The organism is Bacillus sp. FSL K6-0073 (genome assembly GCF_038006085.1).
Classification (GTDB): Bacteria; Bacillota; Bacilli; order Bacillales; family Bacillaceae_G; genus Bacillus_A; species Bacillus_A cereus.
Genome location: NZ_JBBOUN010000001.1, coordinates 3,620,893 through 3,736,235, shown reverse-complemented (window position 1 = coordinate 3,736,235; position 115,343 = coordinate 3,620,893). Strand labels below are relative to the sequence as shown.

Sequence of the window (115,343 nt, the reverse complement as noted above, 5' to 3'; positions counted from 1 at the left end):
TGAATCGGGTTATCATCCGATTTATGCAGCGGCTAGCGGACGAGTTAGTCGTTCTTATGTTTCATCTAGTTATGGTGAATGTATTATGATTGTGCACACTATTGATGGGGTTACATGGGAAACAGTATATGCTCATATGCGTAGCGGTTCTCGAACGGTGAAAGAAGGTGATTATGTTACGCAAGGACAAACTATTGGAGTTATGGGTAGCACGGGAGAAGTTACTGGTCAACATCTACATTTTGAATTGCATAAAGGGTCTTGGAACGTTAATAAGAGTAATGCTGTGAATCCATTAGATTACTTAGGAAAAGGAGACGGTGGTGGTACAACAGATCCTTCTAATAAACCACTACAACCAAAAGGGCTAGGTATCGCAACGTCTAAATACCCAGAAGGATCGGGTATCAATTTATATAGTGGCCCTGGAAAAGATGCCTGGTTCACAGGTCATGTCATTAATACAAAAACGCCATATTTAATTATAGATGCTGCTTGGTATGGTGGGAATGAAAATATGTTGTGCCTAGGTTGGGAAGCATGGGCAAAAGAAGAACACTTTGAAGTAGAGTGGTTCCATGCTTATTCAAAATATCCAGCAGGTTATGGTATTAACACATATGATGGTCCAAATGGAAATTATAAAGGAAATGTAGATGGATCTTATCCATATGGGATTTTTGCAAGAAAAGATGGTTATATCGATATTGGACAAAATACATGGGTAAAAGAAGAACATTTTAATGTGAGATAAGGATATTAGAGTAGGGTCACTCGTGTGATTCTTTTTAATTTTTGAAAAGGAGATGAGAACGATGGAAGAACAAATCTTCAATTCAATGATTCAACAAGGAGCATTCGCAGCTTTATTTGTGTGGATGCTGTTTACTACGCAAAAAAAGAATGAACAGCGCGAAGAACAATATCAAAAAGTTATTGAAAAAAATCAACAGGTCATTGAAGAACAAGCAAAAGCATTTAGTTCGTTGTCAAAGGATTTATCAGATGTTAAGCAAAAAATATTGGGAAACGGGGATGAGAAATAAAATATGATATTAAATTATTTGTCGCGTATGTAGGTTCTCAAATAGAGATTCAATTAATATATAATAATGAGAAAAAGCCCTAATACCAATAAGTATTGGGGCTTTTTCTCATTAGCTATAGTGAATAAGGTTGTAGTGGATTCTTCAAGAGGAAAGAGTGAATGAAGTCTAATATTTAATGTAAATGAAATGAAACCTTGAAGAATGCTTAGTTATAACACAGTCTTATTCAGGGATTTGTTAGTTCGCTTTCTAAATTTAGGGAATAAATATAGCTTAGTACCTTGCAATAAATAATACTAAGTGGTATATTATGGATAAATTAGGTACCGTGTATTGAACAGTACTGAGATAGGGAAGGAGGATGGCACTTGAACGTTCAGTTTAAAAAAGGTGTGCTTGAACTTTGTGTATTAGCACTTGTAAAACGTAAAGATAGTTACGGTTATGAACTTGTTCAGCAAATTTCTAATAAATTTTTAATATCGGAAGGGTCAGTATACCCTTTATTACGTCGTTTGACGAAAGAAGGGTATTTTCAAACGTATTTAAAGGAATCTACGGAAGGGCCACCTCGTAAATATTATCAATTAACAGAGCAAGGGGAGACGCAATTTCATTTGTTAGTAACAGAATGGTGTGATTTTGCGAAAGGGGTACAAGAAATTATTGAAGGGGTGGAATGGGATGAGTAAAGAAGGGTTTCTTAAAGAATTATCAAGTTATCTTAGAAAGTTACCAGAGGAAGAGAGGCAAGATATTTTATTGGATTATGAAGAGCACTTTCAGTTTGGACTAGAAGAGGGGAAAACTGAATCAGAAATAATACAAGGCCTTGGTTCTCCGAAAGTAATAGCGAAAGAATTACTTGCGATGTATCGCTTCGATGAAATGAAAAAAAATCCATCGACTTCAAATGTGACAAGAGCTGTTATGGCAGCGATTGGACTTAGTTTGTTTAATTTTATTATTGTGTTAGGACCGTTAGTCGCAATTATTGCTTTTATATTTTCTTTTTGGATCGGTGGTATTGCTAGTGTAGTAACACCATTTTTCGTTATTGGAAAAGTATTTATGGGTACTTTTATATGGTTGGATCTTTTCGTTAGTATAACGTTTGTTGGAGTAGGTTTATTGTTATGTATTATCGCTTTTTATAGTACAAAGTGGTTTAAGAGATTGTGTGTACGATATGTAATATGGAACTTCAAAATGATAAAAGGAGAGTAAATGATGAAAAAACTATTTTTAATCGCTATTGCTTGTATCATTATTGGAGTAATAGGAATTTCCCAAACATATGAAAAAGCAGTACAAACTGCTAAAAAAGGCGATAAAGAAAATGTAATTAAAAACGAAACATTAAAAAATATAGAAGTTAAGTTAGATGCCGGGGATATTATTGTCCAAAAATCTCCTGACTCTTCTTTTTATATCAAGCAATCAGGAGATGTACGTAAACAAGAGATTCGTATCGCAGAAGATGGTGACACATTAAAAGTTATTGGGGAAAGAGAAAAAGGTGCTTCATTTGATTTTTCTTTTTACGATTTTAGGTTTCAAACGTCTAAATTGACTCTCCTTGTGCCCGAACGCTCTTACCAAGATGTAAAAGTAAATTCATCTGCTGGACAAATCGAAATGAGTGATGTGAAAAGTGATAGCGTAAGTGTTAGAACACTTGCTGGAGAAGTAGAGTTGAAACAAATAACGGCTAAGAATGTGGAGGGATCGACAAAAGCTGGTGAGGTGAATTTTAAGAAGGTATTAGGGAAAGTGACCGCAAAAACAACAAGTGGGGAAATAAATATTCAAGATCATGATTCTAAGTATAATCTAGAAGCAAGTTCAACTGCGGGAGATATAGATATTACTTTATCGGAAAAACCACAAGATGCGGTAATTACTGGGCAAAGTGCTGCCGGAGATGTAACAATTTTTAATGAAGAAAATAAAAACGTAACAATTGGAAATGGTAGTAAAAAGATTAGTGGTAAAACGGCTGCTGGAGATGTGACGATTAAAACTCGTTAATAAGAAATAGAATGCATGGAAATCTATCAAAATACAAAAAAGAAGATAATTACCGTATATAAATAAGGTAATTATCTTCTTTTTATTATTTTTTAATGTAAATCACGATATACGCCAATTACTTTCCCGATAACTGACACTTGTTTTAAAATGATAGGTTCTAATGAAGAATTTTCTGGTTGTAAACGGAAATGGTCTTTTTCTTTATAGAAACGTTTAACAGTTGCTTCATTATCTTCTGTTAAAGCGACTACAATTTCACCATTATATGCAGACTGTTGTTGGCGAACAACAACTAGATCTCCATCGAAAATACCAGCTTCAATCATACTATCTCCAGAAATACGTAACATGAACACTTGGTCTGCTCCAGCGACAATACTAGCTGGAAGTGGGAAATGTTCCTCTACGCTTTCAACCGCTGTAATTGGTAAACCAGCAGTAACTTTTCCGACAATTGGAACTTGAATAACAGATTGTGTTTCCGTATCCATTCGGTCTTCACCTAAAATTTCAATGGCACGTGGTTTTGTTGGATCGCGTCGAATGTATCCTTTTTCTTCTAATCGTGATAAATGTCCGTGCACTGTAGAACTAGAAGCGAGGCCGACTGCTTGACCAATTTCACGTACGGAAGGTGGATATCCTTTTTCTTGTACTTTTAGCTTAATAAAGTCGAGAATGTCTTGCTGGCGTTTCGTTAACTTTTCCATGTTTTCTAACACCTCGTTTTCTTTCATTTTTCTTATTAATAAGTATAACATGTGAAAAAACATTCTACAAACATAAGTTCGAACAAATGGCGGATTTATGTTACACTATAGGGAAATAATAGGGAGAAAGAGGGGTTCAAAATGAATGCAATTATTTATGCACGTGTGAGTACAACGAAAGAAGCGCAAGAAACATCATTATTACGTCAAAAAGATGAATTATTGCATTTAGCTGAGCGCTATCAAATGAATGTTACTAAGGTGATTGAAGAGCAGGCTAGTGGATATACAATTGAACGTGACGGTATATTAGAGGTGTTGGATACAATTCGAGACGAACAAATCGATGTGTTACTTATACAAGATGAAACGCGCCTTGGTAGAGGAAATGCGAAGATCGCATTAATGCATTGTTTACATAAAGAAGGCATAAAAGTATATACGCATACACATAATGGTGAATTACAATTGTCGGATTCTGATTCGATGGTATTAGATATTATTGGTATTGTTGAAGAATATCAAAGAAAGATTCATAATTTGAAAATTAAACGAGGTATGCAACGTGCAGTAGAAAAAGGTTATCGTCCAGAAAATAATTTAAAAAATCGTCATTTAAGTGTAGGAAGAGAGAAAAAAGAAGTGCCAATTGAGGAAATTGTACGTTTACGAAAAAGTGAACTCACGTTTGAAGAAATTGCAGCAACATTACGTGGATTTGGTCATGATGTTTCAAAGGCGACTGTACATCGTAGATATGTAGAGTATACGAAGCAATTGCTTGATAAAGAAGAGTAACTATTGTATGATAATAATCAGTTTTGATTAGAAGGGGGATTCGAGATGATTAATCACGAACTCGTTGAACGCATTAACTTCTTAGCGAAAAAAGCAAAAGCTGAAGGTTTAACTGAAGAAGAGCAACGTGAGCGTCAATCGCTACGTGAACAATATTTAAAAGGATTTCGTCAAAATATGTTAAACGAACTTAAAGGTATTAAAGTTGTTAACGAAGAAGGTACAGATGTTACACCGACGAAATTAAAAGCTTTAAAAAAGCAAGATAATGCAAAATTAAATTAAAAGATGGGCGAAGCCCATCTTTTTTATTTGTAAAAATCGTTATTTAATAACTTTCCAGTTGTTATTAACTGTTGCTTCTATCGTTTTATGTTCCAATATATAATTAGCGATAAGTTCAGACATATCTGTGGGTATATCTTTTACTACCGGTTTGTTTTGAAACATAAAGAAATTTCCCCCGCCACTTGCACGATAATTATTCATTACAACGTCATATTCTTCATTCATATTAAGAGGAGCACTGTTATGCTGTAAAGATTCTACTCTTTCACCAATTGGTTTTGAAATGTTTAATACGTATGAAATCCCTTCCCACATATCATAATTATAATGTTGTGGCTTTGGTTCTATATAGGTAGGACTTACGGTGATGGATCCATCTGTTTTTAATGTGAAATAAGAAGCAGAGAGTTCAAGAGCATTTTTTATATCTGCTCCAGTTATTCTAATTACTTTTAATGTGTTTGGATAAATATAATTAGAAACGATGTCACGCATTGTTACATGTTCCGGGAAACCTGGAGATGTATTATGGAACAAACTTGTACAAGAAATTGATACATTAGCTATATCCATCTGTATTTTATTTATGAATTCGATAAAAGGATGATCATGCAAACGAGTTTGCATAGCATCTGAAATTTGCATATCTCCCTGAATGATTCCAATAGGTTGATCAAGCCACTTTTGTGTTTTCTCTTCGTAATCGGCTACCAATGAAAGTGCATCTTGGTCAGCCTCAACTCCTTGTACAGATAATAATTCAGAAGACCTCTCTTTTTTCACCCATTTATGTTTTGTTTTTTCGAATGTTATTTTTACTTTTCCAACTGAGTTTCCATTACATCCGGTCTGTAAAATTGTTACACCGTTAGCCATTGTGTGAGCAATTTCCCGGTGTTGGTGGCCTGTTAATAAAATATCTATGCCTTCAATTTCATGGCACATTGCATATCCTTGGTTTTCTCCTGTTAACACTTCAGTCGGTACCCCGGTTTGTAAATCTCGTTCAACTCCCCCGTGATACGCTACGACTAGTAAATCTGGTTTCTCATGTTCGCGAATATAAGAAACCCATTCTTTTGTAGTCTTTAATGCATCTTCAAATAGTAAATCTTTAATGTGATGGGACTGTTCCCAATTTGGGATGTAATGTGTTGTTACCCCATCGCTATCAAGCTAAGAAAATACAACTACCCCCAGAACAAGATTTTGTGCTAATTTGTAATAAAAAAGCTCATTTTTTCGTTTTGGGGATACCTTAAAATTTTAAGTTGATGGGCATGTGGTGCTACCCCATCGCTATCAAGCTAATAAAAAGAAATGCCCCCTAAAATGAAAAAATACGCTATTCTTTCTGTAGAATCATAGGAAAGGATGGCGTTTTTTATGTCTGTTTCTGTGTCTAACGAATTACAACTATTTGCTCAAGAGATTCAAAGTGCCCTATCTCCAAATGCCTTACGAGATATTGCTAGAGATGTTGGCTTTGTACAACGAACCAGTAAGTACCAAGCAAAAGATTTAGTAGCTTTATGTGTATGGGTGAGCCAAAATGTAGCTATGACTTCTTTAACTCAGTTATCTAGCTGTTTAGAAGCATCAACAGAAGTACTCATCAGTCCTGAGGGACTGAATCAACGGTTTAATAAGGCGGCCGTCCAACTTTTACAACACCTACTAGCCGAACTACTAAGCAAAAAATTGGCCGCATCTATGCCGATTTCTTCTCCATACACTTCTGTTTTCAAGCGTATTCGTATTTTAGATTCAACTGCATTTCAACTCCCGGATATATTTTCATCGGTTTATCCTGGTGCGGGAGGATGCAGCCATACAGCGGGAGTAAAGATACAGCTTGAGTATGATTTATTAAGTGGACAATTCCTTCATATTCATACAGGTCCAGGTAAACAACATGATCGAACCTACGGTTCCCTGTGTGCCCCAACTGTAACAGCGAATGATTTATGTATCCGAGATTTAGGTTATTTTCATTTGAAAGATCTTCAACATATACAAGATAAAAAGGCCTATTATATCTCACGTATTAAATCGAATACACGTATTTATCAAAAAAATCCAAACCCTGATTATTTTCAAGATGGCAGAATTAAGAAGGGTACAGAGTATATCCAAATAGATATGGAGGTTTTAATGAACTCTCTTCAGCCAGGACAAACATATGAAATATCCAACGCTTATGTAGGAATGACTGATAAAGTACCAACTCGTGTGATTGTTCATCGACTAACAAAAGAACAACAACAAAAACGATTACACGATCAAACGGTAAGAGAAAAAAAGAAAGGAATGAAGTATTCTGCTCGTAGTAAACGACTTAGCGGTATCAATGTATATATGACAAATACCCCTATAGATATTGTCCCAATGGGACAAGTACATGATTGGTATTCTTTACGTTGGCAAATCGAGATTTTATTTAAAACATGGAAATCATTCTTTCATATTCATCATTGTAAAAAGATAAAACGAGAACGATTGGAATGCCATTTGTATGGGCAACTGATTGCCATTCTACTTTGTTCTTCTACCATGTTTCAAATGCGGCAATTACTTCTTATGAAAAAGAAACGAGAACTGAGTGAATATAAGGCCATATATATGATTAAAGACTATTTCCTTCTTCTATTCCAAACTATACAAAAAAACACCCAAGAGCTATCAAAGGTATTACTTCGCCTGTTCAATCTCCTACAGCAAAACGGGCGAAAATTCCATAGGTATGAGAAGAAAACAGTTTTTGATATATTAGGTGTCGTTTATAATTGTACTATGTCGGACAATCAAGCCGCTTAATTCAAAAAAGTGAAACCCGTTAGGGTTTATTTCGTATGCAAATCTTTCAATCACCTACACTTGCCCTTTAGAAAAAGGAACAATCTCGCCTAAAATTGACTTTGTATAAGCTTAGCTTGATAGCGATGTGTTGTTACCCCTAAAATAGCAATTTTTATATTGGATTCAATCTGTTTGATTATATAAGGTTTTCCGAAATAAGGTTTTTTACTGTTTTTATCTAAAATGTTTGCTGATAGGTACGGGAAGTTCGCAGTAGTCACAGCATTATTTAATATATCCATCCCGTAATTAAATTCATGATTGCCGATAATTGCAGCGTCATACTGTAAGTAATTCGCTAATAAGGACATTGGGTTTTTTTTGTTTTTTTCGTATGTAACATAATGATAAGTAAATGGTGTTCCTTGAATAAAGTCGCCATTATCAATTAAAAGAACGTTTCTATTTTGGGAACGTTCTTTTTTTATAAGAGTAGAAATTTTAGCTAAACCAAGTTCTGCTGGGGAGTTATCTTGGTAGTGAATAGGATAAACAGTGCCATGTATATCGCTTGTTAATAAGATGTTTAAAGTTACAGTTTGATTTTGTTCCAATATGACTCACCTTTTCTATTGTTATCTTCCAATTCATCATATCAAATATGTGAAGAGAATTTTAATGTGAGTGTATAGAATGTGTAAAGATTCTGTAAATAATCAATTATTTGTAAAAATATGTGATATATTTCTTCATGTTTATGAAAGGTTATTTTATAACAATGAAAAATGGAGGCATTAATATGTTGAAAAAAGTTTTTGCAATGAGCACAACAGTTGTACTAGCAGCGGGATTATTAAGTGGCTGCGGGACGAAAGAGTCAAGTGCAAGTAAAAATGAAGATACGAAAAAAGGGTATGTACCGAAGACTTTAAATGTTCAATTTGTTCCTTCTCAAAATGCAGATACGTTAGAGGCGAAGGCAAAACCGCTTGAGAAGCTATTAAGTGATAAGTTAAATATTCCAGTAAAAGTTAGTATTTCAACGAACTACAATACAATTGTAGAAGCGATGGCATCTAAACAAGTAGATGTAGGATTTTTACCGCCAACAGCGTACGTATTAGCACATGAAAAGAAGGCTGCAAATGTAATTTTACAAGCACAACGTTTTGGAGTAGATGATGAAACAGGAGCTCCTACAAAAGATTTAGTAGATTATTATAAATCTGAGTTTGTTGTTAAAAAAGACTCTAATATAAATAGTGTAAAAGATTTAAAAGGTAAAAAGATTGGTTATCAAGATGTAACATCATCAGCAGGGTATGTATGGCCTGCAGCTGTTCTATTAAAAGAGGGAATTGATCCGTTAAAAGATGTGAAACCTGTTACATTAAAAGGTCACGATCAGTCGCTTATTGCTCTTTTAAATGGTGACGTAGATGCAGCTGTTGTATTCCAAGATGCTCGTAATATTGTAAAAAAAGATTATCCGAATATATTTGATCAAACGAAAATAGTGAAATTTACTGAGAAAATTCCGAACGATACAATTTCTGTACGATCTGATTTAGATGCAGAGTGGAGCAAGAAATTACAAGATGCTTTCATTGAAATTGGAAAGAATGAGGAAGGTCACAAAATCATTAAAGAAGTATATTCACATGAAGGATATGTTAAATCTGATGATAGTAAATTTGATATCGTTCGTGAATATGGGAAGAAAGTAAAAACGCAATAATACATATGAAAATGGCAGCTAGCTGAAAGGGGATGTTTTCAGTTAGTTTGCCGTTTTGAATACATAGAAGGTAGGTAAGATGTGTGATAGAGTTTCGAAATGTCTCCAAAGTGTATCCAAATGGTACAAAAGGATTGAATAATATAAACTTGAAAATTCAAAAAGGTGAGTTTGTTGTAATGGTAGGGCTGTCTGGAGCTGGAAAATCTACACTTCTCAGATCCGTAAATCGTCTTCATGAGATTACCGAAGGAGAAATCATTATTGAAGGTGAGTCTATTACTGCTGCGAAAGGAAAAGAATTAAGGCGTATGCGCCGGGATATCGGTATGATCTTCCAAAGTTTTAATCTTGTAAAGCGATCAACAGTATTAAAAAATGTATTAGCTGGTCGTATTGGATATCATTCCACATTACGTACAACGTTAGGTTTGTTTCCGAAAGAAGATGTGGAGCTCGCATTTCAAGCGTTAAAAAGAGTGAATATTTTAGAAAAAGCATATGCACGTGCTGATGAATTATCAGGAGGACAACAGCAACGTGTATCAATAGCTAGAGCATTGGCACAAGAAGCAAAAATCATATTGGCAGATGAGCCTGTTGCATCGTTAGATCCACTTACGACAAAGCAAGTATTAAATGATTTGAAAAAAATCAATGAAGATTTTGGAATTACAACAATTGTGAATTTGCATTCTATTGATTTAGCTAGGCAATATGCGACACGTATTATTGGATTACATGCAGGAGAAATTGTTTTTGATGGTTCAGTAGAAGAGGCGACAGATGAAAAATTTGCTGAAATTTATGGAGATGTAGCACAGAAAAATGAATTGTTAGAGGTGGCAGTTAAATGAGTGACGTAACGATATATTCGAAATCGATACCGAAGCCGCCGAGTAAGTTAAAACATATGTTAACGTTTATTCTAGTCATTTTACTGTTGTGGGGAAGTAGTATACAGGTCGACGCATCATTTTCAAAGCTAGTAGTTGGTTTTCCTAATATGATGGATTTGTTAAAAGAAATGGTGCCGCCAGATTGGAGTTATTTTCAAGTTATTACAACAGCAATGTTAGATACAATACGTATGGCGATTATTGGGACGACTTTAGGAGCGATTTTAGCTATTCCACTTGCACTGTTTGCGGCAAGTAATGTGTTTACTAACACATTTTTATACAGTCTAGCTCGAATGATTTTAAATTTTATACGAACGATACCAGATTTATTATTGGCGGCTATTTTCGTAGCTATTTTTGGAATAGGACCACTTCCAGGCATTTTAGCTCTTACGTTTTTCTCAATTGGGCTTGTGGCGAAATTGTTGTATGAGTCAATTGAATCAATTGATCCAGGTCCGTTAGAGGCGATGACAGCGGTAGGAGCTAATAAGGTGCAATGGATTGTTTATGGGGTAATTCCGCAAGTGAAAGCACATTTTGTCTCCTATGTTCTTTATACATTTGAGGTGAACGTACGTGCAGCAGCTGTTTTAGGTTTAGTAGGAGCAGGTGGTATTGGATTATATTATGATCGTACACTTGGATTTTTACAATATAAACAAACTGCTTCTATAATTATTTATACCCTTATTGTTGTTTTGTTAATTGACTACATTAGTACATTGTTGCGGGAGAAACTATAATGAATAGAACGACGATGATTGTGCAAAAACCGAAGAAACCGAGTATATATCGCTGGATTATTTTAATAGCACTTACAGTTGTATATGCATGGGCCTTTTCAGGAGTGCCATTAGAGGGGATAAAGGACACAGCAGGTGAAATCACGAAAGCAATTATGACAGGGATATTGAATCCAGACTGGTCGTATGTATCTTTGCCAGATGGTGAAGATTTATTACATGGATTAATTGATACGTTGGCAATTGCGATATTAGGTACATTTATTTCTGCATTTTTATCTGTTCCGTTTGCCTTTTGGGCGGCAACGAATATGAGGAGTGGAAAATTAACTTCAGGATCTGGGAAATTTGTACTTAGTTTTGTTCGTACGTTTCCTGAATTAGTTATGGCTCTTTTATTTATAAAAGCTGTTGGTCCAGGCTCTTTTGCAGGAGTATTGGCCTTAGGATTACATTCTATTGGAATGTTAGGGAAACTATATTCAGAAGGAATTGAAAACATAGATAATGGACCGACGGAAGCGTTACTAGCAACAGGAGCAAACCGTTTTCAAATACTTTGGTATGCAGTGTTACCACAAGTGTTACCGGATTTTCTATCGTATACGTTATACAGATTTGAAATTAATGTACGATCCGCTGCGATTTTAGGGGTTATTGGAGCAGGAGGGATTGGTACACCTTTAATTTTTGCGCTGAGTTCACGGAATTGGTCTCGTGTTGGGATTATTTTATTAGGTATCATTTTAATGGTAATTATAATTGATTGGATTTCAAGTTCGATTCGGAAAAGGATTGTTTAACTTATTTGAAAAGCATCGAAGTTAGATGCTTTTTTATGTTTTTAAAAACGTAAGTATAGAAGAAAATTGTATAAATATACAGATAATTCCCTTTCTTTTTAAAATAAAAATAATGAAAAAGTATGTCATATTGAATGCCCATACATTCCCGGAAACATTGATTTTTTTATAAAAAATCAAAAAAATATCAACATATTTGTCGATACATGTTGTATAATCTTGCGTGGGAAGCTATCATATAAATGTATAAAACGTTTACTAATATAAGCGAAGGGAAGAATAGCATGTCACATTCAATCGAACAACTTTCTATCAACACGATTCGCACATTATCCATCGATGCGATTGAAAAAGCAAACTCTGGTCACCCAGGAATGCCAATGGGTGCAGCACCAATGGCTTATACATTATGGACTCAATTTATGAAACACAATCCAAATAACCCAACGTGGTTTAACCGTGATCGTTTCGTATTATCTGCAGGTCATGGTTCAATGTTATTATACAGCCTACTTCACCTATCTGGTTATGATGTAACAATGGATGACTTAAAGAACTTCCGTCAATGGGGAAGCAAAACTCCAGGACATCCTGAGTACGGTCATACAGCTGGTGTAGATGCAACGACTGGTCCACTTGGACAAGGTATTGCAACTGCTGTAGGTATGGCAATGGCTGAAAGACATTTAGCTGCTAAATATAACCGTGATGCGTATAATGTAGTAGATCATTATACATACGCTATTTGTGGTGATGGAGATTTAATGGAGGGCGTTTCTGCTGAAGCATCTTCATTAGCTGCTCATTTACAATTAGGTCGTCTTGTTGTGCTTTATGATTCAAACGATATTTCATTAGATGGCGATTTAAATCGTTCATTCTCTGAAAGTGTAGAAGATCGTTACAAAGCATACGGATGGCAAGTAATCCGTGTTGAGGATGGAAACGATATTGAAGCAATCGCGAAAGCAATTGAAGAAGCGAAAGCTGACGAAAAACGCCCAACGCTAATTGAAGTAAGAACGACAATTGGTTTCGGTTCTCCAAACAAATCAGGAAAATCAGCTTCACATGGTTCTCCACTTGGTGTAGAAGAAACAAAATTAACGAAAGAAGCATATGCTTGGACTGCTGAGCAAGACTTCCACGTAGCAGAAGAGGTATATGACAACTTCCGTAAAACAGTACAAGATGTTGGTGAAACTGCGCAAGCAGAGTGGAACACGATGCTAGGTGAATATGCACAAGCATACCCAGAATTAGCAAACGAATTCCAAGCAGCAATGAACGGTCAACTTCCGGAAGGTTGGGAGCAAAACCTACCAACTTATGAATTAGGATCAAAAGCAGCAACTCGTAATTCTTCTGGTGCTGTAATTAATGCAATTGCAGAGTCTGTGCCATCATTCTTCGGTGGATCTGCTGACCTTGCTGGTTCTAACAAAACATACATGAATAACGAAAAAGACTTTACAAGAGATGATTACAGCGGTAAAAACATTTGGTACGGTGTACGTGAGTTCGCAATGGGTGCAGCAATGAACGGTATTGCACTACATGGTGGTTTAAAAACTTACGGTGGTACGTTCTTCGTATTCTCTGATTACTTACGCCCAGCAATTCGCCTTGCAGCATTAATGCAATTGCCAGTAACGTATGTATTCACACATGACAGTATCGCTGTTGGTGAAGATGGTCCAACGCATGAACCAATCGAGCAATTAGCAGCGCTTCGTGCAATGCCAAACGTTTCTGTTATCCGTCCTGCTGATGGTAACGAATCTGTTGCAGCTTGGAGACTAGCTTTAGAATCTACAAACAAACCAACTGCTTTAGTATTAACTCGTCAAGACCTTCCAACATTAGAAGGTGCAAAAGATGATACGTATGAAAAAGTAGCAAAAGGTGCATATGTAGTTTCTGCAAGCAAGAAAGAAACGGCTGATGTAATCTTACTTGCAACTGGATCTGAAGTAAGCCTAGCTGTTGAAGCTCAAAAAGCATTAGCAGTAGACGGCGTTGACGCAGCTGTTGTCAGCATGCCATCTATGGATCGCTTCGAAGCTCAAACTGCAGAGTACAAAGAATCTGTATTACCAAAAGCAGTAACAAAACGTTTCGCAATCGAAATGGGTGCTACATTCGGATGGCACCGTTACGTAGGTCTTGAAGGAGATGTGTTAGGTATCGATACATTCGGTGCTTCTGCTCCTGGTGAGAAGATTATGGAAGAGTATGGATTTACTGTAGAGAACGTTGTTCGTAAAGTAAAAGAAATGCTTTAATGATTTCAGAAAAATCTCTCCGGCATGGAGAGGTTTTTCTATGTAAATGAGTTTTTTCGACAGAAAAAGTTTTTTATCTCTCCGCAGTCAGACAATCATTGCAAATTTTCTTATATATAATGAAGAGAAAAGGTTGTCCAGATTGGGAGTGGAAAAATGAAAACGTATGAATTGTATTTAATTCAAGAGGATATTGCGAAAGCTTATTTTGGTCGTGAATATTTGTTTTTTGATTTATTTGCTCGATTTTCAGAATCTGGGTCCCTTTCGGAGAAAAAAGTGTTATATAAGCAAATGATGTATATAACGATGCCATTGCAAGTAATGAAAATTCATCATAAATTAGAACAAGCTTTGCGCGTTCTTGGTAAATATGATAGAACACATCATACACATACACTTTATACGGGAGCGGAGTACGGCGAAATAATGGTGAAACCGCACTATATTCGTATGAATACCTCTGGAAATGTCTCTATGGAAACGACATTCTTTGAGGTGTTAAGAAAGTGTGAATTAACATTTTTAGCTATGGATTATGAAAATACAAAGTACGGATGGCTGAATCCTCTAAAACAAGTACGAACATATGTGTAAAAAATGTCGAATTGTATCTTGTCTTATTGAAAAGGTTTTAGTACACTGTAAGGTAGACAACATGAAGGAGGAAAATATATGCCAATTTGGTTAGGTATTCTAGTGGGCGTAGTAGCACTAGTAGCAGGCGTGGCGTTAGGATTTTTCATTGCCCGCAAATATATGATGAATTACTTACAAAAAAATCCACCAATTAACGAACAAATGTTAAAAATGATGATGATGCAAATGGGACAAAAACCTTCCCAAAAGAAAATCAATCAAATGATGAGCGCAATGAACAAGCAACAAATGAAATAAGCGCTAAAAGACACTCGCTAAGAGTGTCTTTCTTTTTGTTAGTTATAGTTTTTAAAACTTTTAAAAATTCTGTATTTTTGGTAAACTGAAAACATCGCTCATTTTAAGGGAGGAGGAAAAAAATGAAAGTGTTTATGAATTTAGCGTGGTTTTTTAAACAAGAAAAACGAGCGTACATAACTGGAATTATTTTATTGTTTGGCGTTGCACTTTTAGAACTTGTAGCACCAAAAGTAATTGGAATCGTTGTAGATGAAATTAATGATGGAACATTGACGACCGATAAGTTACTAAAATGGGTTGTACTATTAGTAATTGTAGGTATTACGATGTACATATTACGTTACATATGGCGTATTATGATTTTCGGGTCTTCATTAAAATTAGCTCGCCAATTACGAAAAAATTTATATGAACATTTTACAAAGATGAGTCCATCTTTCTATCAGTCAAATCGAACAGGTGATTTAATGGCACATGCGACCAATGATATTCAAGCGATCCAGCAAACTGCTGGAGCAGGTGTTTTGACGCTTGTTGACTCATTAGCTGTCGGAGGATGTGTACTCGTAGCGATGGGTTTTACAATTAGTTGGAAGTTAACATTATTAAGTTTAATTCCAATGCCGATTGTAGCTATTTCGACAAATTATTATGGAACTTTATTACATAAAAGGTTTCATAAAGCACAGCAATCGTTTTCGGAAATCAATGATAAAGTGCAAGAGAGTATGAGTGGAATGAAAGTGATTCGCTCGCTTGGACAAGAGAAAGAAGATTTGCAGGCGCTTCGAAGAAAATCAGAAGATGTTGTACATAAAAATGTGTTAGTTGCACGTATTGATTCGTTATTTGATCCGACAATCTCTCTTATCGTTGGATTTTCTTTTTTAATCGCAGTATGTTATGGATCGGTATTAGTTGTAAGAGGTGAATTAACAGTAGGTGATCTCGTTACATTTACGACATATTTAGGTACCCTTGTTTGGCCAATGTTAGCGTTTGGATGGTTATTCAATATTATGGAGCGTGGGCGTGCTTCATATGACCGTGTAGAAAAAATTCTTTCACAAAAATCAGATGTAGTAAATAGCGAAAATGCTGTACATACAATAGCGAGCGGTAATGTTTCGTTTGCCGTTGATTCATTTTCGTATAAGAAAAATGAATTGTTACATTTAAACGATATTCACTTTGATTTGAAGAAGGGGGAAACGCTAGGAGTTGTAGGACGTACAGGCGCAGGGAAAACGACTTTATTAAAATGTTTAATCCGTGAGTATGATCATTTTAATGGTGAATTAAAAATTGGGGAGCGAGATATTCGAGATATAACACTTCATGGTGTCCGTTCTGCCATTTCATACGTGCCGCAAGATCATTTTTTATTTTCAGCAAGTATTGGTGAGAATATTGCCTTTGGAAAGGCGGATGCTACATATAATGAAATTACCCAAGCTGCAGAGATTGCTTGTATTCATAATGACATCCTCCAATTTTCAGAAGGATATGAAACAGTAGTAGGGGAAAGAGGTGTTTCGTTATCTGGTGGTCAAAAACAGCGAATCTCTATTGCTCGTGCTTTATTAACAAATGCTGAAATATTAATTTTGGATGATTGTTTATCAGCAGTAGATGCAAAAACAGAAGAGACGATTTTAAGTGCCTTAAAGAGGGAAAGAGCAGGGAAAACGACGATTATTACTGCACACCGATTAAGTGCAATTCAGCATGCCAATCTTATTCTTGTTGTTGATGAAGGTAGAATTGTACAAAGAGGTACACATGAGGAATTAATGAAGGAAAACGGCTGGTATAAGGAAATGTATGAAAGCCAGCAATTAGAAGCTTTAGTCGAGAAAGGAGGCGTATGATGGTAGAGAAGAAGCGAAGTGATTTAAGTAGATTGCTTTCTTATATGAAGCCATATAAAGGGTTGCTATCTTTAGCATTTATCTTTTTAGTTGGTGCAACAGTAACGGAAATGATGGGGCCTTTTTTAATTAAACAATTCCTCGATGAACACCTAGTACCGCGGGATTTTGAACGATCAGCGCTCGTTACTTTATTTGTAATTTACATAGTTGCTCATTTATTAAAAGTATTATTTACGTATTTAAATTTATTGTACTTTCAGAACATTGCTTTTAAGATTGTTCAAGATATGCGAGTCGAAGTATATGAACATGTTCAAAAGCTGTCATTAAGTTTCTTTGATCGTACGCCAATTGGTACGCTCGTATCTCGTATAACGAATGATACGGAAGCGATTAAAGATTTTTATGTTAGTGTATTATCAACATTTGTGAAAAATGTAGTCTTTTTAGTAGGTATTTTAATAGCGATGTTTTTATTAGATGTAAAATTAGCGCTATTTTCTCTCGTATTAATTCCGATCATGTTTGCGATTATGGTATTATATCGCCGGAAAAGTGCAGCTTTTTATTTAGAAGTACGTAATCAATTAAGCGTGTTAAATGCAAAATTGAACGAGTCCATACAAGGAATGAATATTGTTCAAGTGTTCAGACAAGAAAAACGTATGAGAAAAGAGTTTGAAGAAGTGAATAATAAACATTATAGTGCAGGGCGACGTACTTTGAAGTTAGACGCATTACTTTTACGACCGGCTACGGATTTAGTGCATATTGTAGCTATTGCGTTAGTACTAGGTTTATTTGGGATTGATGCTTTAAAGAGCCCTGTTGAAGTAGGAGTTTTATATGCTTTTGTTAACTATATACATCGTTTTTTCCAACCTGTAAATGAGATGATGATGAAATTGTCCTTTTTCCAACAGGCACTTGTTTCGTCATCACGTGTATTTCATTTAATGGACGAGAAAGATTTAGCACCGGTTCAAAAAGGCAATGAGAATCCTCAAGTTGTGGATGGGGATATTGAATTTAAAAATGTTACTTTTTCATATGATGGAAAGCGTGACGTTTTAAAAAATGTATCATTTCACGTGAAACAAGGGCAAACGGTTGCTTTTGTTGGGCATACTGGTAGCGGAAAAAGTACGATTATGAATTTGTTAATGCGATTTTATAATATTAAGTCAGGAAATATTGTAATAGACGGTGTAGATTTAGAAAAATTTGAAGAACGAGAAATTAGAAAGAAAATAGGACTCGTATTGCAAGATGCATTTTTATTTGCTGGAAATGTAAAGCAAAATATTCGTATGTATAATGAAGAAATTACGGATGAAGAAGTAAAAGAAGCTGCTCGATTTGTGCAAGCGAATACGTTTATTGAAAAGTTACCAAAACAGTATGAAACAGAAGTAGTAGAAAGAGGTGCAGCATTTTCAAGCGGTCAACGACAATTAATTGCTTTTGCTAGAACGATAGCAACGAATCCGAAAGTATTAGTATTAGATGAAGCAACAGCTAATATCGATACAGAAACAGAAGAGGCTATTCAAACAGCGTTGCAACAAATGCGAAAAGGTAGAACGACGATAGCCATTGCGCATAGGTTATCTACAATTCAAGATGCAGATCAAATTTTTGTGATGCATGATGGAGAGATAGTAGAAAGAGGAACACATCAAGAATTACTAAGTGAGCAAGGTTTGTATTATAATATGTACTTGCTACAAAATAAAGTGAGTTTGCAAAAGGCCTTGTAATACAAGGTCTTTTTTATTTTGTATACAAAATATGTTTACTCTTTGTTTCTATAGCATAAATGTTGTGTCCTCTTATGAAACTTGTACATATTGTATGTATACGAAGTAAAAAAATTGATAGGAGATTTTATATGCAAAACAGATCAGGTTCAAATGTTACGTTTATTGATGTGTCTCATTGGGAAGGGAATATTGATTGGAATGCAGTGAAGGCATCTGGAATTCCAGCAGCGTATGCAAAAGCGACAGAAGGTGTAAACTACATTGATCCTACTTTTACTAAGAATGTACAAGCAGCACGAAATGCGAATGTATTAATTGGTGCATACCATTTTGCACGCCCAGAACAAAATGATGCAATTTCAGAGGCGAAATATTTTGTGAGTATATTACAAAATAACCAGACAGACTTAATGCCAGTTCTGGATTTAGAATCACCAACAGATCCGAGCAACAGTAATTTAACTGGTAACGCTATATCGAATTGGGCAAGAAGCTTCATAAATTATGTGAAACAGGCTACTGGAAAAGATGTAATGTTATATACAGGAGTTTGGTATATTAATGAGTTCGGAATTAGCGGATTAAGTGATATACCGCTTTGGATTGCTAAATACTCGAGTACACCGCCTGCTGATGCGGGTGGATGGACAGCGTGGACAGCGTGGCAGTACACAGATTCTGGACAAATTTCAGGCGTAGGAAATTGTGATGTATCAGCTGCAGTTTCATTAGAAGCTTTAAAAGGGAATGGAGCAAGTGGTGGAGGTAATGTTTCCCCGCCTAATAATGCAACTCCAGTGTACGGGGTTGCTATAATTAATGGAGATAATGTGAATTTGAGAAGTGGACCATCTTTGCAGTCTAGTGTAATTCGCCAATTGAATCGTGGCGAAACATATGAAGTTTGGGGAGAACAAGATGGATGGCTTTGTTTAGGGACAAATCAGTGGGTATATAATGATCCGAGTTATATTCAGTATAAACATTATGTGGCGACTATTACTGGTGATAATGTAAATTTGCGTGATGCTCCATCATTAAATGGAAATGTTATAAGACAGTTACATCATGGTGAATCGTATCGAGTATGGAGTAAGCAAGATGGATGGCTTTGCTTAGGGACAAATCAATGGATATACTACGATCCGAGTTATATTCAGTATGGTGTACAATAGAGTGAAAATAAAAGGTGCCCCGTCAGAGGTGCCTTTTATTAAAAATATACAACTTTTACAAAGTCTATATCGAAACCATAGTATACTATAGTAGATATATTTATAAAAAATAATCGAAAATGAAATAAAGGGGTAAAAATATGAATTATGTGCTAATAGGTGCGGTTTTAATATTATTAGCTGTAGTATTTGTGCTGTTTTATAAAAATAAACAGTTAGAATCAGAGAGTCAGCAAGTAGAATTTGAAAAGAAACAAGCGATTGAAACGTATAAAAATGAAATTGCAGCTACGGTGATAGAGCATAAAGAACAACAAAATAATTTAAAAAATATGGAACAGAAAAAATACAATGATTTACAAGTAAGTGCAAATAGAGAAATTGAAAATATGCGTATGATGAAAAATCAATTAGCTGTGCAGCATAGTAAAGAACGTAGTGAAATGCAAAATAAACATAATAACGAAATACATATGTTTCAAAAATTAATTGCAAATTTACGAGAATATACTAAAAACGGTGCTGAAATGAATACGTACGAAACATTACATTATATGAAGCGAGGATTCATAGAGCAAGGCATCATATTAGATGCTGAATTTCAAGTCATGCCGAATGTTTTTATTAAAAATAATAGTGAAATAAACGATAATCGAATCCATCATCTTATCTTGTGCAAAACTGGTATTTATCTACTGGAGACGAAAGAATGGAACGAGAAATTAATTCATGGTTTAACGAAAGAAAATGCTGGTATATATTCATTTATGATTGATGAAATGGGTAAGTATCAACAAGAAGTTGATAAAGAAGAAACATTTGAATATATAGTAGGTAAAGATTCGTCAACTATACAAGTGAAAAATGAAGGGAATCCAGTATATAAGGCGAAGAAACTATCTCAAATTTTATACAATTGTTTGAATGAAATGCAGGCTAATAGTATAAAAGAAAAGGTAAAACCAGTTGTATATTTTTATAATAAAAATGGAAAAGCAATAGTAGACCTTTCTAGTGAGGAAACACCTAGATTAAAAGATCGGGAGCAAATTGTAATGTTCTTTAGAAATGAAATCTTAACAGGGAAAGTAGTATATACAGAGCAAGAATTAGAACAGATTCGAGAAATGATTAGCCTGATGAATTATATTGTGAGTTAAAAGGGGAGATCTTTCTGAACGCTATGCTACGTGGCATTTTATATGTCTATTTTTGTTTGTATATAGTAATGTACATTGTATTTATATTCGTCATTGATAGGGTCCATATACCCTTAAGTGTAAGGAGCATTTTTGTAGTATTCATACCATTTGTTTTATTAGTTATGATTCAAAGGGTTATTTTATATGTTTCTAAAAATCGTAATGAAGAAAAGAAGCAAATGTTGGGGGTTTTAATAGTAGCACTCATACCATTAATAGTGTGCACTGTACAACTAAGTGTAAATGAATATACATCAAAGTTTAATCAAAATAGATGGTTAAATCATGCAGATAAGCGGGTACATATGGTAGATGATCTATTACAAAAATATAAATTAATAGGGAAATCAAATGAAGAAATTACACAATTGTTAGGAGCCCCAACGGAAACGAGAAGTGGGGAAGAAGGAGTTATCACTTTGTATTATCTTGGGACTGAACGTGGCTTTATTCCAATAGATAGCGAACAGCTTATTTTACAATTTGATAGAGATGGTAAAGTCATGGAATATACGGTGCATAAAGATTAAAGAAACGTAGAGGGAAGCTATATGTTATAGCTTCTTTTTTATTTTTCAATATGTCACGGAAGGGGGAGAAGGTTTTTGAGTGGAATAAGGAATGAAAGCGGAGGTGATGCATATATATAGATGCATTGGGTGATTATTCGCCCGATTGGTGAGCGTTAATAATCAATAAGTACGGACAAAAACCCAATGATGAAAGTTTCACTTTATCATATTGTATAAATGAAAAGGAGGTAAGACGGTGAAAGCAATCCCGACTGATGTCCTGAGTAAAGAATTGATGGAAAGAGAAGGAGTTATATCTATTACAGTAAAGGAATTTGAAAAAATAGAAGTAGCTGGAGTAGTAGTAGCTGGTCCAGCGGTTATTTTGATTAATCAAGATTAAGTACATATTATTGAAATAAAAAGCATCCGTCTAGGATGCTTTTTATTTGTATGTAAGGATAAATATGATGGATAATTGTGTTACTGGAGGGAAAGTCTGTGGCAATTATTATAACAATGTTAGTAATGGGTATTTTATTAGGATTTGTTGGAGCTGGAGGAGCTGGGTTTATTATCGCGATACTCACTTTAGTATTTCATATTCCTATTCATGTTGCTCTTGCAACATCTTTAACTGCAATGGCATTTACGACATTATCAGGTGTTGTCAGTCATTACCGTGAAGGCAATGTTGCATTTATTATAGGCGGGATTGTTGGGGGATTTGGCGCAATTGGCTCTTATATTGGTTCTAAATTTGGTTCACTTATACCAGCACATCTTCTTCATTGGTTTACAGCTGGGATGTTATTTTTATCGGCAATTTTTATGTTTATTAAATTAATTATGTTCCAAAACAAAGAACAGTCATCTTTATATAAGCATAAAGAGTTTTCCATGAACTACTTGTTGAAATGTATATGCCTTGGATTAGTTACTGGAATGATGGCTGGTTCATTTGGGATTGGTTCTGCACCGTTTATTCAGCTTGGATTAATGGTTCTATTGGGACTAACGATTCAGCAATCTGTAGGGACAACAATGCTTGTTATATTACCGATTGCAATTGGAGGCGGGCTAGGATATAGTTCGGAAGGATATTTAGATTATATATTGTTATTGCAAGTATTAATTGGGACCATGTTAGGGGCATATATTGGCGCGAAGTTTACAAATTATGCACCGCGAATGCTTTTGAGGTTTTCGATGATTATGACACCGGTTTTAGCTGGATGTATGCTATTGATGGAATAAAGTGAAATTATAATAAGTAGGGGGTTACTGCTTACAAATAGCAGGATAAAATTAATATAGCAAACTATTAATATATTTTACGAATGAATTATGTAGGTAATTCATATTTCCCATATAAAAGGATTTGTTTTAATATTATGAGTGTAAAGTTCGAGTATTCGAAGTACTACTTGAATTATATCCCTATCCCTTTTCTAAAAATGCGAACAAGTTTTGCCCTATTCTATTCAATAGTTAATTGTATAGAAATATATTGTTCGATGACCATTATGGAACGTACATAATGGGAAAATCCCGATCCTTAAAGAGGATGCCCCTAATCTTCATGTGAAAATATGATCGGATATGAAAGCTGACCAATTTATGGTCAGCTTTCTTTTTGTTCGAAAATTATTTCTTCTTTAATTTCTGTTTGCAATAATACAGTTTTTCCGAAGCGACGTTTGCATTCCGCGCGCACTTTTTCAAGGGCTAGTAGCTGAGTAGTCGCGGGAACTGTGACAATAGCTTGGCGAGGCTTTCGATTTTCTTCACAAAAGACACATTCCACAACATAATTAGAAATCATATTTTCATCCTTCCAGTTTTAATTTCTAAGAAGGGATTGCCTATGAAGTTGATGTAATCTTTCGTCATTGTTTTATTTTTTTCCTCTTTTTTTCAAGGGGAAAATAAAAAAGAGGGCGAATTTTAGTAGGGGAGGGATGTTTATGGAGAGATGGATAGGTAGTGCAGCGGTATGTGTAAATGAAAGAAAGGAAGTTTTAATGGTACTGCAGGGCAAAGAGGGAGAAGAAAAAAGGTGGTCTGTCCCAAGTGGAGGACTTGAAAAGGGAGAGACACTAGAAGAATGTTGTATCAGGGAAGTTTGGGAAGAAACAGGTTACAATGTGGAAGTTGTAAATAAAATATATGAAAAAGAGGGTATTACATACGGTGTTCCAGTGTATGTCCATTATTATTTTGTTAAACAAATAGGCGGTAATATGAAAATCCAAGATCCTGATGAGTTAATACATGAAATTGCTTGGAAAGGGATACATGAAGTTGAACAATTGTGTTTAGCTTTTCCAGAGGATTATGAATTGCTGTGCCGATATATAGATAAAGAAGCAAGTATGTAAATACTTGCTTCTTTAATGTATCCAAGACAAGAAAAGCGGAACGATAACTAAACTAGCGCCTGCTGTTAAAAGCATGGATAAACTTGCGATTGTTCCTTCCACAGGACCGATTTCGAATGCTTTTGATGTACCGGTTCCATTTGCGCTCGTTCCTAACATAATACCTTTTGCGATTGCTGTTTTAATACGGCAAATACGTATGAGAGAAGGACCGAGCAATGCTCCTGTTAAGGCAGTTAAAACGACAAATACAGCAGTTAATTGTGACATACCACCAATCATTTCTGAAATAGCCATTGCGATTGGTGTTGTTACGATATGTGGCGCTAAACTATGTTCTAGTGATGAATCAATTTGAAAATAATTTGCTAGTAGTGCTGAAGTAATGACTGATAAAAACGAACCGACAATGACATTAAGTAAGATAGCCATTCCATGTTTCTTTAATAAATCAAAGTATTTATAGATTGGCCATGCAAAAGCAACTGTTGCGGGTTTTAATAATTCAGTTAACCAATGACCACCAGATTCATATGTTTCATAAGGTGTATCTAATCCGAGCAATAAAGCAATTAAAATAATGGGACAGACGAGAAGAGGAGAAAGTAGACTCCAATTCCAGCGTTGATACATTTTTTTTGATAGCCAATATGTGAATAGTGTTAATAGTAAACAAAGAAATCCGATCATTGCGTTGATCCTTTCCGCTTTAGTAGCAATTCTGTTAAAAGTCCTGTAACTAAGGTAACGCAAAGAGTGCTAATCATAATAATTAAAATGAGATCGATTCCATATTGTGTTAGTGTATCTCTGTAACGTATGACAGCGACTGCAGAAGGGATGAAAAATAAAATAAGTTCTTTTAATAAAAAATCTGCTCCGTCCTGTATCCATTCTTTTTTAACTAGGTTAAATTTTAATGAAATTAATAATAAGAAAATACCGATTATACTTCCTGGAACTGGGAGGTGTGCCTGTTTTGCAATCCATTCACCTGTCCAAGCGAAACAAAATAGTAATAAAATTTGTCCGCTTAACTTCCACCATTTCATACAGTAACCACCTCTTTCTTTTGTTACATAAAAATTGTAAAAAAGAATTAACAATTTCTACTATACGTTCATTCAAAATATTTGTCTAATATATAAATTATATGTTATTAATATATAAGACATATTAATCGAAAGTGAAAAGGGTGTCCAAAAATGGAATTACGGCATTTGCAATATTTTGTTGTTGTGGCAGAAGAGTTACACTTTGGACGGGCGGCTGCTCGTTTACAAATGACACAACCACCACTTAGTCAACAAATACAGCAATTAGAAAAAGAAATGGGAGTTACATTATTTTCAAGAACGAAAAGAAAGGTTGAACTAACAGAAGCAGGAGAAATGTTTTTAAAAGAAGTAAAAAAGGCGTTTGAACAAATTGAAAAAGCAGTAGAAGTTGCACAAAGTGCGCAAAGGGGAGAAGTAGGATCACTTTCAATTGGTTTTGTAGGTGCGGCGATATATGATATTTTACCATCAATTGTTAGGGAATATAGAAAGAAATTTCCGAGAGTGTCTGTTGCATTACATGAATTGTCAACACCAGATCAAGTTCATGCACTTCATGATAACCGTATCGATATTGGCTTTTTACGTCCACCAATTCCAACGCAATTATTAGAATTAGAGCCAATTCAAAGGTTATCTTGCACCTTATGTTTACCAAAGGCACATCCACTTGCAGAGAAAGATGAAATACATATAGAAGATTTACGAGATGAGCCGTTTGTATTTATTACGAGACCAGTATGGCCAGCTTTGTATGATACAATTTTATCTCTTTGCAGAGAAGTTGGATTTAGTCCGCGTATTGTACAAGAAGCAACAGAGTATCAAACAGTTATGGGGCTTGTAGCAGCAGGGATTGGAATTACAGTAATACCCGTGTCGGCAAATAAGTTATATAAAACAGAAGTTGTATATAAAGAGTTATATGATTCTAATTTTGTTGCAGAAATGTCAGTGGCTTATAAAAAAATGAATAGTAATCCAGAGTTGCTAGAGTTTTTAAAAATTGCAAGAGAGAAGAAAAGAATAGAAGTAGAAGATGAATAATAGTAGTAGCAGAAAATGGATTTAATTCAAATCCATAAAAGTACACCTTATTAAACAATAAAGCGGAAATGCAACTTAAGTTGCATTTCCGCTTTATTGTTCTTTTTTTAGCTCGATACTAAATAGATAAACGTGTTCATTTTCTTTTAAGAGTAGATCAATACCTGTTTCTTCATCAATGGTAGGAACGCTTACAGTTTCTTTACTTGTTTGGATTACAGCAGCTAAAGTTGTTTTTTGATTGTATTTTAAATTTTTTATAGATGGGATTGTAGTAGTTGCGGAGCTATTTACGCTTGGTGGTGCTTCTTCATGAACAAGCGTTGAACCACCATCAATATTCATATACCACTGCCTTTTTTCTTGTATATCTTTATCGAATTGGAAATGTGGTGGTAAAAAAGAAAGCTTTACTTTCTTTTTTGAAAAATGTGATGTAGCTATATTAGCAATTTCTTTTGTTTTTTTACCATTGTTATAATAATCAATCGTAGCATTTATTTCATCTTTCTCATTTTTTAGCGTAACGTTATAAAATATGCTATTTCCTTCTTGAAAAGGAGTCATTTGTAAAATAGAAGCCTGCTCTGTTGTTAATTTGTATGGCTCAACAATGGCAACTTCATTGTTTTTTAGTTGGCTACAACTTGTGAATAATAATAAAGACAAGATTAATAGTAATTTTATACGCATGCAATCTCCTCCTTTTTACAATTATATTCTAAATGTGATTTTTATTATTTCGTTTTCTAGGACTAAAGACTTAGAAGAAATTCCGATTGTAGTGCGATGTTTAAAATGTCATATTTTTATACACTAGTAGTATAGAATGCGTATGTAATAAGGTAGGGGAAGAATTTTATGTCTTTATGTCGGTTAGCGAGAAAAAATATTAGAACATTTGCTACCAAAAGGATGAAGCAATTTATGTGGATTGCTATGAGTACTATGATTTTGTTTTTTATGATATCGTTACAATTTAATGAAGGAGCTATTTTGAAAGTAGGGGATGCATTTGTATTTCAAATGTATTTTTACACACTTTTTATTGTACTAATTTTCATATGTATTTTTACTACATATAAAATGATGTACTCCCTTTTGCATGTGAGGAGGGAGGAGTTTATATCTTATGTAGCAGAAAATATGAAAAGAAAAGAGGTACTATGTGTATTATGTCAGGAGCAATTATTCATTTATGGAGCAGCATTTGTTTTTGGATTAATTAATGGGATGCTATTTTTGAAATTATTCACGGTTATCTTTATGAAAGTCGCAGGGATACAAGGAATAAATAGTGCGCCAATTACAATATATGCAGTTGTAATTATTAGTATAATTATGATGACTGTCGTTTTAATATCGATGATGCAATGTTATCGATTTGTTCGAAGTTTAAAAGATGAAAATTCGTTGCGGTTTAAAGAAAGGGCATGAGAAATCATGCTTTTTTCTATTTTACACATAAAAATAATCATGTTACAGTGAAAAGACCTGACAAAGAATGGGAAGGAAAGGTTGTATAGAATGACAAATGAACAATCAATTGTAAAAGTCGATCGGTTAACGAAGCGAATCGGATCAAAGACACTTGTACAAAATATTAGTTTTGAAGTGAAAAAAGGCGAGGTTGTCGGTTTACTCGGACCAAACGGTGCTGGAAAAACGACTTTAATGAGAATGATGGTTGGTATGATCCGTATGACCGAAGGTGAAGTATGGATTGATGGTCAATCTGTGAAACAGCAATTCGAAAAAACCGCTGCGAAAATTGGAGCGGTAATTGAGACACCTGAATTTTATCCTTTTTTAAGCGGCTATGAAAATTTAACATATTTCGGACGAATGAATGGTAATGTGACCGAAGAACGTATCGATGAAGTAGTGAAATTGTTAGGGATGGGACAAGTAATTGATCGTAAAGTAAAAGCATATTCACTCGGCATGAGACAACGTTTAGGAATCGCTCAGGCGCTTATTCACGATCCAGATGTGCTGATACTAGATGAACCGACAAATGGATTAGACCCTAGTGGAATACATGAAATGAGAATGTACATAAAAAAAATTGCACATGAACAAGGAAAAGCTGTACTTGTATCAAGTCACTTACTTTCAGAAGTTGAATTAATGTGTGACAGAGTTATCATTATTCAGCACGGGCAATATGTGGCTACGCAAAATATTCAGCATAGCCAAAGCGAAGAGATGGAGACGATCCGTATACGTGTAGATGATGCGAATAAAGCAGCAGAAATATTAGGGCATGATGTTTTAGTAAAAGATAATGAATTACTTATTAATGTAAAAGATGAAGAAATCCCAAATGTTATTCGTACATTGCTTGAGAAAAATATTCAAGTGTATCGTGTATATGAAGAAAGAAAAACGTTAGAAGAGCAATTTTTAGAATTAACAGGGGGAAAAGATATTGTTTAATTTAGTATATAACGAACTGTATAAAATATTTAAGCGGAAGCGAACGATTATTCCATTTGCAGTTATTGCAGTATTAATAATCGGATTAGGATGGGTTACGGTAAAGTATTTTGAACCGGAAACAAAAGGATGGAAAGTAGATTATACAGAACGAACTGTAGAAATTGAGAAAAAGCTTGGCATGAAAAAAGAAGCTATTTTAGCAGAAAAATCAGGGGATGAGCTTGTAAAAGAATACCAGCTTAAGATGAAGCATTTAGATACAGATACAGCACCGGCAAGCAGTTCTCCACTTTCTTTCATGAGAGATACAGGTTTTATCGTATTTCCAATTTTGCTCCCATTTATCCTCGTGTATGCAAGTACAATTTTTGCGAATGAATATAGCTGGGGAACATATAAATTTTTAACGATACGACCAGCGAGTCGCTTTAAAATTTTAACAGCAAAATTTTTAGCAATCGTTATATTTGCAGCTTTATTATTTATATTTAATATGATCTTCTCCGCTTTATGTGGACTTGTTATTTATAAATTCCAACAGCCTGCATGGAGTGAGTTTATTTTCCAAGATGGAAATATAATAAAACAAAACATTTTTGTAGAAGCAAGTAAATATTATGTTTTATCGTGGTTACCAACGGTTGTGTACGCATCGTTTGCATTTATGATTTCTGTGTTAACGAGATCTAGTGGAGGTGCAATTGGTATTTCACTATTCTTTGCTTTATCAGGCAATATTGCGCTATTAGCAGCCACTAGATATAACTGGGCGAAATATTTATTGCCAGCAAACACAGATTTATATAGTATTTCAAAGAATGGAAGTTTTATTGATGGAGTAACATTCCCGTTTGCATCATGTATGTTGTTACTTTATTTGTTCGTATTTTTATGTATTTCATATACTGTGTTTTTAAAACGTGATTTAACTTAATAAGAAAAGCCGTTCAGGGTGCTGAGATGCACTTTGAACGGCTTTTTTTATGAGAATTGTTTAAGTGCTCTTTCGGCTAGTAAAGCAAAGTATTCTGCACTTATAGGCAGTGCCTCTTCATTAATTGTAAAAGCAGGATGATGCCATTCATGTGTACCACTCGTTCCCATAAAGACGAATGAACCTGGTATTTCCTGTTGGTAAAATGAGAAATCTTCTCCAGCCATTGACGGACTAGGCGAGATGATATTAAGATTCATCTTTGTGGCAACTTGAGTAGATAAGTCTGTAAGAGCTTTATCGTTGTGAACAGCAGGAGGACCTGAATAAAAACGGAATTTCGTTTTTACACCTAATGCATCAGATACACCTTTAATAATACGCTCCATGAGTGCTGGAATCTTTTCACGTGTTTCAGCTTGGAATGTGCGAATCGTTCCTTCTAACGTAGCTTTTTCAGGAATCACGTTCCACGTATTTCCTGCATGGATATTTGTAACACTCACAACTGCATTTTGAGATGAACTTATATTTCGGCTTACAATTGTTTGCAGTGCCATCACAATTTGAGAGGATGCGACAATAGGATCTACTCCAGCATCTGGTACAGCCGCGTGTGTACCAACTCCGTGAATTTCAATTTCAAATCGATCAACTCCGGCCATCAGTGGACCATCTTTAATGCCAATTGTACCTACTGGTAAATCAGGTTTATTATGCATGCCGAAAATCGCTTGCACATTACGTAAATGTCCAGCATCAATAACTTTGCAAGCGCCATTACTACTTTCTTCACCTGGTTGGAATATGAAGCGAACCGTTCCATTTAGGGAAGATTCTCTTTCTTTTAATAAGAAAGCAGTACCTAAAATGGCAACTGTATGAAAATCGTGTCCACAAGCATGCATTTTCCCTCGTACTTTAGATGCATAGGACAATTGTGTTTCTTCTTGAATAGGAAGGGCATCAATATCAGCACGAACTGCTACAATTGGTCCGTTTTTATTACCAGACACTTCAGCGATAATTCCTGTTTCTAAATTGGAATCAATGATAGTAATGTTTTTTTCTTCTAACCAATTTTTTATTGCTTTTGTTGTTTCGAACTCTTCATATGATAGTTCTGGATACTCATGTAAATGTCGACGGATGGAAATAAGTTTTTCTTTTAGTTGATTTGAAATAGATACCATGTAGTATGCCTTCTTTCTTCAGCAAAATATTTATCATAAGTATACAACAATAAAAGAGAGGATTCTCAAATGAAAATCCTCTCTCGTTTATCCTGTATTAATGGGCAGTCCGATTGGTTCAACTAATTAAAGTTTCACTTTATGCTGCGACTTTTTTATGCGTATGATGTTTACGATAACGTCCACGCATTGCGTATGCAATTTGCGGGATTGCAATCCCAATTAAAATAAGTGATACACCGAACCATTGTGAAGATAGTACAGCCTCTTTTAAAACGAATACTGACATAATTGTTGTAACTGGTAGTTCCGCTGCACCAAGAATAGTCGCTAAGCCAGAACCGATTTTTGGAATCCCGATTGTAAAGGCAATAGATGGAATAACGATACTAAATGTTCCTAATCCTAAACCGTATTTCCAAAGACCTTGAGAAATGGCACCATTAAAAATAAATGTTGGTGGGAATACAATCATGACTAAAGTTAAAGCACCAGTCATTAAGAGAACACCGCGCGGTAATGAAGGTACTTCAACAGCAACTTTTCCGCTTACGAAAATGTATGTTGCGAATGTAACAGCAGATAATAAACCTAAAATGACCCCAGTCGTATCGAAAGCACCTACTGATTGTTCAAGTAAACCACTTGATAAAAATGTCCCTACAAGTAAGAAAATAACAGAAATAACTTTTTCTCTTGAAGGTAATGTTTTTGTTGCGACTGCTTCAATGATAATTCCGACCCAAACGAATTGGAATAAAAGAATAATTGCAATAGAAGCTGGTACAGTTTTTAATGAAGCATAATAAAAAATTCCGGTAAAACTTGCAGATGTTCCTGCGACGAATAAAAGTAATGCTTGCTTTAAAGGAACGCGATGTCTAGAAAATAGAAGTGTAATAGCAAGCAAAATAATCCAACCGAACAAATATTGGCTGCCAATTACCTCTCCAAGTGAAAATCCTTCTGCATATGCAAGCTTAACAAAAATAGCTAAAATTCCATAACTACACGCTCCTAATAAAACTAAAAGAGAATAACGAAGCATGAAAAATTCCTCCCATCTATATGAAGTTATTCCGTATCGAAAATATATAACTAGAGGGAAGTATACAAAATTAGAAATAAAGGGTCAAATGAAAGAAAAGTATGACATTTTATAGAATAATAATAAAAGTATGATATTTATGCATAATCTTGAAATTTTTAATAGTAGAAGTATTATAAAATAAACTTTGCATTGTATAGAGATAGCATTTGAAAAAAATATTTTTTAAACCAATATGTATATAGACGTACTAGTAACGTGCTAATTATTTGAGAAACTATGTTACCTTTGTTATGGTAATAACAATTAAAGGAGTTTTATAATCCATTTGGTTTTTTTCTATATAATAGAAGGAAATGAAAACGTTTTATTAGAAACTGTGAGGAAGTGCGGTTTTTCTTATTGCCACGTTGTAAAAGTGATTTCACGAATTGTTCATAGTATTTTTATGTGTTTTTGTTACAATATTTAGGGAGAGGAGTGGAATGATGCAAGATATTAGTATTTTTTTAGCGTTTGGCGCCGGGTTCTTATCATTTATTTCCCCATGTTGCTTACCGCTTTACCCGGCATTTTTATCGTACATAACAGGTATGTCGGTTTCTGAATTGAAAGAAGAAAATGCAATGCTTCGCAAAAGAAGTATGATACATACAGCGTTTTTCTTACTTGGATTTTCAATTATATTTATTGCAATTGGATTTGGTACAAGTTTTATTGGAGGAATCTTTACTGACTATAAAGATTTAATCAGACAGTTAGGTGGTATATTTATCATCGTGTTCGGCTTAATTATTGTCGGGGTGTTTAAGCCGAAATTTTTAATGCAAGACCGTAAATTTACATTTAAAAATCGTCCAAGTGGCTATTTTGGATCAGTACTAATAGGATTAGCTTTTGCAGCAGGATGGACGCCATGTACCGGACCAATTCTAGTGTCTGTAATTGGATTAGCAGCAACAAATCCAGAATCAGCAATGATATATATGATTGCTTACATACTTGGATTTGCAATCCCGTTTTTCGTACTGTCATTCTTTATTACGAAAATGTCTTGGATTAAAAGAAATAGTATGGCCTTCATGAAAGTCGGAGGATATATTATGATTGTTATGGGTGTCTTCCTATACTTTAACTGGATGACGAAAATTATCGTATATTTCTCAAGTTTATTTGGTGGTTTTACTGGTTTTTAGTATTATTCTGCGAAAATGTTGGAAATACTAACGGAAAAGCATATAATGAAAGTATATTTTGCATATAGCCACAAAAAAGGATGAGAAAATATGAACATAGTTCTTTTATCAAGTATCGTTGCTGTTTGTATGGCTGTCGGTGCGATGTTTATTCGTTTAAAAGCAGCTAAGAAACCTGCAACATTGAAAAAAATTATACTTCCACCATTTTTTATGAGTACGGGTGCATTGATGTATGTTTTTCCTGAATTTCGATTAACTCCAGCAGAAATGTTAGAAGCAATTGGTGTCGGTTTGATTTTCTCTATTTTTCTTATTAAAACATCTAAATTTGAAATTAGAGGACAAGAGATTTATTTGAAGCGTTCAAAAGCCTTTGTTTTCATATTAATTGGATTACTTGTAGTGCGGATTGTATTTAAAACCTACTTAAGTCAATCTCTTGATTTAGGACAACTTAGTGGCATGTTCTTCTTACTTGCGTTTGCGATGATTGTGTCATGGAGAATTGCAATGTATCGTTCCTTTACGAAATTACAGAAGGAAATGGAAAAAGAAGATGGTTTTTATAATGAAAAAGATATGAAGCTAACTTAAAAACTGTATATGTACCAAATAAAAAGACAGCGTCAAAGGCGCTGTCTTTTTTATCGAAAATAATATGAAGTTACTTTGCGAGTAAAGATCGATAGTTAGAATAATCAATCTTTTTTTCTTGTAGTTTTTTTATTAAAAATTTATGATCACGCTTTGGTGTGGCAATGATATATCCCTTAATAATTAAGTCTTGTGTAATTTGAGAGGCATTTTCTTGTAATGCAAGTTCTCCGATTTTTCCAGCAATCTTTGATTTTGCAACATCACGAAATAGTTCTGGAACAGGACTTACAAGCTCTTCTAACAATTGTTTTTGTTCATCAGCCCATAAATGTCTCGTTTTATTTATGTAGTGTTCTTCCCAATCCAAAATGGACATGCCGTCTTCTTTTGGTAATCGTTTCAGGAATTTTCTGAACATAAAGTATCCACCGATAGACATAAGCCCTAACAAAATAACCGTCCATAATACAATGAACCAACTGAACCATCCTTCGAGCAAGCATATCCCCCCTTAATGATAGCGGTTTTCTTTTATTCATATTATATACAGTGAGATTCATAGAAAGCAAGAACGCTTGGTCATTTTGACCAAGCGTTATAGTTTAAACGAAGTATAGTTGTTCAACACATAAATTATTATTATCGTCTTCAACATACTCAATAATAAGTGTGCCAACTTTACGATCTTTATCTTCAGTTGTGAAAATAGAGTAAGAAGTAAAACGTGTTTTTGATAGGCCGCTTATATGTGTAGGTAAAGAAATGTAGTCGTTATCGCGGAAGAATTCCATCAGTTCAATATCCTCAAATTCTTTTCGGTCAACTTGTTTGTGTGTATAGCGGCGTTGAAGTTGTTTTAAAGATTCATTCCAAGAAATTGCTTTTGTGTCGTATACCATTGTTCTATCTCCTTACTGTATGTAATTATTAAGAACATACGTTCTAAACTAGTATACTCTTTTTATTAGAAAAGAGAAAGCAAAAAATAATGTAAGCTTGGATTTCCAAGCTTACATTATTGATGCGTCCGTCATAATCTCTATTTTTCATTATAAGTTAGATATGAATAAGAAACAAGATGATATATATAATGTTGAGAGTTTTCAAGATTCTGTATATTATAGGTGTACTAAAGTGTAAGGGAATGAGAGGTGTGGCATACGTAATTTCACTGCAAGGGCCGATGGCTAGCGGAAAAACAACATTAGCAAAAAGGTTAGAAAAGAGAGGGTTTCGAGTTATATATGAAAATCCATATCCAATTGTAGAGAAGCGAAAAAAATTGAATTTAGATATGAATTCAAAAGTAGGGTTTATTATGAATCAAAAAATGTTTATGGAAGCAAAAATAAAGGAGTTTCAAAATGTGAAAGATTCAGTCGTAATTTTTGATCGCGGACCAGAAGACATTGAGTTTTTTACACTCTTTTATCCAACGATTATAGGAGAAGAGTGGGATATAGAAACTGAATTGAAAGATGAATTATATAAATTAAGAGCATGCCGTTCGGATGTGATTTTTTACTTAGATGTTACGAAAAAGAATGTATATGATAGAAAAAATAATGATAGAACAAGAAACAGAAGTACGTTTGCGGAGCAATTTAAATTAGTAGAAACTGAAAAAGACTGGTATAAACAATTTCCTGTAACTTATGTGGACACGAATAGCTTAACAGTGGACGATTTAGAGGTATATTTTATGGACTGGTTAAAGGAGAGAGAGCTATGAAAAAAATACTTTTATTTGTATACCCAACATTTGCAGAGTTTGAAATAACAGTAGCAACGGCATTGCTGAAAAATAAATATGAAATCATTACAGCGGGCTTAACTAAAGAATTGGTTATAAGTGAAACTGGATTGCAAGTGCAGCCGCATATAGAAGTAAGTGAAGCACGTGTAGATGAGTATGAGGGGATACTTATTCCAGGTGGAGAAGAAGGACAGTTGGAAGATGCAAAACCTCTTTTTTCAATCATTCGTCAATTTCATGAACAAGAAAAATTAGTGGCGGCAATTTGTGCTGGACCGTATGCACTAGCAAAAGCAGGGGTATTTAAAGGGATTTCTTATACTGCGACTATAGATTATCAAAAATTTGATTGTTTTCCAGTAGAAAATTTCGTGTATGAAGAAGTTGTGCAACACTCAAATATCATTACAGCACAAGGGCATGCATTTGTACCATTTGGAATAGCAATTGCCTCTTATTTTGGAGTGGCAGACGAACATAATACAGATTTTTATTGTGGTAAAGGTAATGTAGTAATGGAGAAACTTTTACGAGAAAACGTGTAAAAGCTAGCAAATGCTAGCTTTTTTCTTTTTGACATCGATAAATGGCTAACGTTTTTGGGTCACGCCATATACCGTTATGAAGTGACAATTCATTTTCTACTTCTTCTTTTAGCCATACCTTCATTTCCGCGTGAAGGTATGTATTATCAGGTATATTTAGCGACGGAAACATGCTAGAAATATAGTTTACAATCGGAGTAGCATGATGAAAAACGAGAGCATTATGAATAACTGTTTCTTCAACAGTTGGAAAAACAGATTGTAATATCTCTTTACCGTTTTCTAAACAAAATGGAGTGACTGATGATGTTGTTTTCGGTAAATCAAATGCGTCTAACATACGGTTACACATTTCAACTATACGAGGTAGTGTAACGCTAGAATTTGTTGTAGCTAAAAGTGTTCCGCTAGGACAAATTACTTTATGGAATCCTTGAATTGTTTTTTCAACATCTTTCACATGGTATAACATATGTCTTGCAATTATTAGGTCATAACAATTTGTTTCGAAAGGAAGTTTACTAGCATCCCCTCGTTTCCATTCTATTAAGTTATTTGTTTTAGCAGCTTCAGCAAGCATAGCTTCGGATTGATCAAACCCGGTTAATGTGCCTTTATGACCATTTGTTTGTAAAAGGGAAAGGAATTTTCCACTAGCGCACCCAACCTCTAATATATTTTCTTCCCCTTGAAGTTGTAAATGTTCAATGACGATCTTATCTAAATCTACGTGTTTTTCTTCGTAATGTGTATGTGTGTCGATGCGTGTTTGTAAATGGTTGCTAACGTTATACTGACGTTTTACATCATTCATTTTGTCACATTCCACCTTTGTGCAAAATTGTTGGATTGCATGTGTTAATATATCTGTTTTCTTTAAACCTTCGTAATGGAGTGCTGATTCAAACCTTTTAAGTAATTTCTCTTCAATTCGAAAATGAATATCTTTTCGTTTTGTCACTGAAATTTCGCCCCTTTGCATCTGTTAGTGAGACTATAGCATGCTTGGAAATTTTGTGTAAATCATTTGTGTACACAAAATTATGGGGATGAAAAAAATGTTTGAATATGATTTTAAACTATTGACGATTTAAACGTTTTCATATATTCTTAAATTAAGTAATATTCAAATAATTCAAAAGAAATGAGAGAGTCACATGCTTCTTCAAGGAACACATCGAATTGGTCGTATGGCCATGCTGTTGGCACTTGCGGATGAGAATGAAAGTCCTGTATTATCCATTCCAAAAGGTTGGAAGTATTGTACGGGGAAAGTGGGTTCGATGAATTCGCAAAAGGTTGTCGCAGCAATGGAAACAGCGGCTAAAAGCAACCAAGTTATTGAAACAGACGTTTACAGAGAAACACATGCACTTTATCATGCAATTATGGAAGCTTTGTACGGAGTGACGAGAGGTCAAATTCAGTTAGCAGACGTTCTTCGTACAGTAGGACTTCGTTTTGCGATTGTGCGCGGTACACCATACGACGGAAAAAAAGAAGGCGAATGGGTTGCTGTTGCATTATATGGAACGATTGGTGCACCTGTAAAAGGATCTGAGCATGAGGCGATTGGTTTAGGAATTAATCACATATGATTTGCCCATAGTCTATTAGTTAGAAGGGGGCCTTACTTTTTTAGGACAGAAGTCTGTCTTAAAAAGATAAGGTCCCCTTTTGCCTTTTTAAGGAGGAAAAATGATGATTACGTTAACAGGACATACATTGACAGTTGAAGAAATGAAGAGGTTATTACTGGAAGGAGAAGGTGTAACAGCTTGTCCAAGTAGTATGCAAAAGGTAGCGGAGTGCCGCGAAGTAGTTGAGAAAATTGTAGAGGACGGAAAAGTTGTTTACGGAATTACAACTGGATTTGGAAAGTTTAGTGATGTGCTTATCCAAAAAGATGATGTAAAGGCACTTCAACATAATTTAATTCAGTCACATGCATGCGGGATTGGTGATCCATTCCCGGAAGAAGTATCACGCGGAATGTTAATTTTACGAGCGAACACGATGCTTAAAGGAGTATCTGGTGTTAGACCGCTCGTTGTAAATATGCTTCTTGAGTTTGTAAACCGTAAAATTCATCCAGTCGTTCCGCAACAAGGCTCACTTGGTGCAAGTGGCGATTTAGCACCTTTATCTCATCTTGCGCTCGTATTATTAGGCGAAGGTGAAGTGTTCTATAAGGGGAAACGCGTTCATGCAATGGTTGCTCTTACAGAAGAAGGGCTTGAGCCAATTGAACTTGAAGCGAAAGAAGGTCTTGCGTTAATTAATGGTACGCAGGCGATGACAGCACAAGGAGTTCTTTCTTATATAGAAGCAGAAGCAACGGCGTATCAAGCTGAACTAATTGCTTCGATGACAATTGAAGGGTTACAAGGCATTATTGATGCATTTGATGAAAATGTTCATAAAGCACGTGGTTATAAAGAGCAAGTGGAAGTAGCGAGCAGAATTCGTGACATCCTTCACGATAGTAAATTAACAACAAAACAAGGAGAATTACGTGTACAGGATGCCTATTCACTTCGTTGTATTCCGCAAGTACACGGTGCTTCTTGGCAAGTTTTAAATTATGTAAAAGAAAAATTAGAAATTGAAATGAATGCAGCAACAGATAATCCGCTAATTTTTGATGGCGGAGAAAAAGTAATTTCAGGTGGTAACTTCCATGGTCAACCGATTGCGTTTGCGATGGACTTCTTAAAAGTAGGAATGGCGGAACTTGCAAATATTTCGGAGCGCCGTATTGAGCGTTTAGTAAACCCGCAATTAAATGATTTACCACCATTTTTAAGTCCAGAACCAGGACTACAGTCAGGTGCAATGATTATGCAATATGCTGCAGCGTCGCTTGTTTCTGAAAATAAAACGTTAGCACATCCGGCGAGTGTAGATTCAATTCCGTCTTCTGCTAACCAAGAAGATCATGTAAGTATGGGAACAATTGCTTCACGCCATGCACATCAAATTATTCAAAATGCAAGACGTGTTCTTTCTATTGAGATGATTTGTGCAATGCAAGCAGCAGAATATCGCGGAATTGAAAACATGAGTACAGTGACGAAGAGCTTCTACCACCAAGGTCGTCAGCAGGTGCCATCTATTAAAAATGACCGTATATTCTCAACAGATATTGAAAATATTGCGCATTGGTTAAAAACGAATTATTCGATAAAAGAAAGATTAGATGTAAACGCAGCACTATAAAATGAGAAAAGGGAGAGATTGAAATGGAAAAAGTACAACAAACAATTCGCGCGCCAAGAGGTACAGAGTTACAAACGAAAGGATGGGTGCAAGAAGCTGCACTTCGTATGTTAATGAACAATTTAGATCCTGAAGTTGCTGAAAAACCAGAAGAATTAGTTGTATATGGCGGAATTGGCCGTGCAGCTCGTAACTGGGAAAGCTATCAGGCGATTGTAGATTCATTAAAAACGTTAGAAAGTGATGAAACGTTACTTGTTCAATCAGGAAAACCAGTTGCCATTTTTAAATCACATGAAGATGCACCTCGCGTTCTGTTAGCGAACTCAAACTTAGTACCGAAATGGGCAAACTGGGATCACTTCCGAGAACTAGAGAAAAAAGGTCTTATGATGTACGGACAAATGACAGCTGGTAGCTGGATTTACATTGGAACGCAAGGGATTCTACAAGGAACATATGAAACATTTGGTGAAGCGGCTCGTCAACATTTCGATGGTTCATTAAAAGGTACATTAACACTTACTGCTGGCTTAGGTGGTATGGGTGGTGCACAACCTCTTGCTGTAACGATGAATGGCGGTGTTGTCATTGCTATTGATGTAGATAAGCGTAGTATCGATCGTCGTATTGAAAAGAGATATTGTGACATGTACACAGAATCATTAGAAGAAGCATTAACTGTTGCGAACGAGTATAAAGAGAAGAAAGAACCAATTTCAATTGGCTTGTTAGGAAATGCGGCAGAGATTTTACCAGAACTAGTGAAGCGTAATATTACGCCAGATTTAGTTACGGATCAAACATCTGCTCATGATCCATTAAACGGTTATATTCCAGTAGGTTACACGTTAGAAGAAGCAGCGAAACTTCGTGAAGAAAATCCAGAACGTTACGTACAATTATCAAAAGAAAGTATGACAAAACATGTGGAAGCAATGCTTGCGATGCAAGAAAAAGGCGCAATTACATTTGATTATGGAAATAATATTCGCCAAGTTGCTTTCGATGAAGGTTTGAAAAATGCTTTCGATTTCCCAGGATTCGTTCCTGCATTTATTCGTCCATTATTCTGTGAAGGAAAAGGACCATTCCGCTGGGTGGCACTTTCTGGTGATCCAGAAGATATTTATAAAACAGACGAAGTAATTTTACGTGAGTTCGCTGATAATGAACATTTATGTAACTGGATTCGTATGGCACGTCAACAAGTTGAGTTCCAAGGACTTCCATCACGTATTTGTTGGTTAGGTTACGGTGAGCGTGCGAAATTTGGGCGCATCATTAATGAAATGGTTGCAAATGGTGAATTATCAGCACCAATCGTTATCGGTCGTGACCATTTAGATTGTGGATCAGTAGCATCTCCAAACCGTGAAACAGAAGCGATGAAAGACGGTAGTGATGCAGTAGCAGATTGGCCAATTTTAAATGCATTAATTAATAGTGTAAACGGTGCAAGCTGGGTGTCTGTTCACCACGGTGGCGGCGTTGGTATGGGATATTCACTTCACGCTGGAATGGTTATCGTTGCAGATGGAACAGAAGCAGCAGCAAAACGTATTGAGCGTGTATTAACTTCTGACCCTGGTATGGGTGTTGTTCGTCACGTGGATGCAGGATATGACTTGGCAGTGGAAACTGCGAAAGAAAAAGGCGTTAACATTCCAATGATGAAATAAGGAGGAGAAAACATGCTGGACACTTTACTAATAAATATCGGTCAATTACTAACAATGGATCAAGAAGATGGCTTGTTAAGACGGGAAGCGATGAACACGCTTCCTGTTATCGAAAACGGTGCGGTTGGAATTGAAAATGGTGTAATCACTTTCGTTGGAACAGTGGAAGAAGTGAAAGGACTTCAGGCGAAAGAAGTTATTGATTGCGGCGGGAAAATGGTTTCTCCTGGTCTTGTTGATCCGCATACTCATCTTGTATTTGGTGGATCTCGTGAAAATGAAATCGCACTAAAATTACAAGGAGTTCCGTACTTAGAAATTTTGGAAAAAGGCGGCGGTATTCTTTCAACTGTAAATGCAACGAAACAGGCGTCGAAAGAAGAACTTGTTCAAAAAGCGAAATTCCATTTAGACCGTATGCTATCTTTCGGAGTTACTACTGTAGAAGCGAAGAGTGGTTACGGATTAGATGATGAGACGGAATGGAAACAATTAGAGGCAACAGCACAATTACAAAAAGAGCATCCGATCGATTTAGTTTCAACATTTTTAGGTGCTCATGCAGTTCCGAAAGAGTATAAAGGTAAATCGAAAGAATTTTTACAATGGATGTTAGACCTACTACCAGAAATGAAAGAGAAGCAATTAGCGGAGTTCGTTGATATTTTCTGTGAAACAGGTGTGTTCTCTGTAGAAGAATCAAAAGAATTTTTATTAAAAGCGAAAGAGCTTGGCTTTGATGTGAAAATTCATGCAGATGAAATCGACCCTCTTGGTGGTGCGGAAGCAGCGGCAGAAATCGGTGCGGCATCAGCGGACCATTTAGTTGGCGCTTCTGATAAAGGGATTGAAATGCTTGCAAACTCGAGTACAGTAGCAACATTATTACCAGGAACAACTTTCTATTTAAATAAAGAAAGCTTTGCTCGTGGTCGTAAAATGATTGATGAAGGTGTTGCAGTTGCGTTGGCTACAGACTTTAACCCAGGTAGCTGTCCAACTGAAAATATTCAGCTTATTATGAGCATTGCGATGCTAAAACTGAAAATGACACCAGAAGAAGTTTGGAATGCCGTAACGGTTAACTCATCATATGCCATTAACCGCGGTGATGTAGCTGGGAAAATTAGAGTTGGTCGTAAGGCAGATTTAGTTTTATGGGATGCTTACAATTATGCTTACGTACCGTATCATTACGGCGTAAGTCATGTGAATACAGTATGGAAGAATGGTAATATTGCATATACAAGAGGTGAACAATCGTGGAGCACGGCCACTATTTAAAGAAAAATGCAAAGTTTATTGATCGTGAAGTGACAAAATGGAGTGAGATGATTAAAGTTTGGGAGGAAGGCGTAGAAATATTCGGTGCTGCCTTAATTGGAGCACCCCTTTCTAAACCATCTATTAGTCATTCAGGAGCAAGTTTTGCTCCAAAGACAATTCGTGCGATGTTAGATGCATATAGCACATATGCAATTACAGAAGAACACGATATGAAAGAAAGTGTCTTATATGATTGCGGCGATATTACGATGCATGTGACGGATATAAAAGAAAGTCATAAACGAATTGCGAAAACAGTTGGGCATGTAACGAAAGTAAACCCGAACATGATACCAATCGTTCTTGGCGGTGACCACTCGATTAGTTTTCCGAGTATAACAGGTTTTGCAAACAGTAAAGGAAAGGTCGGAATTATTCAATTTGATGCTCATCATGATTTACGTAATTTAGATGATGGAGGCCCGTCAAATGGTACACCATTCCGTAGTTTACTAGAAAATGATGTCATTGCAGGGAAACAACTTGTTCAAATTGGAATTCGTAATTTTTCTAATGCACGTGCGTACCATGAATATGCAATAGAGCATGGTGTAACAGTGTATACAATGAAAGACGTACGAGAGCGAGAAATAAAAGATATTATCACGGAAAGTATTGAAGTATTAAGAAATCAAGGTGTGACTTCTATTTATATTTCTCTTGATATGGATGTGCTAGACCAAGCGTTTGCACCAGGTTGTCCAGCAATTGGGCCTGGTGGAATGGATAGTACGACTTTACTAGATGCGATTGAATTCCTTGGTAAAGAACCGCTCGTTCAAGGGATGGATATAGTAGAGATTGATCCAACTCTTGATTTCAGAGATATGACGAGTAGAGTAGCAGCGCAAGTGATTATGAGTTTTCTTTTAGCGAGGGAAACGGTTAGTAAGCAGGTTAGTATATAGACGGAAAAGTAGATATTTATTTATGCCTTATCAAAAACACATTACTACTGAAATGTAGTGATGTGTTTTTGTGTTAAAGGAGAATGAATGTGTGTGGAACCGTTAATGGAATTGCGATTTTTATAGTGTATTGTGTAAATTTAATTTCTTGCTTCTGAAGTGTTGACGCGTAAAATGATTTTATGATAAAATAAAAATTTTGCCAAAAAACTAAAAGTGTGTTAAACTTGATAAGGTTACCATATATGGAGGTGGATTATTTGTTTCAAATTGGCGATAACATTGTTTATCCAATGCAGGGAGCAGGTATAATTAAAGCCATAGAAGAGAAGGAAATCTCAGGGGAAAAACAACAGTATTATGTTATAAAAATGTCGGCTAGTAATATGGAACTAATGATTCCAACAGGGAGAATATTGAATTCGAATATACGACCAGTTACGGATATAACCGCATTAGCACACATAATGGATATTTTTCAACATGGGGAATCAGATAGATTACTTACGTGGAAACAAAGGTATAAATTGAACACTGATAAAATAAAGACGGGTAAAATGCAAGAAGGTGCTGAAGTTGTGCGTGATTTAATGCGTATACAGAAAGAAAAAGCACTTAATGCAAGCGAAAAGAAGATGTTAGATAACGCATATGAATTTTTGATTAGTGAACTGGGATTAATTGAAGGTATCACAGAAAATCAGATAAAAAGCTTTTGTTAAGGTTCATTACAAATAATGTATTATATCCCAAAAAAGATCTTGAATTTTTTGGGAACATAATTATAGAAAATTTATCATTTCAAAGACATTCAACTCTTTCAAACCACTTTTAGAGCATTACCTCTATTGTTATTACTACAATCAAATCCATTTTTATTTTTTAATTTCATTTATGAATGTTCGAAGTTTAATTGAATACTTCGATAAAATAGTTACTTGATTTTTGCAATCCTGATTCACACTGGCACGGACGAGGAGCCGTAAGGATGAAAGAGAGGTAGGGCTTTCATTGTTTTAGGTATATAAGTTATTATTTTTAGAAGAATACTGAACCATTTTCACTTCTATTGATAAGGTGTTTTTTACTAAAGAGATAAACGAATTGACAGCCATATATGGTCAACAAAAAAGGTTTCCTCCTAAGGAAACCTTTTTAATATTATTTACAGCATTTTTTTTTTTGGATATTCGAATTTTTTATTGTAAATTCGTAAAAATTGACGTTACTATCTAAAAGTAAGTATGATGCGATTATAGTAAGATTTTTTAGGGGGGAAGAAAAATGACAAGTTCAAGTAATAAAGCAGCGAGTATTTATGAAGGAACAAATGTAAATGCTGGGGGATTTTTTGAAAACGTTGAAGAAACAAAGTTGTTTGATCCAATTCAAGTTGGAGCTTGGTCTCTTCGTAATCGTATAGTGATGGCGCCGATGACAAGATGCTTTGCAGATAATGAGACTGGAGTAGTTGGTGCTGATGTAGTGGAGTACTACAGAAAACGTGCTGCGGATGGAATTGGACTAATTATTACAGAAGGAATTGTCATTAGTCCGAGAGCAAAAGGAAACCCAGGAGTACCAGGTATTTATACACAAGAACAAATCGATTCTTGGAAACCTGTTACAGAGGCAGTACATAAAGAAGGCGGGACGATTATTGCTCAAATATGGCATGTTGGGCGTATGAGTCATCATGAAATAATTGGTGGTCAAATGCCACAAGCACCATCGGCTATAGCTGCAGAGGGAAATGTTCCACGCTTTCGTAAACCGTTTGATACGCCAGAAGCAATGACGTTAGAAGAAATACAAGAAGTGATCGGTCAATACGCACAAGCTGCGAAAAATGCGATCGAAGCTGGATTTGATGGAGTAGAAATTCACGGTGCACACGGATATTTAATCGATCAATTTACGTATGAGTTTGCGAATAAGCGAACAGATAAATATGGCGGTGATTTAAAACAAAGGTTAACGTTTATGAAAGAAGTAACGGCGGCTGTAATAGAAGCTGTTGGAGCTAATAAAACACTTCTTCGTTTCTCTGCTTTCAAAGGTGATAATCCTACTTATATGTGGGAAGATCCTGAGTTTGCAATTGAAACGTTCATAAATATGTTTAAAGAGGTTGGGTTAACGATGATCCATCCTTCAACGATGAATTATACGCAAGAGATTGCTGATGGAAAGAATTTTCATCAACTAGTAAGAAAATATTGGGATGGTACGATTGTTGGGGTTGGTAATTTAAATCCGAAAGAGGCCGAAGAAGCGTTGCAAGAAGGAACGATTGATGTAGCGGCATTCGGAAGACCGTTAATTGCTAATCCAGACTTTGTTCATCGAATTAAACACGCTGAAAGTTTAGTTGAATATGACGTGAAAGAGCATCTTGCTACGTTAGTATGAATAAAGATAAAAGGAGAGCACATCGAGTGTTCTCCTTTTATTATGGAATTTCATAGGGGGAAGCGGGATGAGTGAAACGCTACTCGTTATTATTAGTATATTACTATTTTTAATGTTGCTTTTAATCGTCTTTTTTATCATTACATTTTTTATAAAAAAACGAACACACCATTCTATTTTAAAATTACATCCATACTTAGGAAGAATGCGCTACTTACTGGAAAAGATAGGGCCTGAATTTCGACAATATTGGTTTGATCATGATACGGATGGAAAGCCTTTCTCACGTTATGATTTTCAAAGTGTTATGTTTTTAGCGAAATATCGCTCTGAAATACTTGGTTTTGGATCAAAACGAGATTTTGAAGCTTCTGGATATTATATTGCTAATACATTATTTCCGATATTAACTGAGGAATTAAGTGTGAATCTCACGCAAGAGCGGGAAGGTAAAAAGTACGTGATTCATAAAGAAGGGTTATTTTCAAGAAGAGAAAAATTAACAGCGGATACAACGAATCTTTGGCTGTACGAAGAAGATGATGCAATTATAGTCGGTGAGAACCGTAAATATCCGTGGAAGCTACATGGCATGTTTGGTGCATCTGCGACTTCTTACGGTGCGATTGGAGAAAATTATATTTTAGCGAGTGGTTTTGGAGCAAAAATGGCAGGCGGATCGTGGATTAATACGGGTGAAGGTGGCGTTATTCCAGAACATTTACATACAGGAGCGAATATCGTTGCGCAAATTGGTCCAGGGTTATTTGGATACCGTGATGAAGACGGTAATTTTTCAATGGGAAAATTCATGGAGAAAGCGAAAGAAAGTAATATTAGAGCATTCGAATTGAAATTTGGGCAAGGTGCGAAAATACGTGGTGGTCATCTAGAAGGACAAAAAGTAAATGCAAAGATTGCTTTTGTCCGGAATGTACGAGAAGGCAAGACAATTAATTCACCGAATCGATTTTCATTTTTAAATAATGCAGCAGATACACTTTATTTTATTCAGCGTTTGCAAGAAAACGGCGGTAAACCAGTCGGTATGAAAATTGTAATAGGACAGCAAAAGCCGCTAGAAGACTTATTCAAAACGATGCAAGAGTTAAACATCTATCCAGATTTCATTACAATTGATGGTTCAGAAGGTGGATCAGGAGCAACGTATAAATCGATGGCAGATAGTATGGGGATGCCGCTTATTCCAGCGTTACTAACTTGTATTGATACAGCGAATCATTATGGTGTTCGGGACAAATTCAAAGTGTTTGCCTCAGGGAAATTAATTACACCAGATAAGGTGGCGATTGCTTTAGCAATTGGAGCAGATGCCGTAAATTCAGCACGCGGATTTATGATGGCAAGTGGCTGTATTATGGCGCTTCAATGTAATTCGGGGCAATGTCCATCTGGAGTTGCGACGACAAATCCGCATTATCAAAAAGCGCTAGATCCGTATGAGAAGAAATGGCGCGTAATGAATTATGTTGTTAGTATGAGGTACAGTTTATTCTCACTTGCAGCAGCAGCGGGGGTAAAGAGTCCGCGCCATTTCACGAGAGAGCATATTGTGTTTAAAGATGAGGTGGGACGGATCGTTCCTCTTTCACAATTGTTTCCTACTAGTAAATAGAAAATAAGCTATGTTTAATAGATTAAAAGTCATACATTCGTATGGCTTTTTTCTTTAAAAAATTTTTCTGATAAAAGAATGAAAACAAGGTATGAAAAAATGACGTTTTATTTCCTGAATATTTTTACTTTAATGTATTTTAAAACCCGGGTAATCCACTGGGATAAAGGCGTTTATAGAGGTTTTCACATGTAGTGAAAAGGGCTTGTTCACTTGAAAGAACAAAAAATGTTTGGTAAGGTAGGGAACCATAAGCGAAAACAAGAAAATAGAAAAAGTCATTTTTCGAAATTTTGAATGGCTTATGTAACTAAGGGAGAGATTCGGTGAAGATTGAGATTATGGTTTCGCTTGCTATTTATATGGCAGGTATGTTGTATATCGGTTATTGGTCTTATAAGAAGACATCCGATTTATCAGATTATATGTTAGGCGGGAGGGGACTCGGTCCAGCAGTTACAGCTTTATCAGCTGGTGCTTCTGACATGAGTGGTTGGATGTTAATGGGATTACCTGGTGCGATGTATGCAACAGGATTATCAAGTGTATGGATTGCGATAGGTTTATTAATAGGTGCGTATGCAAACTATTTAATCATTGCCCCGCGTTTACGAACGTATACAGAAGTGGCAAATGATTCAATTACGATTCCAGACTTTTTAGAGAATCGGTTTAAAGATCGTACGAAAATACTTCGTTTTGTCTCCGCTGTCGTCATTTTAGTATTTTTCACATTTTATGCGTCGGCTGGTTTAGTTTCGGGTGGACGTTTGTTTGAAAATTCTTTTAACCTTGATTATAAAATTGGTTTATTTGTAACTGTCGGTGTCGTTGTTGCGTATACACTATTTGGTGGCTTTCTAGCCGTAAGTTGGACGGACTTTGTGCAAGGTTGTATTATGTTTATTGCGCTTGTACTAGTGCCAATTGTTGCCTTTACGGATGTCGGTGGTATAACAGAAACATTTAATACCATTAAGCAAGTCGATGCATCGCATTTAGATATGTTTAAAGGAACCACAATACTTGGTATTATTTCATTTTTAGCATGGGGCCTTGGATATTTTGGTCAACCACATATTATTGTCCGCTTTATGGCAATTACCTCTATTAAAGATTTAAAAACTTCTCGTAGAATCGGTATCGGTTGGATGACGATTTCAATTATAGGTGCAATGCTTACTGGTCTAATTGGTATCGCCTATTATGCTAAAAATAATACGACATTACAAGACCCAGAAATGGTCTTTGTAACATTCTCAAATATTTTATTCCATCCGTATATTACAGGATTTTTATTATCAGCTATTTTGGCTTCGATTATGAGTAGTATTTCCTCACAATTACTTGTTATTTCAAGTGCAGTAACGGAAGACTTTTATAAAACATTTTTCCGTCGTAACGCAAGTGACAAAGAACTTGTATTTATCGGTAGATTATCAGTATTAGTAGTAGCTATGATCGCAGTTGTTTTAGCGTATCATCCAAGTGATACAATTTTAACACTTGTCGGTTATGCTTGGGCTGGATTTGGTTCAGCATTCGGACCAGCCATTTTATTAAGTTTATATTGGAAAAGGACAAACAAATGGGGTGTTCTTGCAGGGATGATTGTTGGTGCAGTAGTTGTTATAGCATGGGTACAAATTCCAAGTTTAAAAGCAATTATGTATGAAATGGTACCTGGATTCTTCTGTAGTTTATTAACTGTTATCGTTGTAAGTTTATTAACGAAAGAACCCGTTAAGGCAGTTCATCGTGAATTTAATGAGATGGAAGCAGTACTGGAAGAAGAAAAGAAATGATTTGCAAAAAGAGTAAACGGTGAATAGCGTTTACTCTTTTTACATGTAAAATGAAAGTAAGGACTTATTGACAATAAAAAATAAGTAACTTATAATAAATCTTAAGTTCGAGATAAAGAATGTTCATAATAAAAATTTATTATGGTTATAAATCGAACAAATATTTTTTACGAATTATCTTGAATTCAAGATAATTCAATAGATTAGACACCGATACGTAATTTTGTAATTAATATCTCGAATTCGAGATAAAATTATAATGACGGATTTTACTTTGTAGCATGGACAAAATTAATAATGAATTTAAATGTAAAAGAATTTTTATAATGAAATAAAAAAGGAGTGGAAGAAATGGAAAAGAAAACAATGGGAATCCATCATATTACAGCGATTGTAGGGCATCCACAAGAAAATGTAGATTTTTATGCTGGTGTATTGGGGTTACGTTTAGTGAAACAAACAGTGAATTTTGATGATCCAGGTACGTACCATCTTTATTTTGGAAATGAAGGAGGAAAGCCTGGAACAATTATTACGTTTTTCCCATGGGCAGGTGCTCGTCAAGGTATTATTGGAGATGGTCAAGTAGGAATTACGTCTTACGTTGTACCAAAAGGTGCAATGGAGTTTTGGGAAAATAGATTAGAAAAGTTCGATGTTTCGTATACAAAAATGACTCGTTTTGGAGAGCAGTATTTAGAATTTGATGATCCGCATGGTTTGCATATAGAATTAGTTGAAAGAGAAAAAGGCGAATTAAATAATTGGAGTTTTGGAGAAGTTACACCAGAAGTAGCAATTAAAGGGTTTGGAGGTGCTGTTCTTTTATCTACACAGCCTCAAAAAACAGCTGAATTGTTAGAACATATTATGGGTCTTGAGAAAATTGGAGAAGAGGGTGAATTTGTTCGATTCCGTTCTTCTGCTGACATTGGAAATATTATTGATTTGAAATTATCAACAATCGGTCGTGGCCAAATGGGCGTTGGCACAGTTCATCATATTGCCTGGAGAGCGAGTGACGATGCTGATCAGCTAGACTGGAAAGAGCATGTGTCGCGTTTTGGATATCACGTAACTCCTGTACAAGATCGAAATTATTTTAACGCGATTTATTTTAGAGAACATGGTGAAATCTTATTTGAAATTGCAACAGATCCTCCTGGTTTCGCTCATGATGAATCGTTAGAGACGATGGGTGAGGAATTAAAGTTACCGGAACAATATGAACAACATAGAAAACAGATTGAACAAACGCTTTTACCATTTGAAGTGAGAAATTTAGATTAAAGTGATTGAAGGGGGAACAGGATTATGATGAAACATGTTTTTCAAAAAGGAAAAGATACGTCAAAACCAGTGTTGTTATTACTTCATGGTACAGGTGGTAATGAATTAGATTTATTACCACTTGCAGAAATAGTTGATCCGGAAGCGTCGGTATTAAGCGTTAGGGGAAATGTGTTAGAGAATGGGATGCCGCGTTTCTTCCGCCGATTAGCAGAGGGCATTTTTGATGAAGAGGATTTAATTTTCCGTACGAAGGAATTAAATGAATTTTTAGATGAAGCGGCTAAAGAATATAAATTCGATAGAAATAACATTGTAGCTATCGGTTATTCGAATGGGGCAAATATCGCAGCAAGCTTATTATTCCATTACGAAAATGCATTGAAAGGTGCTGTACTTCATCACCCAATGGTACCAAGAAGAGGAATGCAATTAGCAAATTTAGCAGGTAAATTTGTGTTTATTGCTGTTGGGACAAATGATCCAATTTGTTCATCAGCAGAGTCAGAGGAATTGAAGATACTATTAGAAAATGCAAACGCGAATGTAACAATGCATTGGGAAAATCGAGGGCATCAATTAACGATGGGTGAAGTAGAAAAAGCAAAAGAGTGGTATGACAAAGTATTTTAAAAAAGAAGCATCTGCTAACGATTAGCAGATGCTTCTTTTTTATTTAAGACTGGATTGCAAGATGGGATGAAGAAAGTGGTAGCTCAATATCAACAATTGTACCTTTATTTAATTCGCTTGAAATGTGTAATTTACCATGATGTTCTTCAATTATTTTGTAACACATCATTAATCCTAGTCCTGTGCCTTTTTCTTTTAAACTATAAAAAGGTTCGCCTAGACGGGAGATACGATCTTCTGGAATGCCACAACCTTCATCGATAATTCGTATTAAGATGAAATTATCCTCTAATGGTTTTGTTTGGATGAAAATATTTCCGCCATTTGGCATCGCTTCTATCGCATTTTTTAATATGTTTATAAAAACTTGTTTTAATTGGTTGCCGTCACATTGAATATCATATACGTAATCAAAATGATCCATGATGATATGAACGCTATGCATAATTGCAGTCGGTAAAATAAATGTAACTACCTCTTCAATTAAAGTTTGTATGTTACAAGTTTGGATAGATAATACTTGTGGCTTAGACATCGCCATAAATTGACTCGTGATGGATTCCATTTGTGAAATCTCACTTAACATAACATCGATATACCATTTTTGCTCCTCATTTATTTCAGGGAGGAGCAATGTTAGAAAACCCTTTAGGGAAGTGAGTGGATTTCGAATTTCATGGGCAATTCCAGCTGTCAGTTGTCCAACTACTGCGAGTTTCTCAGATTTTCGTAGTAACTTTTCAGTTTCTTTTAGCTCAGTAACATCTCTCCCCATCACGATAAGACCTTTGCGAGAACCATCAGGATGATAAAGCGGAACTTTTGATATACTTAAGATTAGATCGAAATCATCTCTATGTATAATAAATTCCTCGCCATGAAGAATTTGTCTTTGTTGCCATGCTAGTTCATCGATTTCTTCACAATGTAAAAAAGCTTCTCGGTATGCTTCATTATATTGAATGAGTTCGCTATCTTTTTTCCCGTGGTAAGGTACATGATGGAAGTTGAAGCAAGAAAGTGCGTAGTCATTTGCCTCAAGCCAGCGCCCTTCATGATCTTTAAATATAACAAACGCAGGCATGGAGTTTACTAATGTACGTAATCTCTTCTCACTTTCTTTTAGCATATTCTCAATTCTTTCTGATTTTTCAAGTGGCTTCATAATAGCGTATACACCAGTAAGACGATTTTGAACAAAAATAGGAACTAGTTTTGTCACAACATCTAATAAGAATCCATTTTTATGATAAATAGATAAGATATACTCTTGTTGATTATCCGCTTCAGTATTCTTTATATTTTGTAATACTTGCTCAGAAATATGGGCTCCTAAAATAGAGGTAATATTTTTCTGTTCTAATTCTAAAGAAGTGTAACCTAATATTCTTTCGGCAGAAGGATTTATATGTAGAATAACTCCTTCTAAATTTAATGAAATAATACTATCAGGATTATGTTCGAACAGAGATGCGTACATTTCTGTTAATGAACGATCTTGTATATGGTTTCGCAAACGTCTAGAAATGTTCGGATGACGTTTTTTTTGAGTTGGTGAATATTTTTTACGACTCATAATAGTTCCTCCGTACAAATAGCATCTAAAAAGATTTGTCTATTCATAACTATAATATAGATGTGATGTGTATTTCTATAAAAAATGGAAGTTATAGAATAAATTTTGTTTTTTTATTTTTTTTGCAAAGTGAATGCAGGATGGTAATAAGGGGAGCTTATATTGTTTTATAACCCTTTTGTAAGTTACAGACGGCTGTTTTCCGTATAACATTAGGGTAGAGGAGGGGAAGAGAAAATGAAAAATTATATTCAAGGGATTGATCACGTGCAAGTAGCTGCACCTGTAGGGTGTGAAGAAGAGGCGCGTGATTTTTATGGGAATAAGGTTGGTATGGTAGAAATTCCAAAGCCAGAAGAGTTGAAAAAACGAGGTGGATGTTGGTTTAAATGTGGAAATCAAGAAATCCATATTGGTGTCGAGCGGAACTTTACACCAGCTAAAAAGGCTCATCCAGCTTTTTATGTGAATGAAATTAATGAATTTAAGCAAACACTTATAGAGCAAGGTGTAAAAGTGATTGATGATTATGCACGACCAGATGTAATTCGATTTTACGTATCAGATCCGTTTGGAAACAGAATTGAATTTATGCAAAATAAAGACTAGGTGTATTCCCACCTAGTCTTTAACTTCTTCTGAAAAGTCCTAACACTTCTACAGTTTCTGTAATATTAACGAATGCATTCGGGTCAATTTCAGAAATTGTAAGTTTCATACTTGCTAATTCTTCACGAGAAACGACCGTCATAAGTACACGCTTTTTCTCGCTTGAATAAGCGCCTTCGCCATCAAGTAACGTTATTCCACGTACAACAGTTGAAAGAAGCTGTTTTTTCATTTTTTCTGCTTCATTTGTTACAATCATAAGTGTAACTTTACGATGTTTTGTATGAACAGCATCAATTACTTTACCAGTTACATAAATTGAAAGTAAGCTTGTAAGTGCAACATCCCAAGTGAAGAAGAATCCTGCGATTATTACAACGACTGCATTTAAAACAATAAGGAATCCGCCAAGTTTAATGTCTCGCTTGCGGGATAAAAGCATACCGATAATATCAAATCCACCAGTGGATCCATTACAGTTAAAAACAAGACCAATACCAGCTCCGGCGATGACACCTCCGAAGATAGAAGATAACAATGGATCTGTTGCTACGACTTTTACTGGAACGTAGTATAATGCAACAGATAATACAACTACAGAGACAACTGTGTTAAAAATTACTTTTTTTCCAAGGCCTATGTACCCTAAAATAAGGATAGGTAAGTTTAATACAAAGTTAATAATACCTGTGTTTACAGGGGTTACAATCCCTAAAATAATAGCAATTCCGCCAATTCCACTACTTAAAATTTTGTGGGGGATAAGGAAAAGATTAAAGGCAACCGCAATAATAATAGAACCGATAATAACACCAAGGAATCTGACCATTTCTTTCCCGTCCTTCACTGAAAAATTCATATTATTTCAAGATTATATATGATATTGAAAGTTTTGGGTAAAAACAGTTTATTTTGGTAAATTAGATTAATCAAAAGAATTTGAGTATTTTATCATTTGAAAGGGGATACAGTTGTGAAGATAAAAACCTATCAACAGAAAAGCCCGTTGAAGCAAGAATGTGAGGATTCTTATTTTTGTAATAAAGAAAAAAAGATTTATGGTGTATGTGACGGTGCAACACCACTTGTCCCGTTTCGTGATGAAAAGGGACATAATGGAGCATACATCGCTTCGCATTTATTTGCAAGTTATTTTACTGCATTACGAGAGAATCATAGTTTACAATTTGCAGTTGCCAAAGCAAATGAAGCATTGCAAAGCAAAATGTTAGAATATGAAGTAGACACGGGAAAAAAAGAGCATTTGTGGTGCACATGTATCGCGGCAGTTCAAATAGTTGGTGAGAAAATTGAATATGCACAATTAGGGGACTGTATGATTGTCGCAACTTTTCAAAATGGAACGATGCAAGTATTAACGAAAGACACAGTTGAAGGAATTAGTAAACGAGCAAAAAGGAAGAGGGAAGAAGATCGTAAAAAAGGGTTATCTGTACCAGAAGAATATGTTTTTCAAGATGTGCGAGAACAGTTAAAATACAATCGTTATCTTGCAAATATGCCAAATGGTTATTCAGTTGCAAATGGAATGAAAGAAGCGATACATTATTTACAACATGGTGAATTACATATAGATGAAGTGAGTGGAATTTTTATTTGTTCAGACGGGTTATTCCACCCAGATTGGTCATTAGAACAAACTGTTGCATATATAAGAAAGAATAGTATAAACGAATATGTAGCAATCATTGAAGAGCTAGAAGCGGAAAAGAGAATAAGGCCAGATGATAAAACGATTATTATGATTGATTTTTAAGAGGAGGCAGTTCAAATGGAAATTAAATGTGTCAATCTAACATTTCAAGATGAATTAGTTCCTTTAGAAAAAGTAAATCAACTGATTATTCACCATACAGCTGAAGATGGATGGGACGTGTATAAAACGCATGAATTTCATCAAAAAGTACGGGGGTGGAGCGGGATTGGTTACAATTATTTTATTGAAGAAGATGGAACTGTAGTGGAAGGACGAGGTTTACATATTGGAGCGCATGCGAAAGACCATAACCGTTATACAATTGGAATATGTATGACGGGAAATTTCGATAAATACGATCCAACTCCTGCACAAGTGAATGCATTATATTCTTTATGCAAAATGTTTATGAAGCAATTTGCTATAAAGGAAAAAAATATACTAGGTCATAGGGAGTTAGAAGGAGTTACAAAAAGCTGTCCTGGTAATCGTTTTTCTATGGTAGAGTTAAGGAAGATATTATCTTAAATATAGAGGAGTAACAACGATGATGAATATAAAAATACCAAATGATAAAAAAGAAGAGCTTGTAGCGCAAATTCAGCAATTTTTCATGGAAGAAGATCTAGATGAAATTGGACGTTTCCAAGCAGAGCGTTTAATAGAAGAAATGATTAAATTAGTTGGACCATTTGCATACAATCAAGCAATTGGAGATGCAAGAAAGCTTGTAAGTGAGAAATTAACGAATATCGAAGAAGATTTATACGTGTTAGAGAAGAATGAAGGGAAATAAAAAAAGAGCCGATGGGCTCTTTTTTATTTTTCTTTCTTATGTTCCTTATATTCATGTACTTTTTCTTTCACATTACCAACTGTATCTTTGGAGGTGCCTTTCACCTTATCCCATTTTCCTTCAGCTTGTAATTTCTTATTGTCAGTTACTTTCCCGACAACTTCTTTTACTTCACCTTTTACCTTATCAATGGCACCTTCTACTTTTTCTTTTAAACCATGATCATGTTTAGTCATACATTTCTCCTCCTTGTAGTTTGATTAGAATTCTCTTTTCATATTGCAAGTTGAATGATGTATCTAGTAATAGCGTAACAAATCTAGTTGGAATATTCAAATGATTAATAGGATAGAAAAGGAATTGTCATAAAATGTTTAAAAATGTAACGGAAGGAGAAAGAAAGTAAATTATAATATGTCTTTTGCGGTCCATATTGATTTTGTATAAGCAATTTTCATATGGGCCCGTTCCATGTTATTTTGACTGCGGCTACCAAAGCGGGCTTGGCCAACTATTAAATGACAATTTGTCGCTATAGCTTTTTCTATTCTTTTTTGAATTAATGCAGTATGACAGCCGTTACGTTGAAATTCTGGCAAAGTAGCAGAAGCAGCTAATGATGCGACACCCTTATTTATATACAGGACACCAATACCGGCAGGGATATTTTGAACTTCAGCTATGAAAAAATGCCATCCTGGTTCATTGTAAAGAATTTCATTATTTTGGCGCACACCATCTGTTGTAAAGGATGGCATATTAAATCCACGTACATAAATGTCTGCAAAAATATCAAAATCATTTTCTTTTAGTTTTCGTATTGTAATATTAGAAGGAAGAAGTGATGAACCCTCTCTCGGTATACTATACAAAGCAGTATGGAAGCTAGATTGATAAAACCCTTTTTGAGATAAGTATTGAAATAATTCAGTTGTACCTTGTGCTGGGGTAATTTCAAAACGACAAGTGATTTGTAGTGATTGATAATAAGAGATAATTTCATCTAACTCATCTGTATTTGTAAATGTAATACCTTTTATCGTATTAAAAGCAGGACCAGCAATTATTTTTGATGAAAAGGCAGTGGCACTACCGAATTTTTTCATTTGCACTTGCATTGGGTTTCCGCTCATTGTTTGTAGTCTCTCTAATTTAGAAGAGAGCATATCAATTTCTGCATTTTCAATTTCTGTTGCCATATCGAGTGTCATAACAGTAGTCATAAAATTCCTCCGTTAATAAATATATTTCATAGTACATATACGATTTTTGTTTTGAGATTCCTGTTGAAATGTGAGAGAATAAGAGGTTTTTTGGAAGGGAAATGGAAGTGAACTGTCGAAGGGAGTAGAAACAGATTAAAGGTGGTGCTCTCATGAAACAAAAAGCCGTGCAGACATGCTCTAATTGTGGTTCTCAAAATATAGGAGAAGGTGAGTTTGTCGGATATGCACAAATACGGAAAAAGGAAACGATGTTCACATCTTCGCCGGTGGATGCTTATATTTGTACAGATTGTGGGAATATCCTTTTATTAAAGGTAAGGAATTATGAAAGGTTTAAACAGAAACCGTTATGATTATTGAGAAGTGGTCATATCCAACTTTGTATACGAAACGACTTATGTTAAGGAAAATGAATATGAGTGATAGTTTACATATATATGAGTATGCTACAGATAAAGAGATGACAACTTTTACTGTATGGGATGCTCATCGATCGTTATGTGACACATATAACTATATAGAAGAAATTGTGGGTCAGTACAATGGAGGGCAAGTAGCACCTCTTGGAATTGTATTAAAAGAGGAAAAAAAACTTATAGGCACGTGTGGATTTATAAAATATGATTTGGTCACACATACAGCAGAAATTGCATACGCCTTATCTCGAAAATATTGGGGAAGAGGATTAGCTACGGAGGCTGTGTTAGCTTTTTTCTACTATGGTTTTCATGAATTGCATCTTAATAGTATTGAAGCGGGATGTGATTCAGAAAATGAAGCATCTGAAAAATTAATGAAACGTTTGAATATGGAGTACAAATATACAATTCAGAAGGATATGTTTATTAAAGGTAAGAATCGTGATACAAAAAGGTATTTTATATCTAGAGAAAGATATATGAATCAATGAAATATCTTACATTGAAAACTCCTTTAAATGAATTAAGGAGTTTTTTTATTTTGATAACAACAAATGGACTATTAGGAAGCGCTATTTTTATTAACGTTCTAAGTATAGAAAAAAAACGCTATATAACACAATCGCAACCGCAAGTTGACAAAGTGCAACCGCAGGAAGATAGAGATAAGGGCAATGTTTACATACAATTTAGGTAAGAAAACAAAGGGGGACACACATATGGGATTTGGTGAAAAGCTTTTTAGATTAAGAAAGGAAAAGGGCCTTTCTCAAGAAGCATTAGCTGAAAAATTAAATACCACAAGGCAAGCAGTTAGTAAATGGGAAAACGGTCAAGGTTTTCCTGAAACTGAAAAATTAATAATGATTGGAAATGTATTTGAAGTATCACTCGACTATTTATTAAAAGAAACTGCAGAGCAAAGTAACGAAAAGGAAAATGGTTACTATGTAAGTAAGGAAATGGCAGAAGGGTATGTAGTGTATGGACAAAAAATTTCTAAATATATTGCGTTAGGATTTAGTTTGCTTATTTTATCTACAATACCGTACTTATTATTTAAAGAAAATGCGACAATGTCTACGTTTCTTGTCATTATCATTGCAGTGCTTGGGATTGGAGCAATGATGGCATCTGTAACGATAGAAGAGAGTCGATACAATGTATTGAAAAAGGAAGAACTACTATTTGATCAAAACTTTCTAAAAGAATTGACCAAAAGATATGCGACTATTAAGAAGAAGTATACGGCAGTAGTGATCGTTGGATTTTGTTTTATTGCAGCAGGAGCGATACCGTTTTTATTTGAGAAAAAACGAATTACCTCAGGAGAACTCGTACAGTATTATCCTTATTGTGTTGTACTTATTGCTATCGGAGTTTATCTTTTTGTTCGTGTGTTAGGGGTGTTAGAGACGTATCGGATTTTAGTAGAAAATAAGGAATACAGTAATCGTTTTATTTTTAAATTGAAAAAGAAAGTAAGGAAAAAGGTAGATAGTTTATAAAAAATAAAAAACATGTTTCGAATCAATGTATTCAAAACATGTTTTTTATCGTTCTGAATTATTTCCAAAGAAATAATTCAGAAAATACAGAAAAATATCGTAATCATTTGTAGAAGTCTGTTATAATAAACGGAAAATGAAAACGTTTTAAAGGGGGACATAACCAATATGATGATGAATGTACCGCTAACAATTAGTTCTATGATGGAAAGAGCAGAGAAACTGTTTTCGAAGAAAGAAATTGTTTCACGGACGCATGATACAGTTACAACGTTAACGTATAAGCAATTAGGGGAAAGGACGAGAAGACTTTCCAGTGCGTTGAAAAGGCTTGGAATTAAAGTAGGTGAACGTGTAGGAACATTAGCGTGGAACCATCATCGGCATGTGGAAGCGTATTTTGCTATTCCAGGTATTGCTTCTGTTTTGCACACAATTAACATTCGTTTATCTCCTCAACATATTTCATACATTATTCAGCACGCAGAAGACCGAATTCTACTTATAGATGAAGATCTCGTACCGCTTGTTGAAAATATTCAATCACAATTATCAACTGTACAAGCTTACATTATTATGACTGATAAAGATGAACTCCCAAATACTACGCTGAAGCCTGTATATCATTATGAAAAGCTATTAGAAGAAGGCGATCCAAATTTCCAATTTGTAAAAGATATTGATGAAAATACACCAGCTGGTATGTGTTATACGTCAGCGACTACAGGAAATCCGAAAGGTGTTGTATATACGCATCGTAGTACTGTATTACACTGTATGGCACTCGGTTTAGCTGATACAGCTGCTTTATCGGAAAGTGATGCAGCAATGGCAATCGTCCCGATGTTTCATGTGAACGCTTGGGGACTTCCTTTTGCGGCTACTTGGTTTGGATCAAAACAAGTTCTTCCTGGACCGATGTTTACTCCGAAAATTTTATTAGAAATGATTCAATCAGAAAAAGTGACGTTAGCTACGGGTGTGCCGACAATTTGGCTCGGCGTATTACAAGAGTTAGAAAATAATAGTTACGATTTATCTAGTATGACGAGAATACTATGCGGAGGTGCAGCGGCGCCGAAAAGTGTTATTAAAGCATTTGAACAGAAACATAATGTTCCGTTCATACATGCATATGGTATGACTGAAACGAGTCCACTCGTAACACTTGCACGTTTAAAAAGTTATGAAACGGAATTATCGTATGAAGAGCAACTAGAAATTCGCTCCAAACAAGGATATCTTGTACCTGGTGTCGAGATGAAAGTAGTCGGTACAAATGGTGAAGTGAAGTGGGATGGTACTGAGATGGGAGAATTATGTTTACGAGCACCTTGGATCGCTGAAAGCTATTATAACGATGATCGTACTGTTGAAGGTTTTCGCAATGGATGGTTATATACTGGTGATGTTGTCACAGTGGATGAGGAAGGTTGCGTGAAAATTGTTGACCGTACGAAGGATGTTATTAAAAGCGGGGGAGAATGGATTTCTTCGGTCGATCTTGAAAATGCTTTAATGGCACATGATGCTATATTTGAAGCGGCTGTCGTTGCAGTTCCTCACCCTCAGTGGCAAGAGCGACCAATTGCCTGCGTTGTTCAAAAGAAAAATAGTACGGTTACAAAAGAAGAAATATATGAGTTTTTAAAACCACAGTTTGCGAAGTGGTGGTTGCCAGACGATATTGTCTTTATGGAAGAAATACCGAAAACATCTGTTGGGAAGTTTTTAAAACAGGCGCTTCGGAAAGAACTGGAGCATTTGCATAGAGAGAAATAAGTGAACTCCTATTTGTAAACTATAATACGTTAACGGTTGACAAAAGAGGAGTGGAAAGATAATATAATTTTTATGATATGTTATCTAAAAACAATTTTAAGTTTACAAATAGGAGAAGCAAATATGAATACAAAAAATTTAGTTTTCGTCGCTTTATTTAGTTCTATTATGGGAGTGTTAGGGTTAATACCTCCGATTGCTCTTTCTATTACACCAGTTCCGATTACATTGCAATCACTCGGTGTTATGCTTGCGGGTGGGTTGTTAGGGTCACGCCTTGGTGCATTAAGTCAGCTTATTTTCTTACTTATTGTAGGAGTTGGAGCACCATTACTTGCTGGTGGCCGCGGTGGCCTTGGTGTATTTGTTGGGCCAAGTGCAGGATATTTACTTGGTTACATCATTGGAGCGTTTGTTATTGGTTATTTAATTGAGCGTTTACGTGAAGTTTCTATTATAAAAGTATTATGTATTAATATAATTGGTGGTATTTTCGTAGTTTATGTATTTGGTATTATTGTACAAGCGTTTTTAATGGATGTTTCTGTATGGGAGACAATGAAAGTGAGTGCTGTGTTTTTACCAGGGGATTGTATAAAAGCAATTATTGCGGCAGTTCTCGTAACAAAATTACATCGTTCATTGAAACATATTATTACACCCGCTTTAAAGAATGGAAAATATACAAATGCGGGATGATAAAGGGAAGAAACACGTACATTGCGTGTTTCTTTTTATTATTTTTGTAAAGAAAGGACGTCTCATATGGGTGTTACAAAAAAATACAAAAAGCAAGCCTCTTTACAACCAAATAAAATAGCGATAAAGGAAAATGATAGAGTTTTAACATATAAAGAGTGGTTCGAATCAGTTTGTAAAGTAGCCAACTGGTTGCATGCAACAGAATCAAAAAATAAAACAATAGCAATCCTATTAGAAAATCATATAGAGTTTTTACAACTATTTGCTGGTGCTGCTATGGCCGGGTGGGTTTGTGTTCCGTTAGATATAAAGTGGAAACAAGATGAGCTCAGAGAAAGAATTGAAATCAGTAATCCGGATATGATTGTGACAGAAAGATATAAGGTAAATGATTTACCGCATGAAGAAGGAAGAGTAATTGAAATTGATGAGTGGAAAAGAATGATGGAGAAATATCTTCCTACACATTCCACTGTAGAAAGTTTACGAAATGCTCCCTTTTATATGGGATTTACATCAGGATCAACTGGAAAAGCAAAAGCATTTTTACGCGCACAGCAATCGTGGGTTCATAGTTTTGATTGTAATGTACATGATTTTCATATGAAAATGGAGGATTCAATTTTAATAGCTGGGACGCTCGTTCATTCTCTTTTCTTATACGGGGCAATAAGTGCATTATATGTAGGACAAACGGTGCACATTATGAGAAAGTTCATTCCGAATCAAGTATTAGATAAGTTAGAAACTGAAAATATATCGGTTATGTATACAGTTCCGACAATGCTTGAATCTTTATATAAAGAAAATAGATTAATAGAAAATAAAATGAAAATTATTTCATCAGGAGCGAAATGGGAAGCTGAAGCGAAAGAAAAAATAAAGAATATATTTCCTTATGCGAAAAGATATGAATTTTATGGTGCATCAGAGTTAAGTTTTGTAACAGCACTAGTCGATGCAGAAAGCGAAAGAAGGCTAAATTCAGTAGGAAAACCTTGTCATAATGTGCAAGTTCGAATATGTAATGAAGCAGGCGAAGAAGTACAAAAAGGCGAGATAGGAACTGTTTATGTGAAAAGTGATCAGTTTTTTATGGGATACATAATAGATGGGGTTTTAACACAGGAGTTGAATGCAGAAGGCTGGATGACAGTGCGAGATGTAGGCTATGAAGATGAAGAAGGCTTTATATATATTGTTGGTAGAGAGAAGAATATGATTTTATTTGGAGGAATCAATATTTATCCAGAAGAAATAGAAAGTGTATTACATGAACACCCAGCTGTTGATGAAATAGTTGTAATTGGTGTGAAAGATAGTTACTGGGGTGAAAAGCCCGTCGCGATCGTAAAAGGAAGTGCTACGAAACAACAATTAAAGAGTTTTTGCTTACAACGATTATCCTCGTTTAAAATACCGAAAGAATGGCATTTTGTAGATAGAATACCTTATACAAATAGTGGGAAAATCGCTCGTATGGAAGCAAAAAGTATGATTGAAAACAGGGAGAAAATATATGAATAGAGCAGTTATTGTAGAGGCGAAAAGAACACCTATCGGTAAGAAGAATGGGATGTTAAAAGAGTATGAAGTTCAGCAATTAGCAACGCCGCTTCTTACGTTTTTAAGTAGAGGAATTGAGAGAGAGATAGACGATGTTATATTAGGTAATGTTGTTGGGCCAGGAGGGAATGTTGCGAGACTATCTGCTTTAGCGGCAGGACTTGGCTATCATATTCCTGGTGTAACGATTGATCGGCAATGTGGTGCTGGTTTAGAAGCAATTCGAACTGCGTGTCATCTCATTCAAGGAGGGGCAGGTAAGTGCTATATCGCCGGAGGAGTAGAGAGTACAAGTACGTCACCTTTTCAAAAAAGAGCACGATTTTCACCTGAAACAATTGGTGATCCTGACATGGGAGTAGCGGCTGAATATGTTGCGGAGCGTTATAACATAACGAGAGAAATGCAAGACGAGTACGCTTGTCTTAGTTATAAGCGGACACTGCAAGCGTTAGAAAAAGGCTATATACATGATGAAATATTTTCTTTTAATGGATTATTAGATGAATCTATAAAGCTAGAAATGAATTATGAACGAATCATTAAAAGAACAAAACCCGCATTTTTACAAAATGGAACAGTGACGGCAGGTAATTCATGTGGTGTAAATGATGGGGCATGTGCTGTTCTTGTAATGGAAGAGGGACAAGCCCTAAAGTTAGGTTATAAACCTGTCCTTCGTTTCGTTCGTAGTGCTGTAGTGGGAGTGAATCCAAATCTTCCAGGAACTGGTCCGATATTTGCGGTGAACAAATTATTAAATGAAATGAATGTAAAAATAGAGGACATCGATTATTTTGAAATAAATGAAGCATTCGCCTCAAAAGTTGTTGCTTGCGCAAAAGAGTTACAAATTCCGTATGAAAAATTAAATGTAAATGGTGGGGCAATTGCGCTCGGTCATCCGTACGGTGCATCTGGGGCTATGCTTGTAACACGTTTGTTTTATCAGGCACAAAGAGAGTCTATGAAATATGGAATTGCTACATTAGGAATTGGAGGCGGGATAGGGATTGCGCTCTTATTTGAGAAAGTAGAAAATTAGAATGTTTGAAGTGTAGGGCAGGCGTATTCATTTATATCTATCTTATTTTAATTCTCATTGAAAGCCTCTTATCAAATATAGAGAATAATAGGAGGTTTGGATGTTTTATTGTCTACAATTGATATGAAACTGTGATGCAAAATTCACCTTGATGTAGACCAGATCCAGTTGTTATTTGGATACTAGTAAAATTTTTTATTGTAAAATTACTAGTACTTCCAGGTTGAATTATGATTGAGTTTAAGACATTTGTATCTTGAAAGAAAGTAACACCTATTTCTTGAACACCTGTCTCGTATTTGATATATCCAGTTGAAGAAATATGATTTAACAAATTGTTAGTATATATAGTCTGTATTCCCATCTCTCCACCTGTGATAGACCAAGGAATGCAAATTTTATCTTTTATTATTGCTGATGGAGTGCAACAAATAACTTTATTCATGGTATATCCCAGCCTTTCATATAAAGGTATATTTAAATATATGTTGTTGTTTATGAGTATGCTTGTATGTTTTTGCTATATAGGATTATGTCCTTAATTTTAGAAGCTGTATTTGCTAATAAGGAGCATACAAATGGAGAATAAATACTTCTCTTCGTCATTGGAGGAGAAAAAGTTTGGAGAAGATAAAGGACTTAAGGTATTAGAGAAGATATGTGATGAGAAAATGAAGAAAGGGAAGGATAGTGCACCGGATAAATCGATTTGTATGATTAGTTATATTGTATATTCACTCCTAAAACATATATATAATGTCCTAGGAGTAAATTTAAAATTTGTTTTAGAATTTGATTTTTAATGAATTCACTCTAGTTTTCTACTTTTTGAGGAACATAAGCATTGCTACCAGGTTTTGTTTTTATTTCATTCCAAGCAGCAATCGCATCAGCTTTTGCTTTTCCTTTATTATTTGGATCTTCGAAAAAGTCCCGAGTAAAGCGATTGTATTCAAATTGCGCGCTGATCGTTGTTTTATAAGTAGGATCTTTTTTTCGTTCGTTTTCTTCATACCAAAATGTTATCGCATCTTCATATGTTTTTCCAACATTCTCTTTAAAAAACTTTTGAAGAGCTACTGTAAAGCGGAAGTTTGTTCCGATTTTTTCTTTGAAAAAAGCACGAACACCTTCGCTACAGCGGTGATTTTTAGTAATAATCGTTTGAAGAGAAAGGTCTTTATAAGAGAGGGGAGCTTTGCTCACTTTTTGCACAGAGCTGTTTTTTAAGACTTTCCCCGTAGTTAAATAATGTGAGATACGCTCGGTTATTTCGGTCTTAGAGCCACTAGCTGGCAAACCATGCTCGCGACAAAATGTTTGCAGTTCTGCTTTTAACCAATAATAGTTTTGAAAATCTTCAAGTGATATAGATTTTGTTAAAGGTGGACGCATGAATATAACAACTTCTTTCTTCCATAATTTTCTTTAATTATAAAACGTATGTTCTCTTTGTGGAAGGATTAATTTGTAAATATAACAGGAAGAGGAGATTACATATGGAAAATGTAATGCAAGTTCGTGTTACGGGAATTTTAATTGAAGATGAAAAAGTATTGCTAGTAAAGCAAAAAGTGGCTAATCGCGATTGGTCTTTACCTGGAGGAAGGGTAGAGAATGGTGAAACGTTAGAAGAAGCGATGATTCGAGAAATGAGAGAAGAAACGGGATTAGAAGTTAAAATTAAGAAGCTACTCTATGTTTGTGATAAACCAGATGCTAGTCCATCTTTGTTACATATTACGTTTCTGCTTGAAAGGATTGAAGGTGAAATTACACTACCTTCTAACGAGTTCGATCATAATCCGATTCATGATGTGCAAATGGTACCGATTAACGAATTAAGTTATTATGGTTTTTCGGAAACTTTTATCAATCTTATAAGTGGCGGTTTTGCAAATGCAGGAAGTTATCAAGGGTTGAAACAACATATAGGCCTGTAAATATAGTTGAAGGATAGCCGTTAGCTATCCTTCATAAACATGTTTTACACTGCTGACTGTAAAGAAGAGACAAGCTGATTTAAAAACTCGTCCCCGTTCATCACCGCTTTTCCGCCGCCGCGTGCACTCTTTTTATTTCCGCCACCTTTTCCTTCAATTGCAGGAAGAGCATCTTTTAAAAGAGCATTCATATCGAGCGTTACTGTTTTTCCGCAAGCGAGAATACATTGTAGTTTGTCATCATTTTCGATGACGAAATACGTAATTGCATGCTCTTGTTGTTCTGTAATGATAGCTGATAGTTTTGCAATTTCTTGCATAGAACGATCTGTAAATGCTTTAGAAATAAGTAACCCAGCATGTATTTCGGTGGGCTGTTGCAGTAATTCATTTGCCTCTGCAAATAATAATTTTTCATTCATTGTTTGTATTGTTTTTTCGTTTTCCTTTTGAGAGGTAAGAAGCTGTGCTACTTTTGCTGGGATATCAGTTTCGCTACTGTTTAATTGTTTGGAAACATCTTTCATAATTTGTTGCTGTTGCCCCATTAATTTAAGTGTACGCCAACCAGCGATAAAGGTTAAGCGTATACCACCTTTATTGCGCTCCCATCCTAGTACTTGAATAGGACCAACTTCACCAGTGCATTTCGGATGGGTTCCACCACAGCCATTGTAGTCGTAATTTTCGATAATAACAACACGTATATTCTCTGTCATAGTTGGTTCTTTACGAAGAGGTAATGTTTTTGCTTCTTCTAAGTTCATCCACTCTATACGGATTGGGTGGTTTTCAAAAACGATTTTATTGGCAATTTGTACTGCCTTTTCAACCGTTTCTGCATGCAGATTTTCTGTTTCTAAATCAATTGTTATCGTTTCTTTTCCAAGATGGAATCCAATCGTAGGTATGTTGAAATAGTCCCAAAAAGCAGCAGATAAAATGTGCTGAGCTGCATGTTGCTGCATATGATCAAACCGGCGCTCCCAATTGATTTTACCTTCTACGTCTTCTGTGTGTAATTGTTCTGCAATGAAGTGGCGGATTTCTTCGTCGACTTCTTCAACATCAAGTACAGCAATACCATTTAAAGTTCCAGTGTCATGTGGTTGTCCGCCACCAGTCGGATAAAATGCGGTTTCGTTTAAAACAACGTATAAGTTACCGTCTTTATCATAATCTTGCTTTATAATTTTAGTAGTAAATTCTTGCTTATAAGCGTCAGTGTAATATAATTTGTGCTCCAATTTTCTTTCTCCTCTCGCATTAACTAGTTTCATTGTAAAGCAATTGAAATTAGTTTCCTAATATTTCAGAAGAAAGAAACTATTTTTAGAATTTTCTTGCTATAATAAGAAGAAAATGCGGGGGTGGAATAAATATGTTATATGAAAATGGCGTAGATAAACTGCTTAGTTTAAGCAAAAATATTTCTGAATTGTATCGAGAATTAAATGAAATGACCCGGATTTTAACGGATTGTAATCGAGAAAGTGTGAAGTTTGATCGGTTATATGTAAAAGAGTTACTTTGGAAGAAAGAAGATGTAATAGAGAAATATGACCAGCTACTTGTACAACTTTGTATTAACGAATGCTTTGATCTAAAAAGTGTCATTACAGGCGAATATAAGTATACATATGAAGAAGTGGAGAACATCGTTTTACAATTTAATGAGAAATATAATGTTGCAATATTAATTAAAGATGTTTGTAAAGAATTACAGTTTACATATGGCATAGATATGGATATAACGAGAACAGCGCGGGTATCAACAGCGCAAGTATAAAAAGGGAAAAGAAAGCAGATCCTTTGCTTTCTTTTTTTATGTAAGAACAGGGAGAGTAGGTTTTTAAGATGAAGGGGAAGTTGCAAAATATTCATCCGTTAGGAATGACAATTATAATAGGGACTTTATTTGCGAGGTTCGCCACGTCAATGAGTATTCCTTTTTTAGCAATTTATTTAACGACTGTGAAAGGTGTATCAGCTGGAATGACAGGTGCTATTATCGGAACGAGTGCACTTGTTGGAGTGTTTGCTAGTTTTATCGGAGGGAATTTATCAGATCGATTCGGTCGAAATATGATTATAATATGGTCCATGATCGTTTGGGTCTTTGTATTCATTGGTTTTTCACTTGCAGATCATGTTTTAAGTTTCTTTTTATTAAATGCTTTGAATGGATTATGTAGGTCATTTTTTGAGCCAACATCAAGAGCGTTATTATCAGATTTAACGAAACCTGAGTATCGTTTACTCGTATATAATTTGCGTTACGGTGCAATCAATGTTGGAGTAGCGATTGGCCCACTTGTCGGGTTACAGATTGGAAGCGCAAAATCAACAATTCCATTTTTAGTAGCAGCTGGAGTATACATTTTATATACAGCTATATTAGCGTTCCAATTTAAGAAGTATCCGATTGAAAAAAAGAAAGTAAATACAGAAAAGCCTGTCACAATGTTAAAGGCAATTCGTATTTTGCGAAAGGATGTCGTATTTTTAGTTGCACTAGTTGGTATTATTTTGAGTAATTGTGGTTTTTCTCATTTAACGACAACAGTATCTCAATATTTTGCAAATGCACATATATTTCAGGATGGAGTGAAATTATTTTCATATATGCTAGCTTTAAATGCGATTGTTGTAGTCGTAATTCAATACCCTGTTATTCAAATTTGTAAAAAGTATACACCGTTAGTATCCATTATGGTGGGAACTTTATTTGTGAGCGGAGGATTATTTGGATTTGGAGTAGTAGAATCTCTGCTAGGTGCTGCCGTTTGTACAATTATTTTTACAATTGGAGAAGTCTTAATGTTTTCAATGACGGATGTATTTATTGATGATATTGCTGTTGCGCATCTAAAAGGAACATACTTCGGTGCGATGGGTTTTTCGGGAATTGGAGCAGTAATAGGTCCGTGGTTTGGAGGAGTACTTCTCGATTACTACGGGTACCAAAATGGGTTTGCAGTATTTTCAGCACTAGCTATATTTTCAACTGTGGCATTTCCTGTGCTTTTAGTTACAAAAGGTTTATCGAAAAAAAGATATGATAGAAATTCTAATATAGAGATGCATGCGAAATAACATAAGCCCCAGTAACCAACTGGGGCTTATGTTTGTATTATATTAACTCTTAATTTGAAAAAAGAACTTTCTTTTCATGTTTATCAGCAACTTCATTTTTGGAAATATGAATGGCCAAAAAACCATTCTCTAAGCAGGCTAGCATCTTCTTATAAATAACATTAGCGGGTAAAGGAATAGTTCGCTGCAAAGAAATGTTTTTATGAAGTATGCAAATGTTTAGGCCTGTCTCCATCTTTTTAATGACTACATTTTGTTCATTGGCATTTGGTACATCTGTTTCCAAAATGTATTCTTGTTCAGTTTCGCAAAGGTCAATATGAATTTGATTTGGGAAACTAAAGTTACTACAAGAGTCAGAACAAAACTGATCCATCCATTCTTCGAAACCATCAACATGAAAAAGACAATCCTTCTTTTTCTTGCCCATGTAAGACACCCTCCGTAAAATTTCAATTCATACTATGTTATGCATGAATGAAGTAGGGGTGAAGAATAAATGGAAAAATATAAACATTGTATGTGGTAAAGGCAGCTATTGTGAACCTTTTGTTTTACATATCATGATGTGCATGATGTTTTTGGCGTGAATGGTTACGGTTTTTTACTTTATGAGATCCGCTTAATGGTTCAGGTTGTCCCTTTTTTTCTTTTGCTTCACGATTGTTTTTGCTCATTGTATGTGACACCTCCTCTTTCTCTTTAGAATGAGAGAAGTTTGCAAATTTATACGAGAATGTTTTTAGAAAAAAAGGTAAAGATAATTGGGACTAACTATTATGGAAAGGGGATTATATAATGCCATATCATAAAGATAAACAGCAAGCTTTTCAAGCAGCGCAGCAAGGAGTTACACAAGCAGAACATGCATATAACAACATTGTGAAAAATGATCCAAACTACGGTCATGATTTAAAAGAGTTACGCCAAGAGGTTCAGGAGGCGTATGAACAGATTCAAAATGCGTTAGAAGTAGCTTCGGAAACACAACGCCCACAACTTGAGCAATACGAAAATAATCTCCAAAATATTATGCAACATGTAGATCAATTAGAAAAGTAAATGAGGTTGTTGTGTATTTGACAACCTCTTACTTTAATGAACATTATGCGAAAACAGAAAATTTTTCTATTCGTTTTTTCTTTATTATGCGCAGTACATATATTTCAAGTTGAAAAAGTGGAAGCGAAAATGTTGCTCAGAAAAGAGCTAGAACCAACTGGCTATGTAACGTGGGAAGTACCTAATAATGAAAAGATTATTGCCATTACATTTGATGATGGCCCAGATCCAACTTATACACCGCAAGTTTTACATTTATTACGTCAATATAAAGCAGAAGCAACATTTTTTATGATTGGATTTCGAGTGCAGCGCAATCCATATTTAGTGAAACAGGTGTTAAAAGAGGGACATGAAATTGGAAATCATACGATGAATCATTTGTATGCGAGTAATTCATCAGATGAAAAATTAGAAAATGATATTTTAGATGGAAAGAAATTTTTCGAAAAATGGGTGAAAGAACCTTTGCTATTCCGTCCTCCTGGCGGATATATTAACGATGCTGTATTTAAAACAGCGAAAGAAGCTGGTTATCAAACCGTTCTATGGTCGTGGCATCAAGACCCGCGTGATTGGGCAAATCCAGGGGTTGAATCTATCGTAAATCATGTAGTAAAAAATGCTAAAAGTGGCGATATCGTATTGTTACATGATGGAGGAAATGATCGTAGTCAAACAGTAGCAGCGCTAGCAAAAATTTTACCTGAGCTAAAAAAACAAGGATATCGATTTGTAACGGTTTCGGAATTACTACGTTATAAACATTAGAAAAAATCCCAAAAGGAAAATGAACCTTTTGGGATTTTTCGTTACTGATTCTTTTTGCGTTTCTTATTATTTTGTCGTTCTGCAGCAGTTAAGTTTTCATTTGCAAACTCTTCGTTATAACCAGCGCCTTGTCCTTGTGCAGATGCCGCATTCATTCCTGAAATAGTATGATTTGCTTTTCTTTTACCCATTTTATTTCACCTCTATAACTTTTTTTTATAAGTTGCATGATGAGCAGTTCATAGTATGTATGAACTGTAAAGAAAGCGCTAATAGAGCACTTTACTTTATGGTAATAGTATTCATAAGGAACATGAACACTATTCAAATTTAGAAACATAAAGAAAACTTATGATAATCTATAAGTTTCTTATTATTTACTTATTTAGAAAGTTGTAATAAGATATTATCGTAAGGTATTGAAAAGTTTGTCTACATTTTATATTCAGACAACTTAGTCACGTTTAACAGGGGGGAAACATAATGGTCAAACATAATCCATTTCAATCACGCGCAACTTTTGAAGTAGATGGAAAAACGTATCATTATTATGATTTGAAAGCGCTTGAAAACGCAGGGGTTGGCAACGTATCTCAATTACCATATTCCGTGAAAGTTTTACTTGAATCAGTACTTCGTCAAGTAGACGGACGTGTAATCACAGAAGAGCATGTTACAAATTTAGCGAAATGGGGAACGAAAGATGTGCAAGATATCGATGTTCCATTTAAACCATCTCGTGTAATTTTACAAGATTTCACTGGTGTTCCAGCTGTTGTTGATTTGGCTTCGCTTCGTAAAGCAATGGCAGACATGGGTGGGGATCCTGATAAAATTAATCCGGAAATTACTGTAGACCTTGTAATTGATCACTCTGTACAGGTTGATAGAGCGGGTACGGCAGACGCGCTTGCATTCAACATGGACTTAGAGTTTAAACGTAATGAAGAACGTTATAAATTTTTAAGCTGGGCACAAAAATCATTTGATAACTATCGTGCAGTTCCACCAGCTACAGGTATTGTACACCAAGTAAACCTTGAATATTTAGCACCAGTTGTTCATGCTGTGAAAAATGCTGAAGGTGACTTAGTTGCATACCCAGATTCATTAGTTGGAACAGACTCACATACAACAATGATTAATGGTATCGGTGTTCTTGGATGGGGCGTTGGTGGTATTGAAGCAGAAGCAGGGATGCTTGGACAGCCTTCATACTTCCCAGTACCTGAAGTAATCGGTGTGAAATTAACCGGTACACTTCCAAGTGGTACTACAGCAACTGACGTTGCATTAAAAGTAACGCAAGTATTACGTCAAAAAGGTGTAGTTGGTAAATTCGTTGAGTTCTTCGGTAACGGACTAAAGAGTATGCCTTTAGCTGACCGTGCAACAATTTCAAACATGGCACCAGAATACGGCGCAACTTGTGGATTCTTCCCAATCGACGATATTTCATTAGAATACTTACGTTTAACAGGTAGAGATGAAGAGCAAATTCGCGTTGTTGAAGAATACTGTAAAGCGAACGGTTTATTCTATACAGCAGACAGCAAAGATCCAATTTACACTGATCTTGTTGAAATTGATTTAAATACAATTGAATCTAACCTTTCTGGACCGAAACGCCCACAAGATTTAATTCCACTTTCAGATATGAAAGATGCGTTCCACAAAGCTGTTGTAGCACCAGTTGGAACACAAGGACTTGGATTTAATGAGCAAGAGTTCGATAAAGAAGTGAAGGTTACATTAGAAGATAAAGAAGTAACGATGAAAACAGGTGCAATTGCAATTGCTGCAATTACAAGTTGTACAAATACATCAAACCCATACGTATTAATTGGGGCAGGTTTAGTTGCGAAGAAAGCAATTGAAAAAGGACTTAAAGTACCTGAGTACGTAAAAACATCATTAGCACCAGGATCTAAAGTTGTTACTGAGTACTTAGATAAATCAGGTTTAACAACATATTTAGATCAATTAGGTTTCCAAACAGTTGGTTACGGCTGTACGACTTGTATCGGTAACTCTGGCCCATTAGCGCCAGAATTAGAAGAAGCAATCGCAGCAAACGATTTACTAGTAACATCTGTTTTATCTGGTAACCGTAACTTTGAAGGTCGTATTCACCCGCTTGTAAAAGCGAACTACTTAGCATCACCACCACTTGTTGTGGCATATGCACTTGCAGGTACTGTTGATATTGACCTGAAAAATGATGAAATTGGTAAAGATGCAAATGGCAATGCTGTTTACTTCAACGATATTTGGCCATCAGCTAAAGAAATTGAAGATGTAGTTCAAAGCGTTGTTACATCTGAACTGTTCAAGAAAGAATATGCACAAGTATTTAATAGCAATGAGCGTTGGAATGAAATCCAAACTTCAAATGAAGCTTTATATACTTGGGATAATGATTCAACATACATTCAAAACCCACCATTCTTTGAAGGATTATCTAAAGAGCCAGGTGAAGTTGAAACGTTATCAGGCTTACGCGTAGTTGGTAAATTTGGTGACTCTGTAACGACAGACCACATTTCACCAGCAGGTTCAATCGGTAAGCACACACCAGCTGGACGCTACTTATTAGAAAACGGCGTACAACCAGTTGACTTCAACTCTTACGGTTCTCGTCGTGGTAACCATGAAGTTATGATGCGTGGTACATTCGCGAACATCCGTATTAAAAACCAAATCGCACCAGGAACAGAAGGCGGATATACAACATATTGGCCAACTGGTGAAGTAACATCTATCTATGATGCTGCTATGAAATATAAAGAAGATGGCACAGGCCTTTTAGTTGTTGCTGGTAAAGATTACGGTATGGGAAGTTCTCGTGACTGGGCTGCAAAAGGTACAAATTTATTAGGTATTAAAGCAGTAATCGCAGAAAGCTTCGAGCGTATTCACCGCAGTAACTTAGTGTTAATGGGTGTGTTACCACTTCAATTTAAAGATGGCGAAAGCGCTGAAACGTTAGGTCTTGTTGGTAACGAGTCATTTGAAATTCAAATTGACAAAACAGTTAGACCACGCGATCTTGTAAAAGTAGTTGCAACTGATCTAGATGGCAACGAAAAACAATTTGAAGTAGTAGCTCGTTTCGATAGTGAAGTTGAAATTGACTACTACCGTCACGGTGGTATTCTGCAAATGGTTCTTCGTGAGAAAATTGAAGAGTCTAAAGTGTCGAACTAAATAATTGAAATGAATGATAAGGAAGCTAACAATTGTTAGCTTCCTTATTTTATGGAAAGGGATGAAACCATTTGGTTTCATCCCTTTCTTTTTACTATAAACAATGGAGGAAACGTCATGAAAGAATATAAAAGAATTTTGTTACCGTTACAGAAAGAAAAAATATTAGTAATAGCAGCTGTATGCAGTGGGCTTTTTGCAGCTATTTTAAATCTCTCCCGTCCACTATTCATGGGACTAATTGTAGATAACCTGATTCAACGAGAGCTGAAAGGAGCGTATCTTTACATTACTTTGTTTACAGCTAGCCGTTTGTTGATGTGGGTGAACAATCTTTCATTTGATTATGTAAGCTCAAAAGCGAGTCAGCGAATATTACGAGAGAAGCGTATAGATGTATTGCGCCAATTTTTCCTATTACCGTTTGAAGAGAGTGAGAAAATCAAACAAGGAGAGTTAGAAACTTTGGTCGTGTCTGATATTCCGAACTGGGTCAGATTATATGGCTCTATATTAATAGAATATATACACGCTATTGCCCAATTTATTGGAGCTTTCATAGCACTACAACATATAGATATACAGTTTATATTTATCAAGACCTTATTTAGAAAAAACCTTTAGTGAAAGAGGCATTTACATATTGGTTATGACTAATATGTAAATGCCTCTTAATCTTTTTAATAATTTTTTAAAAGGTTATAGCACTTCAAATTTTGGGGGGAATTCACTATCTATTTGAAAATTAAGCATAGTTAATTTTTCCTGAAGCAGTTGTTCAAGAGATTCATATTCCCAATGGGGGATAATAAACAATGGAATGTCCATTTTTTCACAAAAATCTTTTTTAATTTTATCTCTTATTTGGGTTTCTGCAAATGCTGGTTCGCCCCCAAAATAATCAATGGGTTGATAATGTTGTCTTCCTTGAAATTCAATAAGAGCTGCAACTTGTTCGTCTTTAAATATAGCAAAATCAAATGGCAAAGGATTAATATGACGGCATTTATCAAACTTATATTGTCTTTGAAACTTGATGCCCTTATCAGCTAGTATTTGGTTAATAAGCTTTTCTCCTTTTGATTCCTTACATTGAGCACATCGAGTTCCCCTTAAAAAGCTAACGGCTACAATCGAATATTCATATCTACATACGTTATGTTTCATTCGTATATAATTAGATGCCCCAGAATATTCCTCAATTACTGAATATTCATCGCCAACCAAATCATATACTTCTTGTTTAAATTGCTCTGTTGTTTTCTTCTCATTTCCAAAACAATTCGGACAGCGACTTCTATGTAAAAACATTGAAGGAAGCACAGGATATTCGCACCCACAAACATTATGCCTCATCATTATTTTTTCTTGTGAGTTTACGTACTCACCAATGACCTCATATTCATCGTCAACCAAATCATAGACCTCTTCTTTAAATTCCTCTGTCGATTTTTGATGTTTCCCAAAACATGTTGGACATCTTCGACCAGATAAGAATTTAGCAGGTGTTACGGGATATGTAGTGTTACATACATGGTGCGCCATCATTAAATGAGTGTTGCAATTTATATATTCACCAGAAGGCGTGTATTCATCGCCAACCAAATCAAAAACTCTATTTTTAAATTCCTCAAACGTTAATTTTATATTTTTCTTGCACTTTGGACATCTAGAAGTTTTATGAATAAAATCAGCTGGCCTTACTTTAAACACATGCTCGCATATATTATGAATTAGGCTTAGTGGGGTATTTGTATTAACGTAGTCCTCTAAAAAGGTGTATTCGTTACCCGTTAAGTTTCTAATTTCTTCTAAGAACTCCTCATTTGTTCTTTTTTTGTTCCCGAAACATTCTGGACAACGTTGGTGCCGATGAATAAAATGATAAGGAGTTGCATTATAAATATTTCCACATGAAGTGTGTAGCATTTCGATTTTTTCATCAGTACCCTGATATTCACCTAATACTTTATATTCGTAACCAACTAACTCATAGACTTTCTCTTTAAATTGCTGAGTGGTTTTTCTAATATTTCTAAAGCAATGAGGGCAACGTCTACGGTTATTAATAAAATTATAGGGTTTCACGGTATACTCTTTACCACAACTTAAATGATACATGGTAATGTCTTTATGTGATCCAAGATATTTACTTCTAACCGTATATTCGTTCCCAACTTGTTCAAAAACTTCCTTTTTAAATTGTTCGGTCGTTTTCTTTTCATTCCCCGCACAGTGACGACATCCACCGTTTCTTAAAATATCATTAGGCCAAACAAGTTTTGTAACACCACATTTTAGATGTTTAATTTCCAGCTTTGTCTTTGAATTCACATATTCCCCAATTACTTCAAATTGACCAGGGGAATTATTTTCTAGTTCGGCTATAAATTGTTTAGTTGTTTTCTTTTTATTTCCAAAGCAATTGGGGCATTTTCTCTTTCTCAATATATGGTCGGGTGTAACCTCATATATTTCATCACAAACCTTATGCTTGACCTTAACTTGCTTTTGTGAACCAGCGTACTCACTAAGTAATTCATATTCCGGTCCAAGGATAGCTTCAAACTCTACTAAAAATTCTAAATGAGTTTTCTTTTTCATTTTACTCCTATAATTCCTTTCAGCTTTCATTGTCCATGTATAGTAAACAAGCAACATTAATTGATTATTAGTTGTTGGTTATAATTGCTTATAAACGTTTGCGTATGCCACCTTTAACTGCTCCCGTAATTGCTTGTTCTCGCTTTCAATTTTTTTAATACGACGTTGTAAAGAGGCAATGATGGCATCTTTGTTGTTATCATTAAGTTCACGCTTAATCTGCTTGGGAGTATGAGCCTGTGCTTGTTGTTCTCGCAATCCTTCTATACGTTCTCTTAGCTCCTGATGGTTATACAACGTTGCCTTTGAAACACCTGCCTCGCTTGCTACACTATTAAAATTAACGTTTTCTTTTGCTCGTATGAGCCTTTTAATGGCTTCATCAACCTTTTTAAAGGTTGAATTTTTGCGTGACAAATGAATTGACTTTAGTTGCTCTTTACGGTTGTATTCAGTCATTTCGTACCCCCTGTTTTCTCTTCACTCGTTCTTGTCTACCAAAGATAACATTACCCTCTCGGATGTTGTTCAGAATTCCTTCATAACACTTTAAGTTTCGCTCATGCTTTTCTGCCATATCTTCACGCCCATACTGTTTTGCTATTTCTATCGCTTTTGCTGTTGTTTTAATGTGTAATTCATATTTCTGTACGTCTAATTCCGAAAATCCAATAGCCAAATCCTTACAAGGACTTCCTCCGTTGCATGTAAGACAAGGAGGAGCTTCCATATGCGGGCAATTACCTTTCAATCGAGCGTGGCACGTCCCATAAGGGTTGTCCATCGCATTTAGCTTGTGATCTTGCCACAAGGCATCCAAAATATCGGTCGGAATATCTTCTCCTGCTCTAATTTCTTGTACTTCGCCATTTAAGTCAAAAGTAAAAACTCCTTGTCTCATTACTAATTCAAACGCTTTTCTTTTGGTATCATCTAATAACTTGGCGTATCTTAATGTCATTTCAGGGGATGCATGGGCTAATAACTCTTGTACCGTTAAAATATCTGCACCACCGTTTAACATTTTTACTCCGTAAGTATGTCGGAATTGATGTGGTTTGAAATGAAACAAGTTCCCACTTTCGTCAGTAATGTTTTTTTGTATTGCCAATATATTCAATTGTTCTCTAACAAACGCTTGAGTAAATGGTTTTCCTTTCCGTTGCCCACGATAACGGATAAAAATATACCCTTCAGGATTATTGTCTTGATTGCTATTTTCTTTAGATTTCGCTATTAGAACCGCAATGATTTTTGCTAATTCTTCGTCAATTGGGATTCTATGCCCTTTTACATAAGTTTTTTCGATATCGGTTTCAATTGAATAGTGACCATTGAGTTGAACTAAACAATTTGTGGTTAAACCTAATACATCTGATATTCTATGTCCTGTTTTAAAGGCTATCCAAATGACAGGGACGACTTCTTTATGTAAATCATTAATATGAGTGAAGAGTTGTTCTAATACATAGTCGGGAATATAGTCAATTTGATCGCTTGATTTTTTTCTTAATTTTGGTTTATCTTCGGGAAAGATCAATAATCGCACATGATTTTCCGGAGCCATCTCATATTCATACCGTTGAATATCTTCAAGAAACTTCTGAATAATTGACAATGACCTATTTACATACATTTCAGGGTGTGAGTTGGGTCGTTTCGATTTATTAGAGTTATCATGTAGATATTCGATGTATTTTTCCATATGGGTTCTTTTTAAGCTTTTTAAATTTTTCCATATAGGTTCTATACAAAATACAAAAGTGAAAAATGGTGATAAAATGGTCATATAATTTTGTGCTGAACCCCAAGAGAATTTGTTTTTACTAAGCAACCGTTGTTTAAAATATTTTTTAACTTCTTCTCGAATCTTTTCGTCTGTCTTTGAGAAATCAAGATAATAGCTTGATTTACTTTTATTGTAATCAACCCCATACTTATCGTGTAAAATACGAACATCCCACTTGTCTTTTTTCCATTCCTCTCGGTCATCAGTAAGTCGGAGAAAAGAAGTATAAATCGTTCTTAAATAGATTGCTACGTTATTTTTGGATGTGTGACTTTTTCTTATTATGTATTTGTGCGTTCTGTGAGTTTTAATTCCTTGTTCGTTCAACCAAAATAAATACTCTCGTTCTGCTTTTTCAATATCTAATTCCAATAAAGATGATAGTTTTGGATATTTTTCGTTTAAGAACTCTGTCATTTTTTTTAATGGATCTTGACCCTGAAAACTACGTTTGATTGTCCAAAGATCATTAAATAGATATTGATAAAATACATACTTTACTTCTAAATTAATTGTAGGATTGGTAAAGCGAAAATGAATATTTTTACTTGAACAGTTATAGCTTGCTATAACTTCTTCGAACTGCTTAATTTTCCTGAAAAAAGTAATATTCCATTTGTCGTTGACTAAGAAATAGGGATTGTATACTTGTTCAATTGTAATAGAACCATCTTCATTAACCGTTTTTTGGGGATAGATGGATAGTTCTCTTTGTAACCCTTCATGAAAGCCTATTTCTTCTATATGAGCATTTTTAATTTGCTTCATTCAAAATCCCTCTTTTAGTTATTTGTTTAGGTCGAATTCGGACTGGGCTTTCTTCCAATCTTCTCGAATCTCTTCTTCCGAAGGATGAAGGTATAGATTCATCGTTGTTTGAATTTGAGAATGTCCTAATCGTTCTTGCACTTGCTTAATATTCTTTGTTTTCTGATAGTAAATTGTAGCGTGTGTATGGCGAAACAAGTGGGGGTGAAGATTTATCCCTGTTTTCTTTTTCAAACGTTTAAAAAGCGATTCCACATCGCTATATGTCATCGGTTTTCCTGCGTTTTCGCCACGCAATTTGATGAATACAAAGTTTGTGTCCACATCCAGTTCATCCATAATTTCATACAAATAATCATCATATAAATCCATTAGGGACTGAGACACGAAAATCTCACGTTCCCCTGTTTTTAACTTTGCCCCGTTTTCTAATTCTCCTCGATCAACTAAACGAATCCTATGGCCTTTTGCATGGTCAAATATAAAGTCTTCTATAAAAAGTGAAAGAACTTCTCCAATACGTAATCCTGTTTCAAATAACAGTTGAATCAAGAAAGTATCTCTTATATTAGTTGTTGCATTTAACACTTGTTGCACTTGTTCCTTTGTCAGTATTTTTACCTTTTTGCGTGGTTCTTTTAATTTAAGTACGTTTCTGATTGATGGCTTGTCCTTATTGATATGATGTAAGAAACTTTTATAACGTGAGTGCCCTCCCGTAAACACTTGTTTCATTAACTTTTCCATCATGTCATTTTGTATTTCTTCATTTCGAAATAAGTAGTCATAGAAGTTTGCTATAACCGTAATTGTAAGGTTAATAGTTTTTTCCGTTCGTTTGGCTTTTTCTTGTTGAAGGGGAGTGACTTTTGGACTCTTATAAGGACTTCTTAACCATCCAACAAATTCAACTAAATCTTCTAAACTTATATACTTATAATCTTTGTTTGTTTCATCTAAGTAGGTAAAAAAATGTTTTAAGGAATAGCAGTATGTTCTTTGAGTATTAGAACTTTTTCCTGTTGTATCTAAGTACTTTAGATACTTCACGACAGAAATAACAGGGAAACCCTTTTGATCCAATAATATGTATCTTTTGTTGTTATTCTCTAAGAGAACCTCTTGTACCCTCATTACTACTTCACTCCTAAAGTCAATTTTTACTTTTGGTCTAAAGCCCCCTCTACGCCTCCCGCTATGGACTATGTCCTCCACCCATAACTGAACGTGCGTTCCTTTACCATGTATATTATACATATTAAACTATATTTTTAACATCTAAATAAAAAATCTAATATACATAAAAATAGAGGATAAATGTTCATATATTGAACATATTATCCTCTATTCATTTTAGTCTATTTAATTATATTGTGGGTAACTCCGTTTTTATTTTTAAGTACAATTGTTCCAATACTGATGGGAGAAAAGGTAAGAGATATTGCAAGCGTTTCTCAAAAAAATCACTCAAGTGTTGTAGAGATGGTGTCACAGTTTGTAAAGGGGATACAAGATTTGCGGAGTTTACAAAAAGAAAAATGGGCAATTCGCTTATTTAAAAGAGTAACGGCACAATCGTATAAATCAGAAGTAAAGAAGACGATGATGCAACATTGCATTGGAGTAGTTGGAACGGTGATTGAAACAGGAGCATATATTGTTGTTCTCATTATAGGTGCACAAAAAATAATGAGGGGAGAAATAGAAGTTGGTTCACTCATTGCAGTGTTAGCGACAATTGAGATGCTCTTTTTCCCTGTCCGTTATGTGGGCGATTTATTAATAATGACACAAGTTGCAGTCGCTTCGGCAAATAGAGCTTTTTGCTTTTTAAATAAACGAGCAGTAGATAGCAATGTAGAAAGAGCGATGGGGATCAGGATAACAAATGTTTCATTTCAGGAGAATGACGAAGAGAAATGCAGAATTCATAATATTAATTTGCAAATTCGTCCTGGTGAACTCGTTATGATTGTGGGAGAAAGCGGTGCAGGAAAAACAACGCTTTTAAAGTTAATAACGGGCTTGTATAAACCATCTAACGGTAGCATTGCTTATTATGGTAATGAAGCTCGTATGACTACAGTGTGGCAAGAACCACGTTTTTTCCGAACGACGGTAACAGAGAATATGTATTTCGGGGAAGAGGGTTTAGAAAATCAGTTAGAAAAAAATAGTGAACTTATAAATGTAACGCCGATTATTAGAGGGTTACCTGAAGGGAGTCAAACTGTGCTACATAAAAGCGGTGAAGAGTTTTCGGGAGGCGAAAGAAAACGTCTTGCATTATTGCGCGCGATTGTATCAAATCCAACTCTTATTATTTTAGATGAACCGACGGCTGGGTTAGATCCGGGCAATCAAGAACTGGTTTGGAATATGATTGAAGGGATAGGAAGAGATGTAACGAGAATTGTGGCAACACATGATGTAGAGAGGGTGGTACTAGCAGATCGTATTGTCATAATGAAAGAAGGAAATATTGTTGCATGTGAGGGTCCAGAAAAATTAATACATAGTCATTCATTTTTTAAGAGATGTGAATAAAGATAAGAGCAATGCTCTAATCTTTATTCAGTGTCATTTAGTTGATACTCGATAGATTCGGAGTGATTTAGATCAACGTTAAAAGTAGCAGTCATAAGGAAAGTGGCAATTCCAAGAATTAAGAAAAGGACGAATGAGACTAGAGAGACGTAGAGACAAATACGTCCTATTTTCTTTTTTTCAAGATCTTTACTAAAGAGTGAAATGATCCATGTAATAATACCGACTGGGTATAAAAGAAAACTAAGAATATATAATGTTGTTTTTTCGAATGAATTCATAAACAATCCCCTTTTGTTGTAGGTTTATAACTATGAGAGGAAAAAGGTGAATGGGTCCATAATTAGATAAGCAACACTTCATCTGCTTTTCTAATTATATGATAAAATCGCACTTTTAATAAGAATATTCTAATTATTTCGATTGTGAATATTTCCAAGCTTGTCCGTATAAGCTAAAATAAGGTATATAGTATTTTGATGAATGTGTTAAAAGAAGATAATACGTTAGGGTGATATAAAATGTGGCGGAAGCTTACGATTATTGTAGTGTTACTTTGTTTAGCGGGATATGCAGCTTATGAACAGTTTGGTCATAAAGAGCAGGCGGTAAAAGTGAAGCAAGAAAAAAGTGAAGCTGCTATGAAAGAGATGATTGCAAGTAATGGTATTGAAATAGGGAAGAGTGCACCAGACTTTACATTAACGAATTTAGATGGAACGAATGTAAAGTTATCAGATTTAAAAGGAAAGAAAGTGATTGTAAACTTTTGGGCAACGTGGTGTGGACCATGTCAGCAAGAAATGCCGGATATGGAAGCTTTTTATAAAGAACATAAAGAGAACGTAGAAATTTTAGCAATAAATTATACGCCTTCAGAAAAAGGTGGGGGAGTAGAAAAGGTAAGCAATTTTGCTAAAGAAAAAGGAATTACTTTTCCTATTTTATTGGACAAGAACATTGATGTGACAACAGCGTATAAAGTAATTACGATTCCAACTTCGTATTTTATAGATACAAAAGGTGTCATTCAAGATAAGTTTATTGGGCCGATGACGCAAAAAGAGATGGAGAAAAGAGTTGCTAAATTAAAATAATGGTGAAAAGGTAGAGGTGGAGAGTTCCCATTTCTGCCTTTTCTTTTTCAAGTAGTAATAACTTCATGATATGATGTAAGAAATATAAACGTTTAGAGATAAAGGAGTGTATGGAGTGGGGAATGTATCCTTACCGTTAGATTATGTTGTAATTGATTTTGAAACAACAGGATTTAACCCTTATAATGATAAAATTATTCAAGTTGCAGCAGTGAAATATCGTAATCATGAATTAGTAGATCAATTTGTTTCATACGTGAATCCAGAGCGGCCAATTCCGGACCGAATAACGAGTTTAACAGGTATTACTAATTATCGCGTTTCAGATGCACCGACGATTGAAGAAGTGTTACCTTTATTTTTAGCATTTTTACATACAAATGTTATTGTGGCCCATAATGCTTCTTTTGATATGCGCTTTTTGAAAAGTAATGTAAATATGCTTGGGTTGCCTGAACCTAAAAATAAAGTAATTGATACTGTATTTTTAGCAAAGAAATACATGAAGCATGCGCCTAATCATAAACTTGAAACGTTAAAACGAATGCTGGGAATTCGTTTAAGCTCTCATAATGCATTTGACGATTGCATTACGTGTGCTGCTGTTTATCAAAAGTGTGCAGCTATTGAAGAAGAAGGGAAACGAAAAGTAAATAAGGCTATGCTTGATGAAACTGCGGTATATGAAGCGGTCAAAGAAATACTTGCATGTAATAAACGTAATGTAGAATGGCTACGTTGTATGAACGTAGGAAGTTATTTAGATATAAAAGCTTTTTATCCAGTTATGAGATTAAAGGTAAAAGGGCGAAAGAAATATGTATTAACAGAGATATTAGAAGAAGATGTGAAAGAAATATGTACAAGTTTAAAATGTGAACCGGCGTTAAAAAGTGAAGTTGGTAATACGAGAATTATGCTTAATAGCTTAGAGGATGTTATGAAATTAGAAAGTTATATTTTAGAGCAGTATGATTTTGTATTACAGGCGCTTCATGATTATAAAGAAAATGAAATGAATGCAGATGAAAAGTTGAAAGAGTATTTAAATATTATGGTATAAAAAACTCCGTGTGCAATATATTGTACACGGAGTTTTTTTAGGAGTACTAAAACATAAAATTTTCTTGCAAATCTGATTAAAGAGTTTTTTGTTTGCTCATACTATGTAATAAGAAAGCGAAGGAGAGAGGGTGAACAACATGAGAAGAAGTCGCCGTAAATCGTTTGAAGAACTTGTAAATGAAAATAAACAACAATTATTAAGCGATCGTGAGGCAATTGATCGCATTGAAGAGCGCATTGAAAAACGTTATGAAATGAAACTTTTTAAGCAAGCTGAATAATTCTTAACACTAGTACGATACTAGTGTTAAGGAGGCGATAGTAATGGGTAATCCGAAAAAAAATTCAAAAGACTTTGCACCGAATCATATTGGAACACAATCAAAAAAAGCTGGTGGAAATAAAGGAAAGCAAATGCAAGATCAAACAGGTAAACAACCGATTGTTGATAATGGTTAAAGAAAAGGAGAATATTACATTCTCCTTTTTTATGTATAAATTTGAGGAAAGATAGGTAATTTAAGATGGTGTGTATATACAATATTAGGAGGGAAGTACATGCCAAATCCAGATAATCGAAGTGACAACGCTGAAAAGTTACAAGAAATGGTGCAAAATACAGTTGATAACTTTAATGAAGCAAAAGAAACAGCGGAACTTTCTAATGAAAAAGATCGTGCTGCTATTGAAGCAAAAAATCAAAGACGTTTAGAAAGTATTGACTCATTAAAAAGTGAAATCAAAGATGAATCTTAACAAAATGTACAAAAAGGGCTGACTTTTGTCAGCCCTTTTTCGTAATCGTAAAGTTTTCAACAAGTAAACGCCAATTTTGTGGAAATGGCAAGCCAATCTTCCAATAACTAATACCGCCAATGCCCTGCTCTTTCATTAAATTGAATTTACTTTGAATAGACCTCGCATCTTCAAACCAAACTTCATGTTGTACGCCATTTTCGTCAAAGTAATTAAAATGTGGAGCTTGAGCTGTGAAATCATAGCGGATAGGAACATTATATTTACGAGCAAGTGCAACAGCTGCGACAGAGCTAACTGCTTTTGCTGGTGGATTCCCTTGTTTGAACGGAAGTTTCCAATCGAATCCGTATAAGTTTTGCCCCATCATAATTTTTTGGGGAGGCATTTGAGATTTTGCGTATTGAAGTACTTCTTTTACAGGACCGATAGGAGAGATTGCCATTGGTGGCCCGCCCTGCCAACCCCAGTCATATGTCATAATGACGACGAAATCAACAATTTGCCCTTGCGCTTTATAATCATGGGCTTCGAAAAACTTTCCCTTTTGATTTGAACTTGTCTTCGGTACGAGAGTTGTGCTTAATGTGTACCCGCTAGGTAAGCGTGTTTTTACATTTCGTAAAAAGCGATTATACGCCTCGCGGTCTTCGGGTGCTATACTCTCGAAATCGAAATGAATGTCTCGCATGCCATATTTTTCAGCTGTTTGCAAAATGTTAGTAATAAATTTGTTTTGAATCGTTGCGTCGCGTAAAATAACCGATGTTAGATCGGCACTGAAATTACCATTTTCAATATTTGTAATAACGAGCATAGGGATTGTTTGCCCTTGCGTTGCAATATTAGCAATTTTAGCTGTTTCAGTAGGTTCTTTTAATGTGCCATCTCTTTTTGCCTCAAAACTAAAATAAGCTAAATATGTTAAAAATGGATTGATGGCACGTGTAGCATTAACTAAACTCTCTTTAATCGGTATAGTGGAAGGTTGTAAATAAGCGATGGATTCTACAGCTCGTTTTGTGCCTTTTGGTACATATAATTGTTGTCCGACATGGAGAATAGATTTTAAAGATAAATTATTAACTTTAGCTAAACTAGCGAGGGGGACATTATATGTTTGAGAAATCCGATAGAGGCTGTCACCAGGCTGTACATAATAATTATTTCCTTTCGTATTAACGATAAGTGCCTGACCAACAACGAGCGTTTCAGCGGGATTTAGTCCATTGTCTTTTACTATTTCGTCAGGTGTTGATCCATATTTTGATGCCAAGCTATATACACTATCACCGCTACGAACCGTTACAATTTGAATCATATGCTTGCTCCTTTCGGGAAAAGATTCACTATTTTTATTTTATTTTTGATGTCACTGTATTATGATTAAATGTATGCAAGGTAGCAGAAGTGAAAGAAGGCGAATATACATATGTTTGTAGCAGAACATGAAGTTGAAATCCGTTATGCGGAAACAGATCAAATGGGTGTTGTTTACCATTCAAACTACTTAGTGTGGCTTGAGTTAGGTCGCACGAAACTTATACAAGATTTAGGTTTTTCATATGTTGAAATGGAGAAAGAAGGAATTATTTCTCCTGTGTTAGATTTACAAATTTCATACCGTAAAGCGATGCGTTACGGAGAAAAAGCAATCGTAAAAACATGGGTAGATACTGTCAGCCCACTTCGCGTTGTATATGGATATGAAATATATAATGGTGATGGTGAACTTTGTATTACTGCAAGTACGACGAATATTTGTGCGAAAAAAGAAGGGTTCCGCCCTGTATCATTTAAAAAGTTATATCCTGAGTGGTATGCGAAATATGAGGAAATTAAGAAAAAATAAAAAAGCGTGGCAGAAGCCACGTTTTTTTATTTTTCATAATTAAATTGTGGGAAGTCGTCACCTTCGTTAAGTGTAACAGATAAATTATGTCCATCGAAGAACCATTCATCATCGCCTTCAATAAAGAAGTTAATACCTTCTTCTTGAATTTGAACAGCAGGATGTGCAGGATCATCTTTACGAATCCCTAAAGAAAGTCCTTTTTGCACAGTACTGCAACCACCGTATTGTACGAAAAAGCGTAGTGTTTCATTTGATTGTAAGTTTAATTCATTTTTATACCATTGTGCTGCTTCTTTTGTTACGGAAAGATTCATGTATAGTTCCTCCAAATTATGTTGCTTTTTCTTTAGTATAAAAAATAACGCAAAAAGACGCTATTAATATGCTTCACGTTTTCTTTTTGCGTTATGTGGGTTACGATCTTATTTTTGCTTTTTTGAAAAGTTTGCTTTTGGTTCAGTTTTATTTATAATTCGTCCGATATTTGCACGGTGTTTATAAATAACCATACCTGCTAATAAACACATCGCAATAATGAAGATTTTATCCCCGCTAACAATGGATGCAATAACAGCAACAACTGCTGTTACCATAGAAGAAAGTGATACGTATCTTGTTGTAAATAAAAGGGTGAAAAATACAACAGCCAATATTGCAAAAACAACTGGTGAATAGCATAATAGCACCCCAGCAGAAGTTGCAACTGCTTTACCACCGCGGAATTTCGCGAAGATTGGATAGACATGTCCAAGAACAGCCGCTAACCCGAACCATAGTGGATGAATATCTAATCCGAAAATCATTGGTAGACTTGTTGCTAATGTCCCTTTTAAAATGTCAGCAATTGTAACGGTAAAACCTGCTTTTTTCCCTAATGTGCGGAATGTGTTTGTTCCGCCTAGATTACCGCTCCCGTGCTCACGAATATCGATTCCGTAGCCGATTTTTCCAACAACTAGTGCAAATGGAATCGAGCCAAGTAAGTAGGCAACGATAAATAAAAGATATGTAGTAACCATAAGTTCAGTCTCCTTTATTCAAATGTGTTGATAAAGGGTAAAAAGAGTTTTTCCCGTATATTGTACCATACATTTGTAAAGAGCACATTTCTTTTTTGTAAATGAAAAATTCATTATTTCGTGAAAAAAATTTCACAGTAATGTTACATTTCTCACAGAAACAGTAAGACTATATGTAGTAACATTTTAATCAAAAGATAACAACATATTGGTGGAGGGTTATAAATGTTACAAAATAATACACGTGGAGAAGAAGAATTAATGAAAGTGTTCGAGACAATAGTCCACGGCAATGAACAAGATTTAATGCAAGAAAATGCAAATGTAGACGGCCGCTCTCCAATGGGCGTAATGGGAACATTTGCATCTGAGAGTGCAAAATATTATGCTGTTGAGAATTTATTGTCAGATCAAGTGAAAAAAGCGATAAATGAAAATATATTATATCCACATGATTTAGATTTTTATGCGACAGGAACGACGACTTGTTCACAAATTCCGTTAGCGCAAATGCTTGCTAACGGTTTTCATACTGGACATGGACATATGAGACAACCGCAAGACATTAAAAGTGCATTGGCTCTTTCGTCTATTATTTTTCAAGCGAATCAAAATATGCAGCATGGTGGTCAATCGTTTGCACTCTTTGATATTGATTTAGCACCTTATGTACGAAAAACAATTGAGAGACATAAAAAACGATTACAATCATATCCGCTTACGAAAGAACAAATAGAAGAATTCGCATGGAAAGAAACGGAAAATGATACGTATCAAGCGTGTGAGGCTTTCGTTCATAATTCAAATAGTATGCATAGTAGGGGCGGAGGACAAGTACCGTTTATTTCTATTAATTACGGAACAGATACATCAAAAGAAGGAAGAATGTTAATTAAACAACTTTTAAAAGCGACACAAGCTGGACTTGGTAAAGGAGAGACACCGATTTTTCCGATTCAAATTTTCAAGATGAAAAAAGGTGTGAATTTTGAAGAAAGTGATCCGAACTACGATTTATTTGAATTAGCATTAGAGACAACGGCTGAACGATTGTTCCCTAACTTTTCATTTTTAGATGCTCCGTTTAATGCAGTACATTATGATGGAAGACCAGAAAGTGAAGTATGTTACATGGGATGTCGTACCCGTGTTATGTCTAATATACATGGAGAAGAAACAGCGATTGGTAGAGGGAATTTATCATTTACGTCTATTAATTTAGTGAAATTAGCGTTAATTAGTGGTTCAAAAGAAGCGTTTTTTGAAGCGCTAAACTATTATTTAGATTTAGGAATTAAGCAGCTATTAGAAAGATATGCGTATCAATGTACGAAGCGAGCAAGAGATTTTCAGTTTTTATATTCACAAGGTGTATGGCGTGGTGGAGAAACGTTGCAGCCTGAAGACTCCGTAGCCTCGATTTTAAAACAAGGGACGTTAAGTATTGGTTTTATCGGTCTTGCGGAATGTTTAGTAGCTTTAACAGGAAAGCATCATGGGGAAGATGGAGAATCATGGAAACTTGGGTATGAAATTATTTCCTTTATGAGAGATAGAATGGATAAAGCGACAGAAGAACATCAACTGAATTTCTCAGTAATTGCAACTCCAGCAGAAGGATTATCAGGGAAGTTTGTGAAAAAAGATAGAGAAGAATTTGGTGAAATTAACGGTATAACGAACCATAATTACTATACGAATTCATTCCATATTCCAGTTTATTATAACATTCAAGCGATAAATAAAATCCGTTTAGAAGGCCCGTTCCATGCTCTCTGTAATGGAGGACACATTACTTATATTGAACTAGATGGAGCAGCAATGCATAACAAAAAGGCATTAAAACAAATTGTACAAGCCATGGCAGAACATGGCGTTGGATACGGTTCAATTAATCATCCTGTTGACCGTTGTAAGTGCTGTAGTTATCACGGGGTTATTGGGAATGAATGTCCAAGTTGCGGGAATAAAGATGAGGCTAATATAGAAAGAATTCGCCGTATAACAGGCTATCTTGTAGGAGATATGTCGAAGTGGAATAGTGCGAAACGTAGTGAAGAGATAGATCGGGTGAAACATAAATGAAAGTGATGAATATTATTCATGATAGTGTAGTAGATGGAGAAGGATTGCGGACAGTCGTGTTTTTTGCGGGCTGTCCGCATCGTTGCGTTGGTTGCCATAATCCGAAATCGTGGAATATTTGCAATGGAACGGAAATGACAGTAGAAGAAATTGTGAAAGAGATTGCAAGTAATCCATTAACTGATGTAACATTTTCAGGTGGAGATCCATTTTTTCAAGCTGCTGAAGTGAAAAAGGTAGCAAAAATCGTAAAAGATTTGAAAAAAAACCTATGGATGTATACAGGTTATACGTTAGAAGAGATACAGAGTTCTCAAAATAATGATATGATAGAGTTGTTACATTATGGGGATGTTTTAGTCGATGGAAGGTTTGAAATTGAGAAAAAAGATTTAGCACTTCCATTTCGCGGAAGCTCCAATCAACGTATTATTCGATTGAAAGAGTAAAAAGGCGGGATAGATTATATGAATAAAACAGTATTGCTTGTTGAAGATGAAAGAAGATTACGTGAAATTGTTAGTGATTATTTTCGTAATGAAGGCTTTGAAGTAATCGAAGCAGAAGATGGAAAAAAAGCGTTAGAGTTATTTGCAGAGCATGAAATTGATTTAATTATGTTAGATATTATGTTACCGGAAATAGATGGATGGTCTGTTTGTAGAAGAATTAGAAAAGAATCAGCAGTACCAATTATTATGTTGACAGCACGTTCGGATGAGGATGATACATTGCTAGGTTTCGAATTAGGTGCAGACGAGTATGTAACGAAACCATTTAGCCCGAAAGTATTAGTAGCTCGCGCAAAGACGTTATTGAAACGTGCGGATGGTGCGGTAGGAGTAGCGGAAGAAAATGCTATGTCTTTAGCTGGAATAGAAGTAAATCGTCTATCTAGAACTGTTTTAGTAGATGGAGAAGAAATTATATTGACACATAAAGAATTTGAACTTCTTGTGTATTTAATGGAGAACAAAGGAATCGTGTTATCACGTCAACATTTATTAGATCAGTTATGGGGATATGACTATTACGGTGATGACAGAACGGTTGATACCCATATTAAAAAACTTCGAAATAAGCTAGGAGATAAAGCAAAGCATATCGGTACTGTTATTCGAGTTGGTTATAAATTTGAAGAATAATCTAGAACGATTTGTGTAATTTAGCCTAGGGAAATGGCGATTTTATACTCTCTTTTGAAGGTAGAATGTACAAAAAATACTTTTTTTGTCTACAATGTTAGATAGGAGTATTTTTTTAATTAGATTTCACGATGAGTTCACAAGAAGGACACAAAACGTGACTATACTGAAAATACGAATTCACCAGAGAGGGGAAATAAAACATGGGATATTACGACGGACCAAATTTAAATGAAGAGCATAGTGAAACGAGAGAAGTGAGAAAATCAGGTAGTAAAAAAGGCTATTTCTTCACAGGTTTAGTGGGGGCTGTAGTCGGAGCGGTTTCGATTAGTTTTGCAGCACCATATATGCCATGGGCTCAAAATAATGGAGCGCCAGTATCATCATTTAGTTCGGATTCAAAAGTAGAAGGTACTGTAGTTCCTGTTGTAAATAAAGCGAAAAATGAAACTGATTTACCTGGTATGATTGAAGGGGCGAAAGATGTTGTTGTAGGTGTTATTAATATGCAACAAAGTGTTGATCCATTTGCAATGCAACCGACAGGTCAAGAACAACAAGCTGGTTCAGGATCAGGTGTTATTTATAAAAAAGCAGGGAATAAAGCATATATCGTAACAAACAACCACGTAGTAGATGGTGCAAATAAACTTGCTGTAAAACTAAGTGATGGTAAAAAGGTAGATGCAAAGTTAGTAGGGAAAGATCCTTGGTTAGACTTAGCTGTTGTTGAAATTGACGGGGCTAATGTGAATAAAGTTGCAACTTTAGGTGACTCAAGTAAAATCCGCGCGGGTGAAAAAGCAATTGCAATCGGTAACCCACTAGGTTTTGATGGAAGTGTAACGGAAGGTATAATCAGTAGTAAAGAACGTGAAATTCCAGTTGATATTGATGGCGATAAACGACCAGATTGGCAAGCACAAGTTATTCAAACAGATGCAGCGATTAACCCTGGTAACAGTGGTGGTGCATTATTTAACCAAAATGGTGAAATAATTGGGATTAACTCAAGTAAAATTGCACAACAAGAAGTTGAAGGAATTGGATTTGCTATTCCAATTAATATCGCAAAGCCAGTTATCGAATCACTTGAAAAAGACGGAGTAGTGAAACGTCCAGCGCTTGGAGTAGGTGTCGTTTCATTAGAAGATGTGCAAGCTTATGCAGTCAATCAATTGAAAGTACCGAAAGAAGTAACTAATGGTGTTGTATTAGGTAAAATTTACCCAATATCACCGGCTGAAAAAGCTGGTTTAGAGCAATATGATATCGTAGTAGCATTAGATAATCAAAAAGTAGAGAATGCGCTTCAATTCCGTAAATATTTATATGAAAAGAAAAAAGTAGGCGAGAAAGTAGAAGTTACATTCTACCGTAACGGTCAAAAAATGACGAAATCGGCTACTTTAGCAGATAATTCAGCTACAAAGAATCAATAATTGAAATAAAAGAAAGTCTCTTTCATATTGAAAGAGACTTTCTTTATCGGCTATACTAAAGGAATAGGAGGGATTAATTATGACAATTGAAAACCCAACTCGTACGGAAATTGGTGAAGTGTTAAAGAAAAGCAAAACAATTGCGGTTGTTGGATTATCAGATAAGCCAGAACGTACATCGTATATGGTTTCAAAAGCAATGCAAGATGCTGGATACCGCATTATTCCAGTTAATCCAACAGTAGATGAGGTGCTTGGAGAAAAGGCAGTTTCTTCACTAAAGGATATTAAGGAACACGTTGACATAGTAAATGTATTTCGTCGCTCAGAGTTTTTAATGGATGTTGCAAAAGAATTCGTAGAGATTGATGCAGATGTTTTTTGGGCACAATTAGGAGTACAAGATGAGGATACATATAAATTTTTAAAAGAAAAAGACTATACTGTAATAATGGATCGTTGTATTAAAGTAGAACATGCGATGACAAAATAGTATAGATTTAAAGGTAGAAAGATTGATTCAGCCCTCATTATAGATAAGTAGGGCCGATGAACGAGGTGTTCATCATGAGATTTTTTAAAGGCTGTTTTTGGGGGGTGTTATTTGTAATCCCATTTTGGATCTTGATCATTTGGATCATAATAAAGGTTTGGAATGTGTAATCTTGGAATACATATCCATTTCTCGTTGACAAACGATTATTTTTCTGAAATAGTAGCCTAGAGGAATCCTTGTGAGAAAACAAGGATTTTTCTATTGAAAATGGTATATAAAAGAGATAAGATAACTTGCCAAAACTATAGTCGAGGCGTTATTCTATAATAGAAACATATGTTCTGATTTTGGATTAGGAAAGGGGCAAGGAGTTTGGCGAAGCATCAGTTCCAATATAATGAAGATGCGATTCAAGTGTTAGAAGGACTTGAAGCCGTTCGAAAACGCCCGGGTATGTATATCGGGAGCACGGACAGCCGTGGATTGCATCATTTAGTATATGAAATAGTAGATAACTCCGTTGACGAAGCGTTAGCGGGATTTGGCGACGAAATTTCAGTCGTAATACATAAAGATAATAGTATTAGCGTTATAGATAAAGGGCGAGGAATGCCTACGGGAATGCATAAACTTGGGAAACCTACACCTGAAGTTATTTTAACTGTACTTCATGCCGGTGGTAAGTTTGGTCAAGGTGGTTACAAAACGAGTGGTGGTTTGCACGGTGTTGGGGCATCGGTTGTAAATGCCTTATCAGAATGGTTAGTCGTAACGATTAAGCGTGACGGAAATATTTACGAACAACGCTTTGAAAATGGCGGTGTTCCTGTAACGACGCTTGAGAAAATCGGGAAGACGAAAGAGTCTGGTACTACGATGCATTTCAAACCAGATACAACGATTTTCAGCACAACAAATTATAATTATGAAACATTATGTGAGAGATTACGTGAATCTGCATTCTTATTAAAAGGAATGAAAATCTCGATAAAAGATGAGCGAAATGATTTAGAGGATGTATTTCATTATGAAACGGGAATTGAAGCTTTCGTTTCATATTTAAACGAAGAAAAAGATTCCATTCATCCAGTTGTATATTTCACTGGTGAACAAAATGGAATTGAAGCAGAACTAGCATTTCAATTTAACGATGGCTACTCAGAAAACATTTTATCGTTTGTAAATAACGTACGTACAAAAGATGGTGGAACACACGAAGCTGGATTTAAAACAGCGATGACGCGTGTGTTTAACGAGTATGCTCGTAAAGTAGCACTATTAAAAGAAAAAGATAAAAACTTAGAAGGCACAGATATTCGTGAAGGTGTAGCGGCTATCGTTTCGGTACGTGTACCAGAAGAAGTGCTTCAGTTTGAAGGGCAAACGAAAGGGAAACTAGGTACAAGTGAAGCGCGTTCTTCAATTGATGCCATTGTATCTGAGCATTTAGCATACTTTTTAGAAGAAAATCCTGATGTAGCTACACTTCTTGTAAGAAAAGCAATTAAAGCAGCACAAGCCCGTGAAGCAGCCCGTAAAGCAAGAGAAGAAGCGCGTAGTGGTAAGAAAAAGAAAAAATCAGAAGGTACGTTAAGCGGGAAATTAACACCTGCACAATCACGTAACCCGCAAAAAAATGAACTGTACCTAGTAGAGGGTGACTCTGCCGGTGGTTCTGCGAAACAAGGACGAGACCGACGTTTCCAGGCCGTATTACCGTTACGTGGTAAAGTAATTAATACAGAAAAAGCAAAGCTTGCTGATATCTTTAAAAATGAAGAGATTAATACAATCATTTATGCGATTGGCGGCGGTGTAGGAAATGAATTTGATGTTGAAGATATTAACTACGATAAAGTTGTAATTATGACCGATGCCGATACGGATGGGGCTCATATTCAAGTATTGTTATTAACGTTCTTCTACAGATATATGAAGCCACTTATCGAAGCTGGTAAAGTGTTTATCGCACTTCCTCCTTTATACAAAGTAAGTAAAGGAAAAGGTAAGAGTGAGGTAATTGAATACGCTTGGTCAGATGAGGAATTAGACGGTGTAACGAAAAAAGTTGGAAAAGGCTATATGTTACAACGTTATAAAGGACTTGGTGAAATGAATGCGGATCAATTATGGGAAACAACAATGAATCCTGAAACGCGTACATTAATTCGCGTGAAAATTGATGATGCAGCAAGAGCAGAGCGTCGCGTTACAACATTAATGGGCGATAAAGTAGAACCGCGCCGTAAATGGATTGAACGTAATGTACAGTTTGGTATGCAAGAAGAAGGAAATATTTTAGAAAATGAAATGATTATGGAGACGGAGGTGGAATAACATGCAAGCAGAGAAGTTTCATGACCTCCCGCTTGAAGACGTGTTAGGTGATCGATTTGCACGTTATAGTAAATATATTATTCAAGATCGTGCACTTCCAGATGCACGTGATGGCTTAAAGCCAGTACAAAGACGTATTTTATATTCTATGTATGTAGAAGGTAATGTACATGATAAAGCGTTTCGTAAATCAGCTAAAACAGTAGGTAATGTTATCGGTAATTATCATCCACATGGAGATTCCTCTGTATATGAAGCAATGGTACGCTTAAGCCAAACTTGGAAAGTACGTAATGTTTTAGTTGAAATGCATGGTAATAACGGTAGTGTTGATGGGGACCCAGCGGCAGCGATGCGTTATACGGAAGCTCGTTTATCACCAATCGCATCTGAATTATTACGTGATCTTGATAAAGAAACAGTTGAATTCGTGTCAAACTTTGATGATACGAGTGAAGAACCGGTTGTATTACCAGCAGCGTTCCCGAATTTATTAGTGAACGGATCTACAGGGATTTCCGCTGGTTATGCAACAGAAATTCCTCCGCATCATCTTGGAGAAGTTATTGATGCTACAATGATGCGTATTGATAAGCCAAATAGTACTGTTGATGATTTATTAACAGTTATGAAAGGACCAGATTTCCCAACAGGCGGTATTATTCAGGGGATTGATGGTATTAAAAAGGCGTATGAAACAGGTAAAGGTAAAATTATTATTCGCGGAAAAGCAGAAGTTGAAACAGTGCGCGGTGGGAAACAACAAATTGTAATCACTGAAATTCCTTACGAAGTGAATAAGGCAAATCTTGTAAAGAAAATGGATGAATTACGTCTAGATAAAAAGTTAGATGGTATTGCTGAAGTGCGTGATGAGACAGATCGTACTGGTTTACGAATTGTTGTTGAATTAAAGAAAGAAGCAAACGCCGAAGGTATTTTAAATTATTTATATAAAAATACAGATTTGCAAATTCCATATAACTTTAATATGGTAGCGATCAATAATCGTCGTCCAACACTTATGACATTACCGAAAATTTTAGATGCTTATATTGGACATCAAAAAGAGGTTATTACGAGACGTTCGCAATATGAATTAAGAAAAGCAGAAAATCGTCAACATATTGTAGAAGGTTTAAAGAAAGCATTATCGATTTTAGACCAAGTAATTGAAACAATTCGAGCTTCAAAAGATAAACGTAACGCGAAAGATAATTTAAGTGCAAAATTTGGCTTTACAGAAGCACAGGCAGAAGCAATTGTTTCCTTGCAATTATATCGCTTAACGAATACAGACATTACGGCGTTACAAGAAGAAGCAGATGAGCTTAATAAGAAAATTATTGAGCTACAGGCAATTTTACAAAGTGAAAAAAGATTACTTCAAGTAATTAAAACAGATTTAAAGAGAGTTAAGAAAACATATAGTGATGATCGACGCGCGATTATTGAAGATCAAATCGAGGAAATTAAAATCGATGTAGAAGTTATGATCCCACAAGAAGATGTCATCGTTACTGTAACGAAAGAAGGATATGTGAAACGTACTGGATGGCGCTCACATAATGCCTCAAACGGCAAAGACTTCGGTATGAAAGAGGGTGACATCTTACTTGAACGATTCGATACGAATACGACAGAGACAGTCCTCTTATTTACGAGTAAAGGAAACTATATATATCTGCCAGTATACGAAATGCCAGATATTCGTTGGAAAGATTTAGGTCAGCACGTTGCTAATATCGTTTCACTCGACCGGGATGAAACAATCATTTGGGCAACGGTTGTACCGAACTTTGAGGAAGAAAAACGATTTATCGTATTTGTAACAAGAAATGGTATGATAAAGAAAACAGAATTAAATCAATATAAAGTTCAGCGTTATTCAAGGGCATTCGTTGCTGTAAACTTGAAAAAAGATGATGAAGTTGTCGATATATTTGCGACAGATGGAACGAGTGATATCGTTCTTGCTACACACGGTGCATATGCACTTATTTTCCATGAAGATGAAGTAAGTCCAGTCGGTGTAAGAGCTGCTGGCGTGAAAGCAATTAATTTAAAAGAAGATGACTATGTCGCTTCTGGTAAACCGTTAAATGGTGACAAAGATCAACTTATTCTCGTAACACAGCGCGGTGCTGTAAAACGTCTAAAAGCATCAGAAATTGAAAAATCAACGAGGGCGAAACGAGGTCTTGTTATTTTCAAAGAATTAAAACGTAATCCGTACCGCATTGTCGGTATTGAAATTGTTCGGGACGATGAATTAGTTTACATGAAGACAGAGAAAAACATTGTAGAAGAGATTGATCCGAAAGCGTATCGAAATAAAGACCGGTATAGTAATGGTAGCCTAGTGCTAGATGTTAATGATACTGGTGAAGTAGTAGAAACGTGGACGAAGAAAAGACCAGAATAAAGAGGGCATCTTGCTATGAATAATAGCAAGATGCTTTTTTCTAGGCAATTTATTATGTAAATAATAATAATCTTGTTATAATAACCGAATGAAATCGTTCTCATAAAGTGAAACTTTAATCAATGGGGATTTTCTTTATCCACACTGATTATTAGTTGAACCAATCGGGCTTTAACAAGCAGTTGATTTCTCACCTAATTCCTTAGCTTTCGCTGAATTTTTGGTTAGGAATCTTACTGCCCGTTAAAGCGGGACAAATGGAGGGGTAACATGAAAAAAATAGGTGTAGGGATTGTAGGATTTGGTTTTTCTAGTACGACATTTCATATCCCACTATTACAAACGATAGAAGAATATGATATTCGTGCTGTATTATCCTCAAAAGAAGAGGTAGTAAAAGAAACATTACCAAATGCTAATGTTGTTAGTACAATTGATGAATTGGTGAAGCGAGCTGATGTTGACTTAGTTGTTATTACATCACCTAATACAACTCATTTTCCATATGTAAAAGAAGCAATTTTAAACGGTAAGCATGTTGTTGTAGAAAAACCATTTGTTGTCTCAATTGAAGAAGGGGAAAAGCTTATTTCATTAGCAGAGCAGCATAATGTAATGTTAAGCGTATATCATAATCGTCGTTTTGATAATGATTTCTTAACAATTAAGAAATTGTTAGGAGAAAACAGAGTAGGGAATGTATACGCATATGAATCGAATTTTGATCGTTTCCGTCCACATGTACGTGATCGATGGAGAGAAAAAAATCTACCAGGCTCCGGTATATTATACGATTTAGGATCGCATTTAATTGACCAAGCGTTATCAATATTCGGGAAACCAGATGCGATAAGTGCAGATGTAATAAAACAACGACCAGGTGCAGAGGTGGATGATTATTTCCACATAGTACTTCATTACGGAGTTAAACGTGTCATTTTACGTAGTAGCAGTTATGTGAAAAAAGCTGGACCGCATTTTATAGTGCATGGAGAGAAAGGTTCTATCGTGAAGTACGGTATGGATTCGCAGGAAGAGCAATTAAAAAATGGAATGAAGCCAGGTGATAACGGTTATGGAGTAGACGATGAAGAGAATTTTGCTACTTTAGAAACAGAAGAAAACTTAGAGCGTATTCCAACAGAAGTCGGTTGTTATGACAATTATTATAAAGGTGTGCGAGATAGTATATTAAATGGTGAGAAACTACCTGTAACAGCAAAAGAAGGTTTAGATGTTATTAAACTGATTCAATTAGCGATTGAAAGCAGTGAAAAAGGTAGAGTCATTTCTATAAAATAAAAAGACACGAAATTCGTGTCTTTTTATTTTTGTGGAACAGAAAGACCATAGAAGAACATAGTGACTATATCTTGTATATGTTTTTCGCGATTTCCTTCAAGAAGTTGTGCCCCAAAATCATCACCTAATTTAGTAAACATTTGAATGTAAAGTAACATCATTTCCTTAGTAAGGTGTGGATTAATTTCGTTTTTGCGCTGAGCTCGTTCTAATATTTCTAAATACCAGGGCAAGATTTTTTCATTTTGATAACTATAAATAAACTTTCGGAGTTCTTCGTCCCTTTGCATCATTTGCAGTAACATATCAGGTTGAAATAACCCGCCAGTATTCATTTTTCTTACAATCATTTTTTGCATCATATCATGAAAAGGTAATTTTTCTTCTGCAAGATCTTTATAATATTGAAATTCAGATATGATAAATTCTTGTATAAGCTCCCTAAATAACGCATCTTTACTTCCGAAATGATTATAAATTGTAACTTGAGAAACGTTGGCTTCTTTTGCGATATGTTCTATTTTCACTTCATTAAATCCACGTTCTGAAAATAATACGAATGCTGCTTCTTTAATGGCACGTTTTTTCTTTTCTTTTACTCTTTCAAAGCCGTTCAATGCAATCACCTCACTTAAAATATACAAGAAAAAATAATGGAAAACAATAATTTTGAAATATGAACTAATAAATATTTCAAAAAGTTGTTGCGAATATGGAAGATGAGGAGTACAATAATTTTGAAATATCACATATTAAATATTTCAAAAAATGAGGTGGAATTATGATTTCAGTTCAAGATGTCACAAAACAGTTTTCGAATGGAAAAGGTTTGTTTCATATTACATTTGATGTAAAAAAGGGAGAAGTATTTGGTTATTTAGGCCCAAATGGTGCTGGAAAATCAACGACGATTCGTAATTTAATGGGATTTATAAAACCGACAGCTGGTAAAGCGACAATTTTTGGATTAGATTGTTGGAATGAAGCAGCGAAAATTCAAAGGGAAGTTGGTTATCTACCGGGTGAAATTTCTTTTATTGAAGGAATGAACGGATTAGAGTTTTTAAAATTAATGCAAGGAATGCGTGGATTAAAGGATACAAAAAGACGAGATGAACTAATAGAGCGTCTGCAATTTGATGTGAAAACACAGATTCGCAAAATGTCTAAAGGAATGAAGCAAAAAGTAGGGATAGTCGCTGCATTTATGCACGATCCAGAGGTGTTAATTTTAGATGAGCCAACATCTGGACTTGATCCACTTATGCAGCAAGTGTTTATAGATTTAATATTAGAGGAAAAGCAAAGAGGAAAAACAATTCTTATGTCTTCGCATATTTTCACTGAAATTGAGAGAACTTGTGACAGAGTAGCTATTATTAAAGATGGTCGACTCGTAACGGTTGAAAATATTCACGATTTACAAAGTATGAGAAGACAGGTGATAGATGTAACAGTATCATCACAAGAAGAGATTGAGTCTCTTACAAAGTGTAATTTGCAATTTGAAGCGGTAAAAGGCAGAGAGGCATCTATCATTGTACAAGGAAACTATCAAACTGTTTTACAAACACTTTCAAACTACAATGTAACGGCACTTCAAACGAGAGCGATGGATTTAGAACATTTATTTATGCATTATTACGATAAGAAAGAAGGGATAACGCATGAATAAGCAATTATTTTTAGCTAGTTTGAAAGAAACACAAAAAAGTATTTTGAGTTATGCGTCTGGTGCAGCTTTATATCTGTGGTTATTAATTTGGATATTCCCGTCAATGGTATCAGCAAAAGGGCTAAATGAATTAATAGGTGCCATGCCTGATAGTGTGAAAAAAATCGTTGGTATGGAAAGTCCGATTCAAAACGTAATGGATTTTCTAGCGGGCGAATACTATAGTCTATTGTTTATTATCATTTTAACAATTTTTTGCGTAACAGTTGCGACACATTTAATTGCTCGTCATGTAGATAAAGGAGCAATGGCATACTTGCTAGCAACGCCTGTATCTAGAGTACGAATCGCAATTACGCAAGCGGCTATTCTTATATTAGGACTACTGATTATTGTAGCGGTTACGTATGTAGCGGGTATAGTAGGTGCTGAATGGTTTTTAGAGGATAATAACTTAAATAAAGAATTATTTTTGAAGATAAATGTAGTCGGAGGACTCATATTTTTAGTCGTTAGTGCCTATTCATTTTTCTTTTCTTGTATATGTAATGACGAAAGAAAAGCACTAAGTTATTCAGCGGGTTTAACTATCTTATTTTTCGTATTAGATATGGTAGGGAAGTTAAGTGATAAGTTAGAATGGATGAAAAACCTATCATTATTCACGCTGTTTCGTCCGAAAGAAATTGCTGAAGGATCATATAATATATGGCCGGTAAGTATAAGTTTAACTGCTGTAGCGCTTTGTATTTTTATCGTAGCGATTGTAGTATTTAGGAAGAGGGATTTACCGTTATAGAGTAGAAAGTCCACTGAGAAAGTGGGCTTTTTTTATTTGTAAATTTAAACTAGTATGTTTATTGCATACTTATAAAGGATATTTATCTTTTTAATTACAAAAATATTCAAAAAAGTGAACCTTTTTCTAGGTTCATACGTCTAATACATGTAAAGTTAAATTGGAAGTGATGAAGTGAGGATGAAACAGGAGGAGCGATTGTGAAAGTAATCCCTTTATATAAAATGATTATAAAAGAAGAAACGGATGTTTCTTTAGCGAAAAAAGGTGATCATGAAGCCTTTGTAGCGCTTATACATACAGAAAAAGTGAAGATGTATCGAATAGCAAAGGCGATGTTACGTGATGAGACAAATATAGAGGATGCGATACAGACAACAATTTTAAAAGCCTATGAAAATATAAAAAAATTAAAGAAAGAAGAATTTTTTCAAACTTGGTTAATTCGAATACTAATAAATGAGTGTAACAATATTATTAGAGCGTATAAAAATGTAATTGTGACAGAAGAGAATGATTACAATATGAGTGCGTGTGATCAGTATGAAGATATAGATTTGTGTAATGCGATTCAGTCGTTACATGAAGAATTAAGAGCTGTTACGGTGCTTTATTACTATGAAGACATGAATCAAGTGAGTATAGCAAAGCTGTTAGAAATACCGAAAGGAACAGTGAAATCAAGATTGTCACGCGCGAGGGAACAACTACAAAAACGATTAAAGATGGAATAGGGGGTGTAAAGGATGGATAATGAAAAATTATTTGATGAGAAATTAAAAAAGAGAATAAAAGATGAAAATGTTATAGTACCTCCAGAGTTAAATGAAAAGATTAATGGTACGCTACATAATCTTAAGGTAAAAAAGAAGAGTTACAAAATTCATATGATGATAATTAGTGCAGCGGTTTGTATACTTTCAGTGGTATCTATGTCTGAGTTTTCTATACAAAGTTTTGCGCAAAATGGTGGAGTATTTGAATATGTAAAGAAAAAAGCGTTTTCTGATTTTGAAAATGAAGAAGAAATAAAATCGAATGTACATTATCCAGATAAAGAAAAGATTCATCAAAAAATGCTAGATTCTATTGATTATTTTAAAAATATTTCAGGACAATTTGAGGAATATTCTAGCTCATCAAGAATTGCTACAACATATAAGTATGCGATTGATACGGAGAAACAAAGAGGTATCTCTTCGAAAGAAGATAAACTAGCGAAAAAACGAACAATTATATATAACGAGGGCAAGAAAAAAGAGTTTGATGATGAGAAGTATACCTATAAAGAGACAAAATGGAACCCAAAAGAAAGAAACAATGAACTATTAAAATTAAATCCTACGGAAAGGTTAGTGAGAAAATCAGATGAGAAAAAGAGATATGATGATGAATATGTAGGGCTAGCTAAATATAGTATTCAATCAGAATTCGCAGATTTGTTAATTCGATATAAAGATTGGAATTATAAAGAAACGAAATATCTTGGATTAGATTGTTACAAAATTGAAGGAGTTATCAACATAGAGATGCCTGTTAGCACCTCTGAAGATTTAAGAGGGAAATTCGAAATGGTTGTGGAGAAAAATACAGGGATTATGTTGAAATTTCTTAGTTTTCAAGAAGGCTTGATTCAATATTCAGTTACGACTGAATGGATACAAATAGATAAGGGATTGAAAGAAAGTATGTTTCAAAAGGATAGCGCTAAATATGAAAAAATGAAAAACATATTGGGTGAATAGAAACAGGAGGAGAGTAAATGGGGAATCATTCATCTTTAAGAGAAGAGAAAAATAAGCAAAAATATAAAAAGAAAAAGATAATAAGTTTACTACTGGCGGTATTACTATTTGGTGGAATTGGCTATGGAGCCTATGTATATATGAAAACTTCTAGTCTCGTACAAAAATCTAATTTGAATTTAGCACGAGGCGAAAAATCCAATTTACGTGAGAAATCTGTAAAGCCAATTGCAAATCATGTTTCACTTTTAATTATGGGAATTGATGAAAATCAAGAACGACAAAAGGAATATAATGGTGCATTTCATACAGACGCATTATTGTTAGCGACTTTTAATAAAGATGATAAAACAGTGAAATTAACGAGTATACCGCGTGATACATATACATATGTTCCAGTTGAAAAGAAAAAAGATAAAATAACCCATGCATATGGAAGTGGTTTCGTTAAAAATGGTAAAGATGGAGGACCGCAAGCTTCTGTGGAAGCGGTAGAAAAATTGTTACAGGTGCCTGTTGATTATTTTGTGAAATTTAATTTTGGTTCCTTTACTAAAATTGTTGATGGGTTAGATGGTATTGAAGTGGATGTCCCAGTTGAATTTACGGAGCAAAATAGTAAAGATGAACCTGAAGCGATTCATTTGAAAAAAGGATTACAAAAATTAAATGGGGAAGAAGCACTTGCACTAGCAAGAACGCGCCATATTGATAGTGATGCAATGAGAGGACAACGCCAACAACTTGTTATTGAAGCGATTTTAAGTAAATTAAAAAGTGTAGGATCGATTGCGAAGTTAGAAAAAATAGTTGAGGCGGTTGATGGTGATTTTAAAACAAATTTAGTAATGGATGATATTTTATCTTTTTATAAATACGGTTTAAACGGTTCAGTTGAAAAAATACAATTAGCTGGTGATGATTTATACTTACCTAATGGCCCAAACGGGCAACGTGTATATTATTATAATCCTAATAAAAAAGATCTACAGAGTTTGAGTAATACTCTTAGAACACATCTAGGATTAAGTGAAAAGCAAATTGAGGAGAATTAAAGCAGACGAAATGTCTGCTTTTTTATTTTTGTCTAATGGTATGACATTTAGTTTTTAATGTTATATACTATTTTAAAATTTTAGTTAATAGTGTAACATAATGGTAGGGTTCAAGTTAAGTAGCAAGGGGGCTACCATATAGAATAAATGTTATTGCTTAAAATAGTTTGGGAGAAATGAAAATACAGGGGAGTAGCAAAAATGAGAATTGCAAAGAATTTAACATTCCAAGTTATTGTGGCCATTATTTGTGGTATTGCAGTAGGGGCAATTTGGCCGAGTGTTGGACAACAAATGAAGCCAATTGGTGAAACATTCATCAATATGATTAAAATGGTTATTGCACCGATTATCTTTTTAACAATTGTACTCGGTATTGCAAGTATGGGAAGTATGAAAAAGGTAGGCCGTGTTGGTGGGAAGGCACTACTATATTTTGAAATTGTTACAACAGCTGCTTTAATTATTGGTATCATCGTAGCAAATGTTGTGCGTCCCGGAGATGGATTAGATCCCTCAAAACTAAAAGGCGGAGATGTTTCACAATATGTACAAAGCGGGCAAGAAATGAAATGGATGGATTTCTTTTTACATATTGTGCCGTCTAACATGTTTGAAGCATTTGCAAAAGGTGATATTTTACAAGTGTTATTCTTCTCCATTTTATTCGGCGCAGGATTAACGATGTTAGGGAAAAATGGACAACCGGTTATTGATTTTTTTGAAAGATTATCGAAAGTATTTTTTAACATTTTATCAATTGTAATGAAATTAGCACCGGTTGGAGCATTCGGTGGGATGGCATTTACAATTGGGAAGTATGGTTTAAGCACGCTCATACCACTTGGCAAATTAATGATTTGTGTATATGCGACAATGGCATTATTTGTTTTTATTATTTTAAATTTTATTTGTAAACTGTATAAATTTAGTTTGTGGAAATATTTAGCGCATATTAAAGAAGAATTACTTATTGTTCTCGGGACATCATCGTCAGAATCAGTACTGCCGCGAATGATGACAAAGATGGAAGACTTCGGGTGTTCGAAACCGGTAGTAGGTTTAGTCATTCCAACAGGCTATTCTTTTAACTTAGATGGAACAACAATTTATTTATCGATGGCTACTATATTTTTAGCACAAGTTTTCCACGTCGATCTTTCACTAGGTCAACAATTAACAATAATAGCTATTTTATTAGTTACATCTAAAGGAGCAGCAGCAGTAACCGGCGGGGGATTCATTGTACTAGCATCTACTCTATCTGCAATGAATGTTATCCCATTAGAAGGTTTAGCGTTATTACTTGGTGTAGATCGTTTCATGTCAGAAGCACGTGCTATCGTTAATTTAATTGGTAACGGTATTGCAACTGTAGTTGTTGCAAAAAGTGAAAATGAATTTGATGATGAGAAGTATACGAGAGTAGTAGAGGAAATGAAACGAGAAAAAATGGCCAGGTAAAAAGTCAGCTTTGCTGACTTTTTTATTTTTGTAGAAAAGATGTTTTTAGATATATGCATTATTTATTAGCAATAATTAACAAGTATTCAAGCGGTAAATGAGATGGAAGTGATTAAAACAAGGAATGTGTATGAATGCAAAATAAGGTTTGAACAACATATGGAATTTTTATGAATATTACTGTAAAAAAATAATTTTTTAAAAATTTTCAATAATAATACTTTACAAAAATTAAAAAATTAGTAGAATAAGAATTAGTAAGAATCGTCTGATAAATATATAGAGAAAAACAGAATTATCAGAAAATTCTTTAATAGCTATCGTTAAGAATTAGGGAGGGTACAAAATGAAAAAGAAACAAATGAAAAAACTAACAGCAGTTGTAGCACCGGTTTTAGCAATGAGCATGGCGTTAACAGCATGTTCTACATCAGGTGGAGATAAGAAGACAAGCACAAATTCTAGCTCTAGTGGAGATAGTAAGTCAGGGGAAAAATTAGCAGCAAAACAAGTGTTAAATCGAACAGTAACACAAGAGATTCCGACGATGGACTCTTCAAAATCAACTGATACAGTATCTTCACAAATGCTAGGTAATACGATGGAAGGGTTATATCGTCTTGATAAAGACAATAAGCCGATTCCAGCAGCAGCAGAATCTAGCACGAAAAGTGAAGATGGTAAAAAATATACGTTCAAACTACGCAAAGATGCAAAATGGTCAAATGGAGATCCAGTAACTGCGAAAGATTTCGTATACGCTTGGCAACGTCTATTAGATCCAAAAACAGCTGCTGAGTATGCATTTATCGCATTCCCGATTAAAAATGCAGAAGTAGTAAATAAAGGAGAAAAACCTGTAACTGAATTAGGAGTAAAAGCAGTAGATGATCTTACGCTTGAAGTTGAGTTAGAGCAAGCAGTACCGTACTTCTTAAACTTAGTAGCATTCCCATCATATTATCCATTAAACGAAAAGTTCGTTAAAGAAAAGGGCGAGAAGTTCGGTTTAGAGTCTGATACAACTGTCTATAACGGACCGTTCGTTCTTAAAGATTGGAAGCATGAACAAGGATGGCAATTAAAGAAAAATGATCAATATTGGGATAAAAAGACTGTGAAACTGGAAGAAGTTAACTTTAGTGTTGTTAAAGAGGCTGCGACTTTAGTCAATCTATATGATAGCGGTCAAGTTGACTTCGCTTTATTAAATGGAGAGTTCGTTGATAAATATAGAAGCAAGAAAGATGAATTTGGCACATATTCACAAGTGAGTACGTATTTCATTCGTATGAACCAAAAACGTGATGGACAAGATACACCATTAAAGAGTAAAAAGTTACGTGAAGCAATTGCACTATCAGTTGATAAAAAGAATTTAGCAAACGTAATTTTAAATGATGGATCAAAAGAAGCTGACTTCTTAGTACCAAAAGGTTTAGCAACTGGACCAGACGGTAAAGACTTCCAAGAAACGTTTAAAAATGGTTTAAAACCAAATGCTAAAAAAGCTGCTGCAGCTTGGGAAGAAGCGAAAAAAGAACTTGGAAAAGATCAAGTTACGATTGAATTCTTAAACTACGATACTGGTAATGCGAAAAAAGTTGGCGAATATATTAAAGATCAGATTGAGAAAAACTTAAAAGGTGTAACAGTTAATATTAAACTTCAACCATTTAAACAAAAACTAAAATTAGAAACTGAACAACAATATGATATTTCGTATGGCGGATGGAATCCGGATTATGCAGATCCAATGACGTTCTTAGATATGTTTGAGACTGGACATTCTCATAACCAAATGAGCTTCTCTGACCCTAAATATGACGGCATGGTGAAAAAAGCTGGAACGGAATTAATGAGCGATGCGAAAAAACGTTGGGAAGAGTTAGGAAAAGCTGAAAAAACATTACTTGAAGAAGATGTAGCGATTGTACCTTTATATCAACGTGGAGATTCTTATGTTTTACAGCCAAATGTAAAGGGAGTAGTAAAACATAATATCAGTCCAGAATTTAGCTTTAAGTGGGCATATGTGACTGAAAAATAATAGAGTTGAAAAAGCATTTAAAAGTGGCTTAGCCACTTTTAAATGCTTTTTTTATGAGCTTAAAATACTAATTTTTAGTATGGTTAAATAGAGGAGAATAAGGTGTATAGTATGTACATATAGTAGATGGGGGATAAATCCTACTAAATTACAAAAGTCAGAATATTTAAAATAAAACTATTTACAAATACGAAAAAAAGAGTAGAATAACATTAGTTGTAATTTTCTGAAAAATAAATCTTTAGCAAGGGGTCTCTCAAGGGTTGGTAATGTACATATAATTAGGGAGGGTAAAAAAATGAAGAGAAAAAAGATGAAAAAGTTAACGGCAGTTGTAGTACCAGTTTTAGCGATGAGTGTTGCATTGACAGCATGTTCTGGGTCAGGTGGGGAAAAGAAAACGACTACTACATCAAATAGTGGGGAAGAAAAAAAATCTGATATTAAATATGCAGCGAAACAAGTATTAAATCGTACGGAAAACCAAGAAATTCCGACGATGGATACTTCTAAATCTACTGATACATTAGGTTCGCAAATTTTAGGGAACACGATGGAAGGCCTATATCGCCTTGATAAAGAGAATAAGCCAATTCCTGCTGCGGCAGAGTCTAGTACGAAAAGTGAAGATGGTAAAAAGTATACGTTTAAACTGCGAAAAGATGCAAAATGGTCAAATGGTGAACCTGTAACAGCGAAAGATTTCGTTTTCGCATGGCAGCGCTTACTTGATAAGAATACTGCGGCAGAATATGCATTTATTGCTTACTATATTAAAAATGCAGAAGCGATTAATAAAGGAGAAAAACCTGTAACTGAATTAGGAGCGAAGGCGGTAGATGATTACACGCTAGAAGTAGAATTAGAAAAACCGGTACCGTATTTCTTAAATTTATTAGCATTCCCATCATACTATCCATTAAATGAAAAATTCGTAAAAGAAAAAGGTGATAAGTACGGTTTAGAAGCAGATACAACTGTGTATAACGGTCCATTCGTTATGTCTTCATGGAAACATGAACAAGGTTGGCAGCTGAAGAAAAATGATAAGTACTGGGATAAAAAGACTGTGAAGTTAGAAGAAATTAACTATAGTGTAGTAAAAGAGGTTGCAACGAAAGTAAACTTGTATGATACAGGATCAATTGATTTTACATTACTATCAGGAGAGTTTGTAGATAAATATAAATCGAACAAAGAAGAATATGGTGAGTATGCGGAATCAAGTACATTCTTCTTACGTTTAAATCAAAAACGTAACGGACAAGATACGCCTTTAAAGAGCAAAAAACTTCGTGAAGCAATTGCATTATCAGTTGATAAAAAAGGATTGGCAAATGTAATTTTAAATAATGGTTCAAAAGCAACAGATCAATTGGTTCCAAAAGGACTTGCGACAGGGCCAGATGGTAAAGATTATCAAGATACATTTAAAAATGGTCTGAAATATAATCCGAAAAAAGGAGCAGCAGCGTGGGAAGAAGCGAAAAAAGAACTTGGAAAAGATCAAGTTACAATTGAATTGCTAAGCTATGATGATGGAACTGCGAAAAAGATTGCTGACTATGTAAAAGATCAAATTGAGAAAAATTTAAAAGGTGTAACGATTAATACGAAAATTCAGCCGTTCAAACAAAAATTAAAATTAGAAACTGCGCAAGATTATGAAATTTCTTATGCAGGTTGGAGTCCAGACTATGCGGATCCAATGACATTTATTGATATGTTTGAATCGAAGAGCCCGTACAACCAAATGAGTTATTCAAATCCAAAATACGATGAAATGGTAGGAAAAGCAGGTAATGAATTAATGAGTGATGCGAAAAAACGCTGGGAAACGTTAGGAAAAGCTGAAAAATTATTCCTTGAAGAAGATGCAGGGTTAGTTCCTTTATATCAAACAGGAAGATCGTATGTAATGAAACCGAATGTAAAAGGAATTGTGAAACATAACATCAGTCCAGAATATAGCTTTAAGTGGGCGTATGTAACTGAGGATGGCGGAAAAAAATAAAGTGAAAGCATTTCAAAAGTGGCTGAGCTACTTTTGAAATGCTTTTTAGTATGTATAAGGGAATAAATCTCGTTAGCCTATTGAGAATCGGGTAGGTAATTAGGAAGGTTCTATCGGAGGGATTTAGAGAGGTCAGTAAGTAGTAAGACAGATGATAGTAAGAGACCTCATGCTAATAAGAAAAATATAGAACGTAGTAATAGAGTGGAATAAGGGGAGGGATGTTTACATATAGTAGACGGGGATAATTCATATAGTAGTTAAAACAACAAGTTACTATAATAAAAAAATAAATATTTAGAAAATTTACAAAAATACTTTACAAAATTTTAAAAAATAGTAGAATATTAATTAATAAGAATTTTCTGATAACGAAAGTTAGTAGAGAAATTCTAAATGTTAATATCGTACATATAATTGGGGAGGGTACAAAAAATGAAGAGAAAAAAGATGAAAAAATTGACAGCGGTCGTAGCACCAGTTTTAGTAATGAGTATGGCATTAACAGCTTGCTCTGGATCAGGAGATAAAGAGAAGGCAAGCACAACACCGAAAAGTGGTGAAAAAGAAGGCGGAAAGCTAGCGGCGAAGCAAGTGCTTAATTTAACAGAGTCTCAAGAGATTCCATCTATGGACTCTGCTAAAGCGACAGACCAAGTATCGTTTCTAGCTTTAAACAACGTAATGGAAGGTTTATATCGACTTGATAAAGATAATAAAGCAACACCAGGAGTTGCTGAATCATATAAAAAGAGTGATGATGGTAAAAAGTATACATTTACATTAAATAAAAATGCAAAATGGTCAAATGGAGAGCCTGTAACAGCGAAAGATTTCGTGTTTGCTTGGAAACGTGCGGTAGATAAAAATACAGCAGCAGAATATGCATACATTATGTTTGATTTGAAAAATGCACAAGCGATTAATGAAGGAAAAGCTGAACTAGATACGTTAGGAGTAAAAGCTGTAGATGACTATACGTTAGAAGTAGAATTAGAAAATCCAGTTCCTTACTTTGTAGAATTAACTTCATTTGGAACATTTTATCCATTAAACGAGAAATTTGTAAAAGAAAAAGGTGAAAAGTACGGTTTAGAATCAGATACGACGTTATACAACGGACCGTTTACATTGACAGACTGGAAACATGAAGAAGGTTGGAAGTTAAAGAAAAATGCACAATATTGGGATAATAAAACAGTGAAGTTAGATGAAATCAACTTTAACGTAGTAAAAGATAGTGGTACACGTGTTAACTTATATGAAAGTGGACAAATCGATCGTTCAGGACTTACATCTGAATTTGTTGACAAATATAAATCAAACCCCGACTTCTTTACACAAAAAACACCGTCAACGTACTTCTTACGCTTAAACCAAAAACGTGGTGGGCAAGATACAGTGTTAAAGAGCAAAGATCTACGTTTAGCGATTGCAAAAGCGTATGATAAAAAAGGCTTAACGAACGTTATTTTAAATGACGGATCTACACCGGCAGATTACTTAGTACCAAAAGAATTTGCTAAGAGCCCAGATGGAAAAGACTTCCGTAAAGAAAATGGAGATATTTTAAAAACAGATGTGAAAAAAGCAAAAGAGCATTGGGAAAAAGCGAAAAAAGAACTTGGAAAAGATGCAATTACAGTAGAACTATTAAACTATGATGGTGATGGTGCGAAAAAAGTAGGAGAATTCTTAAAAGGAGAACTTGAGAAAAACTTACCAGGTTTAACAGTGAATTTGAAAAACCAGCCATTTAAACAAAAGTTAAAATTAGAATCAGATCTAGATTATGATTTATCTTACGCTGGTTGGGGCCCTGACTACTTAGATCCAATGACATTCATTGATATGTTCGTTACAAATGGCCCTCATAACCAAACAGGATATTCAAATCCTAAATATGATGAAATTGTACAAAAAGGTAAAGGTGAGCTATTAACGAAAACGAAAGAGCGTTGGGATAGCTTACTGAAAGCGGAGAAAATGTTATTGGAAGATGCAGCAATTGCACCATTATATCAACGTGGTGATGCTATCGTTCAAAGACAGAAAGTAAAAGGTATTGTTCACCATCCAGTTGGTGGAGACTACAGCTATAAATGGGCATATATTACAGAGGATAAGTAAGATGAGGGGCGTACAATACGCCCTTTTTTCTATGCACTTTTCTTCCGTGCTCGAATATATAAAATAAAAAAGGGAGAATCCCATGAAGCGAAACACATACATCGATTTCCTAGCTTATTACGGAATAGGAAGTGCTCATCCTGGTGGTTTTACGTTAACAAAACAATTGTTAGCACAACTGCCTTTTAAATATGGAGCGAATGTCCTTGAAATAGGTTGCGGTACGGGAAAAACAGCGGCATATATGACAAGGGAATTTGGTTATAAAGTAACAACTGTTGAAAAGAATGAAATTATGATTCAAAAGGCAAAAGATAGATGGTTGTTTGAAGGGTTAGATATACAATTAATTGAAGGAAGTGTAGAGCATTTACCGTGTTTGAATAACTCATTTGAGTTCGTACTTGGAGAATCAATCATCGCTTTTACAGACAAAGAAAGGGTTATCTCGGAGTGTTATCGTGTATTACAGCAGGACGGTAAGCTTGTTGTCATTGAAATGATTATTGATAGGCACATTGATAAGGGTGAGGAAGAAAAAATCGTCCAATTATATGGCATGAAAGAACTATTAACTGAGAAGGAGTGGGTACAATTATTTCAGAAAGCAAATTTTAAAAGAATTACAATTGCTGGTGGTGGCACGATTGCAGAAACAATCTCTGGCTATGTAGAAGAGCCAGAATGGAATGTATCCTCACATATTCCGAATGAGTTATATGAGGCGTGGATACAGCATGAAAATGTACGGCTTATGTACCAACACATTTTAGGGCATCGTATTTTTATATGTGAAAAATAAAGAAAAAGAGTTGGCTAAAGGTAGCCAACTCTTTACTATGTTAAATGAAAAATAATGCAGCTAATGTAATTCCGAAGATGAAACCAAATCCGAGTTCAACACCCCAGCCACAACCGCCGCCTCCCCAGCCGCCGCAACCACAACTACTACAACCACGACCACCACATCCGCAGCTGCTGAATCCACCACCGCATCCGAATCCACAACTATCACACCTGCTAAGGCCTCCACAAAGGTCACAACCACCGTTTGCATAAGCGTCGTAGTATCCGAACCCTGAATCAAAAGATGAGCGCTGTTGCACCGGTTCGATCCATACAGAGTTTTGTGTCACATCGATTATTTTACCTAAATGTATACGGCCATCACGGTCTTCAATCCGAACAACTTTTCCGAAATAACGTTGGCATGTATCATAACATTTTTGTCTATGCATATTCTTTTCTCCTTCCGCATTACAGTAATACGATATGTAAGGGGGACAAGTGCGGCTTGTACGAATGCCCTATCTATCATAATTGTTATAGGAAAGGGGAAATATAAGAAGAGGATATATAAGGAGGAAAAGGCATGAAATCTACAGATCAGTTTCAGACATACGAAGTACCGTGGGAAGATTTTATTGAAGCGTTACGAGAGGAAATGAAGAAGCAAGTAGGGGCAGATATTATTGATACAGTAGTTTGCAATTTAGAAGATGGTTTTGAAGTGTATACATATGTGCAGGGGGATTTAGATTTTGAATATAAGGAAGCGCTTGAGAGAAAATACGGAAGTGATGCGAAGACACCTAATGTGTTAACGATAATGTTATTAGCTAGTATTTATAATACAAGTGAAGAGAATATACGCTTGCATGCGGATAATAAAGAGAATCCGATTGTTGAAGTGTATGTAAAGCAATGAAACACGCTGTGGAAGGCGTGTTTTTTATTTGTATGATAAAATGTTAGAAAATTGAGAAAGAAGGTGAAGGATTGGGAATTAAACATCTTAATTTAACAGTTACAGATGTAACAGCAGCTAGAGAGTTTTTAGAGAAGTATTTTGGTCTAATTTGTAGTGGAACAAGGGGAAATGGCTTTGCAGTTATGCGTGATAATGATGGATTTATACTAACTTTAATGAAAGGAAAAGAAGTTCAGTATCCAAGAACATTTCACGTAGGATTTCCACAAGAAAGTGAAGAACAAGTAGATAAGATAAATCAAAGATTGAAGGAAGATGGATTTTTGGTCGAGCCTCCTAAGCATGTCCATGCGTATACGTTTTACGTTGAAGCACCTGGTGGATTTACAATAGAAGTGATGTGTTAAGTCAAAAATCAAACTTTTTGTTATGTGTTTTTAAAATAAAAAGTAGGAAAAGTCTGTTTTAAGTGTGGAGCTTAAACAGGCTTTTTTACTTATAGTATCGGATAGAAAACGCTAGAAGGAATAATATTCAGTTCTTATAACTGTTTACATAATAAAATTATGCTGGGTTCGTTGTCCTAAAATACAAGTCATATATCTTGTTTCCTCTCATAAATTTAAACATAGGAATTTGTCTACAAAGGTGGCGAAGCCTCATCATGAAAATCCGAATTTGTGCCACGTTCATGTTGTTTCTATTTATATGTTTACCTTTATCAGCTTTTGCAAAAGGAGAGGAGGCAAAGGAAAGGGTCGTTTCACTTGTATATGACGATTCGGGCAGCATGAGAAATAACGATCGCTGGAAATATGCCAATTATGCTTTGCAAAGTTTAGTTGCGCTATTGGATGAAAAAGATAAATTTTCTTACGTTCCAATGAGTAAGCCGAATGATCCATTAAACATTTCGTTAACGAAGGATAAAAGGCAAACAGAAATTGAGGGAATTGGAGCGTGGAAAACGTATTTAAATACTCCATTTAGCGCGGTAGAAACGGCGATGCAATCTATAAAAAAGGAAGCAGATATAGATGGAAAACGTGAATTTTGGCTTATTGTATTAACTGACGGGGCATTTAATGATTTAGAGAAAGATAAGGTTGGCGGAAAAGAACAAATTTTGCAGAAATTAGCCCAGTTTAAGAAAGAAATGGATGCAAAAAAGATATCGTTACATCCAGTCTTAATTACGATGGAAGAAGATTTAGGACAACAAGAAAAAGAACAACTAAATACGTTCAAGGAAATATGGAAGAAAGAGATAAATGGTGTTACGATGCCGTCAAGCGGAGAAGATGGCATTGTAAAAAGTGTAAATCAAGTGGCAGCATTAGTTGCAAATCGTGATCCATTCTCCTCTGTTGAATCGATTGTAAAAACGAAAGTAGTGGGGAAAAGAGTAGAGATTACAACACCGTTTCCATTAAAGCGTATGACGCTTGTACGACAATCGCCTTCTCTGCCCGATTATCAGGTCACACAAATTTCTAAACCATTACAATTGCAATCTTCTTTTTCCATACATGCACCAGGAGAAGCAAAATTGTTCGGAAATATAGTTCATATAAGTACGGAAAATGAGGAAGTTATTAAACCAGGAACTTATACGATAGAAGTGGACCAGGACATTGAGAAAGAAGGACTACAAGTACTAGTTGAACCAGCGCTTAATTATACGGTTTCTACTTATGACAAAGATGATAGTAGTCAAAAAAATGTAGAGAAAATGTACGAAGGTGTTACTGCTGTTATTGAAGCAAAGCCTACGGAGTTGCCAGTTCAGTCTTCTTACTTTCAGGCAGAAGTAGAAATAGACGGAAAACAATATGCAATGAAGTGGGATGATAAGAGGCATGTGTTTTATTACGAAACGAAGCTTGGTAAAGGGTTAGTACGCGGGAAAGTTCATATGAATATAAAGGGGTTTTATAGACAGACGAAAGAATTTAAAATTGAAACAGCTGAGAAACCGAAATTATCACTTCAAACTGTTACAAAAGATTATGAAGAAAAAGTGACAAATTTAGAGAATAGTAAACCATTTGTTTTACAACCACAGTTAGATGGCAAGTCAATGACAGAAGAAGCTGTAAAAAAACTATTAAAATCTACTGGTGTCACATCTAAACAATCAATCAATTATGAAATAAAGCAACATGGAAATCAAATCTATGTTTATCCTCGTCCCTATTACTCCGACACATTTAATTTTACAGATACCGGCACCGTAGAAGCTACCATCGTA

The 115,343-nt window shown here is 35.1% G+C and carries 118 protein-coding genes and 4 pseudogenes (2 of these 122 only partly in view); 90 read left to right on the top strand and 32 right to left on the bottom strand.

Annotated elements, in window-relative coordinates:
- The 5 genes from MHB52_RS19255 to MHB52_RS19235 form a co-directional block, all read left to right on the top strand.
- A protein-coding gene (locus MHB52_RS19255) for a peptidoglycan DD-metalloendopeptidase family protein (RefSeq protein WP_144575104.1) crosses the window boundary here: on the top strand, positions 1 to 754 show its 3' portion. It extends 89 nt beyond the left edge of the window; 754 of the gene's 843 nt are visible here — the last part of the coding sequence; its start codon lies beyond the left edge, outside the window; its stop codon occupies positions 752 to 754.
- Between the two features lie 61 nt (positions 755 to 815).
- Positions 816 to 1,046 (top strand): BhlA/UviB family holin-like peptide, encoded by a 231-nt coding sequence (locus MHB52_RS19250; RefSeq protein WP_000392443.1) that lies wholly within the window; start codon positions 816 to 818, stop codon positions 1,044 to 1,046.
- Between the two features lie 371 nt (positions 1,047 to 1,417).
- Positions 1,418 to 1,741, top strand: a complete 324-nt coding sequence (locus tag MHB52_RS19245) for a PadR family transcriptional regulator (protein ID WP_001102627.1) — start codon at positions 1,418 to 1,420, stop codon at positions 1,739 to 1,741.
- Entirely contained in the window at positions 1,734 to 2,276 is a 543-nt protein-coding gene (locus MHB52_RS19240; protein WP_000031383.1) for a DUF1700 domain-containing protein, read from the top strand. The genes MHB52_RS19245 and MHB52_RS19240 overlap by 8 nt, the downstream gene beginning before the upstream one ends.
- Entirely contained in the window at positions 2,277 to 3,080 is an 804-nt protein-coding gene (locus MHB52_RS19235; RefSeq protein WP_000976240.1) for a DUF4097 family beta strand repeat-containing protein, read from the top strand.
- A 92-nt stretch (positions 3,081 to 3,172) separates the two neighbouring features.
- Here MHB52_RS19235 and lexA read toward each other — a convergent pair whose 3' ends face one another.
- Positions 3,173 to 3,793 (bottom strand): transcriptional repressor LexA, encoded by a 621-nt coding sequence (gene lexA, locus MHB52_RS19230; protein WP_000413738.1) that lies wholly within the window; start codon positions 3,791 to 3,793, stop codon positions 3,173 to 3,175.
- A gap of 141 nt (positions 3,794 to 3,934) precedes the next feature.
- Between lexA and MHB52_RS19225 the strand changes: the two genes are divergently transcribed.
- Both MHB52_RS19225 and MHB52_RS19220 read left to right on the top strand, forming a co-directional pair.
- Complete coding sequence (locus tag MHB52_RS19225; RefSeq protein WP_000991470.1) at positions 3,935 to 4,591, top strand: YneB family resolvase-like protein; 657 nt, start codon at positions 3,935 to 3,937, stop codon at positions 4,589 to 4,591.
- 45 nt (positions 4,592 to 4,636) lie between these two features.
- A complete protein-coding gene (locus MHB52_RS19220; protein ID WP_000607015.1) occupies positions 4,637 to 4,876 on the top strand; it encodes a DUF896 domain-containing protein in 240 nt (79 codons plus the stop codon).
- Positions 4,877 to 4,915: 39 nt separating this feature from the next.
- On the opposite strand, the pseudogene MHB52_RS19215 reads toward MHB52_RS19220, so the two are convergent.
- Positions 4,916 to 6,043, bottom strand: a pseudogene (locus tag MHB52_RS19215) (bifunctional metallophosphatase/5'-nucleotidase); the annotation flags it as partial.
- Positions 6,044 to 6,265: 222 nt separating this feature from the next.
- On the opposite strand from MHB52_RS19215, the gene MHB52_RS19210 reads away from it, so the two are divergent.
- Positions 6,266 to 7,696 carry an IS4 family transposase gene (locus MHB52_RS19210; RefSeq protein WP_061663672.1) on the top strand — a complete coding sequence of 477 codons (1,431 nt, stop codon included), beginning with the start codon at positions 6,266 to 6,268 and terminating at the stop codon, positions 7,694 to 7,696.
- Between the two features lie 125 nt (positions 7,697 to 7,821).
- Here the strand turns inward: MHB52_RS19210 and MHB52_RS19205 are convergent.
- Positions 7,822 to 8,292, bottom strand: a pseudogene (locus tag MHB52_RS19205) (metallophosphoesterase); the annotation flags it as partial.
- Positions 8,293 to 8,477: 185 nt separating this feature from the next.
- Here MHB52_RS19205 and MHB52_RS19200 point away from each other — a divergent pair.
- From MHB52_RS19200 to MHB52_RS19135, 14 genes are all read left to right on the top strand, one after another.
- Positions 8,478 to 9,416, top strand: a complete 939-nt coding sequence (locus MHB52_RS19200) for a phosphate/phosphite/phosphonate ABC transporter substrate-binding protein (protein ID WP_000915058.1) — start codon at positions 8,478 to 8,480, stop codon at positions 9,414 to 9,416.
- An 83-nt stretch (positions 9,417 to 9,499) separates the two neighbouring features.
- Complete coding sequence (gene phnC / locus MHB52_RS19195) at positions 9,500 to 10,273, top strand: phosphonate ABC transporter ATP-binding protein (protein ID WP_000569246.1); 774 nt, start codon at positions 9,500 to 9,502, stop codon at positions 10,271 to 10,273.
- Positions 10,270 to 11,064, top strand: coding sequence for a phosphonate ABC transporter, permease protein PhnE (gene phnE / locus MHB52_RS19190; protein ID WP_001286372.1), 795 nt, complete (start codon positions 10,270 to 10,272; stop codon positions 11,062 to 11,064). Before phnC ends, phnE (MHB52_RS19190) begins: the two co-directional genes overlap by 4 nt.
- A complete protein-coding gene (phnE, locus tag MHB52_RS19185) occupies positions 11,064 to 11,867 on the top strand; it encodes a phosphonate ABC transporter, permease protein PhnE (RefSeq protein ID WP_061663278.1) in 804 nt (267 codons plus the stop codon). Before phnE (MHB52_RS19190) ends, phnE (MHB52_RS19185) begins: the two co-directional genes overlap by 1 nt.
- Positions 11,868 to 12,151: 284 nt before the next feature.
- Entirely contained in the window at positions 12,152 to 14,152 is a 2,001-nt protein-coding gene (gene tkt, locus MHB52_RS19180; RefSeq protein ID WP_000019766.1) for a transketolase, read from the top strand.
- 156 nt (positions 14,153 to 14,308) lie between these two features.
- Positions 14,309 to 14,749 carry a sporulation inhibitor of replication protein SirA gene (gene sirA, locus MHB52_RS19175; protein ID WP_000860645.1) on the top strand — a complete coding sequence of 147 codons (441 nt, stop codon included), beginning with the start codon at positions 14,309 to 14,311 and terminating at the stop codon, positions 14,747 to 14,749.
- Between the two features lie 78 nt (positions 14,750 to 14,827).
- Positions 14,828 to 15,049: a YneF family protein gene (locus MHB52_RS19170; protein ID WP_001123317.1), complete on the top strand. Its 222-nt coding sequence runs from the start codon at positions 14,828 to 14,830 to the stop codon at positions 15,047 to 15,049.
- A 122-nt stretch (positions 15,050 to 15,171) separates the two neighbouring features.
- The gene (locus MHB52_RS19165) at positions 15,172 to 16,923 is read left to right on the top strand and encodes an ABC transporter ATP-binding protein (protein ID WP_061663277.1); all 1,752 of its coding nucleotides are present in this window, start codon (positions 15,172 to 15,174) and stop codon (positions 16,921 to 16,923) included.
- Complete coding sequence (locus MHB52_RS19160; protein ID WP_000229517.1) at positions 16,923 to 18,686, top strand: ABC transporter ATP-binding protein; 1,764 nt, start codon at positions 16,923 to 16,925, stop codon at positions 18,684 to 18,686. Before MHB52_RS19165 ends, MHB52_RS19160 begins: the two co-directional genes overlap by 1 nt.
- A 131-nt stretch (positions 18,687 to 18,817) precedes the next feature.
- Entirely contained in the window at positions 18,818 to 19,864 is a 1,047-nt protein-coding gene (locus MHB52_RS19155) for a GH25 family lysozyme (RefSeq protein ID WP_001181384.1), read from the top strand.
- Between the two features lie 140 nt (positions 19,865 to 20,004).
- The gene (locus MHB52_RS19150; protein ID WP_001110277.1) at positions 20,005 to 21,024 is read left to right on the top strand and encodes an NERD domain-containing protein; all 1,020 of its coding nucleotides are present in this window, start codon (positions 20,005 to 20,007) and stop codon (positions 21,022 to 21,024) included.
- Between the two features lie 23 nt (positions 21,025 to 21,047).
- A complete protein-coding gene (locus MHB52_RS19145) occupies positions 21,048 to 21,596 on the top strand; it encodes a hypothetical protein (RefSeq protein WP_000943758.1) in 549 nt (182 codons plus the stop codon).
- 238 nt (positions 21,597 to 21,834) lie between these two features.
- Complete coding sequence (locus tag MHB52_RS19140) at positions 21,835 to 21,981, top strand: BC1881 family protein (RefSeq protein WP_000644411.1); 147 nt, start codon at positions 21,835 to 21,837, stop codon at positions 21,979 to 21,981.
- Positions 21,982 to 22,079: 98 nt separating this feature from the next.
- Positions 22,080 to 22,835 (top strand): sulfite exporter TauE/SafE family protein, encoded by a 756-nt coding sequence (locus tag MHB52_RS19135; protein ID WP_016118474.1) that lies wholly within the window; start codon positions 22,080 to 22,082, stop codon positions 22,833 to 22,835.
- A 367-nt stretch (positions 22,836 to 23,202) separates the two neighbouring features.
- On the opposite strand, the gene MHB52_RS19130 is transcribed toward MHB52_RS19135, so the two are convergent.
- Positions 23,203 to 23,403 (bottom strand): DUF3903 domain-containing protein, encoded by a 201-nt coding sequence (locus tag MHB52_RS19130; RefSeq protein WP_000625226.1) that lies wholly within the window; start codon positions 23,401 to 23,403, stop codon positions 23,203 to 23,205.
- A gap of 142 nt (positions 23,404 to 23,545) precedes the next feature.
- Between MHB52_RS19130 and MHB52_RS19125 the strand changes: the two genes are divergently transcribed.
- Positions 23,546 to 23,959, top strand: a complete 414-nt coding sequence (locus tag MHB52_RS19125) for an NUDIX hydrolase (protein ID WP_000442979.1) — start codon at positions 23,546 to 23,548, stop codon at positions 23,957 to 23,959.
- Between the two features lie 12 nt (positions 23,960 to 23,971).
- Here MHB52_RS19125 and MHB52_RS19120 read toward each other — a convergent pair whose 3' ends face one another.
- Together MHB52_RS19120 and MHB52_RS19115 are read right to left on the bottom strand one after the other, a co-directional pair.
- The gene (locus MHB52_RS19120) at positions 23,972 to 24,649 is read right to left on the bottom strand and encodes an LrgB family protein (RefSeq protein WP_000578965.1); all 678 of its coding nucleotides are present in this window, start codon (positions 24,647 to 24,649) and stop codon (positions 23,972 to 23,974) included.
- Positions 24,646 to 25,011, bottom strand: a complete 366-nt coding sequence (locus MHB52_RS19115; protein ID WP_000872365.1) for a CidA/LrgA family holin-like protein — start codon at positions 25,009 to 25,011, stop codon at positions 24,646 to 24,648. Before MHB52_RS19115 ends, MHB52_RS19120 begins: the two co-directional genes overlap by 4 nt.
- A gap of 153 nt (positions 25,012 to 25,164) precedes the next feature.
- Between MHB52_RS19115 and alsR the strand changes: the two genes are divergently transcribed.
- Positions 25,165 to 26,064: an acetoin biosynthesis transcriptional regulator AlsR gene (gene alsR / locus MHB52_RS19110; RefSeq protein WP_000423234.1), complete on the top strand. Its 900-nt coding sequence runs from the start codon at positions 25,165 to 25,167 to the stop codon at positions 26,062 to 26,064.
- A gap of 93 nt (positions 26,065 to 26,157) precedes the next feature.
- Here the strand turns inward: alsR and MHB52_RS19105 are convergent, their stop codons facing one another.
- On the bottom strand, positions 26,158 to 26,757 hold the full coding sequence (locus MHB52_RS19105) for a hypothetical protein (RefSeq protein WP_044795305.1): 600 nt from the start codon (positions 26,755 to 26,757) through the stop codon (positions 26,158 to 26,160).
- 168 nt (positions 26,758 to 26,925) lie between these two features.
- Here MHB52_RS19105 and MHB52_RS19100 point away from each other — a divergent pair, with 168 nt between their 5' ends.
- The 3 genes from MHB52_RS19100 (at position 26,926) to MHB52_RS19090 (ending at position 29,440) form a co-directional block, all read left to right on the top strand.
- A complete protein-coding gene (locus tag MHB52_RS19100; RefSeq protein WP_000050624.1) occupies positions 26,926 to 27,501 on the top strand; it encodes an FtsX-like permease family protein in 576 nt (191 codons plus the stop codon).
- A 90-nt stretch (positions 27,502 to 27,591) separates the two neighbouring features.
- Positions 27,592 to 28,503, top strand: a complete 912-nt coding sequence (locus MHB52_RS19095; RefSeq protein WP_000180623.1) for an ABC transporter ATP-binding protein — start codon at positions 27,592 to 27,594, stop codon at positions 28,501 to 28,503.
- Positions 28,496 to 29,440 carry an ABC transporter permease gene (locus MHB52_RS19090; protein WP_061663276.1) on the top strand — a complete coding sequence of 315 codons (945 nt, stop codon included), beginning with the start codon at positions 28,496 to 28,498 and terminating at the stop codon, positions 29,438 to 29,440. Before MHB52_RS19095 ends, MHB52_RS19090 begins: the two co-directional genes overlap by 8 nt.
- A gap of 47 nt (positions 29,441 to 29,487) precedes the next feature.
- Here MHB52_RS19090 and MHB52_RS19085 read toward each other — a convergent pair whose 3' ends face one another.
- On the bottom strand, positions 29,488 to 30,633 hold the full coding sequence (locus tag MHB52_RS19085) for a M20 peptidase aminoacylase family protein (RefSeq protein ID WP_061663275.1): 1,146 nt from the start codon (positions 30,631 to 30,633) through the stop codon (positions 29,488 to 29,490).
- A gap of 139 nt (positions 30,634 to 30,772) precedes the next feature.
- A complete protein-coding gene (locus tag MHB52_RS19080) occupies positions 30,773 to 31,681 on the bottom strand; it encodes an EamA family transporter (RefSeq protein ID WP_000947046.1) in 909 nt (302 codons plus the stop codon).
- A 322-nt stretch (positions 31,682 to 32,003) separates the two neighbouring features.
- Here MHB52_RS19080 and MHB52_RS19075 point away from each other — a divergent pair, with 322 nt between their 5' ends.
- The 3 genes from MHB52_RS19075 to MHB52_RS19065 all read left to right on the top strand — a co-directional run bounded on the left by MHB52_RS19075 (position 32,004) and on the right by MHB52_RS19065 (position 33,474).
- Positions 32,004 to 32,153: a peptidase T gene (locus tag MHB52_RS19075; protein WP_080008939.1), complete on the top strand. Its 150-nt coding sequence runs from the start codon at positions 32,004 to 32,006 to the stop codon at positions 32,151 to 32,153.
- A gap of 16 nt (positions 32,154 to 32,169) precedes the next feature.
- Positions 32,170 to 32,877: a cytochrome c-type biogenesis protein CcdA gene (ccdA, locus tag MHB52_RS19070; RefSeq protein WP_001152676.1), complete on the top strand. Its 708-nt coding sequence runs from the start codon at positions 32,170 to 32,172 to the stop codon at positions 32,875 to 32,877.
- A 90-nt stretch (positions 32,878 to 32,967) separates the two neighbouring features.
- On the top strand, positions 32,968 to 33,474 hold the full coding sequence (locus MHB52_RS19065) for a CcdC family protein (RefSeq protein ID WP_001028440.1): 507 nt from the start codon (positions 32,968 to 32,970) through the stop codon (positions 33,472 to 33,474).
- A 70-nt stretch (positions 33,475 to 33,544) separates the two neighbouring features.
- Here MHB52_RS19065 and MHB52_RS19060 read toward each other — a convergent pair whose 3' ends face one another.
- Positions 33,545 to 33,976 (bottom strand): DUF2621 domain-containing protein, encoded by a 432-nt coding sequence (locus MHB52_RS19060; protein WP_000889373.1) that lies wholly within the window; start codon positions 33,974 to 33,976, stop codon positions 33,545 to 33,547.
- 103 nt (positions 33,977 to 34,079) lie between these two features.
- Positions 34,080 to 34,376 carry a hypothetical protein gene (locus MHB52_RS19055; RefSeq protein WP_000262397.1) on the bottom strand — a complete coding sequence of 99 codons (297 nt, stop codon included), beginning with the start codon at positions 34,374 to 34,376 and terminating at the stop codon, positions 34,080 to 34,082.
- A gap of 245 nt (positions 34,377 to 34,621) precedes the next feature.
- Between MHB52_RS19055 and MHB52_RS19050 the strand changes: the two genes are divergently transcribed.
- Entirely contained in the window at positions 34,622 to 35,209 is a 588-nt protein-coding gene (locus tag MHB52_RS19050) for an AAA family ATPase (RefSeq protein ID WP_061663274.1), read from the top strand.
- Positions 35,206 to 35,778, top strand: a complete 573-nt coding sequence (locus MHB52_RS19045; RefSeq protein ID WP_061663273.1) for a DJ-1/PfpI family protein — start codon at positions 35,206 to 35,208, stop codon at positions 35,776 to 35,778. The genes MHB52_RS19050 and MHB52_RS19045 overlap by 4 nt, the downstream gene beginning before the upstream one ends.
- 13 nt (positions 35,779 to 35,791) lie before the next feature.
- Here the strand turns inward: MHB52_RS19045 and MHB52_RS19040 are convergent, their stop codons facing one another.
- A complete protein-coding gene (locus MHB52_RS19040) occupies positions 35,792 to 36,739 on the bottom strand; it encodes a class I SAM-dependent methyltransferase (protein ID WP_061663272.1) in 948 nt (315 codons plus the stop codon).
- A gap of 196 nt (positions 36,740 to 36,935) precedes the next feature.
- Here MHB52_RS19040 and hutP point away from each other — a divergent pair, with 196 nt between their 5' ends.
- The 11 genes from hutP to MHB52_RS18985 all read left to right on the top strand — a co-directional run bounded on the left by hutP (position 36,936) and on the right by MHB52_RS18985 (position 50,689).
- Positions 36,936 to 37,376: a hut operon transcriptional regulator HutP gene (gene hutP, locus MHB52_RS19035; RefSeq protein ID WP_000926516.1), complete on the top strand. Its 441-nt coding sequence runs from the start codon at positions 36,936 to 36,938 to the stop codon at positions 37,374 to 37,376.
- Between the two features lie 103 nt (positions 37,377 to 37,479).
- Positions 37,480 to 38,997: a histidine ammonia-lyase gene (gene hutH / locus MHB52_RS19030; protein ID WP_061663271.1), complete on the top strand. Its 1,518-nt coding sequence runs from the start codon at positions 37,480 to 37,482 to the stop codon at positions 38,995 to 38,997.
- Between the two features lie 23 nt (positions 38,998 to 39,020).
- Entirely contained in the window at positions 39,021 to 40,679 is a 1,659-nt protein-coding gene (gene hutU / locus MHB52_RS19025; protein WP_053512829.1) for a urocanate hydratase, read from the top strand.
- Between the two features lie 12 nt (positions 40,680 to 40,691).
- Positions 40,692 to 41,963 (top strand): imidazolonepropionase, encoded by a 1,272-nt coding sequence (gene hutI / locus MHB52_RS19020; RefSeq protein ID WP_061663270.1) that lies wholly within the window; start codon positions 40,692 to 40,694, stop codon positions 41,961 to 41,963.
- Positions 41,942 to 42,913 carry a formimidoylglutamase gene (gene hutG, locus MHB52_RS19015; RefSeq protein WP_061663269.1) on the top strand — a complete coding sequence of 324 codons (972 nt, stop codon included), beginning with the start codon at positions 41,942 to 41,944 and terminating at the stop codon, positions 42,911 to 42,913. The genes hutI and hutG overlap by 22 nt, the downstream gene beginning before the upstream one ends.
- Before the next feature lie 260 nt (positions 42,914 to 43,173).
- Positions 43,174 to 43,635, top strand: a complete 462-nt coding sequence (locus tag MHB52_RS19010; protein WP_000486328.1) for a CarD family transcriptional regulator — start codon at positions 43,174 to 43,176, stop codon at positions 43,633 to 43,635.
- Between the two features lie 562 nt (positions 43,636 to 44,197).
- Positions 44,198 to 45,325, top strand: coding sequence for an alkene reductase (locus MHB52_RS19005; RefSeq protein ID WP_061663268.1), 1,128 nt, complete (start codon positions 44,198 to 44,200; stop codon positions 45,323 to 45,325).
- Positions 45,326 to 45,392: 67 nt separating this feature from the next.
- The gene (locus MHB52_RS19000) at positions 45,393 to 46,961 is read left to right on the top strand and encodes an FMN-binding glutamate synthase family protein (protein WP_000005160.1); all 1,569 of its coding nucleotides are present in this window, start codon (positions 45,393 to 45,395) and stop codon (positions 46,959 to 46,961) included.
- 326 nt (positions 46,962 to 47,287) lie between these two features.
- Positions 47,288 to 48,766, top strand: a complete 1,479-nt coding sequence (gene putP / locus MHB52_RS18995; RefSeq protein WP_000687597.1) for a sodium/proline symporter PutP — start codon at positions 47,288 to 47,290, stop codon at positions 48,764 to 48,766.
- 351 nt (positions 48,767 to 49,117) lie between these two features.
- Entirely contained in the window at positions 49,118 to 50,056 is a 939-nt protein-coding gene (locus MHB52_RS18990; RefSeq protein WP_000412731.1) for a ring-cleaving dioxygenase, read from the top strand.
- Between the two features lie 24 nt (positions 50,057 to 50,080).
- Positions 50,081 to 50,689: an alpha/beta hydrolase gene (locus MHB52_RS18985; RefSeq protein ID WP_061663267.1), complete on the top strand. Its 609-nt coding sequence runs from the start codon at positions 50,081 to 50,083 to the stop codon at positions 50,687 to 50,689.
- Between the two features lie 43 nt (positions 50,690 to 50,732).
- Here the strand turns inward: MHB52_RS18985 and MHB52_RS18980 are convergent, their stop codons facing one another.
- Positions 50,733 to 52,265, bottom strand: a complete 1,533-nt coding sequence (locus MHB52_RS18980; RefSeq protein ID WP_000087656.1) for a BA3702 family sensor histidine kinase — start codon at positions 52,263 to 52,265, stop codon at positions 50,733 to 50,735.
- 237 nt (positions 52,266 to 52,502) lie between these two features.
- Here MHB52_RS18980 and MHB52_RS18975 point away from each other — a divergent pair, with 237 nt between their 5' ends.
- Complete coding sequence (locus tag MHB52_RS18975; protein WP_000800770.1) at positions 52,503 to 52,874, top strand: VOC family protein; 372 nt, start codon at positions 52,503 to 52,505, stop codon at positions 52,872 to 52,874.
- Between the two features lie 19 nt (positions 52,875 to 52,893).
- Here MHB52_RS18975 and MHB52_RS18970 read toward each other — a convergent pair whose 3' ends face one another.
- Positions 52,894 to 53,703 (bottom strand): YitT family protein, encoded by an 810-nt coding sequence (locus tag MHB52_RS18970; RefSeq protein WP_000251347.1) that lies wholly within the window; start codon positions 53,701 to 53,703, stop codon positions 52,894 to 52,896.
- Positions 53,704 to 53,829: 126 nt separating this feature from the next.
- Between MHB52_RS18970 and MHB52_RS18965 the strand changes: the two genes are divergently transcribed.
- From MHB52_RS18965 to MHB52_RS18955, 3 genes are read left to right on the top strand one after another with little or no spacing between them, the layout of a single operon-like run.
- Positions 53,830 to 54,651 (top strand): protein phosphatase 2C domain-containing protein, encoded by an 822-nt coding sequence (locus MHB52_RS18965; protein WP_002000458.1) that lies wholly within the window; start codon positions 53,830 to 53,832, stop codon positions 54,649 to 54,651.
- Positions 54,652 to 54,666: 15 nt separating this feature from the next.
- Positions 54,667 to 55,119 carry a peptidoglycan recognition protein family protein gene (locus MHB52_RS18960; protein ID WP_000402976.1) on the top strand — a complete coding sequence of 151 codons (453 nt, stop codon included), beginning with the start codon at positions 54,667 to 54,669 and terminating at the stop codon, positions 55,117 to 55,119.
- Positions 55,120 to 55,138: 19 nt separating this feature from the next.
- Positions 55,139 to 55,387 (top strand): DUF2164 domain-containing protein, encoded by a 249-nt coding sequence (locus MHB52_RS18955; RefSeq protein ID WP_000981064.1) that lies wholly within the window; start codon positions 55,139 to 55,141, stop codon positions 55,385 to 55,387.
- Positions 55,388 to 55,410: 23 nt separating this feature from the next.
- Here MHB52_RS18955 and MHB52_RS18950 read toward each other — a convergent pair whose 3' ends face one another.
- A complete protein-coding gene (locus MHB52_RS18950; RefSeq protein WP_000160416.1) occupies positions 55,411 to 55,623 on the bottom strand; it encodes a CsbD family protein in 213 nt (70 codons plus the stop codon).
- 171 nt (positions 55,624 to 55,794) lie between these two features.
- Complete coding sequence (locus MHB52_RS18945) at positions 55,795 to 56,610, bottom strand: GNAT family N-acetyltransferase (RefSeq protein ID WP_016118462.1); 816 nt, start codon at positions 56,608 to 56,610, stop codon at positions 55,795 to 55,797.
- Between the two features lie 152 nt (positions 56,611 to 56,762).
- Here MHB52_RS18945 and MHB52_RS18940 point away from each other — a divergent pair, with 152 nt between their 5' ends.
- The 7 genes from MHB52_RS18940 to MHB52_RS18910 all read left to right on the top strand — a co-directional run bounded on the left by MHB52_RS18940 (position 56,763) and on the right by MHB52_RS18910 (position 63,635).
- Positions 56,763 to 56,966: a hypothetical protein gene (locus MHB52_RS18940; protein WP_000810193.1), complete on the top strand. Its 204-nt coding sequence runs from the start codon at positions 56,763 to 56,765 to the stop codon at positions 56,964 to 56,966.
- Positions 56,963 to 57,523, top strand: coding sequence for a GNAT family N-acetyltransferase (locus MHB52_RS18935; RefSeq protein ID WP_000582841.1), 561 nt, complete (start codon positions 56,963 to 56,965; stop codon positions 57,521 to 57,523). The genes MHB52_RS18940 and MHB52_RS18935 overlap by 4 nt, the downstream gene beginning before the upstream one ends.
- A 228-nt stretch (positions 57,524 to 57,751) precedes the next feature.
- Positions 57,752 to 58,540: a helix-turn-helix domain-containing protein gene (locus MHB52_RS18930; protein WP_000505637.1), complete on the top strand. Its 789-nt coding sequence runs from the start codon at positions 57,752 to 57,754 to the stop codon at positions 58,538 to 58,540.
- Between the two features lie 168 nt (positions 58,541 to 58,708).
- Positions 58,709 to 60,322: a long-chain fatty acid--CoA ligase gene (locus tag MHB52_RS18925; protein ID WP_061663266.1), complete on the top strand. Its 1,614-nt coding sequence runs from the start codon at positions 58,709 to 58,711 to the stop codon at positions 60,320 to 60,322.
- Positions 60,323 to 60,445: 123 nt separating this feature from the next.
- Positions 60,446 to 61,021, top strand: a complete 576-nt coding sequence (locus tag MHB52_RS18920) for a biotin transporter BioY (protein WP_001093332.1) — start codon at positions 60,446 to 60,448, stop codon at positions 61,019 to 61,021.
- A gap of 66 nt (positions 61,022 to 61,087) precedes the next feature.
- A complete protein-coding gene (locus MHB52_RS18915; RefSeq protein ID WP_000539233.1) occupies positions 61,088 to 62,551 on the top strand; it encodes an acyl-CoA synthetase in 1,464 nt (487 codons plus the stop codon).
- Positions 62,544 to 63,635: an acetyl-CoA C-acyltransferase gene (locus MHB52_RS18910; protein ID WP_001078002.1), complete on the top strand. Its 1,092-nt coding sequence runs from the start codon at positions 62,544 to 62,546 to the stop codon at positions 63,633 to 63,635. Before MHB52_RS18915 ends, MHB52_RS18910 begins: the two co-directional genes overlap by 8 nt.
- A gap of 112 nt (positions 63,636 to 63,747) precedes the next feature.
- Here the strand turns inward: MHB52_RS18910 and MHB52_RS18905 are convergent, their stop codons facing one another.
- The gene (locus tag MHB52_RS18905; RefSeq protein WP_080451558.1) at positions 63,748 to 64,080 is read right to left on the bottom strand and encodes a DUF3992 domain-containing protein; all 333 of its coding nucleotides are present in this window, start codon (positions 64,078 to 64,080) and stop codon (positions 63,748 to 63,750) included.
- 133 nt (positions 64,081 to 64,213) lie between these two features.
- Here MHB52_RS18905 and MHB52_RS18900 point away from each other — a divergent pair, with 133 nt between their 5' ends.
- Entirely contained in the window at positions 64,214 to 64,438 is a 225-nt protein-coding gene (locus MHB52_RS18900; protein WP_000428982.1) for a hypothetical protein, read from the top strand.
- 10 nt (positions 64,439 to 64,448) lie between these two features.
- Here the strand turns inward: MHB52_RS18900 and MHB52_RS18895 are convergent, their stop codons facing one another.
- The gene (locus MHB52_RS18895; protein WP_001247745.1) at positions 64,449 to 65,030 is read right to left on the bottom strand and encodes a DUF6434 domain-containing protein; all 582 of its coding nucleotides are present in this window, start codon (positions 65,028 to 65,030) and stop codon (positions 64,449 to 64,451) included.
- Positions 65,031 to 65,134: 104 nt separating this feature from the next.
- Between MHB52_RS18895 and MHB52_RS18890 the strand changes: the two genes are divergently transcribed.
- The gene (locus tag MHB52_RS18890; protein WP_000432562.1) at positions 65,135 to 65,578 is read left to right on the top strand and encodes an NUDIX hydrolase; all 444 of its coding nucleotides are present in this window, start codon (positions 65,135 to 65,137) and stop codon (positions 65,576 to 65,578) included.
- Between the two features lie 44 nt (positions 65,579 to 65,622).
- On the opposite strand, the gene MHB52_RS18885 is transcribed toward MHB52_RS18890, so the two are convergent.
- On the bottom strand, positions 65,623 to 66,825 hold the full coding sequence (locus tag MHB52_RS18885) for a serine-tRNA(Ala) deacylase AlaX (RefSeq protein WP_000400387.1): 1,203 nt from the start codon (positions 66,823 to 66,825) through the stop codon (positions 65,623 to 65,625).
- 134 nt (positions 66,826 to 66,959) lie between these two features.
- On the opposite strand from MHB52_RS18885, the gene MHB52_RS18880 reads away from it, so the two are divergent.
- Positions 66,960 to 67,367 carry a hypothetical protein gene (locus MHB52_RS18880; RefSeq protein WP_000965133.1) on the top strand — a complete coding sequence of 136 codons (408 nt, stop codon included), beginning with the start codon at positions 66,960 to 66,962 and terminating at the stop codon, positions 67,365 to 67,367.
- A gap of 68 nt (positions 67,368 to 67,435) precedes the next feature.
- A complete protein-coding gene (locus MHB52_RS18875) occupies positions 67,436 to 68,674 on the top strand; it encodes an MDR family MFS transporter (RefSeq protein WP_000676829.1) in 1,239 nt (412 codons plus the stop codon).
- Positions 68,675 to 68,723: 49 nt separating this feature from the next.
- Here MHB52_RS18875 and MHB52_RS18870 read toward each other — a convergent pair whose 3' ends face one another.
- The gene (locus tag MHB52_RS18870; protein ID WP_000516730.1) at positions 68,724 to 69,104 is read right to left on the bottom strand and encodes an Hsp20/alpha crystallin family protein; all 381 of its coding nucleotides are present in this window, start codon (positions 69,102 to 69,104) and stop codon (positions 68,724 to 68,726) included.
- Positions 69,105 to 69,228: 124 nt separating this feature from the next.
- On the bottom strand, positions 69,229 to 69,351 hold the full coding sequence (locus tag MHB52_RS18865; RefSeq protein ID WP_000042141.1) for a small acid-soluble spore protein P: 123 nt from the start codon (positions 69,349 to 69,351) through the stop codon (positions 69,229 to 69,231).
- Positions 69,352 to 69,472: 121 nt separating this feature from the next.
- Between MHB52_RS18865 and MHB52_RS18860 the strand changes: the two genes are divergently transcribed.
- Both MHB52_RS18860 and pdaB read left to right on the top strand, forming a co-directional pair.
- On the top strand, positions 69,473 to 69,736 hold the full coding sequence (locus tag MHB52_RS18860) for a hypothetical protein (RefSeq protein ID WP_001146293.1): 264 nt from the start codon (positions 69,473 to 69,475) through the stop codon (positions 69,734 to 69,736).
- Between the two features lie 45 nt (positions 69,737 to 69,781).
- Positions 69,782 to 70,507, top strand: coding sequence for a polysaccharide deacetylase family sporulation protein PdaB (gene pdaB / locus MHB52_RS18855; protein WP_030027157.1), 726 nt, complete (start codon positions 69,782 to 69,784; stop codon positions 70,505 to 70,507).
- A 41-nt stretch (positions 70,508 to 70,548) separates the two neighbouring features.
- On the opposite strand, the gene sspO is transcribed toward pdaB, so the two are convergent.
- On the bottom strand, positions 70,549 to 70,698 hold the full coding sequence (gene sspO / locus MHB52_RS18850) for an acid-soluble spore protein SspO (RefSeq protein ID WP_000518051.1): 150 nt from the start codon (positions 70,696 to 70,698) through the stop codon (positions 70,549 to 70,551).
- 292 nt (positions 70,699 to 70,990) lie between these two features.
- Between sspO and acnA the strand changes: the two genes are divergently transcribed.
- Positions 70,991 to 73,714, top strand: coding sequence for an aconitate hydratase AcnA (gene acnA / locus MHB52_RS18845; protein WP_000238561.1), 2,724 nt, complete (start codon positions 70,991 to 70,993; stop codon positions 73,712 to 73,714).
- A gap of 117 nt (positions 73,715 to 73,831) precedes the next feature.
- Positions 73,832 to 74,323: pseudogene (locus MHB52_RS18840) on the top strand (ABC transporter transmembrane domain-containing protein); the annotation flags it as partial.
- 90 nt (positions 74,324 to 74,413) lie between these two features.
- Here the strand turns inward: MHB52_RS18840 and MHB52_RS18835 are convergent.
- The 4 genes from MHB52_RS18835 to MHB52_RS18820 all read right to left on the bottom strand — a co-directional run bounded on the left by MHB52_RS18835 (position 74,414) and on the right by MHB52_RS18820 (position 80,009).
- Positions 74,414 to 76,318 (bottom strand): hypothetical protein, encoded by a 1,905-nt coding sequence (locus tag MHB52_RS18835; protein ID WP_061663265.1) that lies wholly within the window; start codon positions 76,316 to 76,318, stop codon positions 74,414 to 74,416.
- Positions 76,319 to 76,396: 78 nt separating this feature from the next.
- Positions 76,397 to 76,777, bottom strand: coding sequence for a DUF6262 family protein (locus MHB52_RS18830; RefSeq protein WP_061663264.1), 381 nt, complete (start codon positions 76,775 to 76,777; stop codon positions 76,397 to 76,399).
- Positions 76,770 to 78,875, bottom strand: coding sequence for a tyrosine-type recombinase/integrase (locus MHB52_RS18825; RefSeq protein ID WP_061663263.1), 2,106 nt, complete (start codon positions 78,873 to 78,875; stop codon positions 76,770 to 76,772). The genes MHB52_RS18830 and MHB52_RS18825 overlap by 8 nt, the downstream gene beginning before the upstream one ends.
- 18 nt (positions 78,876 to 78,893) lie before the next feature.
- Entirely contained in the window at positions 78,894 to 80,009 is a 1,116-nt protein-coding gene (locus MHB52_RS18820) for a tyrosine-type recombinase/integrase (protein ID WP_061663262.1), read from the bottom strand.
- Positions 80,010 to 80,243: 234 nt separating this feature from the next.
- Here MHB52_RS18820 and MHB52_RS18815 point away from each other — a divergent pair.
- A pseudogene (locus tag MHB52_RS18815) lies at positions 80,244 to 81,422 on the top strand (ATP-binding cassette domain-containing protein); the annotation flags it as partial.
- A 23-nt stretch (positions 81,423 to 81,445) separates the two neighbouring features.
- Here the strand turns inward: MHB52_RS18815 and MHB52_RS18810 are convergent.
- On the bottom strand, positions 81,446 to 81,703 hold the full coding sequence (locus tag MHB52_RS18810) for a hypothetical protein (RefSeq protein WP_001083887.1): 258 nt from the start codon (positions 81,701 to 81,703) through the stop codon (positions 81,446 to 81,448).
- 240 nt (positions 81,704 to 81,943) lie between these two features.
- On the opposite strand from MHB52_RS18810, the gene MHB52_RS18805 reads away from it, so the two are divergent.
- From MHB52_RS18805 to tlp, 5 genes are all read left to right on the top strand, one after another.
- The gene (locus tag MHB52_RS18805) at positions 81,944 to 82,519 is read left to right on the top strand and encodes a peroxiredoxin family protein (protein WP_000269055.1); all 576 of its coding nucleotides are present in this window, start codon (positions 81,944 to 81,946) and stop codon (positions 82,517 to 82,519) included.
- Between the two features lie 115 nt (positions 82,520 to 82,634).
- The gene (locus tag MHB52_RS18800) at positions 82,635 to 83,582 is read left to right on the top strand and encodes a 3'-5' exonuclease (RefSeq protein ID WP_000528755.1); all 948 of its coding nucleotides are present in this window, start codon (positions 82,635 to 82,637) and stop codon (positions 83,580 to 83,582) included.
- A 139-nt stretch (positions 83,583 to 83,721) separates the two neighbouring features.
- On the top strand, positions 83,722 to 83,865 hold the full coding sequence (locus MHB52_RS18795) for an FbpB family small basic protein (RefSeq protein WP_001254703.1): 144 nt from the start codon (positions 83,722 to 83,724) through the stop codon (positions 83,863 to 83,865).
- 43 nt (positions 83,866 to 83,908) lie between these two features.
- Positions 83,909 to 84,043 carry an acid-soluble spore protein SspN gene (gene sspN, locus MHB52_RS18790; protein WP_000527987.1) on the top strand — a complete coding sequence of 45 codons (135 nt, stop codon included), beginning with the start codon at positions 83,909 to 83,911 and terminating at the stop codon, positions 84,041 to 84,043.
- Positions 84,044 to 84,142: 99 nt separating this feature from the next.
- Positions 84,143 to 84,340, top strand: coding sequence for a small acid-soluble spore protein Tlp (gene tlp, locus MHB52_RS18785; protein WP_001133511.1), 198 nt, complete (start codon positions 84,143 to 84,145; stop codon positions 84,338 to 84,340).
- 28 nt (positions 84,341 to 84,368) lie between these two features.
- On the opposite strand, the gene MHB52_RS18780 is transcribed toward tlp, so the two are convergent.
- On the bottom strand, positions 84,369 to 85,661 hold the full coding sequence (locus MHB52_RS18780; RefSeq protein ID WP_000614861.1) for a glycosyl hydrolase family 18 protein: 1,293 nt from the start codon (positions 85,659 to 85,661) through the stop codon (positions 84,369 to 84,371).
- Between the two features lie 111 nt (positions 85,662 to 85,772).
- On the opposite strand from MHB52_RS18780, the gene MHB52_RS18775 reads away from it, so the two are divergent.
- Positions 85,773 to 86,192, top strand: coding sequence for an acyl-CoA thioesterase (locus MHB52_RS18775; protein WP_000495812.1), 420 nt, complete (start codon positions 85,773 to 85,775; stop codon positions 86,190 to 86,192).
- A gap of 26 nt (positions 86,193 to 86,218) precedes the next feature.
- Here MHB52_RS18775 and MHB52_RS18770 read toward each other — a convergent pair whose 3' ends face one another.
- Entirely contained in the window at positions 86,219 to 86,509 is a 291-nt protein-coding gene (locus MHB52_RS18770; RefSeq protein ID WP_001054453.1) for a HesB/YadR/YfhF family protein, read from the bottom strand.
- 108 nt (positions 86,510 to 86,617) lie between these two features.
- Positions 86,618 to 87,214, bottom strand: a complete 597-nt coding sequence (gene plsY, locus MHB52_RS18765; protein WP_000258974.1) for a glycerol-3-phosphate 1-O-acyltransferase PlsY — start codon at positions 87,212 to 87,214, stop codon at positions 86,618 to 86,620.
- 225 nt (positions 87,215 to 87,439) lie between these two features.
- On the opposite strand from plsY, the gene MHB52_RS18760 reads away from it, so the two are divergent.
- From MHB52_RS18760 to MHB52_RS18725, 8 genes are all read left to right on the top strand, one after another.
- The gene (locus MHB52_RS18760) at positions 87,440 to 89,299 is read left to right on the top strand and encodes an anaerobic ribonucleoside triphosphate reductase (RefSeq protein WP_000940073.1); all 1,860 of its coding nucleotides are present in this window, start codon (positions 87,440 to 87,442) and stop codon (positions 89,297 to 89,299) included.
- Positions 89,296 to 89,748, top strand: a complete 453-nt coding sequence (nrdG, locus tag MHB52_RS18755) for an anaerobic ribonucleoside-triphosphate reductase activating protein (protein WP_000867077.1) — start codon at positions 89,296 to 89,298, stop codon at positions 89,746 to 89,748. Before MHB52_RS18760 ends, nrdG begins: the two co-directional genes overlap by 4 nt.
- An 18-nt stretch (positions 89,749 to 89,766) precedes the next feature.
- Positions 89,767 to 90,444 carry a response regulator transcription factor gene (locus MHB52_RS18750; protein WP_001044679.1) on the top strand — a complete coding sequence of 226 codons (678 nt, stop codon included), beginning with the start codon at positions 89,767 to 89,769 and terminating at the stop codon, positions 90,442 to 90,444.
- A gap of 203 nt (positions 90,445 to 90,647) precedes the next feature.
- The gene (locus MHB52_RS18745; protein WP_000542641.1) at positions 90,648 to 91,889 is read left to right on the top strand and encodes a S1C family serine protease; all 1,242 of its coding nucleotides are present in this window, start codon (positions 90,648 to 90,650) and stop codon (positions 91,887 to 91,889) included.
- A 79-nt stretch (positions 91,890 to 91,968) separates the two neighbouring features.
- Positions 91,969 to 92,382 carry a CoA-binding protein gene (locus tag MHB52_RS18740; RefSeq protein ID WP_000151387.1) on the top strand — a complete coding sequence of 138 codons (414 nt, stop codon included), beginning with the start codon at positions 91,969 to 91,971 and terminating at the stop codon, positions 92,380 to 92,382.
- Positions 92,383 to 92,757: 375 nt separating this feature from the next.
- Complete coding sequence (gene parE, locus MHB52_RS18735; protein ID WP_001062202.1) at positions 92,758 to 94,722, top strand: DNA topoisomerase IV subunit B; 1,965 nt, start codon at positions 92,758 to 92,760, stop codon at positions 94,720 to 94,722.
- 1 nt (position 94,723) lies between these two features.
- Positions 94,724 to 97,147, top strand: a complete 2,424-nt coding sequence (parC, locus tag MHB52_RS18730; RefSeq protein WP_061663261.1) for a DNA topoisomerase IV subunit A — start codon at positions 94,724 to 94,726, stop codon at positions 97,145 to 97,147.
- A gap of 270 nt (positions 97,148 to 97,417) precedes the next feature.
- Positions 97,418 to 98,449, top strand: a complete 1,032-nt coding sequence (locus MHB52_RS18725) for an oxidoreductase (RefSeq protein ID WP_000719773.1) — start codon at positions 97,418 to 97,420, stop codon at positions 98,447 to 98,449.
- A gap of 23 nt (positions 98,450 to 98,472) precedes the next feature.
- Here the strand turns inward: MHB52_RS18725 and MHB52_RS18720 are convergent, their stop codons facing one another.
- Positions 98,473 to 99,075 carry a TetR/AcrR family transcriptional regulator gene (locus MHB52_RS18720; RefSeq protein WP_118043338.1) on the bottom strand — a complete coding sequence of 201 codons (603 nt, stop codon included), beginning with the start codon at positions 99,073 to 99,075 and terminating at the stop codon, positions 98,473 to 98,475.
- Positions 99,076 to 99,230: 155 nt separating this feature from the next.
- Here MHB52_RS18720 and MHB52_RS18715 point away from each other — a divergent pair, with 155 nt between their 5' ends.
- The 10 genes from MHB52_RS18715 to MHB52_RS18670 all read left to right on the top strand — a co-directional run bounded on the left by MHB52_RS18715 (position 99,231) and on the right by MHB52_RS18670 (position 112,183).
- Positions 99,231 to 100,124: an ABC transporter ATP-binding protein gene (locus MHB52_RS18715; RefSeq protein ID WP_000626582.1), complete on the top strand. Its 894-nt coding sequence runs from the start codon at positions 99,231 to 99,233 to the stop codon at positions 100,122 to 100,124.
- Positions 100,117 to 100,923 (top strand): ABC transporter permease subunit, encoded by an 807-nt coding sequence (locus MHB52_RS18710; protein ID WP_061664842.1) that lies wholly within the window; start codon positions 100,117 to 100,119, stop codon positions 100,921 to 100,923. The genes MHB52_RS18715 and MHB52_RS18710 overlap by 8 nt, the downstream gene beginning before the upstream one ends.
- Before the next feature lie 200 nt (positions 100,924 to 101,123).
- Complete coding sequence (locus tag MHB52_RS18705; protein ID WP_000864726.1) at positions 101,124 to 101,657, top strand: sigma-70 family RNA polymerase sigma factor; 534 nt, start codon at positions 101,124 to 101,126, stop codon at positions 101,655 to 101,657.
- Between the two features lie 12 nt (positions 101,658 to 101,669).
- Positions 101,670 to 102,668: a hypothetical protein gene (locus tag MHB52_RS18700; RefSeq protein WP_000368240.1), complete on the top strand. Its 999-nt coding sequence runs from the start codon at positions 101,670 to 101,672 to the stop codon at positions 102,666 to 102,668.
- A gap of 17 nt (positions 102,669 to 102,685) precedes the next feature.
- Positions 102,686 to 103,723 carry an LCP family protein gene (locus tag MHB52_RS18695; RefSeq protein WP_016118453.1) on the top strand — a complete coding sequence of 346 codons (1,038 nt, stop codon included), beginning with the start codon at positions 102,686 to 102,688 and terminating at the stop codon, positions 103,721 to 103,723.
- Between the two features lie 201 nt (positions 103,724 to 103,924).
- Positions 103,925 to 105,187 carry a dicarboxylate/amino acid:cation symporter gene (locus tag MHB52_RS18690; RefSeq protein WP_061664841.1) on the top strand — a complete coding sequence of 421 codons (1,263 nt, stop codon included), beginning with the start codon at positions 103,925 to 103,927 and terminating at the stop codon, positions 105,185 to 105,187.
- Positions 105,188 to 105,533: 346 nt separating this feature from the next.
- A complete protein-coding gene (locus tag MHB52_RS18685) occupies positions 105,534 to 107,237 on the top strand; it encodes a peptide ABC transporter substrate-binding protein (RefSeq protein ID WP_000730168.1) in 1,704 nt (567 codons plus the stop codon).
- A gap of 298 nt (positions 107,238 to 107,535) precedes the next feature.
- Positions 107,536 to 109,251, top strand: coding sequence for a peptide ABC transporter substrate-binding protein (locus MHB52_RS18680; RefSeq protein WP_016118452.1), 1,716 nt, complete (start codon positions 107,536 to 107,538; stop codon positions 109,249 to 109,251).
- A gap of 435 nt (positions 109,252 to 109,686) precedes the next feature.
- Positions 109,687 to 111,381: a peptide ABC transporter substrate-binding protein gene (locus MHB52_RS18675; protein WP_000823447.1), complete on the top strand. Its 1,695-nt coding sequence runs from the start codon at positions 109,687 to 109,689 to the stop codon at positions 111,379 to 111,381.
- 82 nt (positions 111,382 to 111,463) lie between these two features.
- A complete protein-coding gene (locus MHB52_RS18670) occupies positions 111,464 to 112,183 on the top strand; it encodes a class I SAM-dependent methyltransferase (protein ID WP_000828253.1) in 720 nt (239 codons plus the stop codon).
- A 40-nt stretch (positions 112,184 to 112,223) separates the two neighbouring features.
- Here MHB52_RS18670 and MHB52_RS18665 read toward each other — a convergent pair whose 3' ends face one another.
- Positions 112,224 to 112,619: a hypothetical protein gene (locus MHB52_RS18665; protein WP_000554977.1), complete on the bottom strand. Its 396-nt coding sequence runs from the start codon at positions 112,617 to 112,619 to the stop codon at positions 112,224 to 112,226.
- A gap of 134 nt (positions 112,620 to 112,753) precedes the next feature.
- On the opposite strand from MHB52_RS18665, the gene MHB52_RS18660 reads away from it, so the two are divergent.
- The 3 genes from MHB52_RS18660 to MHB52_RS18650 all read left to right on the top strand — a co-directional run.
- On the top strand, positions 112,754 to 113,089 hold the full coding sequence (locus MHB52_RS18660) for a hypothetical protein (protein ID WP_000842885.1): 336 nt from the start codon (positions 112,754 to 112,756) through the stop codon (positions 113,087 to 113,089).
- 71 nt (positions 113,090 to 113,160) lie between these two features.
- Positions 113,161 to 113,499, top strand: a complete 339-nt coding sequence (locus MHB52_RS18655; protein WP_000511521.1) for a VOC family protein — start codon at positions 113,161 to 113,163, stop codon at positions 113,497 to 113,499.
- A 257-nt stretch (positions 113,500 to 113,756) separates the two neighbouring features.
- Positions 113,757 to 115,343, top strand: partial view of a vWA domain-containing protein gene (locus tag MHB52_RS18650; RefSeq protein ID WP_000702059.1) — the 5' portion only. 510 nt of this gene lie beyond the right edge of the window; 1,587 of the gene's 2,097 nt are visible here — the first part of the coding sequence; it begins with the start codon at positions 113,757 to 113,759; the stop codon falls past the right edge of the window.

Excerpts from the sequence above, each read along its gene's own strand:
- MHB52_RS18890 (WP_000432562.1), top strand. The coding sequence starts at position 65,135 with ATGGAAAATGTAATGCAAGTTCGTGTTACGGGAATTTTAATTGAAGAT.
- MHB52_RS19200 (WP_000915058.1), top strand. The coding sequence starts at position 8,478 with ATGTTGAAAAAAGTTTTTGCAATGAGCACAACAGTTGTACTAGCAGCG.
- hutI (WP_061663270.1), top strand. The coding sequence starts at position 40,692 with ATGCTGGACACTTTACTAATAAATATCGGTCAATTACTAACAATGGAT.
- MHB52_RS18690 (WP_061664841.1), top strand. The coding sequence starts at position 103,925 with ATGAGAATTGCAAAGAATTTAACATTCCAAGTTATTGTGGCCATTATT.
- sspO (WP_000518051.1), bottom strand. The coding sequence starts at position 70,698 with ATGGGTAAAAGAAAAGCAAATCATACTATTTCAGGAATGAATGCGGCA.
- MHB52_RS19150 (WP_001110277.1), top strand. The coding sequence starts at position 20,005 with ATGAATTATGTGCTAATAGGTGCGGTTTTAATATTATTAGCTGTAGTA.
- MHB52_RS19235 (WP_000976240.1), top strand. The coding sequence starts at position 2,277 with ATGATGAAAAAACTATTTTTAATCGCTATTGCTTGTATCATTATTGGA.
- MHB52_RS19170 (WP_001123317.1), top strand. The coding sequence starts at position 14,828 with ATGCCAATTTGGTTAGGTATTCTAGTGGGCGTAGTAGCACTAGTAGCA.
- MHB52_RS19225 (WP_000991470.1), top strand. The coding sequence starts at position 3,935 with ATGAATGCAATTATTTATGCACGTGTGAGTACAACGAAAGAAGCGCAA.
- plsY (WP_000258974.1), bottom strand. The coding sequence starts at position 87,214 with ATGGTTACTACATATCTTTTATTTATCGTTGCCTACTTACTTGGCTCG.
- hutP (WP_000926516.1), top strand. The coding sequence starts at position 36,936 with ATGCTTCTTCAAGGAACACATCGAATTGGTCGTATGGCCATGCTGTTG.
- MHB52_RS19045 (WP_061663273.1), top strand. The coding sequence starts at position 35,206 with ATGAAAAAAATACTTTTATTTGTATACCCAACATTTGCAGAGTTTGAA.
- MHB52_RS18810 (WP_001083887.1), bottom strand. The coding sequence starts at position 81,703 with ATGAATTCATTCGAAAAAACAACATTATATATTCTTAGTTTTCTTTTA.
- acnA (WP_000238561.1), top strand. The coding sequence starts at position 70,991 with ATGGTCAAACATAATCCATTTCAATCACGCGCAACTTTTGAAGTAGAT.
- tkt (WP_000019766.1), top strand. The coding sequence starts at position 12,152 with ATGTCACATTCAATCGAACAACTTTCTATCAACACGATTCGCACATTA.
- MHB52_RS18940 (WP_000810193.1), top strand. The coding sequence starts at position 56,763 with ATGAAACAAAAAGCCGTGCAGACATGCTCTAATTGTGGTTCTCAAAAT.
- MHB52_RS18715 (WP_000626582.1), top strand. The coding sequence starts at position 99,231 with ATGATTTCAGTTCAAGATGTCACAAAACAGTTTTCGAATGGAAAAGGT.
- parC (WP_061663261.1), top strand. The coding sequence starts at position 94,724 with ATGCAAGCAGAGAAGTTTCATGACCTCCCGCTTGAAGACGTGTTAGGT.
- MHB52_RS18925 (WP_061663266.1), top strand. The coding sequence starts at position 58,709 with ATGATGATGAATGTACCGCTAACAATTAGTTCTATGATGGAAAGAGCA.
- MHB52_RS18825 (WP_061663263.1), bottom strand. The coding sequence starts at position 78,875 with ATGAAGCAAATTAAAAATGCTCATATAGAAGAAATAGGCTTTCATGAA.
- MHB52_RS18660 (WP_000842885.1), top strand. The coding sequence starts at position 112,754 with ATGAAATCTACAGATCAGTTTCAGACATACGAAGTACCGTGGGAAGAT.
- MHB52_RS18945 (WP_016118462.1), bottom strand. The coding sequence starts at position 56,610 with ATGACTACTGTTATGACACTCGATATGGCAACAGAAATTGAAAATGCA.
- MHB52_RS19220 (WP_000607015.1), top strand. The coding sequence starts at position 4,637 with ATGATTAATCACGAACTCGTTGAACGCATTAACTTCTTAGCGAAAAAA.
- MHB52_RS18875 (WP_000676829.1), top strand. The coding sequence starts at position 67,436 with ATGAAGGGGAAGTTGCAAAATATTCATCCGTTAGGAATGACAATTATA.
- MHB52_RS18695 (WP_016118453.1), top strand. The coding sequence starts at position 102,686 with ATGGGGAATCATTCATCTTTAAGAGAAGAGAAAAATAAGCAAAAATAT.
- MHB52_RS19095 (WP_000180623.1), top strand. The coding sequence starts at position 27,592 with ATGACAAATGAACAATCAATTGTAAAAGTCGATCGGTTAACGAAGCGA.
- MHB52_RS18900 (WP_000428982.1), top strand. The coding sequence starts at position 64,214 with ATGGAGAATAAATACTTCTCTTCGTCATTGGAGGAGAAAAAGTTTGGA.
- MHB52_RS19155 (WP_001181384.1), top strand. The coding sequence starts at position 18,818 with ATGCAAAACAGATCAGGTTCAAATGTTACGTTTATTGATGTGTCTCAT.
- MHB52_RS18920 (WP_001093332.1), top strand. The coding sequence starts at position 60,446 with ATGAATACAAAAAATTTAGTTTTCGTCGCTTTATTTAGTTCTATTATG.
- MHB52_RS19250 (WP_000392443.1), top strand. The coding sequence starts at position 816 with ATGGAAGAACAAATCTTCAATTCAATGATTCAACAAGGAGCATTCGCA.
- MHB52_RS19085 (WP_061663275.1), bottom strand. The coding sequence starts at position 30,633 with ATGGTATCTATTTCAAATCAACTAAAAGAAAAACTTATTTCCATCCGT.
- MHB52_RS19125 (WP_000442979.1), top strand. The coding sequence starts at position 23,546 with ATGGAGAGATGGATAGGTAGTGCAGCGGTATGTGTAAATGAAAGAAAG.
- MHB52_RS18990 (WP_000412731.1), top strand. The coding sequence starts at position 49,118 with ATGGAAAAGAAAACAATGGGAATCCATCATATTACAGCGATTGTAGGG.
- MHB52_RS19240 (WP_000031383.1), top strand. The coding sequence starts at position 1,734 with ATGAGTAAAGAAGGGTTTCTTAAAGAATTATCAAGTTATCTTAGAAAG.
- MHB52_RS18675 (WP_000823447.1), top strand. The coding sequence starts at position 109,687 with ATGAAGAGAAAAAAGATGAAAAAATTGACAGCGGTCGTAGCACCAGTT.
- MHB52_RS18725 (WP_000719773.1), top strand. The coding sequence starts at position 97,418 with ATGAAAAAAATAGGTGTAGGGATTGTAGGATTTGGTTTTTCTAGTACG.
- MHB52_RS18665 (WP_000554977.1), bottom strand. The coding sequence starts at position 112,619 with ATGCATAGACAAAAATGTTATGATACATGCCAACGTTATTTCGGAAAA.
- MHB52_RS18860 (WP_001146293.1), top strand. The coding sequence starts at position 69,473 with ATGCCATATCATAAAGATAAACAGCAAGCTTTTCAAGCAGCGCAGCAA.
- ccdA (WP_001152676.1), top strand. The coding sequence starts at position 32,170 with ATGCAAGATATTAGTATTTTTTTAGCGTTTGGCGCCGGGTTCTTATCA.
- MHB52_RS18980 (WP_000087656.1), bottom strand. The coding sequence starts at position 52,265 with ATGAGTCGTAAAAAATATTCACCAACTCAAAAAAAACGTCATCCGAAC.
- MHB52_RS18795 (WP_001254703.1), top strand. The coding sequence starts at position 83,722 with ATGAGAAGAAGTCGCCGTAAATCGTTTGAAGAACTTGTAAATGAAAAT.
- hutH (WP_061663271.1), top strand. The coding sequence starts at position 37,480 with ATGATTACGTTAACAGGACATACATTGACAGTTGAAGAAATGAAGAGG.
- MHB52_RS18905 (WP_080451558.1), bottom strand. The coding sequence starts at position 64,080 with ATGAATAAAGTTATTTGTTGCACTCCATCAGCAATAATAAAAGATAAA.
- MHB52_RS18670 (WP_000828253.1), top strand. The coding sequence starts at position 111,464 with ATGAAGCGAAACACATACATCGATTTCCTAGCTTATTACGGAATAGGA.
- MHB52_RS18830 (WP_061663264.1), bottom strand. The coding sequence starts at position 76,777 with ATGACTGAATACAACCGTAAAGAGCAACTAAAGTCAATTCATTTGTCA.
- MHB52_RS18760 (WP_000940073.1), top strand. The coding sequence starts at position 87,440 with ATGTTACAAAATAATACACGTGGAGAAGAAGAATTAATGAAAGTGTTC.
- lexA (WP_000413738.1), bottom strand. The coding sequence starts at position 3,793 with ATGGAAAAGTTAACGAAACGCCAGCAAGACATTCTCGACTTTATTAAG.
- pdaB (WP_030027157.1), top strand. The coding sequence starts at position 69,782 with ATGCGAAAACAGAAAATTTTTCTATTCGTTTTTTCTTTATTATGCGCA.
- MHB52_RS18960 (WP_000402976.1), top strand. The coding sequence starts at position 54,667 with ATGGAAATTAAATGTGTCAATCTAACATTTCAAGATGAATTAGTTCCT.
- MHB52_RS18805 (WP_000269055.1), top strand. The coding sequence starts at position 81,944 with ATGTGGCGGAAGCTTACGATTATTGTAGTGTTACTTTGTTTAGCGGGA.
- MHB52_RS18780 (WP_000614861.1), bottom strand. The coding sequence starts at position 85,661 with ATGATTCAAATTGTAACGGTTCGTAGCGGTGATAGTGTATATAGCTTG.
- MHB52_RS18880 (WP_000965133.1), top strand. The coding sequence starts at position 66,960 with ATGTTATATGAAAATGGCGTAGATAAACTGCTTAGTTTAAGCAAAAAT.
- MHB52_RS18915 (WP_000539233.1), top strand. The coding sequence starts at position 61,088 with ATGGGTGTTACAAAAAAATACAAAAAGCAAGCCTCTTTACAACCAAAT.
- phnE (WP_001286372.1), top strand. The coding sequence starts at position 10,270 with ATGAGTGACGTAACGATATATTCGAAATCGATACCGAAGCCGCCGAGT.
- MHB52_RS18770 (WP_001054453.1), bottom strand. The coding sequence starts at position 86,509 with ATGAATCTTTCCGTAACAAAAGAAGCAGCACAATGGTATAAAAATGAA.
- MHB52_RS18685 (WP_000730168.1), top strand. The coding sequence starts at position 105,534 with ATGAAAAAGAAACAAATGAAAAAACTAACAGCAGTTGTAGCACCGGTT.
- MHB52_RS19160 (WP_000229517.1), top strand. The coding sequence starts at position 16,923 with ATGGTAGAGAAGAAGCGAAGTGATTTAAGTAGATTGCTTTCTTATATG.
- MHB52_RS18710 (WP_061664842.1), top strand. The coding sequence starts at position 100,117 with ATGAATAAGCAATTATTTTTAGCTAGTTTGAAAGAAACACAAAAAAGT.
- MHB52_RS19065 (WP_001028440.1), top strand. The coding sequence starts at position 32,968 with ATGAACATAGTTCTTTTATCAAGTATCGTTGCTGTTTGTATGGCTGTC.
- nrdG (WP_000867077.1), top strand. The coding sequence starts at position 89,296 with ATGAAAGTGATGAATATTATTCATGATAGTGTAGTAGATGGAGAAGGA.
- MHB52_RS18985 (WP_061663267.1), top strand. The coding sequence starts at position 50,081 with ATGATGAAACATGTTTTTCAAAAAGGAAAAGATACGTCAAAACCAGTG.
- MHB52_RS19120 (WP_000578965.1), bottom strand. The coding sequence starts at position 24,649 with ATGATCGGATTTCTTTGTTTACTATTAACACTATTCACATATTGGCTA.
- MHB52_RS19210 (WP_061663672.1), top strand. The coding sequence starts at position 6,266 with ATGTCTGTTTCTGTGTCTAACGAATTACAACTATTTGCTCAAGAGATT.
- hutU (WP_053512829.1), top strand. The coding sequence starts at position 39,021 with ATGGAAAAAGTACAACAAACAATTCGCGCGCCAAGAGGTACAGAGTTA.
- MHB52_RS18745 (WP_000542641.1), top strand. The coding sequence starts at position 90,648 with ATGGGATATTACGACGGACCAAATTTAAATGAAGAGCATAGTGAAACG.
- MHB52_RS18910 (WP_001078002.1), top strand. The coding sequence starts at position 62,544 with ATGAATAGAGCAGTTATTGTAGAGGCGAAAAGAACACCTATCGGTAAG.
- MHB52_RS18835 (WP_061663265.1), bottom strand. The coding sequence starts at position 76,318 with ATGAAAAAGAAAACTCATTTAGAATTTTTAGTAGAGTTTGAAGCTATC.
- MHB52_RS19105 (WP_044795305.1), bottom strand. The coding sequence starts at position 26,757 with ATGCGTATAAAATTACTATTAATCTTGTCTTTATTATTATTCACAAGT.
- MHB52_RS18975 (WP_000800770.1), top strand. The coding sequence starts at position 52,503 with ATGAAAAATTATATTCAAGGGATTGATCACGTGCAAGTAGCTGCACCT.
- MHB52_RS18935 (WP_000582841.1), top strand. The coding sequence starts at position 56,963 with ATGATTATTGAGAAGTGGTCATATCCAACTTTGTATACGAAACGACTT.
- MHB52_RS18955 (WP_000981064.1), top strand. The coding sequence starts at position 55,139 with ATGATGAATATAAAAATACCAAATGATAAAAAAGAAGAGCTTGTAGCG.
- MHB52_RS18700 (WP_000368240.1), top strand. The coding sequence starts at position 101,670 with ATGGATAATGAAAAATTATTTGATGAGAAATTAAAAAAGAGAATAAAA.
- MHB52_RS19100 (WP_000050624.1), top strand. The coding sequence starts at position 26,926 with ATGTCTTTATGTCGGTTAGCGAGAAAAAATATTAGAACATTTGCTACC.
- MHB52_RS19080 (WP_000947046.1), bottom strand. The coding sequence starts at position 31,681 with ATGCTTCGTTATTCTCTTTTAGTTTTATTAGGAGCGTGTAGTTATGGA.
- alsR (WP_000423234.1), top strand. The coding sequence starts at position 25,165 with ATGGAATTACGGCATTTGCAATATTTTGTTGTTGTGGCAGAAGAGTTA.
- MHB52_RS19005 (WP_061663268.1), top strand. The coding sequence starts at position 44,198 with ATGACAAGTTCAAGTAATAAAGCAGCGAGTATTTATGAAGGAACAAAT.
- MHB52_RS18930 (WP_000505637.1), top strand. The coding sequence starts at position 57,752 with ATGGGATTTGGTGAAAAGCTTTTTAGATTAAGAAAGGAAAAGGGCCTT.
- MHB52_RS19165 (WP_061663277.1), top strand. The coding sequence starts at position 15,172 with ATGAAAGTGTTTATGAATTTAGCGTGGTTTTTTAAACAAGAAAAACGA.
- phnE (WP_061663278.1), top strand. The coding sequence starts at position 11,064 with ATGAATAGAACGACGATGATTGTGCAAAAACCGAAGAAACCGAGTATA.
- MHB52_RS18775 (WP_000495812.1), top strand. The coding sequence starts at position 85,773 with ATGTTTGTAGCAGAACATGAAGTTGAAATCCGTTATGCGGAAACAGAT.
- MHB52_RS19055 (WP_000262397.1), bottom strand. The coding sequence starts at position 34,376 with ATGGTATACGACACAAAAGCAATTTCTTGGAATGAATCTTTAAAACAA.
- MHB52_RS18820 (WP_061663262.1), bottom strand. The coding sequence starts at position 80,009 with ATGAGGGTACAAGAGGTTCTCTTAGAGAATAACAACAAAAGATACATA.
- tlp (WP_001133511.1), top strand. The coding sequence starts at position 84,143 with ATGCCAAATCCAGATAATCGAAGTGACAACGCTGAAAAGTTACAAGAA.
- MHB52_RS18750 (WP_001044679.1), top strand. The coding sequence starts at position 89,767 with ATGAATAAAACAGTATTGCTTGTTGAAGATGAAAGAAGATTACGTGAA.
- MHB52_RS18970 (WP_000251347.1), bottom strand. The coding sequence starts at position 53,703 with ATGGTCAGATTCCTTGGTGTTATTATCGGTTCTATTATTATTGCGGTT.
- MHB52_RS19115 (WP_000872365.1), bottom strand. The coding sequence starts at position 25,011 with ATGAAATGGTGGAAGTTAAGCGGACAAATTTTATTACTATTTTGTTTC.
- MHB52_RS18865 (WP_000042141.1), bottom strand. The coding sequence starts at position 69,351 with ATGAGCAAAAACAATCGTGAAGCAAAAGAAAAAAAGGGACAACCTGAA.
- MHB52_RS19145 (WP_000943758.1), top strand. The coding sequence starts at position 21,048 with ATGCTACGTGGCATTTTATATGTCTATTTTTGTTTGTATATAGTAATG.
- MHB52_RS19130 (WP_000625226.1), bottom strand. The coding sequence starts at position 23,403 with ATGATTTCTAATTATGTTGTGGAATGTGTCTTTTGTGAAGAAAATCGA.
- MHB52_RS18950 (WP_000160416.1), bottom strand. The coding sequence starts at position 55,623 with ATGACTAAACATGATCATGGTTTAAAAGAAAAAGTAGAAGGTGCCATT.
- MHB52_RS18680 (WP_016118452.1), top strand. The coding sequence starts at position 107,536 with ATGAAGAGAAAAAAGATGAAAAAGTTAACGGCAGTTGTAGTACCAGTT.
- MHB52_RS18895 (WP_001247745.1), bottom strand. The coding sequence starts at position 65,030 with ATGCGTCCACCTTTAACAAAATCTATATCACTTGAAGATTTTCAAAAC.
- MHB52_RS18740 (WP_000151387.1), top strand. The coding sequence starts at position 91,969 with ATGACAATTGAAAACCCAACTCGTACGGAAATTGGTGAAGTGTTAAAG.
- sirA (WP_000860645.1), top strand. The coding sequence starts at position 14,309 with ATGAAAACGTATGAATTGTATTTAATTCAAGAGGATATTGCGAAAGCT.
- MHB52_RS18870 (WP_000516730.1), bottom strand. The coding sequence starts at position 69,104 with ATGGGCAAGAAAAAGAAGGATTGTCTTTTTCATGTTGATGGTTTCGAA.
- sspN (WP_000527987.1), top strand. The coding sequence starts at position 83,909 with ATGGGTAATCCGAAAAAAAATTCAAAAGACTTTGCACCGAATCATATT.
- MHB52_RS19050 (WP_061663274.1), top strand. The coding sequence starts at position 34,622 with ATGAGAGGTGTGGCATACGTAATTTCACTGCAAGGGCCGATGGCTAGC.
- MHB52_RS19000 (WP_000005160.1), top strand. The coding sequence starts at position 45,393 with ATGAGTGAAACGCTACTCGTTATTATTAGTATATTACTATTTTTAATG.